The 111977-nt window shown below is 60.9% G+C and carries 114 protein-coding genes and 1 other RNA gene (1 of these 115 running past the window's edge); 60 read left to right on the top strand and 55 right to left on the bottom strand.

All coding sequences use genetic code 11. The features are described 5' to 3' along the window. The coding region (locus tag IE188_RS07875; protein ID WP_456057514.1) for an EF-Tu C-terminal domain-related protein at positions 1-157 on the top strand (157 nt) is incomplete at its 5' end. A 418-nt stretch (positions 158-575) separates the two neighbouring features. Then, a complete protein-coding gene (locus IE188_RS07880; protein ID WP_191285948.1) occupies positions 576-1403 on the top strand; it encodes a universal stress protein in 828 nt (275 codons plus the stop codon). A gap of 100 nt (positions 1404-1503) precedes the next feature. Here the strand turns inward: IE188_RS07880 and IE188_RS07885 are convergent, their stop codons facing one another. Beyond that, positions 1504-2001 carry a hypothetical protein gene (locus IE188_RS07885; protein ID WP_191285949.1) on the bottom strand — a complete coding sequence of 166 codons (498 nt, stop codon included), beginning with the start codon at positions 1999-2001 and terminating at the stop codon, positions 1504-1506. 204 nt (positions 2002-2205) lie between these two features. Here IE188_RS07885 and IE188_RS07890 point away from each other — a divergent pair, with 204 nt between their 5' ends. The 5 genes from IE188_RS07890 (at position 2206) to IE188_RS07910 (ending at position 5075) form a co-directional block, all read left to right on the top strand. Next, entirely contained in the window at positions 2206-2898 is a 693-nt protein-coding gene (locus IE188_RS07890) for an NYN domain-containing protein (RefSeq protein ID WP_191285950.1), read from the top strand. A gap of 212 nt (positions 2899-3110) precedes the next feature. Next, the gene (gene rpsJ / locus IE188_RS07895; protein ID WP_091428130.1) at positions 3111-3419 is read left to right on the top strand and encodes a 30S ribosomal protein S10; all 309 of its coding nucleotides are present in this window, start codon (positions 3111-3113) and stop codon (positions 3417-3419) included. Between the two features lie 14 nt (positions 3420-3433). Beyond that, positions 3434-4168 (top strand): 50S ribosomal protein L3, encoded by a 735-nt coding sequence (gene rplC, locus IE188_RS07900; RefSeq protein ID WP_191285951.1) that lies wholly within the window; start codon positions 3434-3436, stop codon positions 4166-4168. Further along, positions 4165-4782, top strand: a complete 618-nt coding sequence (rplD, locus tag IE188_RS07905; RefSeq protein WP_191285952.1) for a 50S ribosomal protein L4 — start codon at positions 4165-4167, stop codon at positions 4780-4782. The genes rplC and rplD overlap by 4 nt, the downstream gene beginning before the upstream one ends. After that, positions 4779-5075, top strand: a complete 297-nt coding sequence (locus IE188_RS07910) for a 50S ribosomal protein L23 (protein ID WP_191285953.1) — start codon at positions 4779-4781, stop codon at positions 5073-5075. The genes rplD and IE188_RS07910 overlap by 4 nt, the downstream gene beginning before the upstream one ends. 127 nt (positions 5076-5202) lie before the next feature. Here the strand turns inward: IE188_RS07910 and IE188_RS07915 are convergent, their stop codons facing one another. Continuing rightward, positions 5203-6414, bottom strand: a complete 1212-nt coding sequence (locus IE188_RS07915) for an ROK family transcriptional regulator (RefSeq protein ID WP_229836643.1) — start codon at positions 6412-6414, stop codon at positions 5203-5205. A gap of 182 nt (positions 6415-6596) precedes the next feature. On the opposite strand from IE188_RS07915, the gene IE188_RS07920 reads away from it, so the two are divergent. From IE188_RS07920 to IE188_RS07945, 6 genes are all read left to right on the top strand, one after another. Continuing rightward, a complete protein-coding gene (locus IE188_RS07920; RefSeq protein ID WP_191285954.1) occupies positions 6597-7607 on the top strand; it encodes a sugar ABC transporter substrate-binding protein in 1011 nt (336 codons plus the stop codon). Between the two features lie 107 nt (positions 7608-7714). Beyond that, positions 7715-8797 (top strand): ABC transporter permease, encoded by a 1083-nt coding sequence (locus IE188_RS07925; protein ID WP_191285955.1) that lies wholly within the window; start codon positions 7715-7717, stop codon positions 8795-8797. After that, on the top strand, positions 8773-9573 hold the full coding sequence (locus IE188_RS07930) for an ATP-binding cassette domain-containing protein (protein ID WP_191285956.1): 801 nt from the start codon (positions 8773-8775) through the stop codon (positions 9571-9573). Before IE188_RS07925 ends, IE188_RS07930 begins: the two co-directional genes overlap by 25 nt. 117 nt (positions 9574-9690) lie before the next feature. After that, a complete protein-coding gene (gene aroE, locus IE188_RS07935; RefSeq protein WP_191285957.1) occupies positions 9691-10542 on the top strand; it encodes a shikimate dehydrogenase in 852 nt (283 codons plus the stop codon). Further along, positions 10539-11258 carry an AAA family ATPase gene (locus IE188_RS07940; protein ID WP_229836644.1) on the top strand — a complete coding sequence of 240 codons (720 nt, stop codon included), beginning with the start codon at positions 10539-10541 and terminating at the stop codon, positions 11256-11258. Before aroE ends, IE188_RS07940 begins: the two co-directional genes overlap by 4 nt. Before the next feature lie 16 nt (positions 11259-11274). Continuing rightward, positions 11275-12201, top strand: a complete 927-nt coding sequence (locus IE188_RS07945; RefSeq protein ID WP_191285958.1) for a carbohydrate kinase family protein — start codon at positions 11275-11277, stop codon at positions 12199-12201. A gap of 315 nt (positions 12202-12516) precedes the next feature. Here IE188_RS07945 and IE188_RS07950 read toward each other — a convergent pair whose 3' ends face one another. The 8 genes from IE188_RS07950 to IE188_RS07985 all read right to left on the bottom strand — a co-directional run bounded on the left by IE188_RS07950 (position 12517) and on the right by IE188_RS07985 (position 20574). Further along, on the bottom strand, positions 12517-13701 hold the full coding sequence (locus IE188_RS07950) for an amino acid aminotransferase (protein ID WP_191285959.1): 1185 nt from the start codon (positions 13699-13701) through the stop codon (positions 12517-12519). A gap of 2 nt (positions 13702-13703) precedes the next feature. Further along, positions 13704-14558 carry a 3-mercaptopyruvate sulfurtransferase gene (gene sseA / locus IE188_RS07955; protein ID WP_191285960.1) on the bottom strand — a complete coding sequence of 285 codons (855 nt, stop codon included), beginning with the start codon at positions 14556-14558 and terminating at the stop codon, positions 13704-13706. A 246-nt stretch (positions 14559-14804) separates the two neighbouring features. Beyond that, complete coding sequence (locus tag IE188_RS07960) at positions 14805-15257, bottom strand: YaiI/YqxD family protein (protein WP_191285961.1); 453 nt, start codon at positions 15255-15257, stop codon at positions 14805-14807. Between the two features lie 6 nt (positions 15258-15263). Next, positions 15264-16097, bottom strand: coding sequence for an S-formylglutathione hydrolase (fghA, locus tag IE188_RS07965; protein ID WP_191285962.1), 834 nt, complete (start codon positions 16095-16097; stop codon positions 15264-15266). Positions 16098-16131: 34 nt separating this feature from the next. Then, positions 16132-17244, bottom strand: coding sequence for an NnrS family protein (locus tag IE188_RS07970; RefSeq protein ID WP_191285963.1), 1113 nt, complete (start codon positions 17242-17244; stop codon positions 16132-16134). Beyond that, the gene (locus IE188_RS07975; protein WP_191285964.1) at positions 17241-18167 is read right to left on the bottom strand and encodes an AEC family transporter; all 927 of its coding nucleotides are present in this window, start codon (positions 18165-18167) and stop codon (positions 17241-17243) included. The genes IE188_RS07970 and IE188_RS07975 overlap by 4 nt, the downstream gene beginning before the upstream one ends. Before the next feature lie 190 nt (positions 18168-18357). Beyond that, positions 18358-19335, bottom strand: a complete 978-nt coding sequence (mbfA, locus tag IE188_RS07980; protein ID WP_191285965.1) for an iron exporter MbfA — start codon at positions 19333-19335, stop codon at positions 18358-18360. A gap of 126 nt (positions 19336-19461) precedes the next feature. Then, entirely contained in the window at positions 19462-20574 is a 1113-nt protein-coding gene (locus IE188_RS07985; RefSeq protein ID WP_191285966.1) for an S-(hydroxymethyl)glutathione dehydrogenase/class III alcohol dehydrogenase, read from the bottom strand. Between the two features lie 112 nt (positions 20575-20686). Between IE188_RS07985 and IE188_RS07990 the strand changes: the two genes are divergently transcribed. Then, positions 20687-20965, top strand: coding sequence for an I78 family peptidase inhibitor (locus IE188_RS07990; RefSeq protein WP_191285967.1), 279 nt, complete (start codon positions 20687-20689; stop codon positions 20963-20965). Between the two features lie 36 nt (positions 20966-21001). Here the strand turns inward: IE188_RS07990 and IE188_RS07995 are convergent, their stop codons facing one another. The 4 genes from IE188_RS07995 to paaI form a co-directional block, all read right to left on the bottom strand. Next, positions 21002-21445 carry a c-type cytochrome gene (locus IE188_RS07995; protein WP_191285968.1) on the bottom strand — a complete coding sequence of 148 codons (444 nt, stop codon included), beginning with the start codon at positions 21443-21445 and terminating at the stop codon, positions 21002-21004. Between the two features lie 96 nt (positions 21446-21541). After that, positions 21542-22120, bottom strand: a complete 579-nt coding sequence (locus IE188_RS08000; RefSeq protein WP_191285969.1) for a TetR/AcrR family transcriptional regulator — start codon at positions 22118-22120, stop codon at positions 21542-21544. Between the two features lie 3 nt (positions 22121-22123). Continuing rightward, positions 22124-23431 carry a phenylacetate--CoA ligase PaaK gene (paaK, locus tag IE188_RS08005; RefSeq protein WP_191285970.1) on the bottom strand — a complete coding sequence of 436 codons (1308 nt, stop codon included), beginning with the start codon at positions 23429-23431 and terminating at the stop codon, positions 22124-22126. A gap of 45 nt (positions 23432-23476) precedes the next feature. After that, positions 23477-23908 carry a hydroxyphenylacetyl-CoA thioesterase PaaI gene (gene paaI / locus IE188_RS08010; protein WP_191285971.1) on the bottom strand — a complete coding sequence of 144 codons (432 nt, stop codon included), beginning with the start codon at positions 23906-23908 and terminating at the stop codon, positions 23477-23479. A 338-nt stretch (positions 23909-24246) separates the two neighbouring features. On the opposite strand from paaI, the gene IE188_RS08015 reads away from it, so the two are divergent. Beyond that, a complete protein-coding gene (locus IE188_RS08015) occupies positions 24247-24588 on the top strand; it encodes a DUF2794 domain-containing protein (RefSeq protein ID WP_191285972.1) in 342 nt (113 codons plus the stop codon). A gap of 3 nt (positions 24589-24591) precedes the next feature. Here the strand turns inward: IE188_RS08015 and IE188_RS08020 are convergent, their stop codons facing one another. From IE188_RS08020 to IE188_RS08030, 3 genes are all read right to left on the bottom strand, one after another. Further along, positions 24592-25413 (bottom strand): C40 family peptidase, encoded by an 822-nt coding sequence (locus tag IE188_RS08020; RefSeq protein WP_191285973.1) that lies wholly within the window; start codon positions 25411-25413, stop codon positions 24592-24594. Then, positions 25413-26795 (bottom strand): leucyl aminopeptidase family protein, encoded by a 1383-nt coding sequence (locus IE188_RS08025; RefSeq protein ID WP_191285974.1) that lies wholly within the window; start codon positions 26793-26795, stop codon positions 25413-25415. Before IE188_RS08025 ends, IE188_RS08020 begins: the two co-directional genes overlap by 1 nt. Positions 26796-26902: 107 nt before the next feature. Next, positions 26903-27283: a hypothetical protein gene (locus IE188_RS08030; protein WP_191285975.1), complete on the bottom strand. Its 381-nt coding sequence runs from the start codon at positions 27281-27283 to the stop codon at positions 26903-26905. A gap of 140 nt (positions 27284-27423) precedes the next feature. On the opposite strand from IE188_RS08030, the gene IE188_RS08035 reads away from it, so the two are divergent. From IE188_RS08035 to IE188_RS08045, 3 genes are all read left to right on the top strand, one after another. Next, positions 27424-28071 (top strand): carbonic anhydrase, encoded by a 648-nt coding sequence (locus IE188_RS08035; protein WP_191285976.1) that lies wholly within the window; start codon positions 27424-27426, stop codon positions 28069-28071. 94 nt (positions 28072-28165) lie between these two features. Next, complete coding sequence (locus IE188_RS08040) at positions 28166-28699, top strand: SRPBCC family protein (RefSeq protein ID WP_191285977.1); 534 nt, start codon at positions 28166-28168, stop codon at positions 28697-28699. A 157-nt stretch (positions 28700-28856) separates the two neighbouring features. Then, positions 28857-29393, top strand: a complete 537-nt coding sequence (locus IE188_RS08045; RefSeq protein WP_191285978.1) for a flavodoxin domain-containing protein — start codon at positions 28857-28859, stop codon at positions 29391-29393. A 62-nt stretch (positions 29394-29455) separates the two neighbouring features. Here the strand turns inward: IE188_RS08045 and IE188_RS08050 are convergent, their stop codons facing one another. Continuing rightward, complete coding sequence (locus IE188_RS08050) at positions 29456-30478, bottom strand: aspartate-semialdehyde dehydrogenase (RefSeq protein WP_191285979.1); 1023 nt, start codon at positions 30476-30478, stop codon at positions 29456-29458. A gap of 384 nt (positions 30479-30862) precedes the next feature. Here IE188_RS08050 and IE188_RS08055 point away from each other — a divergent pair, with 384 nt between their 5' ends. Further along, positions 30863-32149: a DEAD/DEAH box helicase gene (locus tag IE188_RS08055; RefSeq protein WP_191285980.1), complete on the top strand. Its 1287-nt coding sequence runs from the start codon at positions 30863-30865 to the stop codon at positions 32147-32149. Here the strand turns inward: IE188_RS08055 and IE188_RS08060 are convergent. Continuing rightward, positions 32146-33333 (bottom strand): MFS transporter, encoded by a 1188-nt coding sequence (locus IE188_RS08060; protein ID WP_191285981.1) that lies wholly within the window; start codon positions 33331-33333, stop codon positions 32146-32148. The two genes, IE188_RS08055 and IE188_RS08060, sit on opposite strands and share 4 nt — an antisense overlap. A 141-nt stretch (positions 33334-33474) precedes the next feature. Next, positions 33475-34509, bottom strand: a complete 1035-nt coding sequence (gene hemE, locus IE188_RS08065) for a uroporphyrinogen decarboxylase (protein ID WP_191285982.1) — start codon at positions 34507-34509, stop codon at positions 33475-33477. A gap of 117 nt (positions 34510-34626) precedes the next feature. On the opposite strand from hemE, the gene hemC reads away from it, so the two are divergent. Further along, positions 34627-35583, top strand: a complete 957-nt coding sequence (hemC, locus tag IE188_RS08070) for a hydroxymethylbilane synthase (protein WP_191285983.1) — start codon at positions 34627-34629, stop codon at positions 35581-35583. A gap of 47 nt (positions 35584-35630) precedes the next feature. Here hemC and IE188_RS08075 read toward each other — a convergent pair whose 3' ends face one another. The 3 genes from IE188_RS08075 to hemF form a co-directional block, all read right to left on the bottom strand. Next, positions 35631-36806 carry an acetyl-CoA C-acyltransferase family protein gene (locus IE188_RS08075; protein WP_191285984.1) on the bottom strand — a complete coding sequence of 392 codons (1176 nt, stop codon included), beginning with the start codon at positions 36804-36806 and terminating at the stop codon, positions 35631-35633. Between the two features lie 89 nt (positions 36807-36895). Beyond that, complete coding sequence (locus tag IE188_RS08080) at positions 36896-37345, bottom strand: MarR family winged helix-turn-helix transcriptional regulator (protein WP_191285985.1); 450 nt, start codon at positions 37343-37345, stop codon at positions 36896-36898. A 77-nt stretch (positions 37346-37422) separates the two neighbouring features. Continuing rightward, positions 37423-38313, bottom strand: a complete 891-nt coding sequence (gene hemF, locus IE188_RS08085) for an oxygen-dependent coproporphyrinogen oxidase (protein WP_191285986.1) — start codon at positions 38311-38313, stop codon at positions 37423-37425. Positions 38314-38440: 127 nt separating this feature from the next. Between hemF and IE188_RS08090 the strand changes: the two genes are divergently transcribed. Beyond that, positions 38441-38827: a hypothetical protein gene (locus tag IE188_RS08090; protein WP_191285987.1), complete on the top strand. Its 387-nt coding sequence runs from the start codon at positions 38441-38443 to the stop codon at positions 38825-38827. Between the two features lie 15 nt (positions 38828-38842). On the opposite strand, the gene IE188_RS08095 is transcribed toward IE188_RS08090, so the two are convergent. The 3 genes from IE188_RS08095 to clpS are packed head-to-tail and all read right to left on the bottom strand — an operon-like array spanning position 38843 to position 41057. Further along, the gene (locus tag IE188_RS08095; RefSeq protein ID WP_191285988.1) at positions 38843-39670 is read right to left on the bottom strand and encodes an SDR family NAD(P)-dependent oxidoreductase; all 828 of its coding nucleotides are present in this window, start codon (positions 39668-39670) and stop codon (positions 38843-38845) included. A gap of 35 nt (positions 39671-39705) precedes the next feature. Continuing rightward, positions 39706-40695: a class I SAM-dependent methyltransferase gene (locus IE188_RS08100; RefSeq protein WP_191285989.1), complete on the bottom strand. Its 990-nt coding sequence runs from the start codon at positions 40693-40695 to the stop codon at positions 39706-39708. A 20-nt stretch (positions 40696-40715) separates the two neighbouring features. Then, complete coding sequence (clpS, locus tag IE188_RS08105) at positions 40716-41057, bottom strand: ATP-dependent Clp protease adapter ClpS (RefSeq protein ID WP_407648198.1); 342 nt, start codon at positions 41055-41057, stop codon at positions 40716-40718. Positions 41058-41457: 400 nt separating this feature from the next. Between clpS and IE188_RS08110 the strand changes: the two genes are divergently transcribed. Next, positions 41458-43059: a D-alanyl-D-alanine carboxypeptidase family protein gene (locus IE188_RS08110; protein ID WP_191285990.1), complete on the top strand. Its 1602-nt coding sequence runs from the start codon at positions 41458-41460 to the stop codon at positions 43057-43059. Positions 43060-43072: 13 nt separating this feature from the next. Here IE188_RS08110 and IE188_RS08115 read toward each other — a convergent pair whose 3' ends face one another. The 5 genes from IE188_RS08115 to IE188_RS08135 form a co-directional block, all read right to left on the bottom strand. After that, positions 43073-44680, bottom strand: coding sequence for an ABC transporter ATP-binding protein (locus IE188_RS08115; protein WP_191285991.1), 1608 nt, complete (start codon positions 44678-44680; stop codon positions 43073-43075). Beyond that, positions 44677-45783, bottom strand: a complete 1107-nt coding sequence (locus IE188_RS08120; RefSeq protein ID WP_191285992.1) for an ABC transporter permease — start codon at positions 45781-45783, stop codon at positions 44677-44679. The genes IE188_RS08115 and IE188_RS08120 overlap by 4 nt, the downstream gene beginning before the upstream one ends. A 2-nt stretch (positions 45784-45785) precedes the next feature. Next, positions 45786-46868, bottom strand: a complete 1083-nt coding sequence (locus IE188_RS08125; protein ID WP_191285993.1) for a microcin C ABC transporter permease YejB — start codon at positions 46866-46868, stop codon at positions 45786-45788. Between the two features lie 41 nt (positions 46869-46909). After that, entirely contained in the window at positions 46910-48802 is a 1893-nt protein-coding gene (locus IE188_RS08130; RefSeq protein ID WP_191285994.1) for an extracellular solute-binding protein, read from the bottom strand. Between the two features lie 166 nt (positions 48803-48968). Continuing rightward, entirely contained in the window at positions 48969-49502 is a 534-nt protein-coding gene (locus IE188_RS08135; protein WP_191285995.1) for a c-type cytochrome, read from the bottom strand. Between the two features lie 119 nt (positions 49503-49621). Here IE188_RS08135 and IE188_RS08140 point away from each other — a divergent pair, with 119 nt between their 5' ends. Beyond that, on the top strand, positions 49622-50455 hold the full coding sequence (locus IE188_RS08140; RefSeq protein WP_191285996.1) for a prephenate dehydratase: 834 nt from the start codon (positions 49622-49624) through the stop codon (positions 50453-50455). 30 nt (positions 50456-50485) lie between these two features. On the opposite strand, the gene IE188_RS08145 is transcribed toward IE188_RS08140, so the two are convergent. Continuing rightward, positions 50486-50965 (bottom strand): SRPBCC family protein, encoded by a 480-nt coding sequence (locus IE188_RS08145; protein WP_191285997.1) that lies wholly within the window; start codon positions 50963-50965, stop codon positions 50486-50488. Between the two features lie 43 nt (positions 50966-51008). Next, complete coding sequence (gene nudC, locus IE188_RS08150) at positions 51009-51974, bottom strand: NAD(+) diphosphatase (RefSeq protein WP_191285998.1); 966 nt, start codon at positions 51972-51974, stop codon at positions 51009-51011. Positions 51975-52198: 224 nt separating this feature from the next. Here nudC and IE188_RS08155 point away from each other — a divergent pair, with 224 nt between their 5' ends. The 3 genes from IE188_RS08155 (at position 52199) to rsgA (ending at position 55509) form a co-directional block, all read left to right on the top strand. Further along, positions 52199-54109, top strand: coding sequence for a bifunctional 2',3'-cyclic-nucleotide 2'-phosphodiesterase/3'-nucleotidase (locus IE188_RS08155; protein ID WP_191285999.1), 1911 nt, complete (start codon positions 52199-52201; stop codon positions 54107-54109). 37 nt (positions 54110-54146) lie between these two features. After that, positions 54147-54244: signal recognition particle sRNA small type (gene ffs / locus IE188_RS08160), an RNA gene on the top strand. 236 nt (positions 54245-54480) lie between these two features. Beyond that, entirely contained in the window at positions 54481-55509 is a 1029-nt protein-coding gene (rsgA, locus tag IE188_RS08165) for a ribosome small subunit-dependent GTPase A (protein WP_191286000.1), read from the top strand. Positions 55510-55600: 91 nt separating this feature from the next. On the opposite strand, the gene IE188_RS08170 is transcribed toward rsgA, so the two are convergent. Beyond that, positions 55601-56092, bottom strand: coding sequence for a phosphatase domain-containing putative toxin (locus IE188_RS08170; protein ID WP_191286001.1), 492 nt, complete (start codon positions 56090-56092; stop codon positions 55601-55603). 108 nt (positions 56093-56200) lie between these two features. Between IE188_RS08170 and IE188_RS08175 the strand changes: the two genes are divergently transcribed. The 4 genes from IE188_RS08175 to recR are packed head-to-tail and all read left to right on the top strand — an operon-like array spanning position 56201 to position 59475. Next, positions 56201-57994 carry a DNA polymerase III subunit gamma/tau gene (locus IE188_RS08175; protein ID WP_191286002.1) on the top strand — a complete coding sequence of 598 codons (1794 nt, stop codon included), beginning with the start codon at positions 56201-56203 and terminating at the stop codon, positions 57992-57994. Continuing rightward, complete coding sequence (locus tag IE188_RS08180) at positions 57994-58464, top strand: DUF6998 domain-containing protein (RefSeq protein WP_191286003.1); 471 nt, start codon at positions 57994-57996, stop codon at positions 58462-58464. Before IE188_RS08175 ends, IE188_RS08180 begins: the two co-directional genes overlap by 1 nt. Positions 58465-58520: 56 nt before the next feature. After that, positions 58521-58865, top strand: a complete 345-nt coding sequence (locus IE188_RS08185) for a YbaB/EbfC family nucleoid-associated protein (protein WP_191286004.1) — start codon at positions 58521-58523, stop codon at positions 58863-58865. 13 nt (positions 58866-58878) lie between these two features. After that, on the top strand, positions 58879-59475 hold the full coding sequence (gene recR, locus IE188_RS08190) for a recombination mediator RecR (protein WP_191286005.1): 597 nt from the start codon (positions 58879-58881) through the stop codon (positions 59473-59475). A gap of 10 nt (positions 59476-59485) precedes the next feature. Here the strand turns inward: recR and IE188_RS08195 are convergent, their stop codons facing one another. The 3 genes from IE188_RS08195 to argH all read right to left on the bottom strand — a co-directional run bounded on the left by IE188_RS08195 (position 59486) and on the right by argH (position 64877). Beyond that, a complete protein-coding gene (locus tag IE188_RS08195; RefSeq protein WP_191286006.1) occupies positions 59486-62059 on the bottom strand; it encodes a TIGR02302 family protein in 2574 nt (857 codons plus the stop codon). 16 nt (positions 62060-62075) lie between these two features. Beyond that, positions 62076-63341: a diaminopimelate decarboxylase gene (lysA, locus tag IE188_RS08200; protein WP_191286007.1), complete on the bottom strand. Its 1266-nt coding sequence runs from the start codon at positions 63339-63341 to the stop codon at positions 62076-62078. Between the two features lie 138 nt (positions 63342-63479). Beyond that, positions 63480-64877 carry an argininosuccinate lyase gene (argH, locus tag IE188_RS08205; protein ID WP_191286008.1) on the bottom strand — a complete coding sequence of 466 codons (1398 nt, stop codon included), beginning with the start codon at positions 64875-64877 and terminating at the stop codon, positions 63480-63482. Positions 64878-65134: 257 nt separating this feature from the next. Between argH and IE188_RS08210 the strand changes: the two genes are divergently transcribed. Beyond that, a complete protein-coding gene (locus IE188_RS08210) occupies positions 65135-66319 on the top strand; it encodes a lytic murein transglycosylase (RefSeq protein ID WP_191286009.1) in 1185 nt (394 codons plus the stop codon). On the opposite strand, the gene IE188_RS08215 is transcribed toward IE188_RS08210, so the two are convergent. After that, complete coding sequence (locus tag IE188_RS08215) at positions 66276-66875, bottom strand: DNA-3-methyladenine glycosylase I (protein WP_191286010.1); 600 nt, start codon at positions 66873-66875, stop codon at positions 66276-66278. The two genes, IE188_RS08210 and IE188_RS08215, sit on opposite strands and share 44 nt — an antisense overlap. Positions 66876-66981: 106 nt before the next feature. On the opposite strand from IE188_RS08215, the gene IE188_RS08220 reads away from it, so the two are divergent. From IE188_RS08220 to phbB, 3 genes are all read left to right on the top strand, one after another. Further along, complete coding sequence (locus IE188_RS08220; RefSeq protein ID WP_229836646.1) at positions 66982-67806, top strand: EAL domain-containing protein; 825 nt, start codon at positions 66982-66984, stop codon at positions 67804-67806. Positions 67807-67970: 164 nt separating this feature from the next. Then, positions 67971-69146, top strand: a complete 1176-nt coding sequence (locus IE188_RS08225) for an acetyl-CoA C-acetyltransferase (RefSeq protein ID WP_191286011.1) — start codon at positions 67971-67973, stop codon at positions 69144-69146. Between the two features lie 171 nt (positions 69147-69317). Beyond that, positions 69318-70040 (top strand): acetoacetyl-CoA reductase, encoded by a 723-nt coding sequence (phbB, locus tag IE188_RS08230; protein WP_191286012.1) that lies wholly within the window; start codon positions 69318-69320, stop codon positions 70038-70040. Here the strand turns inward: phbB and IE188_RS08235 are convergent, their stop codons facing one another. After that, entirely contained in the window at positions 70041-70223 is a 183-nt protein-coding gene (locus IE188_RS08235) for a hypothetical protein (protein WP_191286013.1), read from the bottom strand. A gap of 106 nt (positions 70224-70329) precedes the next feature. Here IE188_RS08235 and IE188_RS08240 point away from each other — a divergent pair, with 106 nt between their 5' ends. Further along, positions 70330-71271: a transcriptional regulator GcvA gene (locus IE188_RS08240; protein ID WP_191286014.1), complete on the top strand. Its 942-nt coding sequence runs from the start codon at positions 70330-70332 to the stop codon at positions 71269-71271. Next, complete coding sequence (gene yddG, locus IE188_RS08245; RefSeq protein ID WP_191286015.1) at positions 71268-72143, top strand: aromatic amino acid exporter YddG; 876 nt, start codon at positions 71268-71270, stop codon at positions 72141-72143. The genes IE188_RS08240 and yddG overlap by 4 nt, the downstream gene beginning before the upstream one ends. 16 nt (positions 72144-72159) lie before the next feature. Here yddG and IE188_RS08250 read toward each other — a convergent pair whose 3' ends face one another. The 3 genes from IE188_RS08250 to IE188_RS08260 all read right to left on the bottom strand — a co-directional run bounded on the left by IE188_RS08250 (position 72160) and on the right by IE188_RS08260 (position 73431). Further along, positions 72160-72327 (bottom strand): DUF465 domain-containing protein, encoded by a 168-nt coding sequence (locus tag IE188_RS08250; RefSeq protein ID WP_191286016.1) that lies wholly within the window; start codon positions 72325-72327, stop codon positions 72160-72162. 117 nt (positions 72328-72444) lie between these two features. Beyond that, on the bottom strand, positions 72445-73212 hold the full coding sequence (locus IE188_RS08255) for a tRNA1(Val) (adenine(37)-N6)-methyltransferase (RefSeq protein WP_191286017.1): 768 nt from the start codon (positions 73210-73212) through the stop codon (positions 72445-72447). Positions 73213-73215: 3 nt separating this feature from the next. Next, complete coding sequence (locus IE188_RS08260; protein ID WP_191286018.1) at positions 73216-73431, bottom strand: putative signal transducing protein; 216 nt, start codon at positions 73429-73431, stop codon at positions 73216-73218. A gap of 71 nt (positions 73432-73502) precedes the next feature. Here IE188_RS08260 and IE188_RS08265 point away from each other — a divergent pair, with 71 nt between their 5' ends. After that, on the top strand, positions 73503-74498 hold the full coding sequence (locus IE188_RS08265) for a polyprenyl synthetase family protein (protein ID WP_191286019.1): 996 nt from the start codon (positions 73503-73505) through the stop codon (positions 74496-74498). Here the strand turns inward: IE188_RS08265 and IE188_RS08270 are convergent. The 3 genes from IE188_RS08270 to IE188_RS08280 form a co-directional block, all read right to left on the bottom strand. Then, positions 74491-75321 carry a 4-(cytidine 5'-diphospho)-2-C-methyl-D-erythritol kinase gene (locus IE188_RS08270; RefSeq protein ID WP_191286020.1) on the bottom strand — a complete coding sequence of 277 codons (831 nt, stop codon included), beginning with the start codon at positions 75319-75321 and terminating at the stop codon, positions 74491-74493. The two genes, IE188_RS08265 and IE188_RS08270, sit on opposite strands and share 8 nt — an antisense overlap. Next, positions 75318-77042, bottom strand: a complete 1725-nt coding sequence (locus IE188_RS08275; protein ID WP_191286021.1) for a tetratricopeptide repeat protein — start codon at positions 77040-77042, stop codon at positions 75318-75320. Before IE188_RS08275 ends, IE188_RS08270 begins: the two co-directional genes overlap by 4 nt. Before the next feature lie 128 nt (positions 77043-77170). Then, positions 77171-78823 carry an electron transfer flavoprotein-ubiquinone oxidoreductase gene (locus IE188_RS08280; RefSeq protein ID WP_191286022.1) on the bottom strand — a complete coding sequence of 551 codons (1653 nt, stop codon included), beginning with the start codon at positions 78821-78823 and terminating at the stop codon, positions 77171-77173. Between the two features lie 315 nt (positions 78824-79138). Between IE188_RS08280 and greA the strand changes: the two genes are divergently transcribed. After that, positions 79139-79609 (top strand): transcription elongation factor GreA, encoded by a 471-nt coding sequence (greA, locus tag IE188_RS08285; RefSeq protein WP_191286023.1) that lies wholly within the window; start codon positions 79139-79141, stop codon positions 79607-79609. Between the two features lie 77 nt (positions 79610-79686). Then, positions 79687-80706: a hypothetical protein gene (locus tag IE188_RS08290; RefSeq protein WP_229836683.1), complete on the top strand. Its 1020-nt coding sequence runs from the start codon at positions 79687-79689 to the stop codon at positions 80704-80706. Here the strand turns inward: IE188_RS08290 and IE188_RS08295 are convergent. The 5 genes from IE188_RS08295 to IE188_RS08315 form a co-directional block, all read right to left on the bottom strand. After that, positions 80703-84029, bottom strand: a complete 3327-nt coding sequence (locus IE188_RS08295; RefSeq protein WP_191286025.1) for an efflux RND transporter permease subunit — start codon at positions 84027-84029, stop codon at positions 80703-80705. The two genes, IE188_RS08290 and IE188_RS08295, sit on opposite strands and share 4 nt — an antisense overlap. A gap of 3 nt (positions 84030-84032) precedes the next feature. Then, the gene (locus IE188_RS08300) at positions 84033-85493 is read right to left on the bottom strand and encodes an efflux RND transporter periplasmic adaptor subunit (RefSeq protein WP_191286026.1); all 1461 of its coding nucleotides are present in this window, start codon (positions 85491-85493) and stop codon (positions 84033-84035) included. 125 nt (positions 85494-85618) lie between these two features. After that, positions 85619-86173 carry a molybdenum cofactor biosynthesis protein B gene (moaB, locus tag IE188_RS08305; RefSeq protein ID WP_191286027.1) on the bottom strand — a complete coding sequence of 185 codons (555 nt, stop codon included), beginning with the start codon at positions 86171-86173 and terminating at the stop codon, positions 85619-85621. A gap of 9 nt (positions 86174-86182) precedes the next feature. Further along, entirely contained in the window at positions 86183-86785 is a 603-nt protein-coding gene (locus IE188_RS08310) for a metallophosphoesterase family protein (protein WP_191286028.1), read from the bottom strand. Next, positions 86782-87585, bottom strand: coding sequence for a uracil-DNA glycosylase (locus IE188_RS08315; RefSeq protein WP_191286029.1), 804 nt, complete (start codon positions 87583-87585; stop codon positions 86782-86784). The genes IE188_RS08310 and IE188_RS08315 overlap by 4 nt, the downstream gene beginning before the upstream one ends. 121 nt (positions 87586-87706) lie before the next feature. On the opposite strand from IE188_RS08315, the gene IE188_RS08320 reads away from it, so the two are divergent. The 5 genes from IE188_RS08320 to IE188_RS08340 are packed head-to-tail and all read left to right on the top strand — an operon-like array spanning position 87707 to position 91494. Further along, a complete protein-coding gene (locus tag IE188_RS08320) occupies positions 87707-88669 on the top strand; it encodes an aspartate carbamoyltransferase catalytic subunit (protein ID WP_191286030.1) in 963 nt (320 codons plus the stop codon). Continuing rightward, positions 88662-89135, top strand: a complete 474-nt coding sequence (locus tag IE188_RS08325; protein WP_191286031.1) for a hypothetical protein — start codon at positions 88662-88664, stop codon at positions 89133-89135. The genes IE188_RS08320 and IE188_RS08325 overlap by 8 nt, the downstream gene beginning before the upstream one ends. After that, positions 89132-90403, top strand: coding sequence for a dihydroorotase (gene pyrC / locus IE188_RS08330; protein WP_191286032.1), 1272 nt, complete (start codon positions 89132-89134; stop codon positions 90401-90403). The genes IE188_RS08325 and pyrC overlap by 4 nt, the downstream gene beginning before the upstream one ends. Continuing rightward, positions 90396-91004 carry a glycerol-3-phosphate 1-O-acyltransferase PlsY gene (gene plsY, locus IE188_RS08335; RefSeq protein WP_191286033.1) on the top strand — a complete coding sequence of 203 codons (609 nt, stop codon included), beginning with the start codon at positions 90396-90398 and terminating at the stop codon, positions 91002-91004. Before pyrC ends, plsY begins: the two co-directional genes overlap by 8 nt. A gap of 19 nt (positions 91005-91023) precedes the next feature. After that, positions 91024-91494: a DUF805 domain-containing protein gene (locus IE188_RS08340; protein WP_191286034.1), complete on the top strand. Its 471-nt coding sequence runs from the start codon at positions 91024-91026 to the stop codon at positions 91492-91494. Here the strand turns inward: IE188_RS08340 and IE188_RS08345 are convergent. Then, the gene (locus IE188_RS08345; RefSeq protein ID WP_191286035.1) at positions 91491-91745 is read right to left on the bottom strand and encodes a DUF167 domain-containing protein; all 255 of its coding nucleotides are present in this window, start codon (positions 91743-91745) and stop codon (positions 91491-91493) included. The two genes, IE188_RS08340 and IE188_RS08345, sit on opposite strands and share 4 nt — an antisense overlap. A gap of 74 nt (positions 91746-91819) precedes the next feature. Here IE188_RS08345 and IE188_RS08350 point away from each other — a divergent pair, with 74 nt between their 5' ends. The 6 genes from IE188_RS08350 (at position 91820) to IE188_RS08375 (ending at position 96357) form a co-directional block, all read left to right on the top strand. Then, the gene (locus IE188_RS08350) at positions 91820-92932 is read left to right on the top strand and encodes a class II histone deacetylase (RefSeq protein ID WP_191286036.1); all 1113 of its coding nucleotides are present in this window, start codon (positions 91820-91822) and stop codon (positions 92930-92932) included. 99 nt (positions 92933-93031) lie between these two features. Continuing rightward, positions 93032-93610, top strand: a complete 579-nt coding sequence (locus IE188_RS08355; RefSeq protein WP_191286037.1) for a nitroreductase family protein — start codon at positions 93032-93034, stop codon at positions 93608-93610. Then, positions 93607-94296 (top strand): EI24 domain-containing protein, encoded by a 690-nt coding sequence (locus IE188_RS08360; protein WP_191286038.1) that lies wholly within the window; start codon positions 93607-93609, stop codon positions 94294-94296. Before IE188_RS08355 ends, IE188_RS08360 begins: the two co-directional genes overlap by 4 nt. 69 nt (positions 94297-94365) lie before the next feature. Beyond that, positions 94366-95001, top strand: coding sequence for a sigma-70 family RNA polymerase sigma factor (locus IE188_RS08365; protein WP_191286039.1), 636 nt, complete (start codon positions 94366-94368; stop codon positions 94999-95001). Next, a complete protein-coding gene (locus IE188_RS08370; RefSeq protein WP_191286040.1) occupies positions 94998-95633 on the top strand; it encodes a ChrR family anti-sigma-E factor in 636 nt (211 codons plus the stop codon). The genes IE188_RS08365 and IE188_RS08370 overlap by 4 nt, the downstream gene beginning before the upstream one ends. 208 nt (positions 95634-95841) lie before the next feature. Further along, positions 95842-96357 (top strand): fasciclin domain-containing protein, encoded by a 516-nt coding sequence (locus IE188_RS08375; RefSeq protein ID WP_191286041.1) that lies wholly within the window; start codon positions 95842-95844, stop codon positions 96355-96357. A gap of 81 nt (positions 96358-96438) precedes the next feature. Here the strand turns inward: IE188_RS08375 and IE188_RS08380 are convergent, their stop codons facing one another. Next, positions 96439-97164: an SDR family NAD(P)-dependent oxidoreductase gene (locus tag IE188_RS08380; protein WP_191286042.1), complete on the bottom strand. Its 726-nt coding sequence runs from the start codon at positions 97162-97164 to the stop codon at positions 96439-96441. After that, on the bottom strand, positions 97161-97934 hold the full coding sequence (locus IE188_RS08385) for a DUF1365 domain-containing protein (RefSeq protein WP_191286043.1): 774 nt from the start codon (positions 97932-97934) through the stop codon (positions 97161-97163). Before IE188_RS08385 ends, IE188_RS08380 begins: the two co-directional genes overlap by 4 nt. A 146-nt stretch (positions 97935-98080) precedes the next feature. On the opposite strand from IE188_RS08385, the gene IE188_RS08390 reads away from it, so the two are divergent. The 6 genes from IE188_RS08390 to IE188_RS08415 are packed head-to-tail and all read left to right on the top strand — an operon-like array spanning position 98081 to position 103571. Further along, a complete protein-coding gene (locus IE188_RS08390) occupies positions 98081-99412 on the top strand; it encodes an NAD(P)/FAD-dependent oxidoreductase (RefSeq protein WP_191286044.1) in 1332 nt (443 codons plus the stop codon). After that, the gene (locus IE188_RS08395) at positions 99363-100526 is read left to right on the top strand and encodes an SAM-dependent methyltransferase (protein ID WP_191286045.1); all 1164 of its coding nucleotides are present in this window, start codon (positions 99363-99365) and stop codon (positions 100524-100526) included. The genes IE188_RS08390 and IE188_RS08395 overlap by 50 nt, the downstream gene beginning before the upstream one ends. Further along, on the top strand, positions 100513-101022 hold the full coding sequence (locus IE188_RS08400; protein WP_229836648.1) for a hypothetical protein: 510 nt from the start codon (positions 100513-100515) through the stop codon (positions 101020-101022). Before IE188_RS08395 ends, IE188_RS08400 begins: the two co-directional genes overlap by 14 nt. Further along, the gene (locus tag IE188_RS08405; protein WP_191286046.1) at positions 101023-102249 is read left to right on the top strand and encodes an MFS transporter; all 1227 of its coding nucleotides are present in this window, start codon (positions 101023-101025) and stop codon (positions 102247-102249) included. After that, on the top strand, positions 102246-102806 hold the full coding sequence (locus IE188_RS08410) for a DUF3833 domain-containing protein (RefSeq protein ID WP_191286047.1): 561 nt from the start codon (positions 102246-102248) through the stop codon (positions 102804-102806). The genes IE188_RS08405 and IE188_RS08410 overlap by 4 nt, the downstream gene beginning before the upstream one ends. Before the next feature lie 48 nt (positions 102807-102854). Beyond that, the gene (locus IE188_RS08415) at positions 102855-103571 is read left to right on the top strand and encodes a TspO/MBR family protein (protein WP_191286048.1); all 717 of its coding nucleotides are present in this window, start codon (positions 102855-102857) and stop codon (positions 103569-103571) included. Positions 103572-103579: 8 nt separating this feature from the next. Here the strand turns inward: IE188_RS08415 and IE188_RS08420 are convergent, their stop codons facing one another. Beyond that, positions 103580-104038 (bottom strand): Lrp/AsnC family transcriptional regulator, encoded by a 459-nt coding sequence (locus tag IE188_RS08420; protein ID WP_191286049.1) that lies wholly within the window; start codon positions 104036-104038, stop codon positions 103580-103582. 128 nt (positions 104039-104166) lie between these two features. Here IE188_RS08420 and IE188_RS08425 point away from each other — a divergent pair, with 128 nt between their 5' ends. From IE188_RS08425 to IE188_RS08440, 4 genes are all read left to right on the top strand, one after another. After that, entirely contained in the window at positions 104167-107595 is a 3429-nt protein-coding gene (locus tag IE188_RS08425; protein ID WP_191286050.1) for an indolepyruvate ferredoxin oxidoreductase family protein, read from the top strand. A 101-nt stretch (positions 107596-107696) separates the two neighbouring features. Further along, on the top strand, positions 107697-108677 hold the full coding sequence (locus IE188_RS08430) for a glutathione S-transferase family protein (RefSeq protein ID WP_191286051.1): 981 nt from the start codon (positions 107697-107699) through the stop codon (positions 108675-108677). A 181-nt stretch (positions 108678-108858) separates the two neighbouring features. Next, positions 108859-109857, top strand: coding sequence for a glycosyltransferase family 2 protein (locus IE188_RS08435; RefSeq protein WP_191286052.1), 999 nt, complete (start codon positions 108859-108861; stop codon positions 109855-109857). Positions 109858-109987: 130 nt separating this feature from the next. Further along, positions 109988-111826, top strand: coding sequence for a GtrA family protein (locus tag IE188_RS08440; RefSeq protein ID WP_191286053.1), 1839 nt, complete (start codon positions 109988-109990; stop codon positions 111824-111826). Positions 111827-111848: 22 nt separating this feature from the next. On the opposite strand, the gene IE188_RS08445 is transcribed toward IE188_RS08440, so the two are convergent. Continuing rightward, on the bottom strand, positions 111849-111977 hold the end of the coding sequence (locus IE188_RS08445) for a hypothetical protein (protein WP_191286054.1). It continues 1254 nt past the right edge of the window; the window shows 129 of its 1383 coding nt (coding positions 1255-1383); the start codon falls outside the window, past its right edge — the gene reads right to left on this strand; its stop codon occupies positions 111849-111851.

Raw genomic sequence — 111977 nt, forward strand, 5'->3', positions numbered from 1 at the left:
ACTGCCGTCGGGCACCGAGATGGTGATGCCGGGCGACAACCTGAAGTTCAACGTCGAACTGATTGCACCGATCGCGATGGAAGAAAAACTGCGCTTCGCCATCCGCGAAGGCGGCCGCACCGTCGGTTCGGGCGTTGTGTCGAAAATCATCGAATAAGAACGCCTCACGTTCTTGACCGGAAAGGGCGTCCCCAGGGACGCCCTTTTTTGTATGCCACGCCGAAAGATGATCTGAGACGCACAAACAAACAGGTGACCAGGATCATCGAGCAGTCAGCGTCCGTGATCCAGCCCTGATCCAACGTTTCGCCGGATTTCCTCATCGTCCGTTCATGGTCGCGAGATATCCCAGGTGCCAGTCAGAGTGTGCCAAAGGGGAAACACGAATGAGTTGTGCATTTTGATTGATTCAGATCAATCATTGCCCGTGTCGAACCTGATTTGATGAGGTCGCCATCTAAAGCGCGCAGGGGGGCGGCAATACGTGTCGCATTGTCCGTGCCGCGTGAATGTTGAGGCAGATACCACCGCCACACAAAGCCAGTCTTGTCGCTCAAGCGAAAGGAAAAGAACACATGCATATCAAGTCGATTCTCATTGCTTCGGATCTGTCAGCACGGTCGGACCGGGCACTTCAACGTGGTTTCCTTCTGGCCAAGGAGCTCGGCGCTCGGGTCAAAGTGGTGTCGGTCATCGATGACAGTATTCCTGAAAATCTGGCCGCAGAACTGGTTGAAAGGTGCCGCGTCCATCTGGAGGCGTCGGCAAAAAGCCTCGCCGGGGATGTGCCATTCGAGGTTCAGGTCGAGATCGGCGATCCGATCCCGCGCCTGATCGAAGCCGTAAATTCTGCAGACGTCGATCTCGTGGTTGCCGGTCGGCACCGCGACCGGGGCATTCTGGACGGGTTTCGGCAGACCACGGTCGAGAGCGTGGTCGCGAAATCCTTTACGCCGGTGCTGCTGGTCACGGATCCGGTTCATGGCAGCTATGGCCGGGTGCTTTCGCCGGTGGCATTCTCTGCCGCCTGTCACCGCGCGGTTCGGACCGCGCACTGCATCGCGCCCGACGCGGCGTTTCGGCTTTTCCATCTCTGGATGGCACCGTTCCAGGGTCTGACCGGCGGGAGATCGTCGGATTTCGCGCGCGAGGTGCAACGCGAAACCGAGGCACAGGCTGAGGCCTGGGCTGAAGGGCTTCCTGCCGCGCTCCCCAAGACCGAACTTGTGCATGACGGGTATGGTTCAGGGTGCCAAAAAGAGATCAGCGCCTACAAGCCTGACCTGATCGCGGTTGGCGCGAACACGCGCAGTCTGTCTTTCACCGGTCTGGGTTCTTTCACAGCCGAGCTTCTGCGGACCCCACCCACCGACCTGCTGATCGCGCGGGGGGCGGAAATCTGAGCCGACCACAGCTTAATCAACTTCATGTATGTGCCAACGGAAAGGGCGTCCCTCGGGACGCCCTTTTTTGTGTTGATTGGTGTGGTGATGGATGATGTCGTTACCCATCCAGACGTTTGACGACGTGATCGGCAAAGGCCGCGATCATTCCGTCATAATATTCCTTGCTGTCCGTGGTCAGTGCTGTCACGTCGAACCCTTCGGGCAGGAACAGGATCGCCTGATCGAACGCCACCGACAGGTCATAGGTCTCGAACTTGGAGTTATCGTTCGGGCTGAGGATCTTCACACGGCCTGACAGGGATGAATCGGCAACGCCGGCTGCGTTTTGCAGGGTGTTCGCCAGTTCAATTTCATCAATATCGATGCTGATGCGCACACCTTCATCATCAGTGCGGCCCACAAGGCGTTCGACAATGGCGTTTTCAAGATCATCCTCGATCATGGTCCAATGCGCGGCGGCATTGGCGTTGGCCAGGTCTTCCAGCTCGACGTCGACATCGACCTCTTTCACCATGGTCATGTCGTCAGCAAAAGCGGGTGCTGTCAGCATCGAGGCAGCCAGCAGGCCGGCGGTAAGGGTCTTGTATGTCATCATCGGATTTCTCCTTTGTTGTAACGCGGCGCTGTGTTGCGCCAGTCGACCACCCAACGCGGACCCCGAGAGATGGTTCCATCTTCCGCTGCACCACATAGGCAAGAATTTGCCTTGTTTGTGCCTGATAGGCGCAGTAACGACCTGAGATGGGCGTGTATTGCACGTTGCAAACTGCCCTGATTGATCGCCATAGGGATGACAGTTTTGGTCTTTCTTGTTTCCATCGCCATTCTTTCAACAGTCTATTCGATTGCAGCGCTGCTGGTGCCTGAATGGGCGGATATCCTGTTGCTGGCGGGGCCAATCGCGGGGGCGAGCATCTTCTTGCTGCTGAAACGGTTTTTGTCACGACCGCGCAGGCCGGTCGTGGATGCGCCTGCCCCGAAAAAGCGGCGTCGCGGGGCATCATTGAAAAAGCGTGGTCAAACACGCAGCCCAGCCGTGACGGAGCGTCGCCTGACACGCGCTTCTGCCACGCGTAAGTGGGTTATCGTTGACGGGTCGAACGTCATGCACTGGCAGGATGGTGATCCCAGCTTTCAACCGTTGCGTGACGTTGCAGCGCGCCTTGTCGCGGGCGGGTATTCTCCGCATTTCTTTTTTGACGCGAACGCAGGGTATATTCTGGCAGATCGCTATCTGCATGACCGGGATTTTGAAAAGATGCTGAACCTGCGTCGGGGCAAGGTCACGGTCGTTTCCAAGGGCACTGTGGCGGACCAGGCTATTCTTGGTGCCGCGCGCAAACTGAATGCCGTTGTCGTGACCAACGACCGATATCGTGATTGGGCCGATCAGTATCCAGAGGTCACACAGCAGGGCTTTCTGTTGAAGGGCAGATACGGCGCGCACGGGCTGCGGCTTGACGAAGCAGCCATGCAACCCGCCTATGCCTGACAGGCTATGCCACGGTCAGGTAAACTTGAGGCACCGGGCCACATTGCCCCTTGTCACACACAGCCAACCCCTGTAAGACGCGCGAGTTCGCTGGGGAAAGCGGCGTTGGCGGGATTCGGTCCCGCTTTTCGTTTTTTCCCGGGGTTCGACGAGGGCAGGGGGAATGAGCCACCTGTCGTCCTATCAACTCTCTGCCTGAAAGGGCGAATGCTATGACAAGTCAAAACATTCGTATCCGTCTGAAGGCGTTTGACTATCGCGTGCTGGATGCCTCCACACAAGAGATCGTCAACACTGCCAAACGGACCGGTGCAAACGTTCGCGGCCCCATCCCGCTGCCGAACAAGATCGAGAAGTTCACGGTTCTGCGTGGACCTCACGTTGACAAGAAATCCCGCGACCAGTTCGAGATCCGCACGCATAAGCGGCTGCTCGACATCGTTGACCCGACCCCGCAGACCGTGGACGCGCTGATGAAGCTCGACCTGGCTGCCGGTGTCGACGTTCAGATCTCGGTCTGAGGAGGGTATCGAAGATGCGCTCTGGAATTATCGCGAAGAAAGTCGGCATGACCCGGCTTTTCATGGAAGACGGCAAGCAGATCCCTGTGACCGTTCTTCAACTGGACAATCTGCAAGTTGTGGCCAACCGCACCGCGGAACAGGACGGTTACACCGCTGTTCAGCTGGGTGCAGGTGACGCCAAGGCAAAACGCACCTCGAAACCGATGCGCGGCTATTTCGCCAAGGCGGGCGTGGCTCCGAAGCGCAAGCTGGTGGAGTTCCGCGTCGACGCCGACAACCTGATCGCCGTGGGCGAAGAGATCTCGGCCGAGCACTATGTGGAAGGTCAGAAGGTCGATGTCGCAGGCACGTCGATTGGTAAAGGCTTTGCCGGTGCCATGAAGCGTCACAACTTCGGCGGTCTGCGTGCCTCGCACGGTGTGTCGATCAGCCACCGTTCGCACGGCTCGACCGGTCAGTGTCAAGACCCCGGCCGCGTGTTCAAAGGCAAGAAAATGGCCGGCCACATGGGCTCGGTCCGCGTGACCACGCAGAACCTGGAAGTCGTGAAGACCGATGCCGAACGCGGCCTGGTGTTCATCAAGGGCGCTGTTCCCGGCTCGAAAGGTGGCTGGGTCACCGTGAAGGACGCCGTGAAGAAGAAGCTGCCCGAGAACGTTCCGTTCCCGGCGGCGCTGAAATCGGCTGCAACCGCTGCAACAGAAGTTCCTGCGGAAGAAGCACCCGCGGAAGGTGGTGAAGCATGAAACTTGATGTAATCAAACTGGACGGCAAGAAAGCCGGTTCGGTCGAGCTGGACGAGGCCCTGTTCGGTCTTGAGCCGCGCGCCGACATTCTGCACCGTGTGGTCCGCTGGCAGCGCAACAACGCGCAAGCCGGTACCCACAAGGTCAAGACGCGTTCGGAAACCAGCTATTCGACCAAGAAGATCTATCGCCAGAAGGGCACCGGCGGCGCACGCCACGGTGACCGTAACGCACCGATCTTCCGTAAAGGTGGTATCTATAAGGGTCCGACCCCGCGTTCGCACGGCCACGACCTGACCAAGAAATTCCGCAAGCTGGGTCTGAAACATGCCCTGTCCGCCAAGGCGAAAGCCGGCGAACTGGTCGTGATCGAGGACGCCGCTTCGGAAGGTAAAACCGCCGCTCTGGCCAAGCAGGTCAAGGACCTGGGCTGGAAACGTGCTCTGGTCATCGACGGTGCCGAGGTGAACGAGAACTTTGCACGTGCTGCAAAGAACATCGAAGGCCTGGACATCCTGCCGACCATGGGCGCCAACGTCTATGACATCCTGAAACGTGACACGCTTGTGCTCACCAAAGCAGGTGTCGAAGCTCTGGAGGCTCGCCTGAAATGACCGATAAAGCTGCACTCTACGACGTGATCCGCAAGCCGCTCATCACCGAGAAAGCAACCATGGCATCCGAAAACGGTGCGGTTGTGTTCGAAGTGTCGATGGACGCCAACAAGCCGCAGATCAAGGAAGCTGTCGAAACCCTGTTCGGTGTGAAGGTGAAAGCCGTCAACACGTCGATCACCAAGGGTAAAGTCAAACGCTTCCGCGGCCAGTTGGGCAAGCGCAAGGACGTCAAGAAAGCCTATGTGACCCTGGAAGAGGGCAACACGATCGACGTGACCACTGGTCTCTGATTGCTAGGCAGACGTGAGACATTGAAAGCCCCTGCCGAAAGGTGGGGGCTTTTTCTTTTGAGGGGCAATGTTTGCTTTGAGCCCATTTCGACCGCTCCCGAAATTCAATCAATAGCCGTCCGCTACATCAAATTCTGGAAAGGCCAGCGTTTGTGTTCAGCAGGAACTGCGAGAATATTGGGCTGCTGGCTGCCCCGATTTCTCGAGCATTATGTCCAACATTTCCAGCTTCGATCTGGGGTTCAATCAGACCGCGCTTGTCCTGATTGACCAAATAGCGTCGGGTTCGTTCAACCAATTCCTTCCGCACTTCGGAAGGGAAAGCCCCATCAATAAGGATGGTTTCAAAATCAACAACCGAGCAAATCGACAACGAGGCTTTTGCTAGTTCTTGCGCCGTCTGGCCAATCCATGGTTCGACATGCCGCGACAAGCCGCTCCAGTCCTGTGGCTGTTGCCAAAGTGCAGTTGGATCAACACCGGCTTCTATTAGGCGCGCTTCCAAAAGATGTATTGAGGCGACATCGATCAGTTGCTGCGCCTCGCCAAGGGGGCCTGTACTCCGCATAGATCCTAACGCACCGGCGTTGCCTCGGTTGCCTTCAAAGACAGTTCCGTTCAGGACAACACCTCCTCCGATGAAAGATCCGATGAAGAAATAGGCATAGTCACGAAACTCCCGCCCACCTCCATACAGGTGCTCTGCGTGGCAGGCAGCCGTGGCGTCGTTGACAACAAATACGGGAAGACTGCTGAACGCCCCAACCTTGGCCACGAAATCAATGTCTTTCCACGAGCGGAACTTCTCGGCTGCCAGACCGGCAAGATCGTGCCACTTCCACAGTTCGAAAGGTGTGCCAATACCAATGCCGCAGACGCGGTGCCGTAATGCCGAAGGAAGGGTGCCCAGAAGCGTTTCCAGCCCCTCATTTAGAAAGCCGAATACCGCATCCGGCATGGGATAGTCATACGAGGTATGAAGCTGTCCACGCACATTCCCTGAGAAATCCAGCAAAAGAAGATCTGCACTTCTGCGTCCGATTTTGAGGCCAATGGACAATACACCGTCGGGATCCAGTTCAATCGGGATGGACGGCTTACCAACCTTCCCTCTGACAGGATCACCCCGCCGCACCAGACCATCTTCTTCAAGGTTGCGCAGGATGGTCGACACGGTTGGTTTGGACAGCCCAGTGCGCCGCGCCAGATCGGCGGCGGGTACGGCGCGATGACGCTGAAGAACCGTAAGGATCAGACGCTCGTTGTGATCGCGGATGCCGCGTTGGTTCACACCGGCGCTTTGCCCTTTAATGCTGTTTCCATCCATGCTGCGGACCATAGTCGCCTACCTTCTGAATTTAAAGGTAAACCAAATTTATTAGTTAGTAAAGTTTACAAACTAATTGACACGGCCAACAGAATCGGGCTTCCTAGGGTCAGACCTGCAGTTCTGAACAAGCAGGCCTGGATTGCGGGAGGAGCCCTGTCCAGAACCCAAGTAGATTCTCGTGGGAGGAAAACATGAAAACCCTGATGACCACTTCAGCGCTGGCCATGACTGTAATGGCGGGTGCTGCACATGCTGAAACCAACGCTTGTTTGATCACCAAGACCGACACCAACCCGTTCTTTGTGAAAATGAAAGAAGGCGCGTCTGAAGCTGCCGAGGCGAACGGTATCAACCTGTCGACCTTTGCCGGTAAATATGATGGCGACGTTGAAACCCAAGTTGCTGCGGTTGAGACCTGTATCGCTTCTGGTGCAAAGGGCATCCTGATCACCCCGACCGACAGCCGTGCGCTGGTTCCGGTCATCACTCAGGCGCGTGAAGCTGGTGCTCTTGTCATCGCGCTGGACACCCAGTTTGAACCCGCCGATGCGGCCGATGCGACCTTTGCCACCGACAACTTCAAGGCTGGTGTTTTGATTGGCGAGTGGGCCAAGGCGAAAATGGGCGACGCAGCTGCGGACGCCAAGATTGCTTTGCTGGACCTGAATGCCTCGGAAATTTCGGTTGATTACCAGCGCGACAATGGCTTCCTGCATGGCTTTGGCATCGACATCAAAGACCCGACCGACATTGGTGACGAAGACGATCCCCGCATCGTTGGCAATGACGTGACGGATGGATCGCCTGATGGTGGCCGCACCGCAATGGAGAACCTTCTGCAGGTCGATCCTGACATCAACCTTGTCTACACCATCAACGAGCCCGCCGCCGCAGGCGCATACGAAGCGTTGAAATCCTTCGGTAAGGAAGAAGGCGTTCTGATCGTTTCGGTTGACGGTGGTTGCCCCGGCGTTCGGGACATCGCGGGCGGCGTGATTGGCGCCACTTCGATGCAGTTCCCGCTGCTGATGGCGTCCAAAGGTATCGAGGCAATCAAGAACTTCGCTGAAACCGGTGAGAAGCCGCAAAACAGCGAAGGTCTGGACTTCTACAACACGGGCGTCGAGCTGATCACCGACACACCTGTCGAAGGTGTACCTTCGATCACATCGGCCGAAGGCCTGGAAAAGTGCTGGGGCTGATCCTCACCTAGCTTCTGTGGCGGGGCGCGTGTGCGCCCTGCCGTTATTCCCCGTTTCTTTGACGAAATCTGCAGCCACCGCTACGCTCGCTGGCAAGGGAGAGAGTCATGTCCAATACATCGACATCAGCCCAAAAAGGGCAAGACTTCGAAAAGACCTTGGATCAAAGCGATACCAAGGTTGCGTCATTTGAAGTCAAACACCACACCCTGCTGGAGCGCATTCAGCATCTACTTCATAACAACCCAACGTTGGTTCCTGTGATCGTTCTGATCATCAGCCTGATTGCCTTTGGACTGATCGCAGGCGGTAAGTTCTTTTCGGCCTTCAACCTCAGCCTGATCCTGCAACAGGTGTCGATCATTGGCATCCTGGCAGCCGCGCAATCGCTGATCATCCTAACCGCAGGCATCGACCTTTCGGTTGCTGCAATCATGGTTTTGATGTCGGTTGTGATGGGTAATCTGGCCGTATTCTCTGGCGTGCCGTCCGGCATTGCCATCATCATCGGCCTTGCTGGCGGCGTTGGCGCGGGTGTGATGAACGGTTGGTTCATCACCAAAGTCAAATTGCCCCCATTCATCACCACGCTGGGGACGTGGTCCATCTTCTATGCGCTGCTTCTGTGGCTTTCAGGTGCGCAGTCCATCCGTGGACAGGATATCGACGCCGAGGCACCGTTCCTGAAGTTCTTCGGCGCGACCTTCAACCTTGGCGGGGCGCGGATCACGCTGAGTGCGCTTTTGATGATCGTTGTTTTCGTGGTGCTTTGGTACATGCTGAACAAGACCGCTTGGGGGCGTCATGTCTATGCGATTGGCGACGACAAAGAGGCCGCGGATATGTCCGGTATCCGTACGGATCGCACGCTGCTGTCCGTTTATGGTTTGGCCGGGTTCGTCTGTGCGCTTGCAGGTTGGGCTTCGATTGGCCGTGTTGGTTCGATCTCGCCGCAGTCCTTTTACGAAGGCAACCTGGACTCGATCACTGCTGTGGTTATCGGAGGCATCTCGCTTTTCGGTGGACGCGGGTCGATCATGGGTGCCTTGTTTGGCGCTTTGATCGTGGGCGTCTTCCGCTCGGGCCTTCGCCTATCGGGTGTTGACGTGCTGTGGCAGGTCTTCGCCATCGGTTGGCTCATCATCATCGCGGTCGCTATCGACCAATGGATCAGAAGGGTATCGGCATAATGACTACTCCTGTTGTTCAAGCCCGCGGAATCGTGAAGCGCTATGGCCACGTGACCGCGATCGACCACTCAGATTTCGAACTGCGCCCGGGTGAAGTCCTGGCGGTGATCGGAGACAACGGGGCCGGTAAATCCTCGATCGTCAAGGCGATCTGCGGTGCCACCATCCCCGACGAAGGTGAAATCCTGATCGAGGGGAAACCGGTCAAGTTTAACTCGCCCATCGAAGCGCGGGAAATGGGGATCGAGATCGTTTATCAGAACCTCGCCCTGTCGCCGGCGCTGTCAATTGCCGACAACATGTTCACCGGTCGCGAAATCCGCAAGGAAGGCTGGATGGGCAAGTATCTGCGAATGCTTGACAAACCCGCGATGGAGCAGTTCGCGCGTGACAAGCTGACCGAGCTGGGCCTGATGACGGTCCAGTCCATCAAGCAGCCGGTCGAGACGCTGTCGGGTGGTCAACGCCAAGGTGTCGCTGTGGCCCGCGCCGCAGCCTTCGCCACCAAGTTCATCATCATGGATGAACCGACGGCGGCCTTGGGGGTCAAGGAAAGCCGCAAGGTGTTGGAACTGATCCAAGACGTGCGTGCGCGTGGCATCCCGATCATCCTGATCAGTCACAACATGCCCCATGTGTTCGAGGTTGCGGACCGTATCCACATCCATCGTCTGGGCAAGCGACTGTGCACGATTGATCCCAAGGACTATACCATGTCCGACGCGGTTGCCTTCATGACCGGTGCCAAGGAGCCGCCCGCTCAGGACGTGGCATGAGCACCTGAAATAATGACCAAGGCGTTGCTGGACCGTGTGCTGGCAGCGCCTTGTGCATTTCGTTCCTTTGTAAGGACTTCGTCCGCAGAACAGTCCTTGTGACTTTGGAGACCAGCCATGGCTCAAAACTTTCTACAACCACTTACGGGCTCTTTTGCGAAGCCCGCGGGTGAAAACCCAACGGTGGCCATGATCGAAGCAGCATTTCATCATCATGGATTGGACTGGCGATATATGAATTGCGAGGTCGCCCCAGAGGATCTTGGCAATGCGGTCAAAGGCGCGCGGGCAATGGGCTGGCGCGGCTTCAATTGCTCTATCCCGCACAAAGTGGCTGTGATTGAGCACCTTGACGGGTTGGGCCAGTCGGCCGAAATCATCGGTGCAGTCAATACCGTGGTTCGGCAGCCTGATGGTCGGTTGATCGGTGAGAATACGGATGGGAAGGGGTTCGTCCGTGCATTGTCTGCCGTTATAGAACCACGCGGAAAGCGCGTTGTTTTGCTTGGGGCAGGAGGAGCCGCGCGTGCGGTCGCGGTCGAAATGGCGTTGGCTGGTGTTTCTCATATCACCGTGGTCAACCGAAGCCGCAATCGAGGCGAGGAAGTGACCCGTTTGATTGACACCCAAACCCCTGCCAACGCCGATCTTCAGCCTTGGGACAGTACCTTTTCAATACCGGCGGACACCGACATCGTGGTCAATGCAACATCGATTGGACTTTACCCGGATGTCGATGCTGAACCGGATATTGAATACGGAAGCCTGACCTCGGACATGGTTGTTGCGGACGGTATCCACAATCCACCTATGACAAAGCTGCTCAAGGCTGCGAGCGCGCGGGGTTGCCAGACCGTGGACGGTCTTAGCATGTTGGTCGGGCAGGGGGTGATCGGCCTGAAATACTGGACCGGTATTGATGCTGACGCCGACGTAATGCGCAATGCGCTTCTGGAGCTTGAATTATGACCAAAGTGCCGCAGCCTAATCAGTTGGCCCAGACGCGCGCGCGCGGGCGCCAGCAAGAAAGGGGTGCTGATTTCCCCAGTTCAAGTCACCCTATGAACGACCCGAACGAAATCGCCGAGACGCTGCTGGACAAGATCCTAGCAGCGCCTTCTTCGGGTCGGCGTAAAGTCGTCGCCATCGTGGGTCCGCCTGCGTCGGGAAAATCAACCCTATCCAAGGTGCTGGCCAAACGATTAACGGCCAAAGGATGCGCTTCGGCGGTTGTCCCGATGGACGGCTTTCACCTTGATAATCAAGTGCTGTCGTCCTTGGGATTGCTGGCACGAAAAGGGTCACCTGATACTTTCGACGCCGGAGGAATGCTTCGGATGGTGAACGCGCTGCCTGATGCAAAACAGCTGTTCTATCCCACCTTTGACCGCGACGAAGATTTTGCAAGGGCAGGGGCCGGTATGATCGACAGCACGTGCGAATGCGTCATTGTCGAAGGGAACTATCTGCTGTTTGACGCACCCATTTGGAAAGAGCTGCCTAAATACTGGGACGTCTCGGTTCGATTGCAGGTTCCCTTTGAGATCTTGCAGCGCCGACTGGTCCAACGGTGGCTTGATTTCGGCCTATCGCCTGATCAGGCAGAAAGACGGGCCATGGAAAATGATATCCCGAACGCAAGGCTGCTTGAAGAGCACATGCTGCCTGCATCAATCACGATATAACAAGAAAGGCTCCACCATGATCCTTTGCTGCGGCGAAGCCCTGATCGATATGATCCCGACCCCGACAGCGGCGGGCCCGGACGGGTTTGTACCTCATTCCGGCGGGGCAGTCTTCAACACGGCGATTGCGTTGGGACGGTTGGGGGCACAGACCGGGATGCTGACGGGGTTGTCGACGGATATGTTTGGGCAACAACTGAAGGATTCACTTGCGGCCAGCCATGTGGACACCTCGCTGGCTATCCGATCTGACAGACCTTCAACCTTGGCCTTTGTGCGCCTTGTGGACGGCCACGCCACCTATAGCTTCTTTGACGAAAGCTCGGCTGGCCGTATGTTGCAGCCCGATGATATGCCAAATCTGCCGCACGAGATCTCGGCTCTGTTTTTCGGCGGGATCAGCCTTGCTTGCGAGCCCGCAGCCGACACCTATGCCGCGTTGCTAGAGCGCGAAGCGCAAGGGCGCGCGGTCATGATCGACCCTAATATTCGCCCCGGTTTCATCAAGGATATCGACCGCTACCGCACCCGGCTGGGCCGCATGGTCGCGCGGGCGGATATTGTAAAGGTCTCTGACGAAGACCTGAATTGGCTGCTACCCACCCCGCTGCCCCTGTCAGCAAAGGTATCTACGCTTCTCGGCAATGGACCATCGGTTGTGATCCTGACCCGTGGTGGCGACGGCGCGACCGGGTTCCTTTCAAGTGGCGACGAGGTTCACGTCGACGCAGTGCGTGCGGATGTCACCGATACCGTTGGCGCCGGTGATACCTTCAATGCTGGCTTTCTAGCTAAGCTGTCGGAACTCGGAAGGCTCACAAAGCCCAGATTAGCGGACTTAAAGCGCGAAGACCTGAAGCAAGCCATGGAGCACGGCGCCAAAGTCGCAGCCGTGACCGTAACTCGCTCTGGCGCCAATCCTCCTTGGGCGGGAGAGCTTTAGTCAGCTAGCGGTACTATTTGAATGGCATCAGCGACGATACACCAATGTCGGTTCGCCGCGAGCCTAGGTAGTTCGCTTAGAAGTCTTGAGTATCCGCGATATTTGAAAACCTGATTGGGTTGCTGCAAATGTGCGGTCATTCTGTCGAAAGAAATCGCTACTTCTGAATGACAGTTCGGATGACATCAGCTGCTATACGGCTAGCAATGCTCAGCAGCTGCGATCGAATGCTGCGCCAGAAATAGCTGCAAGTGCAGAAGTCCGGTTTGTCCCGCATAGCAGACTAACAGGCACACAGAGGGATAAGGCTGGGGCCTAAACCCCAACCTTCACAATCGCTTCTGCCAAGATCGGCACGGTTTCCTCATTCAGCCCCGCGATATTCATCCGAGAGTCGCCCACCATATAGATGCCGTGATCGACGCGCAGCGCCTCGACCTGTTCGGGTGTGGCGCCGAGGCGCGAGAACATGCCGCGGTGGTCGGCGATGAAGCCGAAGCGGTCTGACCCGGTCCGGGCGCGCAGTTCGCCTGCCAGTTGCTCGCGCAGTTTCAGCATACCTGTGCGGACTTCTTCCAACTCTGCCATCCAGTCCGCCTTCAACCCTTCATCTTCAAGGATCATGGTCACCAGACGGGCGCCGTGATCGGGGGGGAAGCTGAAGTTCTGGCGGTTCAGGTGGGTCAGGTTCTGCTGGGTGATCCCGGCCTGCTGGGCGTTGTCCGAGATGCCCACCAGAAGCCCGGTGCGTTCGCGGTAGATGCCGAAGTTTTTCGAACAGCTTGCTGCGATCAACGCTTCCGGCACCGTCTGCGCGATCAGGCGCACGCCAGCGGCGTCTTCTTCCAGACCGTCACCGAAGCCCTGATAGGCGATGTCGATCAGGGGCGTTGCACCCTTCTCGACGATCAGCGCGGCGACCTCTTTCCACTGGGGCAGGGTCAGGTTGGCGCCGGTCGGGTTGTGGCAGCAGCCGTGCAACAGCACCGCGTCACCGGCCTTCACGCCCTTCAGGTCTTCCATCATCCCATCGAAATCAACCGCGCGGCTTTCATTGTCGAAATAGCGGTACTCGGTCATGTTCACGCCAAGATGCTTGATGATCGAGGGGTGGTTGGGCCATGTCGGTGCCGACAGCCAGATCGTGGCGTCGGGCGAGGCCATCTTGATCAGCTCGACCGCCTGGTGGATGGCCCCCGTGCCACCCGGTTGGGCCGCCATCGACAGGCGGTCAGCCGGAACGCTGTCAGCCAGAACAAGGTCGGACAGGGCGTGCCCGAAGGCCGGATCGCCCGCCAGCCCGGTATAGGACTTTGTGCTTTCAAGTTCCCACAGCACCTTTTCCGCCGCTTTCACGGCGCGCATCACGGGGGTTACGCCTTGCGGGTTCTTGTAAACACCAACACCCAGGTCGATCTTCCCCTCGCGCGGGTCTTCGCGATACTGGCTCATCAGCGCCATGATCTTGTCTTTGGGCTGTTCTTTGAGGTTCGTGAACATCGTCATTCTCCGGTTTCGACTTTCAGGTCGTTATACATGCCCCACTCGGCCCAGCTTCCGTCATAGACGGCGTGGCGATCATGGCCAAGCCGCTCAAGCGCCAGGGCAAGGATCGCAGCGGTGACGCCCGATCCGCAGGTCAGGATTGCGGGTTTGCGAAGGTCCACCCTGCTGCTTTCAAAGATGGTGCGCAACTCGTCCGTCGATTTCATCGTACCGTCATCGTTCAGCAAGGTGGCAAAGGGCACGTTCTTAGAGTTCGGAATGTGACCCGTGCGCAGACCTTCGCGCGGTTCGGGGGCTTCACCGCGAAACCGCTCGGCGGAGCGGGCGTCAATGATCTGGTGATCGCCCAGCTTCGATGCCGCCGCGACCTGCGTGACATCCTTGACCATATGCGCTTGCCTTGCGACGGTCATATGCCGGTCACGCACAACCGGGGGCAGGTCTTCGACCGGGTGCCCTTCGGCCTGCCATTTCGGAAAACCGCCATCCAGCACCGCGATGTCCTTGTGACCCATCAGCCGGAACATCCACCACACGCGCGCCGCGGAAAACAGGCCCATCCCGTCATAGACAACGATCTGATGCCCATCGCCGATACCCATCGTCCGCACACGCGACATGAACTTTTCAACCGGGGGCATCATGTGGGGAAGGTCCGACCGCAGGTCTGCAATCTCGTCAATGTCAAAATACCGCGCACCGGGAATATGGGCTGCGTCGTATTCAGCCCGCGCATCGCGATCCATGTCCGGCATATACCAACTGGCGTCGATGATGCGCAGGTCCGGGTCTTTCAGATGCTTGGCAAGCCAGTCGGTTGAAACCAGCGTTCTCGGGTCGCTATGCGGCATGACTTTCCCTCCGGTCAGTTTGCATAACTGCCTAGTGTGCAGGGCGCAATTACGCAAGACTGCGCGCGCAAACATCGGATGGGCGCTGGAAAAAAGGGAAGGCCGAAGCCTTCCCTTCCACTGGTTATCAAATCACTTGCTGCCAATCTGGTTTCAGACTGCCAGACAGGACAGGGTGTCGTAAGGGGAATGGTTGAAGGGGGCTCGCCGACCTGTCAGGTGATGCGCCTGCGGCCCCATTCTTGCTCAGGTGGAGGAGGGCGCGCGGCGCAACGCCAGATCCAGTGCTTCGCGAAACCGTGCGCGGTCCGATTTTGAGAACGCCTTGCCGCCACCCTGCCGAAACGGATCGGCGGCGCGCAGGTCGGTCATCAGATCGCGCATCGCAAGTTGTTCACGCACATTGGCCTGAGTGAAGCGCTCGCCGGTATGGCGCAGAACCTGTGCCCCGGCCTCGACGCATTTGGCCGCCAACGGGATGTCTCCCGTGATCACCACGTCTGACGGCCCGGCGCGATCGGCGATCCACATATCGGCCACGTCGGGGCCGTCCGGGACATAGATCATCTCGACCAGCGGGTTTTGCGACGGGCGCAGCCCGCCATTGGACACAAACAGGATGCGCGTCTTGTGCCTTGTTGCGACCGCTTCGGCTTCGGCCTTGACCGGGCAGGCATCGGCATCGACATAGACGACCATGACCGTTCAGGCCCACAGGGCCTCGGCGTGGAAGCCGATATGCTCTTCCATGAACGAGGACACGAAAAAATAGCTGTGATCATAGCCCGGTTGCATGCGGAATGTCGCCTGTTGGCGACGCGCGGCGATGGCCTGGGCCAGGGTTTCAGGGCGCAGAAGGTCGATGAACTGATCCCTGGTGCCAGTGTCGATCAGCATCGGCCCGTCGAAGCCGCGCGTTGTCATCAGGTGGCTGGCGTCATGGGCCTGCCAATCGGCGTCCTCTTCATCGCCCAGATAGGCCTCAAGCTGTTTGCGGCCCCAATCGGAGGCGGTCGGGTTGCAGATCGGCGAAAAGGCGGACACGGACCGGAACTGTTCGGGCAGGGTCATCGCGATGGTCAAAGCCCCATGCCCCCCCATCGAATGCCCGGTAATGCCTTGCCGTTCCGGGTCCAGCGCAAAGTGATCGAACACCAGACCCGGCAGGTCTTCGGTGATGTAATCCCACATCTGGAAATTCGCAGCCCACGGATCCTGTGTGGCGTTCACATAGAAACCCGCCCCTTGCCCCAGGTCATAGGCGTCATCATCCGCCACACCGTCGCCACGCGGGCTGGTGTCGGGAAAGATCAGCGCGATCCCGTGTTCCGCCGCCCAGCATTGCGCGCCTGCCTTGGTCATCGCGTTTTCATGGGTGCAGGTCAGACCCGACAGATACCACAGCACGGGAACGGGGCCATCCTGCGCCTCGACCGGGGTGAACAGCCCGAAGGTCATGTCGGTGCCGGTTGCGCGCGAGGCGTGTTTATAGACACCTTGCGTGCCCCCGAAACAAGCGTTTTCCGATAGCGTTTCCATCTGCGGCTCCTTCATGTTGACTGGACCGAGCTAACTAGACCCGAGGTGACAGTGCAATGGGGAAGACGCGAATGAAAAAGCAGATCATCGCGACCGACCAGAAAGCCCCGCCCAGATGATAGAAATGTGTGGGATCGCCCGTCCAGTCGGCGGTGACGCGCAGACCGGCGCCGATATGCACGAAATTCATATAGACGCGGTCGAACCGTGTGCCTTCGATCGGGCGGCCCGAATGGCCCAGAAGGGCGCGCAGCATGGTGATCATGGTGATCGAGCCGATCGCCCCCGCGCCGATGGCATGATGGACCTGCCCGATATTGGCAACATCCGTCAGCGATGCCAGCGCCAGAAGCGCCATGGACAGGGGCAGCCAGGCATAACCGGCGTGTTGCGCAAACAGCAGCGGCTCTTGCGTGACGGCAAAGCCGCGCCAGCGCGACAGGCGCAGGATCAGGGCGATGGCGGCGGATGCGGCCAAGAGGCCGGTGACCGCACTGGTGTCGAACACGATCCAGCTTGCCACGCTGGCCACGCTGAGCCCGATGGCGGCTTGATCGACCAGACCAAACGCGGCGGGCAGGTGTGTTTCACCACGCTTTTTCAGCCAGTTCCGGCTGAAGGCAGGGGTGATGCGTCCGCCGATATGCATCATCAGCACAAACACCAGCGAAAAACCCAAGGTCAGCCCCAACAGGGCGTCTGACAACAAAAACACGGCCTGTGCCAGCCCAAGGGCCAGCACTACGCCAGCAACCACATAGTTGCGCCGATTGCCTGCGGCGACCAACTCGCGCAGCGCTAGAAGGGCAACGATGGGCAGAAAGGCCAAGGTCACGGTGTGCGACAACGCCCCTTCGGGCGCCGCAAACATGGCAATCCGGGCGGTCAGCCACAGACCAAACAACGCGGCCACCATCTTCGGCCCCAGGGCCGGGCGGCCTGTCCAGTTCGGGATGGCGGTGAACAGAAATCCGGCGATGGCAGCGGGAACATAGCCCCACAGCATCTCGTGCTGGTGCCACAGCAGGGGGTCGTTCATACGCTCGACCAGCCCGGCGTGATAGATCAGCCAGATCGGAATGGCGGTTCCCGCAAACAGGGCTGCGAAGGAAAAGAACAGGCGATAGGCGCCGGACAGAACAATCATGGAGTGACCCAGGCAAGAATGGCGGACACGGTCAGAATCGATGCGCTTGTCGATACCAGAATTGCCGCCGATGCACGCTGCGGCGCAACGCCGTAATGCTGGGCCAGAATATAGACGTTTCCAGCGACAGGCAGGGCGGCGGTTGCTATCATCACGCTGGCCGCGAAGGGCTCCACGTCAAAGATCAGAAGGGCGGTGATCGCAACGGCCAGCGGATGCAGGACGAGTTTGGCGAAGGAAAGCCAGACGGCGACGCTCAGCCGTTCTGCGGATTTGGCAGCCAGCGAAGCGCCGATGGCAAACAAGGCCCCCGGGGTTGATGCGCCGCCCAGCAAATCCATGAAACGGTCAACTGTTTCGGGCAATGGCCAGCCGGTCGCGGCCCATGCAAAACCAAGCGCCATCGAGACAATCATCGGATTGTTCAGCAAGCCCTTGCCGACCGTGCGCAGGACCACCGGGCTGACCCGTCCGTCGCGTGACCCGGTGATCAGGATCACGATGAGACTGCTGAACAGAAAAAGGTCAACCGCCAGCACCATCATGACCGGCCCGACCGCCGCCTCTCCCATCAAAAGCGCCAGCATGGGCACGCCGAGGAAACCCACATTGCCGACCACGGCGCATTGCGCCTCGACCGCCGCCTCTTCGACCCCGCGTTTGCGGATCAATGCGACCACGGTTGCCAGAATATAAACCGCGCCCGCCCCCAGCGCATAAGCCCAGATGAACGGCCAGCTGATCACCTCGTCCAGACCCAGATTGGCGGAAAACCGAAAAAGCATCGCTGACAGGGCGAAGTAGAACACGAACCTTGTCAGATAGGCCGTGGCCTCGGGTGGGAAAAACCCGCGCGCTGCGGCGCCGTATCCCAATCCGATGACGGCAAAGAAGGGAAGTGTTTGCAACAGGATGTCGATCATTTCCCAGCCCTAAAGCGTTTCGACAAAAACCTGAGACATCACCTTTTGTCGAAACGCCCACGACGTATGAACGTGGCACGCGTTTCGAGTTAAGCTCGTGCCTCAAGTTTAACTCGAAACGCTTTAGCATGGGGAATGGGGATTGACGAGATGCGAGTTCAGCGCGCGACAGGCGCGGGTTGCGCAGGCATCAACCGCCCCCGATCAACGCGCCTGCGGCAAAGACCAGCGCGCCCCCCACCACCACCTGCAACGTGGCGCGCATGAAGGGCGTTTGCATGAAGCGGTTCTGGATCCAGACGATGGCCCACAACTCGACGAAGACGACCAGAATGGCAATGGTCGTGGCGGTCCAGAAATCGGTGATCAGATAGGGCAGGGCGTGCCCCAGCCCGCCCAGCATCGTCATGATGCCCGAGGCAAAACCGCGTTTCACCGGGCTGCCACGCCCCGACAATTCGCCATCGTCAGACGCCGCTTCGGTGAACCCCATCGAAATCCCCGCCCCGACACTGGCCGCCAGCCCGACAAGGAAAGTCGTGTGTGTATCGTGGGTGGCAAAAGCCGTGGCGAAGATCGGCGCAAGGGTCGAGACCGAGCCATCCATTAGCCCGGCAAGCCCCGGCTGCACCCAGGTCAGGATGAATTGACGATGCGCGTCGGCGTCTTCTTCAGACCGGGCATCGCCGCTCAGATGATCGGCTTCCAGTTGCCCGGCGACATTGCCGTGATCCGCCTCGGCGGCGGCCAGATCACCCAGGAGCTTGCGGATATTGGCGTCCGATGTGCGGTCTGCGGCCTTGCGATAGAACTGTTCCGCCTGACGCTCCATTTCGCGGGCCTCGCCACGGATCGTCTCCAGCCCCAGATTCTCGACCAGCCAGACCGGGCGGCGGGCATAGAACCCGGCCACGTGTTCGCGGCGGATCAGCGGGATCATGTCACCGAACCGCGCCTTGTGCGCGTCGATCAGCAGGCGGCGGTGTTCGTCCTCTTCTTCGGCCATGCCATCGAACACTTTGGCCGAGGCCGGAAAATCGGCGCGCAGAAGTTCGGCATATTGGCGATAGATGCGGGCGTCGTCTTCTTCGTTGGAAATCGCAAGGGCCAGGATTTCCTGCTCTGACAGATCCGAGAAACGACGACGATTGAGAGTGCCGGACAGCATGGAAGGCTCCTAACTTAGAATGGTTCTAATTTATGGATTTTCCGACGCAGCACAAGTCTGCAATTTGACGCGGGGCAGGGGAGTTTTCGCCCGCCCCGTGTCCGGTTCATTCGTGCACTCTGCGGGTCAGTAGATCACCACGCTGCGGATGCTTTTGCCTTCATGCATCAGATCGAACCCCTTGTTGATGTCGTCCAGCCCCATCGTGTGGGTGATCATCGGGTCGATCTCGATCTTGCCATCCATGTACCAGTCGACGATCTGCGGCACATCTGTGCGCCCGCGCGCGCCGCCGAACGCGGTGCCGCGCCAGACGCGGCCTGTGACAAGTTGGAACGGGCGGGTCGAAATCTCGGCGCCAGCCGGCGCCACGCCGATGATGACGCTTTCGCCCCAGCCCTTATGCGCGCTTTCCAGCGCGGTGCGCATCACGCCGACATTGCCGGTGGCATCAAATGTGTAATCCGCGCCGCCGCCGGTCAGGTCGACCAGATGGGCAACCAGGTCGCTGTCAACCTTTGACGGGTTCACGAAATGGGTCATGCCGAACCGTTTGGCCATCTCGACCTTGGAATCATTCAGATCGACACCGACAATCTGATCCGCACCCGCAAGGCGCAGCCCTTGCAGAACATTCAGGCCAATGCCGCCCAGACCAAACACGATCGCTGTTGATCCGATTTCGACCTTGGCGGTGTTGATCACGGCGCCGACGCCGGTGGTCACGCCGCAGCCGATATAGCAGATCTTCTCAAACGGTGCGTCCTTGCGGACCTTTGCCAGCGCGATTTCCGGCAGAACCGTGTGATTGGCGAATGTCGAACACCCCATGTAATGCAGGATCGGCGTACCATCGAGCATCGAAAAGCGGCTGGTGCCATCCGGCATCAGACCCTGACCCTGCGTGGCACGGATTGACTGACACAGGTTGGTTTTGGGGTTCAGGCAGTATTCGCATTCCCGGCATTCCGGCGTGTAAAGCGGGATCACGTGATCGCCAACCTCAAGCGAGGTCACACCCGGCCCGACTTCGACCACCACCCCCGCGCCTTCATGGCCCAGAATCGCCGGGAACAAGCCTTCGGGATCGGCACCCGACAGGGTGAACTCGTCCGTATGGCAAATGCCGGTGGCTTTGATTTCGACCAGAACCTCGCCCGCTTTCGGGCCTTCCAGGTTCACCTCCATGATCTCGAGCGGTTTGCCGGCTTCAAGGGCAACGGCGGCACGGGTGCGCATCGGCTTTCTCCTGTTCTGTGATAGTGTCAGGTTGCGGGATCGACGCGCCTTTTTCAACCTTGCTGCACCCCCCCTCTTGCCACGACACGAGATTGCAGCGCAAATTGACTGCATGAGAGCTATCACGACCCTGATCATCACCGTCGCCCTGACCGGATGCCTGGCCGCCAGCCCCCCTGTGCCCGCGCCTGATACATTCGTGCCCAATTGCGGGCAGGACAGGTTTCGCGGGCTGGTGGGGCAGGACGCGGCAATCCTGCGTGAACTTGACCTGCCCGGGACGACGCGCGTGGTGAAACCCGGTATGGCGCTGACGCAGGATTATCGCCCGGACCGGCTGAACATCTCGATTGACGAGGATGGCCTGATCAACCGGGTCTGGTGTTCCTGACGATCACCGAAAGGATGAAATCCTGCCGCGCCGGGCTTATTCGCGATAGTCGCGGTGGCAGGCCTTGCACGTCCCGCCAATCTTTCCCAGCGCCGCGCCAAGGGCCGACTCATCGCCAATCGTTCCGACACTGGCGGCGGCAGCGACCATTGCTTCGGATTTCTGCACGAAATCGTCGAAATTATCCCAAATGGCGGGCAATGCCTCGGATTTCGGGTCTGTTTCGTTGGCTCTGAACTTTTCAGGAACCTTCTTGCCGTCATGAGCCATGGCCGCAGCGGCAGCAGTTGCTTTTTCTGCGTCAAACGGGATTTTTCCCTTTGCCATGTCCCCAAGCGTTTTCATGCTGCCCTGGATCGCCTTCATGGTCATCATGCGGTCCATCACGACGGGGTTCTTCACATCGGAATGGGCAAGGGCCGGAGCGGCAATCAATACGCTCAGCGGCAGGGCAAACAGGGCGGGTTTGAATACTGACATGGGTCATCCTTTTGAACAATGGTGGCGTGATTTTAGCCACAGACGCGCAAAAGGAAAATGACAGGATGGTGAGGGCGCCGGGCCACAGATCGCGAGTCAAAGGGCGCGAAGCCCGCCCAGAACCAGATCGGTGACAAGATCTGCGTATTCATCGCGATCCAGCCCCTTACCGGGGCGGTTCCACATGTAATACCAGTTCAGGATGCCGAAGACCGACATGGTCACGGCGCGCAGGTTGCGGTTGCCGTCGAAGGCTTCGGGTGCCTCGTTCTGCAAGGCCTTTCCCATCATGTCGATCAAGCGGCGCTGAAGGTCGATCAACGGCGCTTGCTGTTCAGCCTCCAGCACGCCCAGGCTGTCCAGTTGCAGTTTGTGTTCGGCATCGGCCCCGCGATAGGCCTGAAGAATGGCACGCACCAAGCCGCGCAATCCGTCGGTGCGGGGGGCGGCTTCGACTTCGGCCACCAGACCGGACAGATGGGTGTCCAGAATGTCGAACAACAGCGCCTCTTTGCTATCGTAATAGTGATAGATCAGCGCCTTGGACACGCCGCAATGCTTTGCCGCTGCCGTCATCGAGGCACGATCGAAGCCGTGTTCAGCGAAATAGCTGGCCGCCCCCTTGCGGATGGCGGCACGTTTTTCTTCGTGGTCGCGGGCGATCCCTCGCGGCATGGGTCACTCCTTCGGGCGTTTGTCCACGACCCTTACCGCTTTCCCCTCGCTGCGCGCAACCTTGCCGGTCGGAGCCACATGCACCTTGGCACTGATGCCGACATTTGACTTGATCTTGGCGGACAGGGCGCGGGCGGCGGCTTCGGCACCGTCCTGTGGCAAGCCTTCGGCCATTTCCACATGCACATGCATCTCGTCCATTCGGGCGGGGCGGGTCAATTCGATCTGGAAATGCGGGGACAGCGCGGGGACATCCATCAACTGTTCCTCGATCTGGGTGGGGAACACATTCACGCCGCGCAGGATGATCATGTCATCCGACCGCCCGGTGATCTTTTCCATTCGCCGCATGGACCGGGCGGTGCCGGGCAAAAGGCGGGTCAGGTCGCGGGTGCGATAGCGGATGATCGGGAACCCTTCTTTGGTCAGCGAGGTAAAGACCAACTCGCCCAGTTCTCCATCTTCGACCACCTCGCCGGTGTCGGGGTTGATGATCTCGGGATAGAAGTGATCCTCCCAGATATGCAGCCCGTCCTTGGTTTCAACGCATTCATTGGCAACCCCCGGCCCGATCACTTCGGACAGGCCATAGATGTCGACCGCATGCATGTCGAACGCCTCTTCGATTTCGCGGCGCATGTTGTTGGTCCATGGCTCGGCCCCGAAAATCCCGACCTTCAGGGGGCTTTTGCGCGGGTCGCGGCCCTGTTTGGCGTATTCATCCAGAATGGACAGCGCATATGAGGGCGTCACGGTGATGCCGTCGGCGCGGAAATCCTCGATCAACCGCACCTGGCGCTGGGTCATACCACCCGAAACGGGCACCACGGTCAGGCCCAGTTCCTCGGCCCCGCCATGCACACCGAGCCCGCCGGTGAACAGCCCGTAGCCATAGGCGTTGTGCAGCACGTCCCCGCGCCGCAAGCCGGATGCGCGCATGCACCGCGCCACCACGGTCGACCACATTTTCAGATCGTTCTTCGTGTATCCGACCACGGTCGGCTGTCCGGTCGTGCCCGAGCTTGCATGGACGCGGGCGATCTGGTCGCGCGGGACGGCAAACAGGCCGAACGGATAATTGTCGCGCAAGTCCTGCTTTACGGTAAACGGAAACTTTGCCAGATCGGACAGGCTGTGCAGATCATCCGGGTGAACGCCCGCGTCATCGAAGCTTTTGCGATAGAACGGCACGTTGTCATAGGCGTGTTTCAGCGACCATTTCATGCGCTCAAACTGGGTCGCGGCAATTTCGTCGCGGGATGCAATTTCGATCGGGTCCAGATCTTCCTTGCGGGGCGTCAGGTCTTTCATGTCTCTCCTCCGGCGGGGATAAGCCCCGCCCCATGTCAGTCGGGTTCAGTCGGTTTCGTCGAAATGCGTGCCGGAAATCTGGCGTGAATGCCCACGAAACAGGGCGACCCTGCGCCCGTCTTCGCCGGTGACGGTCACGTCGTAAATGCCGGATCGTCCGGTGCGGCTGGCCTCGGACGCTGTGGCCACCAGCCGTTCCCCCAGCTTGCCGGGTGCCAGATAGGTGATCGAATTATGCTGGGCCACCACGCGGTGGTTGTAGCTGTTGCAGGCAAAGGCAAAGGCGCTGTCGGCAAGGGTGAAGATGAAACCGCCGTGACAGATGCCATGCCCGTTGGACATATCGGGGCGCACCGTCATCGACATGACGGCCTGTCCCGGCCCGATCATGTCCAGCGACATGCCCAGCCCTTGCGAGGCCGGATCGTCGTCCCACATCATTTGCGCTGCGCGCTCGGCACGGTCCTGTGGCGTCATGGTCCCCCCAACGTATTTGTTTGAGGATGCACAAAGCTGACCGTGCGGTCAATAGTGTTTTGCGCTGACAGAGCAGGACCCCACGGCGCAGGCGCACGAACCCCACGGCAGAGGCAAATGATCAGAAGATACCGAAGACGTAGGCCCGATGCCGCAAACTGGGTGGGGGCTGTTTCCGCGGCACCGGGATGAGCTTTCGCTCTCTCTACGCCCCTATCCATGCGGGGTTAACGGGGCGTCAACAAGGAAGCGTTGTGGTAACTTCTGCACGATATCGCGACCAATTCTGGGCAGGGATTGATTTGTTTGCCATTGAACGGCAAGCTGAGGTCATGAACATGCCAAACCTGACGCCCTTTCCGGGGCAAGGCCAGCCCGTCGATCAAGTTGTCTTTGATCGCAGAGAGTTAGGCACCATCATGGGTCTTTACGGTCGCATGGTTGCCGCCGGTGAATGGCGCGACTACGGCATGAGTTTCCTGCGCGAGGTTGCGGTTTTTTCGGTCTTTCGGCGCACCGCGGAAACGCCGCTGTACCGGATCGAAAAGCGCCCCAAGCTGCGCAATCGGCAGGGGCAATACGCAGTGATCGGCATGGACGGACGCATTTTGAAGCGCGGCAGTGACCTGCGCGCGGTGCTGCGTGTGCTGGAACGCAAGCTGATCCGCGCGGTCGAATAGGCCTTAAAGCCGACGGCGCGCGACAACAGGCCCATCGCCCTGGGCCTCGATTCGGGTGATCGCTTCATTGATCCCTTCATAGGCGACCGCCATGTGAAAGGCGTTGGCGTGGATCATCTGCGTCGGGTCCACCACCAGCGCCACATGCCCCTTCCAGAACAGAAGGTCGCCACGCTCCAGCGGTGCTGTGTCATCAAGCGCGTGTCCCAGGGTTTCCTGCATGTCGCTGTCGCCGGGGCAGTCGTGGCCAGCAGCCAGAAGCGCCGCCTGCACCAGCCCTGAACAGTCGATGCCCGCGCGCGAGTTGCCGCCCCAAAGATACGGCGTGCCCAGAAACAGCGCGGCATTGGCAACCACATCGTCATTTGTCGCCCCGACGGGGGCAAGATGAACGGTCGGCACGAAGCCTCCGGTATCGGTTTCCGAATACTGGTTGACCGTGCCCACAACCGTCACGCGCGCGCCGAAGGACAATGCGGCAAGTTCACGTTGTTTCATGTCGGGGGCGGGGTAAAGATGGGTGCCCGGTGTGCAAACCCAATGAGTCGCCTGCGCATCGTCCGTCAGCTGCGCCGAAGCGATATAACCCACATAGCCATCCTTTCCCGCCTGCACAAAGGCAAAACCCTCGTGATCCTCAAGTTGCAGCACACGTTCGCCCATCAGGGCTTGTCGGTTGCGGGGACCATCGGGGAATTTGAGGATGTCGACAACGCCGTCGGCGACGCGACGCCATGTACCGCGCGTGAAGGCGGGCGCATCGACCTTGCCGCGCAGGCTGTCATGCGCGATGCGGGTGTTGGCGGGAGTCAGGCGCGGGTCCATCACAGGTTCAGCATCTCGGGCAGGGCGGCCAGCAGCGCCCGTGCACCCATGCCGACGCCGCCTTTCGGACGGGCCGGAGCGGCGTTGGGGTTCCAGCCATAGATGTCGAAATGCATATATCGCGGCGTGTCGGTGACAAACCGCTTGAGGAACAGCGCGGCCGTGATCGAGCCGGCAAAGCCCCCCTTGGGCGCGTTGTCCAGATCGGCAATGCCCGGTTCGATCATGGTTTCATAGGGCGCCCATAGCGGCAGTTCCCAAACCGGATCAGCGGCGGAGTTCGCCCCTTTGCGCAGGGCGTCGGCATCGCTGGGCATGGTCGCATAGAACGGCGACAGGTCCGGGCCGACCGCCACCCGCGCAGCCCCGGTCAACGTGGCCATCGAAACGATCAGGTCAGGCGTATCCTCGTCCGCCAAAGCCAGCGCATCGGCCAGCACAAGGCGTCCTTCGGCGTCGGTGTTGTTCACCTCGACCGTCAGCCCCTTGCGCGAGGTCAGGATGTCGCCGGGGCGAAAGGCATTGCCAGACACGGCATTTTCCACCGCCGGGATCAGAACCCGCAGTTGCACCTTCACCCCAAGCGCCATGATCATCTGCGCAAGCCCGAGCACGGTGGCCGCCCCGCCCATGTCCTTTTTCATCAGGCCCATCGAAGCGCCCGGTTTCAGGTTCAGCCCGCCGGTGTCAAAGCACACGCCCTTGCCAACCAGCGTCAGTTTTGGACCGGCATCGCCCCAACGCAGGTCGATCAGTCGGGGCGCACGGTCCGCCGCGCGACCGACGGCGTGGATCATCGGAAAACTGTCCGTGAGCAGCGCATCGCCCTTGGTGACCGAGATTTTGGCACCGTGATCTTCGGCCAGCTTGGCAATCGCCTGTTCCAGTTGGTCCGGCCCCATATCCTCGGTCGGGGTGTTGATCAGGTCGCGGGTCAGGGCTTCGCCCGCCGCAATGACCTCAAGACGCCCCGCATCAATGCCGTCAGGCGCGACGATCATCGCTTCAGGCCGCTTCTGATCAGCGTAGCGGTCGAACCGATAGCCTTCCAGCAACCAGCCAAGCGCCGCTTCTTCCAATGCGGTCGGCTCCAGCGCGTGTTGCAGGCGATAGGTGCCCTTGGGCAGCTTCATGCGCGCCGCCGCCATGCCAAAGCGGTTGCGGGCGCGGGCGGTATCGTCGCCATTGCCGACCAACGCCAACGCAGGCATCCCGCCTTCGTCCGGGACTACCAGAACCTCGCCAAGCGTGCCTTGAAAACCATTGGCGCGCGCCCAGGCACGTGCTGGCTCCGGCAGGGCTTCCATCACCGTTTCATCACCTTTTTCGATGACGATCAGCGGGATGGCGTCTGGGGTTTCGGTGGCGAATGTCAGGGTCATCTTGGCCTCGGCTATAGTGAGTCGATCACAACTTAACGCCACAGCGCCGCGCCGCAAGGCAAAGGCGCGGGCCGGCCTGGTTTCGCCGAAGCCCGCCTTCCCCCTGATCAGATCGACATATCCTGAATATCCCACACCGCGATCAGGCTGCGTTCACCAATCCGCCCCAGCCGCGCAACGGTCGCGTGGAAGGCCGGTTCGTCCGTGCCGTCAGACAAATCCAGCACATCGCGGGCTACCCGCCCCAGGCTGGTCATGCCGATCTTGTTGGCAATCGCGATCAGGTTTCGCACCTGCTCGCGCAGATCGTCGCTTCGCCGCTGACGGTGAGATTTCTGAACCTCGGCCATTCCGATCGCCAGATCCTCCAGCGCCTGATTGACCTCTTTATCGGCGCGCACCGGCCCCCATTGGACATACATGCGTTCCAGCTGTGCGCGATCTAGCCGCACGGTTTCCCTGTGGCTCAACTTAACAACGACAGTCACCTGTTCACCCCTAGATATTTTCCCTCTCGTGGTGATCGTGACGTAACGACCTCAAGAAATCGTATACCGATACGGCAAAATTTCCTCGAATTTCATGCGATTGCGACCTACATACGAAGGAAGCTGAACGGGAGGATTCCATGGAACGAGCGCAACCGCTGCCATCTTATCTTGTGCATCGCTATCAGGGCTGGAAAGCCACCGGATACGCGGACAATCAATCGTGGTATCGGCGCCTGGCCGAATTGGGTCAGCATCCGCGTGCCATGGTGATTTCCTGTTGCGATTCGCGAGTGCATGTCACTTCAATTTTCGGTGCGGATCAGGGCGAATTCTTTATCCACCGCAACATTGCAAACCTTGTTCCCCCCTTCGCACCGGATGGCGATTATCACGGCACCTCGGCAGCGATCGAGTATGCGGTGACCGCCCTGAAGGTTGCGCATCTGATCGTGCTGGGCCATTCCAGTTGCGGCGGCGTGAAAGGGTTTCACGAACGCTGCCTCGGTCGCGCGCCAGAGCTGGCTGAAAAAACCTCGTTTGTCGGGCGCTGGATCGACCTCTTGAAACCGGGATATGAGCGCCTTGGCGGCAACGACGCCGATATCGACAGCGCCACGCTTGAGAAAGAGGCGGTGAAGGTCTCGCTTGAAAATCTGTTGACCTTTCCCTTCGTTCAGGAAGCGGTAGATCAGGACAAGCTGACCCTGCACGGTGTCTGGAACGACATCGGCGAAGGTGGATTGGAATACTACGACGCAAAGAGCAAAGCATTCCGGCCTGTCTGATCGGTTCCGTTGGGCTTTTGCGCCATCGCGCGGCTGAAATCGCGTTTGGTTCTGATTTGTGCTATCCTGCGTTCATTGAACGAAGGGTTTTTGCATGAAATTGATTTTTGGCTTGCTGAAAGGGTTTGCGATCGTGGTGGTTGCCATGATCGCCATTGCTTTCCTTTTGCCATCCGATGTGTCTGTCAGCCGATCCACGCTGATTGCCGCTCCGACCGAAGAGATCTTTCCATATGTGAATTCGATGCAGGCGACCGAAGCATGGTCGCCCTGGCTGTCGCGCGATCCTGATGTGGTCTTGACCTACGAAGGGCCCGAGGAAGGTGTCGGCAACACATTGCGCTGGACGTCGGACGACCCAAGTGTGGGCACCGGCATTCAGGTGATCATCGCCAGCACGCCAAACGAACGGGTGGACACCGCGCTGGATTTCGGGCCGCAGGGGCTTGCCAATGCCTATTTCGATCTTGCCCCGGCGGACGGTGGTACATTGGTGGCCTGGGGGTTTGAAACCGATCTGGGCATGAATCCGATTGCGCGCTGGATGGGTCTGATGTTCGATGGCTGGATCGGTGCGGATTACGAAAAGGGTTTGGCGAATTTGAAGGCACTGGTCGAAGGCGGTTAGCGTCAGGTCTGTTGCGAAACGGTCCGGGAGTTGATGCGCGTCATGGCGCGACCGGACTTGGCATGGCTTGCTTGTGCAAATCGGGCAGGTGGGTGCCAATGCCTCATGTTGACAGATGCCACCTGCCTTGTGCTGATGCTGGAAAACGGAGGTCGCCATGAAAATCCTGATCGCTTACGCAACCACGGAAGGCCAAACCAGAAAGATCGCCCGATGGGTCGCGGATCGCATCTTTGATCAGGGCCATACCGTAGAGCTTGCACCGCTGTCAGAGCTGGAGGGCATCAAGCTGGCGCGATTTGACGGAGTCATTCTGGCCGCCTCGATCCATCTGGGCAATTACCAGTCGGAACTTACCGAATTCGCGCACCGGTCGGCAATGCGGTTGTCGAAACAGCCCACGTTGTTTCTGTCCGTGTCGCTGGCCGCGGCGGGTCATGACGCCGAAGACTGGGGCGGACTGGAACGGACCACCGAAGTGTTTCAGGCGGCGACCGGCTGGTCCCCCGACCGGCTGGTGCATGTGGCCGGGGCATATAAGCCATCGAAATACGATATGTTTCAACGCTTTGTCATGCGGCGTGTCATTGCGCAGAAGGATCCCGACAAGGATCTGAGCTTCGACCACGAATATACGGACTGGGCCGCCCTGGGTGCCGAGGTGGACAGCTGGCTGGCCGCGCTTTCAGGCTGACTGCCCCGGCAGACGACAAAGCCCCCGGCAATGCGGGGGCTTTGCATTAGGGTGACACGGGATCAGCCCTTTTTCAGAACCTCACGACCCAGAAGCTCGGCGATCTGCACCGCGTTCAGGGCCGCCCCCTTGCGCAGGTTGTCGGACACGCACCAGAAGTTCAGGCCGTTGTCGACGGTCACGTCCTGACGGATCCGACTGATAAAGGTGGCGAAATCGCCCACGCATTCCACCGGAGTGACGTATCCGCCATCCTCGCGCTTGTCGACGACCAGAATACCGGGGGCTTGGCGCAGAATGTCGCGGGCTTCGTCCTCGTCCAGAAACTCTTCGGTCTCGATGTTCACCGATTCCGAGTGGCCCACGAACACCGGCACGCGCACGCAGGTTGCCGTGACCTTGATCGACGGATCGACGATCTTTTTCGTCTCGGCGATCATCTTCCACTCTTCCTTGGTGTCGCCTGAATCCATGAACACGTCGATATGCGGAATGACGTTGAAGGCGATCTGCTTGGTATAGACCTTCGGGTCGACTTCCTGACCCGGCACATACATGCCCTTGGTCTGATTCCACAGCTCATCAATCGCGTCTTTGCCCGAGCCCGACACCGACTGATAGGTCGACACCACGACGCGCTTGATTTTCGCGCGGTCATGCAAAGGCTTCAGCGCCACAACCATTTGCGCGGTTGAACAGTTGGGGTTGGCGATGATGTTCTTCTTTGCGTAATCGTGGATCGCCTGCGGGTTCACCTCGGGCACGATCAGCGGAATATCCGCGTCGTATCGATAAAGCGACGAGTTGTCGATCACGACACAGCCAGCCGCGGCCGCTTTGGGCGCGTATTGCTTGGTAGCCTCGGACCCGACGGCGAACAGCGCCATGTCCCAACCGGTAAAGTCAAACGCATCCAGATCCTTGGTGGTCAGGGTGGTATCGCCAAAGCTGACCTCGGTGCCGAGGGAACGGCGCGACGCAAGCGCGACAATCTCGTCCACGGGAAACTGGCGTTCTGCCAGAATGTTCAGCATCTCGCGGCCCACGTTCCCCGTGGCGCCAACGACAGCGATTTTATAGCCCATCACGGCCTCCTATATGTCTCTCAGTCGCGCCAGACCCCTTGTGAATCTGGTCAGACCGAGGGCGTCCATAGCGCAATTGCCGCGCCTGCGAAAGCGTCATACGCGCGATCTGCCATGTTTTGTCGTTGACTTGTGTGCTTTTCGCTGTGATACGGGCGCAATCTGTCCGGTCGACGCGTGAGCGACCCGCCCAAATACACGAGGCAGACAGAGGTCGGGCAATGCGCCCTTTTCAACAAGTTCCCAAATCACGCGGGGTTCTGACGGCCATTCGGCGCTCAGGGCACTCGGCCCGGCGCGAGTATTGGCCGCAACCGATGCGATGGGCATAAAGCCCCACCCGTGTGACAGCGGCGTGCCGATGTGCATGCCAGAAAGACGACTATGACACAATTTGCAGAGCTCGGGCTTGACCCGAAGCTGGTCACGACCGTGACCGAAGCCGGATATGAAACGCCGACCCCGATCCAAATCAAAGCCATTCCGCTGGTACTGGACGGTCGCGATGTGATGGGTCTGGCCCAGACCGGCACGGGCAAGACGGCGGCCTTTGGCCTGCCCCTGATCCACCAACTTTTGCGCAACCATGACAAACGTCAGCCGAAATCGGTGAAGGCGCTGATCCTCGCGCCGACCCGTGAGCTGGTGAACCAGATCGCCGAGAACCTGCGCGCCTATGTGCAGGGCACGCATCTGAAAGTGCGCACCGTGGTCGGCGGCATGTCGATCAACAAGCAGATCAGCATGCTGGCCCCGGGCATCGACATTCTTGTTGCCACGCCGGGCCGTCTGATTGACCTGTTGGACCGCAAAGCCATCCGCCTTGATACCGCGACCTTCCTTGTGCTGGACGAGGCGGATCAGATGCTCGACATGGGGTTCATCCATGCCCTGCGTCGGATCGCGCCAGAACTGGGCACCCCGCGCCAGACCATGCTGTTCTCGGCCACCATGCCGAAACAGATGGAGGAATTGTCCCGCGCCTATCTGACCGACCCGGCTAAGGTGCAGGTGACACCTCCGGGCAAGGCCGCCGACAAGGTGACGCAGGGGCTTTACTATGTTCCCGGCCGGAACGAGAAAATTATGCTGCTGATTGATCTCCTTGGACATGACAAAGACGCACTGTCGCTGGTGTTTTCACGCACCAAACACGGGGCCGAAAAGCTGATGAAGCAACTGGTGGCCGAAGGGTTCAAGGCGGTGTCCATCCACGGAAACAAGAGCCAGGGCCAACGTGACCGCGCGTTGGCGGCGTTCCGGTCGGGTGAAGCCCGCGTGCTGGTCGCGACCGATGTTGCCGCGCGTGGTATCGACATTCCGGGCGTCAGCCACGTCTATAATTTCGACCTGCCGGAAGTGGCCGACAACTACGTGCACCGTATCGGCCGCACGGCACGGGCAGGCGCTGATGGCGATGCGATTTCCTTCGTCTCGGGGGTCGAGCTTGGCCTTCTGCGCGACATTGAAAAAGTCATGAAGATCGAGATCCCGATCCTTGGCGGCACCCGTCCCGCAGAAGAAAAGCGTCCCACCCGCAATCAGGGTGGCGGCGGTGGTCGTCGTGGTGGTGCAGGGCGCAAGCCGCGCGCAGGCGGGGCGGCTGCGCCGAAACCGCGTGCAGACGCAGCCCCGGCCAGACGCCGCCGCCGTCGCCGCAAAAGCGCCTAATCCGTGCGGTCGGTGCTTAGCAGATACAGCAGGCAGCCGATCAATCCCGGTATCGCGAAAAACAGGAACACGGCCTGATACGGGGCCGTGACCGCCACACTAGGCCCTTGCGCGGCGCGAAACACGCTGGCTGAAGCATATTGAAACAACCCGACCCCGCCGATCCCGAACATATTCATCAACGTGACGCCTCGCCCGATCAAATGCGGCGGGAAGAAACTGCGCGCGTGCGCCATGATCAGGGGATAGCTTGCCCCCAGCAACCCGATTGCGGCCATCGTCAGCGACACCGGCCAGACGCCCGCATCAGGGGCTGCCCAAAGCAGAAATACCAGCCCGGTCGCCAGAAGGTTGCCGGAAAACACCACCCATTTGCGGGTGCCAAAGATCCGGTCCATCGGGCCGTAGGCGAAACTGCCAATCACCATCGCCAGCGCAATCGCCATGGTGGCCCAGCCAATGCCGGTGGTGTCCAACCCATAGACATCGCGCAGATAAGGGCCAGCCCAACTGCCGCGCAACCCTGCCGCTGCGGCGTAGTTCACAAACATGATGGGAAAGATCGCCCATAATGCGGGGATCTTCAAAAGGTCCAGAACCGACCCTTTGGGCGCATCGGCCTGGCGTTCCAGCCGGGGGGGATTGTCCACCGCCAACATGATCAGGGCCGCCACCACCAGCGTCACCACCGACAGCACCCAAAGACACGCCCGCCAGCCGAACTGCTCAACCGCCAGCGCAAGCGGCAACGCCCCCGCCAAGTTGCCAAGCGAGCCGATGCCAATCACCATGCCCGCCAGCGTGCCAAACACCGCAGGCGAATACATGCGCGCAAAGATGAAATAGCTGGCCATCAAGACCGGCGAACAGCCGATACCAATCAGCACCATCGCATAAAGAACGTGATCCGGGGTCGAGGCCATGGCAAACACCGCCGCCCCGCCCGCCCCGCCAAGCGCCAAAAGCGCCGCGGCCACCTTGCGTGGCCCGATATTGTCCAACCCCCAACCCACCGGGATCTGCATCAGCGCAAACACCAGAAACCACGCCCCGGATGCTTGCGCCAAATCCTCCGGCGTTGCGCCCAAGTCAGCCTTCAACGCAGGCGTCATCACCGCCAGGAAAGCGCGATAAAACTGGCTCAGCACATAGGCGATGATCAGCGTGGCAATCCCCAGCCGCATTCCCGGCTCCTTTCAACAACCCGCGCAGAAGACACGAGCCTGCCCAACTTGACAAGCCCGCCCGCTTCTTCTGGCCCAAAATATCCTGGGGGAGGGGGGAAGCCGCAAGGCTTTCACACGGGGGCAACGCCCCCAGCGGCGTCAGCCGCCCCGCACCGTGTCGATCATCAACTGCACATTGTCGGGGTCCGCATCCGGCGTGATCCCGTGACCCAGATTGAAGATATGCGGGCCGTTTTTGAACGCCTCGACAACCTTGCGTGTCTCGTCCACCAGCGCCTGACCACCCGTCACCATATGGCTTGAGGCAAGGTTGCCCTGCACACAGCCATCAACCTGCACATGCTTGGCCGCCCAGTCCGGGCTGACCGAATTGTCCAGTGCCACGCAATCAACCCCGGTGGCCTTGGCAAAACCGATGTAACCGTCGCCGGCCTCACGTGGGAAGCCGATCACCGGGATGCCGGGATGCCGCTCTTTCAGGGCCTGCGTGATGACGCGGGCTGGCTCAACCGCATATTTCTGGAAATCCTCGCCGTTCAGCGACCCGGCCCAACTGTCGAACAGCTTCACCACCTCGGCCCCGGCCTCGATCTGCTTGGAGAGGTATTCGATGGTCGCCTCGGTCAGGCGATCCATCACAGCCTCGAACAACGGCCGGTTCTCGGCCTTCAGCGCGTGGGCTGGTCCCTGATCCTTGGTGCCCTGTCCCGCGATCATATAGGTCGCGACGGTCCACGGCATCCCTGCAAATCCGATCAGCGTGGTCTCGTCCGGCAGTTCGCGGCGCAGGATACGGACCGTTTCATAGATCGGGTTCAGCGTTTCGTGAATGTCATCCTTGCCGACCAGCTTGTCGAAATCCGATTGCTCGGTGATCGTGGACAGGCGCGGGCCCTCGCCGGTGACGAACCACAGATCAGACCCCAACGCCTGCGGCACAAGCAGAATGTCAGCAAACAGGATCGCCGCATCAAACCCATAACGGCGGATCGGCTGCAATGTCACCTCGGCGGCCAATTCAGGGTTGTAGCACAGCTTCAGGAAATCCCCGGCCTCGGCCCGCGTGGCGCGATATTCAGGCAGATAGCGCCCGGCTTGACGCATCATCCAGATCGGAGGGGTGGGCAGCGTTTCGCCCGCAAGTGCGCGTAGGATTGTCTTTTGCTGGGTCATGATGGCGGGCCTTTCCTGTCGGCGTTTCAAGCGTCGTCCCTCACACGCGACAGGATGTCAAGCGCACGGGGTGCCGCAGGCATGGACAGCCCCGATCTTCCGGCGTAAACGAGTGGCATGACACATGCATATCCGACCCCCGACGCCCCCTTGAAAATCGGCACCCGTGGCAGCCCGCTGGCTCTGGCGCAGGCGCATGAAACGCGCCGCCGCCTGATGGCTGCCTTCGATCTGCCTGAAGCGGCGTTCGAGGTGGTGGTCATCCACACCACGGGCGACGACCGCGCGATGATCGCCGCCGACCGCGCGTTGAAGGAAATCGGCAACAAGGGCCTGTTCACCAAAGAAATTGAAGAGGCGATGCTGGACGGTCGCATCGACATCGCGGTGCATTCGATGAAGGACATGCCGACCGCACAGCCTGACGGGCTTGTGCTGGATTGCAACCTGCCGCGTGAAGATACGCGCGACGCGTTCGTGTCGGTCAAATACTCTTCGATTGCCGAACTGCCCAAGGGCGCGGTGGTCGGCACCTCGTCGCTGCGCCGCAAATCGCAGCTTCTGAACCGCCGCCCTGATCTTCAGGTGGTCGAGTTTCGCGGCAACGTTCAGACCCGTTTGAAGAAGCTGCATGATGGCGTGGCCGAAGCCACATTCCTTGCCATGGCCGGCCTGAACCGGCTGGGCATGGACGACGTGCCCAAGACCCCCATCCCGACCGAGGATATGTTGAACGCCGTTGCCCAAGGCGCCATCGGGATCGAACGGCGCGCCGACGACATGCGCGCAAAAGAGATGCTGGATGCGATCCACGACACCCCGACCGGGCAGCGTCTGGCGGCCGAACGCGCCTTTCTTGCGGCACTTGACGGGTCGTGTGAAACGCCCATCGCGGCCCTTGCGACACTGGACGGCGGCACGCTGACCCTGCGCGGTGAAATCTTGCGCACCGATGGGTCACAATCGGAAGCCGGGCAGGTCTCTGGCCCCATTGCCGATGGGCCCGAGATGGGTCGGGCGTTGGCGCGCGAGCTTCTGTCCCGCGTCGATGACGATTTTTTTGACTGGAAGTAAGAACAGGCCCGGCACAACGACCGGGCCTTTCTGCTTCGCGGGACGTCTTACAGGCGTTCGATCGCCAGTGCGATTCCCTGACCGCCGCCGATGCACATGGTGATCAGGGCTTTTGAACCGCCGATTCGCTCCAATTCATACAGCGCCTTGATTGTGATGATCGCGCCGGTCGCGCCCACCGGGTGCCCAAGAGCAATCGCGCCGCCATTGGGGTTCACGCGGGCCGGGTCCAGCCCCAAGCCCTTGTTCACCGCAATGGCCTGGGCGGCGAAGGCTTCGTTTGATTCAATCACGTCGAAATCGGCGACACTCAGTCCGGTTTTCGCCAGCAGGTTTTCAACCGCAGGCACGGGGCCGATGCCCATCACCTCGGGCCGCACGCCGGCATGGCCATAGCCGATGATGCGCGCCATGGGTTTCAACCCCGCGCTTTCTGCCGTGTCGGCGCGCGCCAGCACCAACGCCGCCGCGCCGTCATTGATGCCCGATGCGTTGCCCGCCGTAACGGTGCCATCTTTCTGGAACACGGTGCGCAGACCTGCCAGCGCCTCGGCGGTGGTGGGTTTGGGATGTTCGTCGCGGGCAAACTCGACCGTCTCGCGGCGCTGCTTGACCTCGACGGGCACGATCTGGCTGTCGAAATGCCCGGCTTCGATGGCGGCGGCGGCGCGTTTCTGGCTTTCCAGCGCAAAGGCATCCTGATCTTCACGGCTGACCCCATTCTCGGCGGCGACATTTTCAGCTGTCACGCCCATATGCCCGGTGCCGAAGGGGCAGTTCAGCGCGCCCAGCATCATGTCCTGCGCGCCGGTGTCGCCCATTTTCTGGCCCCATCGGGCCTGCGGCAGGATATAGGGCGCGCGGCTCATGCTTTCAGCACCACCGGCCACACCATAATCGGCGTCCCCCAGCATCAACGATTGCGCAACAGACACCACAGCCTGGAGCCCGGACCCGCACAGGCGGTTCACGTTCATCGCGGGGGTTGTATCGGGAATACCGGCTTCGATCATCGCGACCCGTGACAGATACATATCCCGCGGTTCTGTGTTGATGACATGACCAAAGACCACATGGCCGATCTGGCCGGGTTCAATGCCTGCCCGCACCATCGCTTCGCGCGTGACATGCGCGCCCAGGGTGCTGGGCGGGACGGCGGCCAGACTGCCGCCAAACGTGCCGATGGCGGTGCGCGCGCCGCCAAGAATTACGATATCGGACATGAGAATCCCCCGTTTGTTTGGTTCGGGAAAAAGAATTGCACGTTCCGGGGGGCTTGTCGCCCTGAACGCTCCGTCAGAATGGTGACGGGTCAGTCCTCGTTCCGGATTTCAGGGCCGAGCGCGGCGATAAGCTGTGACACCCGGGTGCGAAACTGCGCGTCTTCGGCACCCAGAAGTTGGGACAGGTGTTCTTCGTAGCGGTGGGCGATGGGCGTCAGAGCCTCGATCATCTCGCGCCCCTTGGGTGTCAGGCTCAGTTCGACAAGGCGCCGGTCCTGCGGATTCACCGTTTTGGTGACATAACCTGCCGCTTCAAGTCGCGAGGCGGCGCGGCTGACCTTGGGCTTGTCCATGTCGACGCGCTGATGAATCTCGCGCACGCTGACGCTGTCGGCCTGGCTCAGATGCGCCACGACACGCCATTCCGACACCGAAATGCCATAGGCATTCCGGTAATGCCGCGAAAAGCCGTCGCTGACACGACTGGACAGCACCGCCAACTGATAGGGCAGGAAATCATCAAGCTTGAATGAGGTCACGCGCGCACCTTTCGTTTCGTTCCCAACAGGTTGCCCTTAACTCCACGACAAGGCAAGAGATGCGCGGCGGTCGCGGATCAGACCCATTTGGCCATCGGCGGAAGGCTCATCAGGACCGCATTGGCGTCATGGCCGGTGGCCAGGCCAAACTTGGTGCCGCGATCATAGACAAGGTTGTATTCCGCATAGAGCCCGCGGTGGATCAACTGCTTGTCCTTGTCCGCATCCGTCCAGGGCGTGTCGCAGCGTTTTTCGGTGACCGGCACGAAGGCGGGCAGGAAGGCGCGGCCCACATCCTGGGTGAAGGCGAAATCGGCTTCCCAGTCGCCAGTGTTCAGGTCGTCATAGAAAATGCCACCCACCCCGCGTGCCCGTCCCCGGTGTGGCACGAAAAAGTATTCGTCAGCCCAAGCCTTGAATTTGTCGTAATAGCTCAGGTCATGGCGCTGGCAGGCGGCGTCAAGCTGGCTGTGGAAATGCGCCGTGTCTTCGGCATACTCGATGCAAGGGTTTAGGTCGGCACCGCCGCCGAACCACCAGGCGTTCGGGGTCCAGAACATGCGGGTGTTCATGTGCACCGCCGGCGTGTGCGGGTTTTGCATATGCGCCACAAGGCTGATGCCCGAGGCCCAGAAACGCGGATCATCCTCGATCCCCGGTACGCCGCGGGCGGCCATGGCGTTTTGTGCGGATTTACCCAGGGTGCCGTGCACCGTCGAGATGTTGACGCCAACCTTTTCAAAGACACGCCCGCCGCGCATCACGCTCATCAGCCCGCCACCGGCATCCGTGCCGTCATCAGAACGGCGGGTCGTTTCGCTGACTTCGAACCGTCCGGCGGGTTGGGTGGCGAAGGGGCCGGTGGTTTGCGTATCCTCAAGCCCTTCAAAGGCGGCAACGATCTGGTCGCGCAGATCGCGAAACCATGTGCTCGCGCGGGATTTCTGATCTGCCATTGTGTCGGTCATGTCACGGGCCTTTCGCTGTGGTGGTCGTCCTTTTGGGCAGGGGCTATCAGTATTTCCCCCTGCCGCAAAGGCGCGTTTTTTGTATGATTGGCACCATCCCGCCCCCTGCCGCAAGCCCGGAGGATCCATGCGCCCGTTGCCCATTGCTGCCGCCACCCTGCTGATCGTCGCAGCGTGCCAGTCAACAACACCGCGCGCGACCGAAGCACCGCCGCCAGTGAAGGCGGCACAGAAAGGGTGTTCCGCCAATGCTGCAAGGGAATACCAGCGGATCGACCAGAAGATTGCCATTTTGGAAAAACAGGCAGCGCGCGGGTATCGCACCAGCAACACGGTCGTCCGGGTCGCCAACCCGCTGAAGCTGTGCACGGGGGTCGTGCCGCTGGTCGCGGTCTGCCTGCCGACGCCCAGGCCAAAATCAACCCTTCCGAGCTATCAGGAGCATCAGGCCATGCAAAAAGAGCTGGACAGGTTGACGGCGCGCAAGGCGGCTCTGGCCGCCTGTGCCACGTAAGCACGTAAGCCAGGGTCAGTGGGCCGGGTTGCCCACCGCGTCCAGCAAGCTGCGCCCGCCATCGACGGTCAGGATGTGCCCGGTCATGAACCCGGCCCCTTCCGATGACAGGAACTGCACGGCTTCGGCCACTTCTTTGGCGGATGCAATCCGGCCCAGAGGTGTGCCTTCCAGAATGTCCTCGCGGGTTTCACCGGCCTCGCGGATCGTGTCGCGCAGGCTGGCGCTCATCACGGAACCGAAGGCGACCGCGTTCACGCGAATGCGGTGCGCGGCCAGTGCAACCGCCAAAGAGCGGGTCATCTGATCCAGCGCCGCGCTGGCGATCGAATAGGCCATCAGCCCCGGCTGGGTGCGGCTGGCCGCGATCGAGGACAGGTTCACAATGGCACCCAACGGTGTGCTTTGATCGTCATCGTCAAGGTCCTCGCCCTGCTGGATCATCCGTTTGGCGACCAGCTGGCTGAGCCGCAGGCTGGTCATCAGGTTCTGATCCAGCAGGATTTGCACCGCCTTGTTGTCGGCATCCAATGGATCGGTCAGCATCACCTGCCGCGAGGCGTTGACCAATATGTCGACCCGTTCGAACGCATCGATCGTGGCCGACAGCAGGTTCGCGATGGTCAGCTTTTCGCGCAGGTCGCCTGCGAAGATGCGCGTGTTGGACGGTTCGTCGGCGTCACTGTCGGGATTCGGACCCCATTCATCCAGAAGCCGCGCTTCGTCCATATCGGCGCAAATGACATTGGCACCGTTGTCGACGAAATGGCGGGCGATGGACAGGCCGACACCATTGGCGGCACCTGTGATGATGGCGGTCTTGCCAGCGATGGAAAAGGACATGCGTGCCTCCTGATTCCCGGTGAGCCTAGCTGATCCTAGCGTCGTGTGCGACGGGGCTTAATGCCGCTGAGCAGCTTGAACCCGGGCGTGCCGCCCAGGTCTTCGACGGTGCCGAACTGTTCCGTCAACGTATCCTCGTATGGCAAATGGCGGTTGGCGACCATCACGAACCGCCCTGACGGGGTCAACATCGCAGCGGCGGCGCGAATAAAAGCGCGCCCAAGCTCGGGATCGCCCGTGCGCCCGGTGTGAAACGGCGGGTTCGAGATCACAACGTCATAGGGCTGTGCCGGGCGATACTGTGTCGCATCCACCCAGATGAATTGGGCGCGGGGGTCGTCCAGGTTCAGCCGGGCGCAGTCCAGAGCGACAAGGTCCGCTTCGATCAGGTCCAGCGCAGTGACACCGGGCCGCAACAGAATGTGGTGTGACAGATATCCCCAGCCCGCGCCCAGATCGGCCACCCGACCGGTGATGTCATCAGGCATGGCGGCGGCCAGAACAGCCGATCCCTTGTCGATGCCGTCGGCAGAAAAGACGCCAGGGCGGGTGATGAACCCGTCTTCAAGCCGCGTGTCGGCCGCACTCCAGTCGGATACATCGGCGGTGTCAAACCAGATCAGCTTGCCATGCGCCTTTGACAGCGTGCCAAGCAGGTTTGCTTTTTTCCTGATCGCTTTCAGCAGGCTGTCAATGCCGTCGGTCTTTTGTCCGTCCAGCAACACCAGCCCGCCTCCGGTCGCCGTTGTGGCTGCAGCCACCCACGCCTGTGCCTGCGATTTGGACCGTGGGGCGCAAACCAGTGCGGCGGCATATCCGTGATCGGGCAGGGCGGACACGGTGTCAAACCCGCGTGCCGTCCAGCGGGCATGATCGGGGAAGAGCCGGCAATAGATGGTCACGCGATCCTTGGGCAGCGCGGACAGATCATGCTGTGCACTGGGACCGATCACCAACAGACGCCCGTGCTGCGGAAATGATAAGGCGCCATCGCGCAGGGCAAGGGACAGTCGAGTGTGAAGCATGGCGGGGGCCGCTGGCGCGGCTACTCCTTTTCCATGGTGCATTGCAGCGGGTGCTGGTGTTCACGCGCCAGATGCATCACCTGCGTGACCTTGGTTTCGGCCACTTCGTGCGAGAAGACACCGACCACTGCCAGCCCCTTCTTGTGCACGGTCAGCATAAGCTCGAATGCCTGCGCGTGGTTCATTCCGAAAAAGCGTTCAAGCACCATGACAACGAATTCCATCGGGGTGAAGTCGTCGTTCAAAATCAGAACCTTGTACATCGGTGGCCGCCTGGTCTTCGGCTTCGTGACCACCGCAAGGCCTGCATCTCCGTCATCGGCACCGTCGCCTTGTGACATGATGAAGGGCTGTTTGGCCATGTTGGCATTGCTCCGATAGATGTGATTGGGCCGCTATGCACTCAGAATATATTGTCGCTGCCGCCAAAGAAAAGGGGCAAGGCGCGGGGTCTTGGGTAAGCCACATACAAAATGGATCGCAAAGTCTCAACACTTGGTTTCAAACGGCAAAACGGGCCGGGGGTTGAGACTGGTGTTCCCAAAATTTTCCCAGGTCTCGACCCGAAAAGGGCGGGTAGGAACCAAGATATAGGCCTAGGATCGCGCGCCGCCACAACATATTCCGCCCGTGTCCCGCAGGTCACGAATTAGCGCATTGAAAATAAGGTGTTTTCTCGCGCGCAATCTTCGTGTTACGCTGAAAAAAACAAATCAGCCGGACGCAAAGATCCAGGCGATTGAGGCAGAAAAGGTGGACGACGTGCATTTACGTCCGTGGCAGTGGGCCCGTTTTGGGCTGGTTCTTGCAGTAATTCTCTGTACCGTTCAGGTTGTGCCGAAACAGGCGCATGCCGCGCCCTATGCGGCGATGGTGATTGATGCCCGCACCGGTGAGGTGCTTCATTCGCGCAACGCCGACACGCAGCTTCACCCGGCATCCCTGACCAAGATGATGACGCTTTACATCGCGTTCGAGGCCATCAAACGCGGCGAGATTTCACCTGATACAGTGGTGACGATCACCGGCAAGGCCGCCGCCGAGCCGCCGTCAAAACTGGGTCTGCGCAAGGGCCAGAAGATCAAGTTCCGATACCTGATCCGGGCCGCGGCCGTGAAATCCGCAAATGACGCCGCCACCGCCATCGGCATCGCGATTTCCGGCTCGGAAGCGGCCTTTGCCCGGCGCATGAACCGGACCGCAAAGGCGCTGGGCATGACGCGGACGCATTTCAAGAACGCCCATGGCCTGACTGAAAACGGGCACCTTTCCACCGCGCGTGACATGACCACGCTGGGCCGGCATCTGTTTTATGACCACCCGCAATACTACAACCTGTTTTCACGCATCACCACGGATGCTGGAATGAAGGCGGTGTCGAACACCAATCGCCGTTTCCTGAGCAGCTATAAGGGGGCGGACGGGATCAAGACGGGATATACCCGCGCAGCCGGGTTCAACCTTGTCGCCTCGGCCGAACGCGGGTCCGAGCGGATCATCACAACCGTGTTCGGGGGTCGATCGACCGCGACGCGCAATGCGAAGGTGGCCGAGCTGATGGACCTTGGCTTCCGCCGCGCGCCCAGCCGGGCCCCGGTGCGCAAGCCCGCGCTTCCGGTCTATGCCGCCATGGACACGGATCTGGACGCGCCCGGCGGCGCCGGCAAGACCATCCGCCTGATCACGGCGGTCAAGGTCAGCCCGCGCCCGACCCCGCGCCCTGTCACGCAGGATCCGGCCGCGCAGGCCCAGCTTGCGGCGCTGACCGAAAGCATCAAGGATGCGGTCGTGACGGCCATTGCCGAGCCCGAACCGGTCGTTGTGGCCGAAGCCGCACCGGCACCTGCACCCGCTGCGCCTCCGGTGACCGAAACTGCGATCGATGCTGAAGAGCCTTTGGCCGAGATCGTCGCTTCGGCCGCACCAGCGCGCCCCGCCATGCCCAAGGCGCAGCCACTTTTCACCGGGACCGCCGCACCGGCCAGTGCAGCGCCGGTTGCCGTGGCAGCCCCCGTGACCGTATCCGCCCCGCCAGCGCGCCCCGAAGCCATCGTGCTGACTTCGCTTCAGCCGCAGGCCGAATCACCCGCCGAACCCGAAGTGGTGACGCGCATGTCGACCTCGGGCGGGCGTCACTGGGCGATCAATGTCGGGGTGCTTGGGTCACGCTATCAGGCGGAACGGACGCTGTTGAAAACCGCGTTGAAAGAGATCGACACGCTGGACGAGGCGCTGCGCAAGGTTGTGCGCCGCTCGAACGGCTGGCACGCGAATTTCGTCGGAATGACCGAAGCACAGGCCGATCTGGCTTGCCGTCGCTTGAACGCCCGCAACACGCGCTGCAAAGTGCTTGGGCCGTCCTGAACCGGCGCCTTGGTTACTCTGAAACGCCTTCTACGGCCTTGATGTCGAAGGCCGCCGCCATCAGGGCGCGAGTGTAATCGGTTTGTGGATTGTCAAAGATCTGGTCCGCCGGTCCGCTTTCCACGACGTCGCCCGCACGCATCACCAGAACCTTGTGCGACAGCGCACGCACCACGCGCAGGTCGTGCGAGATGAACAGATAGGCCAGCCCGTGCTTCTTCTGCAGCTCGCGCAGCAAGTCCACGATCTGCACCTGCACGGTCATGTCCAGCGCCGAAGTCGGTTCGTCCAGTACCACCAGTTTCGGGCGCAGGATCATCGCCCGTGCAATCGCGATACGTTGACGTTGCCCGCCGGAAAACTCGTGCGGGTAACGGTCCATGGTGGCGGGGTCCAACCCGACTTCGCGCATGATCTCGGACACCATCTCGCGCCGGTCGCGACCCGGTTCAAGCCCATGGACGGACAGGCCCTCGGCGATGATTTCTTCCGCTGTCATGCGTGGGGAGAGCGAGCCATAGGGGTCTTGAAACACGATCTGCATGTCACGGCGCAGGGGCTGCAACTGGCGTGACTTGCGGCCCTGTATATCCTCGCCCAGAAACACCACTGGCCCGTCCGAGCTGATCAGCCGCATGACCGCCAGCGCCAGCGTGGTCTTGCCAGATCCGCTTTCGCCCACAATCCCCACGGTTTCCCCCGCGCGGACCGAGAAGCTGGCGGCGTTGACCGCCTTCACATGCCCCACCGTGCGCCGCAGAAGGCCGCGTTGGATCGGGAACCAAATGCGCAAATCCTTGGTGTGGGCAATCTCGAGCGCGTCCGCTGGGACGGGGTCGGGGCGGCCCTGTGCCTCGGCGTTGATCAGGGTACGGGTGTAGTCATGGCGCGGATTGGCAAACAACTCGGCGGTTGGACCTTCCTCGACAATCACGCCGTCCTTCATCACGCAGACCCGATCCGCGATCTTGCGCACGATACCAAGGTCGTGAGTGATGAACAAAAGGCTCATCCCCTCGCTTTCCTTGAGGTCCGCCAGAAGGTCGAGGATCTGCGCCTGAATGGTCACGTCCAGCGCCGTGGTCGGTTCGTCCGCAATCAAAAGCTCCGGCCCGTTTGCCAACGCCATGGCGATCATCACGCGTTGGCGTTGCCCGCCGGATAACTGGTGTGGATAATGCGCCAGCCGCGTTTCGGCATCACGAATACCGACCTTGTTCAGCAGCTCCAGAATCCGCGCGCGCACCGCGTCGCCTCTCAAGCCCTGATGCAGTTCAATCGACTCGGTCAGTTGTTTTTCGATCGTGTGCAGCGGGTTCAGCGATGTCATCGGCTCCTGAAAGATGAAGCTGATATCGTTGCCGCGCACGTCGCGCAGGGTCGCGGGCGAGGCGCCGATCATCTCGCGCCCGTCATAGGTGATCGACCCGCTGATCTGCGCGCTGTCGGGCAGAAGCGACACGGTCGACAGGGCGGTGACGGATTTGCCGGAGCCGCTTTCGCCCACGATGGCGACGGTTTCGCCTTTGTTGACCTGGAAGCTGACACCACGCACGGCGGGGTGAAGCTCTCCGTCCTGACGGAAGCCTACATGCAGGTCTTTGACGTTCAGAACGCTCATTGAAAGGTCTTTCGCGGGTCAAACGCGTCGCGCACGCCTTCGAAGATGAAGACAAGCAGCGACAGCAGGATTGAGAAGGTCAGGAAGGCGGTGAAGCCCAGCCACGGCGCTTGCAGATTGGCCTTGGCCTGCCGGGTCAACTCGCCCAGAGACGGGGCCGACGAGGGCAGGCCGAACCCCAGAAAATCCAGTGTGGCCAGGGTCGAGATCGTGCCGGTGATGATGAAGGGCAGCATGGTCAGCGTGGCGACCATGGCGTTGGGCAGCACGTGGCGGAACATGATGACGCGGTTGGCGACACCCAAAGCGCGGGCGGCGCGGACATATTCGAAGTTGCGCGCGCGCAGGAACTCGGCGCGGACGACGCCCACCAAAGCGGGCCATCCGAACAGCACGGTCACAAAGACCAGCAGCCAGAAACTTCGCCCCAGGATCGCGAACAGGATGATGATCACGTAAAGCGATGGGGTCGAGCTCCAGATCTCAAGGATGCGCTGAAAAACAAGGTCCACCCAGCCGCCGAAATAGCCTTGGATTGCGCCCGCCGCTATGCCGATGATCGAGGTCAGGACGGTGACGATGATGGTGAAGAAAACCGACAGCCGGAAACCATAGATCACCCGTGCCGCCACATCGCGCGACGTGTCATCTGTGCCCAGGATGTTCTGGCTTGTGGGCGGCGATGGCACCGCGCCGCCCGTGTCCACGATGGTGGTATAGCTGTAGGGGATCGGGGGCCAGAGCAGCCAGCCCTTGTCGATCTCGACCCCGTTCACGATGCCCGTTTCGGCCTGCGCGATCACGTCCTCGGGGTCGTCCCAGCAATCTTCCAGCCCGCCAGATTTGATCAGGCATTGCACCTCGATGTCATCATAATTGGCTTCCGTCCTGAAATCGCCACCGAACGTGGTTTCGGGGTAGAATTTGAAAATCGGGGCATAAAGCTCGCCCTGATAGCTGACGAGGATGGGCTTGTCGTTGGCAAGGAACTCGGCCAGAAGCGACAGGCCAAACAGGATGCAGAACAGGATCAGCGACCAGAACGCGCGGCCATTTCGGCGGAAATTGCGCCAGCGTCGTTGGTTGAGGGGGGACAGCGCCATGATCAGACCTCGCGCCCTTCAAAGTCGATGCGCGGATCGACGAAGACATACATGAGGTCCGACAGGATGCCGACCAGAAGGCCGATCAGGCCAAAGACGAACAGCGTGCCGAAAATGACGGGGTAGTCGCGCTGCAACGCGGCCTCGAATCCCAACCGGCCCAGCCCGTCCAGCGAGAACAGCGTTTCGATAATGACCGAGCCGCCGAAAAAGACGCCAAGGAACACCGCCGGGAAGCCCGCGATTACGATCAACATCGCGTTGCGGAAGACGTGACCATACAGAACACGGTGTTCGGTCAGGCCCTTGGCGCGGGCGGTGACCACGTATTGCTTCTTGATCTCGTCCAGAAAGCTGTTCTTGGTCAGCAGCGTCAGGGTTGCGAAACTTGCGATGGTCGATGCGAGCACCGGCAGCGTGATGTGCCAGAAATAATCGACGATCTTGCCCCAAAGGCTCAGCTCGTGCCAGTTGTCCGAGGTCAGGCCACGCAGCGGGAACCATTGCAGGTATGACCCGCCCGCAAAGACCACCAGCAGAAGGATGGCGAACAGGAAACCGGGGATGGCATAGGCCACGATGATCACACCCGAGGTCCACGTATCAAACTTCGACCCATCCCGCACCGCTTTGCGCACGCCAAGCGGGATCGAGATGATATAGGCGATGACTGTCGACCACAGACCCAGCGTGATCGAAACGGGCAGCTTTTCCGCGACCAGTTCAAAGACGCCGATGGACCGGAAATAACTTTCCCCGAAATCGAACCGCACATAGTTCCACAGCATTGAAAAGAAGCGTTCGACCGGGGGTTTGTCGAAGCCGAATTCCTTTTCCAGTTCGGCAATGAATTCCGGCGGCAAACCCCGCGCGCCCAGATAGCGTTCATCCCCGCCGCCACCTGCGCCTGCATCCGCACCGCCGCCTGCGATGGTGGCAAACACGTCGCCTTCGCCCTCCATCTGGGCGATGATCTGTTCGATGGGGCCACCGGGGACAAATTGGGTCAGCGTGAAGTTGATCACCATGATCCCGAAAAGGGTCGGGATGATCAGAAGAAGCCTGCGCAGAATATATGCGCCCATTTGGGTCTCGCTCTCTTATTCGTGCCGTGGTCGTGCGCGGCCTAGCGCAGCACGCCGTCTGCCTTCAGTTTTTCTGCTTTTTCTGCGTTAAACCACCAAAAGTCCAGATAGCCCAGATCGTAGGGTGGCATAGGGTCTGGATGTTCGAACTGGTCATAATAGGCGACCGTGTGCTTGTTCTTGTACCACTGCGGCACAACGATCCGCATCGCGCGCATCACCCGGTCCAGCGCTTTGGTCGCGGTGACCAGTTCTTCCTTGGTGTCGGCGTTGCGAATGACCTCGATCAACGCATCCACTGCCGGATCCGCCACCCCGGGGGAGTTGAAGACGGAAACAGCCGCATCCTCGGAGCCGAAAGCCTGCGCCAGATTGCTGCCGGGTTCATTGCCGAAGGCCAGTTGGTCGGTGATGATGTCGTAATCGAACGCATAGCGACGATCGACGAACTGCGAGGTATCCACCCGGTTCAACACTGCATCAACCCCGATCTTGCGCAGGTTTTCCACGTAAGGCGTAATCACCCGGTCGAAAGTGGGCGAGAAGGTCAGAAACTCGACTTTCAGCGTATTGCCTGCCGCGTTTCGGCGCATGCCGTCATTGCCGACAGTCCAGCCTGCGTCCTCCAGCAGGCGCGAGGCTTCGCGGGCGTTGCGCCGGTCAAACTGCTTGTTGCCGGATGTGGGGGCCATGATGGCTTCGCCCAACGCACCGTCTGGCAATTTGTCGGCCAAGGGGTCCAGCAAGGCCAGTTCTTCTGGCGATGGCAGTCCCGTCGCTTCGAGATAGGAGTTTTCGGCAAAGCTGTTTACCCGCTCGTATAGGCCATAGAACAGCGCCTCGTTCGACCAGGTGAAGTTGAACATCAACCCGATGGCCTGGCGCACGCGAATGTCCTGAAATTTCTCGCGGCGCAGGTTGAAGACGAAGCCCTGACCCGAGGCCTGGTTGCCGTCGTCCAGCTCGGCCTTTATCACATGGCCGTTCTTGACCGCCGGGAAATCATAAGACGTGGCCCATTCCTTCGAGCTGTTTTCGACGCGGAATGTATAGCTGCCGGATGAAAACCCCTCCATCGCCGCGTTGCTGTCGGCGAAATATTCGACCCGGATCGTATCAAAGTTCCAGCGCCCCTTGTTGATCGGCAGGTCCGCCCCCCAGTAATCGGGGTTGCGCTTGTAGACGATGCGCTGATTGATCTGATAGCTGTCCAGCGCATAGGGGCCGGTGGCCATCGCCTGTTCCAGGCGGCTTTCATCCAACCGCGCGCCGGATTCCTCGAACCATGCTTTCGACATTACCGGGGTTGACCCGGCCTGCCCGATACGGTCACGAACGGACGAGTCCGGATTGAAGGTGAACTTGACACGCTGCGCATCCAGCGCCTCAACGCCCGAGATGATCCGGCTGACCCCTTCGCGGAAGCTGATCAGCCCCTGTTCCATGAACAGGTTGTGGGTAAAGACCACATCCTCCGCCGTCACGGGGCTGCCATCGGCAAAGCGCGCTTCGGGGCGCAGGGTAAAGATCACCCAGCTTTGATCTTCCGGGTATTCCAGGCTTTCGGCGAGCAGGCCATAGACGGTTCCAATCTCGTCCGCGGTGCCGGTCATCAGCCGTTCGACGTTGCTGGACGCGAGCGCCCCCGGAACCCCCTTGCGGGCATAGGGGTTGAAGCTGTCAAAGGTGCCGCTTTCCGAGGCAATGATGATCTCGCCGCCCTTCGGCGCATCGGGGTTCACATAGTCAAGATGCGTGAAATCCGGGCCGTATTTCGGCGTTCCGAAATAGGAATAGGCATGTGATTTGATGGTCGTTTCGGCCCCGGCACCTAACGGCAGAAACAGAAGCACCAGCCCGGAAAGGGCGCCTTGCAAAGCCTGCCTGCGGGTTGGGAAAACAGTGGCGATGGTGCGGGGCCGGGCTGGCTTCATCGGGATCTCCTTCAGCGGATCGACGAAAATCGTTTTGAATAAGCTAAAGGGGGTGCCCGATAAACTGCAAGGCGCGATTTGGTGATCGGGCGAAATCTGTGACGCCGTACAAAGAAAAAGGGCCGCCCCGGTTCCGGGCGGCCCAGAAACACATGTACTTCAGCGGTTAGCCGCCAATAGTTTGCAGATATGCGATCAGATTTGCGCGATCTTCTTCTTTCTTCAAACCGGCATAGGTCATCTTGTTGCCCGGTGCATAGGCTTTCGGGTTGGCCAGCCATTCGTTCAACTCGTCAGCCGTCCAGCTTCCGTCAAGACCGGCCAAAGCGTCGGAATAGTTGAAGTCGGCGACATTCGCGATCTGACGATCAACGATGCCGTACAGGTGCGGTCCGGTGCCGTTGGCGCCATCTTCCAGCTTGTGACAGGCGCGGCATTTGCCCCAGACCTTTTCACCCTTGGCAGGATCCGCAGCGGCCAGCAGGTCGGCAAAGGGCACGGCCTCTTCTTCTTCCTCGGCTGCATCGCCATCCGTTTCGGTTGCGATCATATAACCGGTCTCGGTGTGACCGTCTTCGCCACCGTGGCCACCGGCCTCGGTCGAATACAGACTGTCTGCCGCCCAGGAGCCCAGCAAAAAGAACAGGAGGGCACCGATTACAGCGGCCCCGGCTTTCGTCATTGTCATTGTGTCGAACATGTCGCGTTCCGTCTCATCCAAAGTCAAAAGCCTTCTAGCCGCTTCCATTGCCATGTTTCAAGCGATATGAGGCGCGATGTGTTGCACTTTAACGCTAACCGGCAGAAGGGGGCCGCGAAATGACCAGCCGTATCGCCTTTCAGGGGGAACCCGGCGCTTATTCGCACGAGGCCTGCCTGGCCGCCCGCCCCGACATGGACCCGATGCCCTGCGAATCCTTTGAAGAGGTGATCGCAGCGGTGCGCGGCGGGACAGCCGATCAGGCGATGCTGCCGATTGAAAACACCACCTATGGCCGGGTTGCCGACATTCACCGCCTGCTGCCCGAAAGCGGGTTGCACATCCTGGACGAGGCTTTCGTGCGCGTGCGGATCAGCTTGCTTGGTTTGCCCGGGGCGAAGGTGGACGACATCAAGACCGTGCGCGCCCATTTGGTGCTGATCCCACAATCGGCGGCGTTCCTGAAAAGCCACGGCATACGCGGTGTTTCTGCGGCTGACAGCGCGGGGGCGGCGGCGAAGCTCGCCCGGACAAAGGCTGAAGGCGAGGGCGTTCTTGCCTCGGCCCTGGCTGCCGAAATCTACGGGCTGGATGTGCTGGCCGAAGATGTGGAAGACCATGGCCACAACACGACACGCTTCGTCATCATGGGGCGTGAAGCTGATCACAGGCGGCGTGGCGACCATGGCATGATGACAACCTTTGTGTTCGAAGTGCGCAACATCCCCGCGGCGCTTTACAAGGCGATGGGCGGGTTTGCGACGAATGGCGTGAACATGACCAAGCTGGAAAGCTATATGGTGGACGGATCCTTCACCGCCACACGCTTTTATGCTGATATCGAGGGCCACCCGGACGACCACCCGGTGCAGCTTGCGCTGGAGGAACTGGCCTATTTCACCTCGTCGCTGGACATTCTGGGCGTCTATCCCCGCGATCCGGCCCGGGACTGACCTCGCGCCTGACTGACCCCGGGTGGCGGGTCAGCGAATAGGGTGGGCAGTGGTCCGGTACCGGTTTTCGATCGACATGGCGTATTTCGCCACCCGTTTGCGATAGCGTTTTACCAGCGTGGCACGTGCCAGTTTCATGGATTGCAACAGCAGTCGCGCCGGAATGGTTCTGGGGCGCATGTCGATGCTCATGATCATACGGGTGCGGTTGCGTGACAGCGACAAGAGTTCGACCTCGACCGTGGCCTCGATCCCCGAGATTTTCGAGAACAGCTCGATCTGGTGCGGTGCCTCATAGGTTTTCAGCAGCATATCCGCCGTTCGGGTCCGGTTGCGATACGGAAACGAGGCGTGCCAGGTCATGCCCTGCCCCGGCGCCGTCAGGGTGTCGGTGCGCGTCACCTCGGCCCCGCGGCGCAGGGCGGCACGTTCCATACTGTCGAAATCCGACACGGCTTCGAACACCTGCTCCAACGTGGCCTCGATGTCTTCGCGGGTCTTGAACTTCATGCGGGTCTCATTGGTTTCGGGCGATCCTGCATCGGTTTTGGTCCTAATCCAACCGGTCTGCAAGCCAGTTTGTCAGCAGAAAATGGGCTATGGAGCCTTTTCTGGCCGGCAACATATCAGGGTTTTGGCCGGCGAACACCTCAAGCATATCCTCGCGCGTGACCCAGCGTGCCTGTTCCAACTCGTCAGGGTCGATCGAAATCTGCGTGGTGGTGGCCAGCCCCCGCGTGCCGATCATCAGCGATGACGGATAGGGCCAGGGCTGCGAGGCCAGATAGTCGACCGCACCGACACGCACGCCGGTTTCTTCAAAGACCTCGCGGCGGGTGGCGGCTTCGATTGTCTCGCCCGGCTCCATGAACCCGGCCAGAAGCGAGAACATTCCCCGGGGCCACAAGGCGTTGCGCCCGATCAGGACGGCGTTGCCATGGGTAATCAGCATGATGACAACCGGATCGGTGCGCGGAAAATGGGGACGCGCGCAGTCCGGGCAATCGCGTTGCCAGCCTGCTTGCACGGGTGTGCTTTTCGCCCCGCAATTGGCGCAGAATCCATGAATGCGGTGCCATTCCAGGATGCTGCGGGCGGTGGCGGCGATCTCGGCCTCAAGCGGGGTCAGGTGTGCCATGACGCCGCGCAATTCGCCAAATCCGCTTGTGTCGGCGGTGTCTGGAAACCGCTGCCAGGTCTGATCGAAAAAAACGGTGGGATCGAGGGCGTCGCCCTCGGCCTCCCAGTCCGAGACATCCAGCGCGAACAGCGGGCCCTGCGGATCGCGACCCAGAAAGACCAGCCCCTTCTGGCGTGCCGCCAGTATCGGGTGATCCAAGGTCAGGAAGGCCAGCGCAAACCTGTGATCCGGTCCCTGGTCGATCAGCGGCTTGCCGCGCCAGAGCGGCAGGATACGCGCGTTGCGGGCCATCCGCGCAAGCTCTGCGGCGTCATTGCGCAGCTCGGTGGCGCGGTCCAGACGCCCGGTGCCGAAGGTCACTTGTTCGGCGATTTTCATGCTCACCTCTGATGCGGTCCCGTTGCGTTTCGGACAAGCTAGCAGGAGGTAGTCGCATATGACATGGGCAAAACAGGGCGATCCGACCAAGCGGTTTCGCCTGCAGGAAGAAAAACACGTTAAAGTTGCGTAAAGCATCTTTCAAAACACCCAAGAATGTTTTTCAATGCTTGAAGCGAGAATCCAGAAGGGCCGAACTTGAGCAGGCAAAAGGAACATTGGCATTGACGCGTGTCGAACAGTGCGTCGAACGGGTCGTTCCGGTGCGCGCCCGGTTGCGTATTCTCGCAACCACGGACCTGCACATGCACATTCTGCCCTATGACTATCTGGCAGACCGACCCGTGGAGGGCTGGGGTCTGACCAACACCGCAGATCTGATTGCACAGGCGCGGGCGGAAGAACCGAACACCATTCTGTTGGACAACGGGGATTTTCTGCACGGCACGGCAATGGGCGATCTGGTGGTCGAGCAATATCGCGCCGCGAGCGGGGCAGATGCCCCCGTGGTGCATCCGATGATCGCGGCGATGGATCATCTTGGATATGATGCGGCGACCTTGGGCAACCATGATTTTGACCGGGGTGTGGCGGTGCTGTTCGATGCCATCGAACAGGCCGGGTTTCCCATTGTCTCGGCCAATACCATCCTGCGCCGGGCCGCAACGCCCTTGCAGGATGCCACGCTGGTCCCGCCCTTCGCCCTGCTGAATCGCAGGATTTCCGACGCAGATGGCGTCATGCGTGATATCCGCATCGGTGTGATTGGGTTCCTGCCACCCGGTTCGTTGAAACTTGGCCATAACTCGGGAACCGCGCCGCAAACCCGTGACATCATCCAGACCGCGCGCTGTTTCGTGCCTTATCTGAAAGCGCGGGGGGCGGATATCATCGTGGCGCTGGCGCATTCCGGGCTGGGAGATGACGTTCATCGCGACGGGATGGAGAACGCCTTGCGCCCCCTGTCGCGTGTTGCCGGGATCGACGCCATCGTCGGGGGGCATTCCCATCAGGTGTTTCCGGACCCCGATGCGCCAGATTTGCGGCCAGATGGGCTGTGCGACCGGTTGAACCATGTGCCGACCATCGTGCCGGGATTCTGGGGGTCGCATCTTGGAGTGATCGACCTTGATCTGACGCGGGATGTCCGTGGTTGGACAGTGGCCGCGGGACACGCCGCGTTGCGCAAGGTTGCGGGGGCAGAGGGCGCTGACACCGTGTCTGGCACAGTGCGGCCGTTTCCAAACTGGGTTCAGCACCTGCATGAAAGCACGTTGAACCATATGCGCACCCCGATTGCCCGCTGCACCACGGATCTGGACAATTATTTCGCGCTTGTCGGCGGCGATTGCGCCACACGGCTTGTGCAAGAGGCGATGCTGGCCTGCGCGCGACAGGTGCAAGCCGACAGGCTGGGCAGCGATCTGCCCGTTCTGGCGTCCAGTGCGCCCTTCAAATCCGGCGGGCTGGCGGGGCCGCAATATTACTCGCGCGTGCGCGCGGGGCAGATGACCCTACGAAGCTTGTCCGACCTTTATGTGTTTCCGAACGAACTGATGCTGGTCCGGGCGACCGGCGCGTATCTGCGGCATTGGCTGGAGCGGTCGGCCAGCCTGTTCAACCAGGTGTTGCCGGGGGAACGGGCCGTGTGGCTGAAAGATGACGGAACACCCGGCTATCTGCTGGAAAGCGTCCTAGGGCTGACCTATCGGATCGACCTGCGCCAACCGGCGCGCTTCACGCCGGAGGGGGCACCCTTGGGGCTGAGCGGCGGTCGGATCGTCGATCTGCGCCACCAGGGACGCAGGGTGCGCGACAACGATGAGTTTTTGCTGGCCACCAGTGATTTCCGTGCCTGCGGTGGTGGCGGATTTCCCGAAGCACCGGAAGATCGCCGCGTGGCCATGCCACCCTTGCCGATCCGGGATGTCCTGAAGGCACATGTTCAGCGGGTCGGGCTGGTCCGGACTGCGCAGGATCCGATCTGGCGGTTCTCCGAGGTTGCGGGCGCCAGCATCCGGTTCAAGACGTCGCCCGATGCCCGCCATGTAACCGGGCGATTCCCGTGGTTGCCGATCCGTAATGTGCAAACCCACGATGAACGTGGCTTTGCACATTACGAGATGGAACTCTGAGGCTTGCATCGGTCAAGGTGGCCTCATATATGGGAGGCGAGAGGTTGGCGCGGGCAGGCGCCTCGCCAATCTGGTCAGGTCCGGAAGGAAGCAGCCACAACGAGCCCCGCTTGGGTCGTGTTCAGCCTCTCACCCAGTTTCAATTGCTAAGCAATTGAAACACCGACAGGCGAAACGAAGTTTTGCCGAGCCGGTGCAGCCAAAAGGCCCGCGGAAGATGCTGGTCAACGAACGGAGGGATATCATGATTGCCGCCACCCCCCTTCGGGCAGGAATTTGCTAAGCGGGTATATCCCCTTTCTGCCTGAGCACGCACATCCCAAGCCGCTTTTGCGCGCGGGGTGAAACGCCATGCTGAAACAGGCAAACCAATGACATATCAATTGACGGACCTTGGATGGTCGTCCTTCTTTCAGACCCAGCGCGAGGCCGCGCCGGAGCTGACCCCTTACCGGATCACCGAAATTCACCGCAGCCGCATGACCGCACTGGGTGAGACGGGCGAGGCGACGCTGACCTCGCCCAGACTGGCGGCAGGAGAGCTGGCGGTGGGAGACTGGGTGATGGTTGACCCAGAAATGCGGATCCAGCAGGTGCTGGAGCGGAAATCTCTGCTGCAACGGCGCGCGGCAGGGACCGATGCACAGACGCAGTTGATCGCGTCGAATGTCGACACGTTATTCATCGTGACCTCGTGCAACGAGGATTTCAACATTGCCCGGATCGAACGGTTTCTGGCACTGGCACATGAGGCCGGGTGCTATCCGGTATTGGTCCTGACCAAGGCCGATCTGTGCGACGATGCCCGCGCGTTCGAGGCCGAGGCACAGGCGCTGGACCCGATGCTGACCATCCTGACGGTGAATGCCCGTGAGGCGTCAGCCGCCGAGGCCGTCGCGGCCTGGTGCAAACCGCCGCAGACTGCGGCCTTCATCGGGTCATCCGGTGTAGGGAAAACCACGCTGACCAACGCGTTGACCGGCGGGGATGCTGCCACCGGTGGCATCCGCGAAGACGACGCCAAGGGCCGGCACGTGACCACCGCGCGCAGTATGCATCCCATGCGGAACGGCGGCTGGATCATCGACATGCCGGGGATGCGCGCCTTGCGCCTGCTGGATACGCGTGAAGGGATCGACAGTGTGTTCGATGACCTGGCCGAATTGGAAGCCCGGTGCAGATTCTCGGATTGTGCCCATGACACCGAGCCGGGATGCGCCGTGCGCGCGGCCATCGAGGATGGAGAGTTGGATCCGGAGCGATTGCAACGCTGGCGAAAGCTGCGGGCAGGCGAGGCCAAGAACACCGAGACCATCGCGGAAAGCCGGGCGCGGGAACGGAAATTCTCGAAAATGGTGAAAGGCGTTGTGAAAGGGTCTGGCAAACGCAAGGGGCGGTAGCGGGTCTTGGGCAGAGGGGCCTTGCCCCTCTGCGCGTGCGCGCATTCACCCCAGGATATTTTTGGCCAGAAGAAGCCGGATATTGGTAGGATCAGCGCCCTGGCCGGGTGGCCCAGATCATTTGCGCGTCCGTTTCGACGGCGCAGGGGCGCGTGCGGCGCAGGCGTGACAGGGCGGTGTCCGGTGGTTCGCCATGTTCGACCATCAGGCGCAGAAGGATCATGCCTGATCGTCCGCATCCGCCCTTGCAATGGGCCAGCACTTTGCCGCCCGAGGCCAGGCTGGCATGAGCGAGGCGTGAGGCATTGGTCCATGACTCGCGGGTTTTCGCCTTCGGGGTGCCGAAATCGGGGATCGGCAGGTGGTGCCACGTGATGCTGGCCTTGGTCAGATCAGCCGGCAGGCTGGATGCGCCATATGCAGCCATTTCTGCAGCAGTGGTCAGGGACAGGACGAGCGATGGGTGCCAGTCCCGGATCACCCCAAGGTCTTCTGAATAGCTGCCCCAGCGCCCTGGAAGTGGACAAATGCCCAGATGCCCGTGTCCCAGGGCGAGGTCTGAGATGGTGAAATTGTTCGGCATAGTTTGCGTTTATCATGTGGGCAGGGTCGATCAAATCAGAGTTCGGTGGACGCCGTGTGATGCCCGGCCTAATCTGGCCCGGAACCGAATCCGGCACCGAAGGGTCACATGTCAGACGCAGCTTCCTCAGATACGCCAAAGGCAAAGCCCTATCAGGTTCTGGCCCGCAAATACCGCCCTGAAACCTTCGCCGATCTTGTTGGGCAAGAGGCAATGGTGCGCACGCTGAAAAACGCGTTCGAGGCGGACCGGATCGCCCAGGCTTTCGTGATGACGGGCATTCGTGGCGTGGGCAAGACGACCACGGCCCGGATCATCGCCAAGGGGATGAACTGTGTTGGGCCGGACGGGCAGGGTGGCCCGACGGTCGAGCCTTGCGGCCAGTGCGAACATTGCGTGGCGATTGCCGAAGGGCGCCATGTCGACGTGATGGAGATGGATGCCGCCTCGCGCACGGGGGTCGATGATATCCGCGAAATCATCGACAGCGTGCATTACCGGGCTGCGTCGGCGCGGTACAAGATCTATATCATCGACGAGGTTCACATGCTGTCGAAGAACGCGTTCAACGCGCTTCTGAAGACGCTGGAAGAACCCCCCGCGCATGTGAAATTCATCTTTGCCACGACCGAAATCCGCAAGGTACCGGTGACGGTGCTGAGCCGGTGTCAGCGGTTTGACCTGCGCCGGATCGAGCCCGAGGACATGCTGGCCATGTTGCGCCGGATTGCCGATGCCGAGGGGGCGGCCATTGCCGATGATGCGCTGGCCCTGATCACGCGGGCGGCTGAAGGGTCGGCGCGCGATGCGCAGTCTCTGCTGGATCAGGCGATCAGCCATGGCGCCGGAGAAACCACCGCCGATCAGGTGCGCGCCATGCTGGGTCTGGCGGATCGGGGCCGGGTTCTGGACCTGATGCATTTCATCGTGAAGGGGGATGCAGCGGGTGCGCTGGTCGAACTTGGCGGGCAATATGCCGACGGGGCCGACCCGATGGCCGTCCTGCGTGATCTGGCCGAGGTGTCGCATTGGGTCAGCGTGATCAAGATTACCCCTGAGGCGGTGGAAGATCCCACCATATCCCTGGACGAACGACGTCGGGGCCAGACCATGGCCGACGCCTTGCCGATGCGGGTTCTGTCGCGGATGTGGCAGATGCTTCTGAAAGCGATCGAAGAGGTCTCTGCCGCGCCCAACGCGATGATGGCGGCCGAAATGGCGATCATTCGGCTGACTCATGTGGCCGATCTGCCGACGCCGGAAGAACTGGTGCGCAAGCTGAAGGATCAGCCTGTACCGCCGGCGGGGCCGTCGGGTGGTGCGCCTGCGCCGTCAGGCGACGGGGCGCCGATGGGGCAGGGCTCTGCTGCCCCCCGGTTGTCGGGCAGTCCGGGAGGGACGGGTGCGGGGTCGTCCGGATCAGGCGCGACCGCTTTGGCCGTGTCGCAGCAGCCCGAAAACGCCTTGGCGCGGTATGCAAGGTTTGAGGATGTGATCGAGTTGATCCGGGCCAACCGCGACGTGCAGTTGTTGGTCGAGGTGGAAGGCGGTGTGCGTCTGGCGGCCTATGCGCCGGGGCGGATTGAGTTCACGCCAAGCGAAGACGCGCGATCCGATCTGGCCGCCCGCCTGGCCCAGCGGTTGCAGGTTTGGACCGGGGTGCGCTGGGGCGTGACGCTGGTCAACGGGTGCGAGGCTGCGACCATCACAGAAACCCGGGATGGTGAAAAGCGCGCGCTGGAAGAGGAAGCCGCAGCGCACCCGCTGGTACAGGCGGTGATCGCGCAGTTTCCGAAGGCACGGATCACCGAGATTCGCACCGCCGACGACATCGCGGATGTGGCCGCAGCCGAGGCGTTGCCCGAGGTCGAGGATGAATGGGATCCGTTCGAAGACGAATAATGCAGACACCGACACGTTCCGAGATTGCGATACTGGAAGAGGTCAAATCCCTTGCCGTTGAGTATTATCACCTGACCGGCAAGCCGCTGGGTGTCACGGGCGAGATCGCCGAAATGGAAGCAGCAAGTTTGCTTGGTCTGGATCTTGCCGCGGCGCGCACCGCCGGTTTCGACGCGTATCGCACAAGAAAAGACAGAAAAGAGAAAATCCAGATCAAGGGACGCTGGAAGAAGGACGGGACGTCCTGGGGCAGGGTGTCGAAAATAATCGCGGATCAGGAGTTTGACGCCGTCCAGCTTGTGCTAATGCATGGAAACTATGATGTCTTTGAGATCTGGGAAGCCTCTCGCGAAGATGTCGTCGAGCGGCTTGATGCGCCTGGGTCCAAGGCGCGCAACCAACGCCGGTCTATGGGGGTTTCGCAGTTCAAGTCGATCGCGGAGCTTGTCTGGTCCAGCCGCGCCTTGTAAGCCCCACCTGCGGACCGTATCTAAGACGGAACCACGAGATTTTTAAGGAGCATGAGATGCTGAAGGGACTGGGTGGTCTTGGCGACATGGCCAAGATGATGAAAGCCGCGCAAGAGATGCAGACCAAGATGGCGGATCTGCAGGAAAGCCTGGCCACAATGACCGTGGTGGGCGAAAGCGGTGCGGGTCTGGTCAAGGCGACGGCGACCGCCAAGGGTGTGCTGACGGGGCTGGATATCGACCCTTCGATTTTCAATCCGGACGAAAAGGAAGTGGTCGAGGATCTGATCCTGGCCGCGATCAAGGATGCGCAATCCAAGGCGCAGGAGCGCAGCGAAAGCGAAATGTCGCGACTGACCGAAGAGCTTGGTCTGCCCAAGGACATGAACCTGCCCTTCTAGGGCAGGCAGGCGCATGTCGGAAGCCCCGCGTGATATCGAGGCCCTGATTGACCTGATGGCGAAACTGCCGGGGTTGGGGCCGCGGTCGGCCCGGCGGGCGGTGCTGTATCTGATCCGCAAGCGGGCGCTTGTGCTGATGCCTTTGGCGGATGCGATGCAGGCGGTGGCGGAAACGGCGCGGGAATGCGTGGTTTGCGGCAATGTCTCGACCGCGGATCGCTGCGACATCTGCATGTCCGAGAAACGCGCGATTGGCGAGATTTGCGTGGTTGAGGATGTGGCCGACCTGTGGGCGATGGAACGCGCGGGCCGGTTCAAGGGGCGATACCACGTATTGGGCGGCACCTTGTCGGCGCTGGACGCTGTTGGCCCGGATGACCTTGGCATTCCCCGCCTGGTGCAGCGCGTGCGGGACGAAGGCATCACTGAGGTGATCCTTGCCCTGAACGCGACTGTCGATGGTCAGACCACGGCGCATTATATCGCTGAAGAGCTGGAGGGCCGCTGCGACGTGTCATCGCTGGCGCAAGGTGTGCCCATCGGGGGCGAGTTGGACTATCTGGATGAAGGTACGATTTCGGCCGCTCTTGCGGCGCGCAAGCGGTTGTAGGCTGCGCGGATCAGAACTGATCCAAAAGACGTTTCAGATAGTCGCGTTCCAGATCCGGGCGGTCGCCTTCGCCTGACCGGCGGCGCAATTCCTCCATCAACTCCTGTGCGCGGCGATAGACGTCTTCCCCGTCCTCAAGCGGGCTGTCGGTGGCTGTGGCGCCGTTGTTGCCATCCGGGCTGCGGCCCAGCGGATCGCGCTGGCTGGACTGGCGGCCTTCGCCGGGGTTGCTGCCTTGTTCGCCCTGACGCTGGGCCTGCTGATTCGCCATCGCTTCGTCGAACTGGCGCATTCCTTCACGCAAGGCCTCCATGGCGTCGGCCTGACGATCCAGCGCCTCGGGCAGATCACCCTGTTCCAATGCCTCGGCGGCGTCGCCCATCGCGCGTCCAGCGTCATCCAGCGCGTCCCGGGCGGCTTGTCCGGCCTCGTCACCGGCACCGGGCAGGTTGCGGCGCTGGGCCTCCAACTGCCGTTGCAAGTCGCTTTGCCGTTGCGCCAGATCGCTGCCTTCGCGACTGCCGCCCTGTTCGGGGCCGGCGCCCTGGCCGTCCTGCCCCTGTTGCCCATCTGCGCCATTGTGACTTTGACCGCGCCCTTGCCCGCCATCGCGGCCTTCGTTCCCTTCCGACTCGCCCGCCTGCGATCCCTGACCTTGTTCCTGAAGATCGCGGAAGGCCTGATCCGACAGGCCCTGTTGCTCGCGCAATGTTTCCTGCAACCCTTCGCGGGCACTTTGGCCGGGCTGGTTCGACGGGCCGGTCTGGGCCATCTGCATGTTTTCCATCATCTGGCGCAACTGGTCGAGCATCTGCATCGCTTCATCCTCGCGCCCCTGGCGCATCAACTCCTCGATGCGTTCCATCATGTCTTCAAGATCGGCCATGCTCATTTCGACCCCGTTTTCGGGCGGGGGTTGATCGGATTGCGGGCCGTTTTGCTGGTTCTCGGCCAGTTGTTCCAGATAATCGCGCATGGCCTCGCGCATTTCGTCCATCAGTTCGGCCAGTTCCTCTTCGCTGGCGCCGTCGCGCATGGCCTGTTCCAACCGGTCCTGTGCCTGCTGCATCCGAGCCAGGGCATCGGCCAGACGGCCATCGTCCAGCTCAACGGCGGCGTCCCAGAACACGGCGGCCACTTCGTTGCGCAGGTCTTCCGGCAGGCCCGCTTGCGTGTCCGAAAAGGCCAGCCCTGCCTCAAGCCGCCGGATCGCGCTGCGCAGCCGCAGATATATTCCTTCGGGCAGGTCCAACTCGTCAGGCCGGTTCAAGACGGCGCGGGTGATCTGCGCCACCCGTCGGCCATTGTCACGGGACCAGAGAAGGTCGCGGCGCTGTTCGATCAGCGCCTTGGCGACCGGATGCAGGAAGCGGCGGGCGGGCAGGACGATGTTCATGGGCGGCGTGGTGCCGGTTTGCTCGGCCCCGTCTTCGACCTTCAGGGTCAGGTCGACGGGCAGCCCGGCCCATGGATGTTCGATCAGGTTTTCCTCCAGCACCCCGTCGATCTGGGTCCGCGAACCGCGATAGGGAAGGGGCAGGTCGACGACCAGCGGCGGGCGGTCCTCGGGCGCGGTGGCAAGGCCATGGCGACGGTCGATGCGATCCAACCCCAGCGTAGCGGCGGCGTGGCCGCGGGTGACGGCATAATCATCCGTTGCTGTGAAGGGCAGCGAGAAATCGCCGGCAAGGCGGCGGGTCAACTCGCCCTCGGTGGTCACGGTCGGCGGCGTGTCGCCAATCGCGGTGATTTGCCAGCGCGCGGCACCCGGACCTTCGATGTCCAGCGGCCCGCTTTTGGTAATTACGAGCAGGTAGCTTTGCTGTGCCGGTCCCGTGATCGGCGTGTCGGACAGGTCCGCTGTCACCCCCAGCGTATCCAGATCACCATAAAGCCGCAGCGTCAGGCGACTGCCTTGCGGCACGGCCAGTGGGCCGGGCGGCTGGTCGGCCAGATAGAGGCTGGGGCGTCCGGTATAGCCGGGCGGTTCAATCCAGCCTTCCCAACTGGCGCTGGCAACGGGGGGGGTGCCAGCGTCCCCGCCGGTTGCACCGGGGCTGCCGAGGCGGTCCAGCCACGGGGTGAAGCCGATGGCCAGCGCCGCGCCGGTCGCGGCGATCAGGCGCAGCGCATAGGGGTCGCTGCGGGCCACACGCAGGTCAGGGGATACGGGTCGAACGCCCTTCAGGCGTTGGGCCATTCGCGCCAAATGCGCCTGCCAAAGGTTGCGCGATGCCATGTCATCGCGCCCGGTGGCCTGATCATCCATCAGGGCGGCAATCGGGTGGCCGGGCAGGCTGTCGTCCAGTTGCGCCAGTTGTTCGGCACGGCTGGGCCAGGCGAAATTGCGGGCACCCCAGATCAGCGCAGACAAAGCGGCAAAGACGCCCAGTGCCAACAGGCCCGTCGCGATGGGTGACGGACCGATGGTCCAGAAGCTCCAGACCGCGAAGGCCGTCAGGCCGATGGCCACCAGTGGCCAGAACGCGCGCCAGAGGCGTTCCAAAACCATCCCAGCCCCAGTCAAACGCAAGGGCCATTTCAGGTGCGTCTGCACCTCGTCGGGAAGGATCGGGCGGGTCATCGGACCCGCGTGAGGTTCACAACCATGCAGGGATGGTATCGCGTCCCAGCATCTCTTCATAGGTGGGACGGGCCCGGATGACGGCATATTGATCGCCCATCACCAGAACTTCGGGGATCAGGGGGCGGGAATTGTATTCCGACGCCATCACAGCACCATAAGCCCCGGCCGAGCGGAAGGCGATCAGGTCATCGGCTTGCAGGCGATCCAGATCGCGGCGCTTGGCAAATGTGTCGCCCGTTTCGCAGATCGGGCCGACAATATCGTATTGTGCCTTCTCCTGCCCCGGCGAGGGTTCGACCACCGGCACGATGTCGTGATGAGCTTCATACATGGCCGGGCGCACGAGGTCGTTCATCGCGGCGTCAACGATCAGGAAGTCCTGTCCTTCACCCTCTTTCACATAGATGACCGAGGTGACCATCAAACCGGCATTGCCCGAAACCAGCCGCCCTGGCTCGATCTCGATCTCGCAGCCCAGGTGGCCGACAGTTTCGCGTATCATCTGCCCGTATTCGAGGGGCAGGGGCGGGGCGGAGTTTGACCGTTCATAGGGAATGCCCAGCCCGCCGCCCAGATCAAGGCGGGTGATGTCATGTCCGTCGGCGCGCAGGGCTTCGGTCAGTTCTGCAACCTTTTGATAGGCTTGGCGGAACGGTTCCAACTCGGTCAGTTGGCTGCCGATATGCACGTCGATGCCGACCGCTTTCAGGCCGGGCAGGTTCGCAATTTCGGCGTAAACGTCGCGGGAGCGTGCAATGGGGATGCCGAACTTGTTTTCGGACTTCCCGGTCGAGATCTTGGCGTGTGTTTTCGCATCCACATCCGGGTTCACGCGCACGGTGACGGGGGCAACCACGCCCATCTCGGTCGCCACCTGCGACAGGACCCGCATTTCCGGTTCGCTTTCCAGATTGAACTGTCGGATGCCTTCCGACAGAGCCAGCCGCATTTCATCGCGTGTCTTGCCGACGCCGGAAAAGACGATTCGGTCGCCCGGCACCCCGGCGGCACGCGCACGGCGGTATTCCCCGCCCGACACCACGTCCATGCCCGCGCCCAGATCGCCCAGCAGTTTCAGAACGGCAAGGTTCGAGTTGGATTTCACCGCGAAGCAGACAAGGTGATCGGCCCAGTCCAGTGCTTCCGTGAACAGTCCGATATGTCGTTTCAGAGTGGCGGCGGAATAGACATAGAAGGGCGTGCCGACCTGCGCGGCGATCTCGGGGATGGCCACATCTTCGGCGTGCAGAATGCCGTCGCGGTAAAGGAAATGGTCCATGGGCGGGCCTTTCGGGCAGGTGCGCCTATTGGCGGGCTTGTTGTTCTGCGATGTCTTCCGGGCTGCCGGGGCGGATGGGTTCGCCATCGGCGCCGCAGGCGGCAAGGCCCAGAAGGGCAAGGATCAGGGTGAGACGGATCATGCCAGTTGCTCCTTCCAGCGGGCCACTTGCTGTCGCACTTCGGACGGGGCGGTGCCGCCGTAAGATGTGCGGCTGGCGACCGAGTTGTGCACACCAAGTACGCCGAACACCTCGTCCGTGATCGCGTTGTGGACCGACTGCATGTCGGCCAGTGTCAGGTCGGGCAGGTCGCAACCGCGATCCTCGGCCATCGCCACAAGCGAACCGGTCACGTGGTGGGCATCGCGGAACGGCATGTTCAGCGCCCGCACCAGCCAGTCGGCCAAATCGGTCGCGGTCGAGAAGCCGGACGAGGCCGCGGATTCCAGCGCCTCGGTGTTGGCGGACATGTCCGACACCATCCCGGTCATTGCGGCCAGCGCCAGCATCAGGTTGTCGGCGGCGTCGAAAACCTGTTCCTTGTCTTCCTGCATGTCCTTGGAATAGGCCAGAGGCAGACCCTTCATCACGGTCATCAGGCCGATATTCGCCCCCATGATCCGCCCGATCTTGGCGCGGATCAGCTCGGCGGCGTCCGGGTTGCGTTTCTGCGGCATGATGGACGATCCCGTCGACCACTTGTCCGACATACGGACAAACCGGAACTGGGCCGAGGACCAGATCACCAGCTCTTCGGCGAAACGCGACAAGTGCATGGCGCAGATCGTGGCCGATGACAGAAACTCCAGCGCGAAATCGCGGTCGGCCACGGCGTCCAGCGAATTGGCGGTGGGGCGGTCAAAGCCCAGAGCCTCGGCCGTCATGTGGCGGTCGATGGGGAAAGATGTGCCCGCCAGTGCGGCCGACCCCAACGGGCATTCGTTCATGCGGGCCCGCGCATCGCGAAAGCGCGACTTGTCGCGGCCAAACATCTCGACATAGGCCATCATGTGATGACCCCATGTGACGGGCTGGGCGGTTTGCAGGTGGGTGAAGCCGGGCATGACCCAATCCGCGCCCGCCTCGGCCTGTTCCAGAAGGGCGCGGATCAACGCTTCAAGCCCGTCGATCGCCGCGTCCATCTGATCCCGCACCCAAAGCTTGAAATCGGTAGCCACCTGATCGTTACGCGACCGGGCCGTGTGCAGACGCCCCGCCGGTTCACCCACGATCTCTTTCAACCGGGCCTCGACATTCATGTGGATGTCTTCCAGCGCGGTCGAAAAGGCGAACGTCCCGCCTTCGATCTCGGCCAGAACCCGCGACAGACCTTCGTGGATTGCTTCGGCATCCTGATCGGTGATGACCCCGACCGCCGCCAACATGGCGGCATGGGCGCGCGAGCCGTCAATATCCTGCCGTGCCATGCGCTGGTCATACCCGATCGAGGCATTGATCGCTTCCATGATCGCGTCGGGGCCTGCGGAAAAACGGCCACCCCACATGGCGTTTGCGGATTTGCTGTCGTCAGTCATGGTCGGCCTTTCAGGACTTGGGTCTTGTTTTGCTTGCTATACGCGGCGCGGACCAAAGGCGCAATTGGGCAGCGCAGATTGACGGGCGGCCCGGCTCTGGGCGAGTGAGGCTTCCGCGGGGTCAGCACAGGATTGCCGATCCGGATCGGCACGCTTTGTTTGGCACTGAAACAGGCGTATTGTGCGCCTCCGACGCGGTGCGAGGCCGCGCGGATGAGGCTGCGATGACAGGGGTGTCGAAAGACATGCATACAGGAATGTTTACTCGGCGACAGGCAGCGGGGCTGCTTCTGGCTGCCAGCATTATGCCCAGGGCCGCAATGGCAAATGCGGGGTTCGATGCGTGGCGCGCGGATTTTCGGGCACGCGCGGCGGCGACCGGACTTCCCGCCGACGTGCTGCGGGCGCTGGACGATGCGCGTTTCCTGCCCAAAGTCGTCGCTTCGGATCAGGCTCCGGCTGAAACATCGCGATCATTGGGCGATTACATCGCCTCGGCGGCGTCCCCGCAGCGGATCAAGGCCGGCCAGGTCGTGATGGCGCGCTATCCGACGCTACTGGGCCGCATTGAACAGGAATACGGCGTGGCGCGCGAGGTGATCGTCGCGATCTGGGGGATGGAAAGCAGCTTTGGCGCAGTGCGCGGGTCGGCGCCCGTGTTGTCGACGCTGGCGTCCCTCGCGTTCGAAGGTCGACGCCGTGCGCTGTTTGAAAACGAGCTTCTGGCCGCGTTGCAGATCCTGGCCGCGGGCGACACAACGCCTGGCCGGATGACCGGCTCTTATGCCGGAGCGATGGGTCATACGCAGTTCATGCCGACCTCGTATCTGCGATATGCGGTCGATTTCAACCGCGATGGGCGGCGCGACATCTGGGCTGACGATCCAACGGATGCGCTGGCCTCGACCGCTGCCTTTCTGCGCGCCAAGGGGTGGCAATACGGCCAGCCATGGGCATATGAGGTGCAACTTCCAAAAGGGTTTGACCTGGCCCGCACAGGGCGGGTCTATACCCAGCGGCTGCGCGATTGGGCGCAGCTTGGCGTGACCCATGCCTCGGGCGAAAAGCTGAGCGGGGCAGAGACGGGCGCGCTGATTCTGCCGGCCGGTCCCACCGGTCCCGTCTTCATGATCTTCGACAACTTCCACGTGCTGAAAAGCTATAACTATGCCGACAGTTACGCGATCGGCGTCGGCCATCTGTCAGACCGGCTGGCAGGCGGCGCCCCGATTCGCGCCAGGTTTCCCGGAGAGCCATGGGGCATGACCACCGCCGAACGGCAGGAGCTGCAAAAGCGGCTGAACGCGCTGGGCTTCAAGGCCGGGCGCCCTGATGGTGTGATCGGCGAAATGGGGCGCGCCGCGATCCGGTCGTATGAATCCGCACGCGGCGTCCCGGTTACGGGCGTTCCCAGCCGGGACTTGCTGGTGGCACTGCGCTAGCGACCTGATCAAATCGAAAACACCCGGTGACGTGGTCGTTGACCAACCCACAGGCCTGCATCCACGCATAAACGATGGTGGGGCCACAGAACTTGAACCCGGCCTTTTTCAAGTCTTTCGAGATCTGGGTGGACAATTGTGTTGCGGCGGGAGTGTCCGACAGACTGGCCCGCCGGCTGACCAGCGGCTTGCCATCCACATATCCCCAAATCCAGTCCGCGAAGGGTCGTGCGCCGCCAAGATCAAGATAGGCGCGGGCATTGCCAATGGTCGCCTCGATCTTGCCGCGATGGCGAATGATGCCGGAATTGCCCAGCAAACGGGCAACATCGTCTTCACCCCATTCGGCGATCACCGCAGGGTCAAACCCCTGAAACGCCTCGCGAAAAGCGTCGCGCTTGCGCAGGATGGTGATCCAGCTCAACCCGGCCTGGAACCCGTCAAGGATCAGCTTTTCCCACAGCGCGCGACCATCATATTCCGGCACGCCCCATTCCGTGTCGTGATAAGCGACATACAGCGGATCGTCTCCGCACCACGTGCAGCGTTGGGTCATGGCGGTTCCTGTCCGATCTTTCCTTAAAATTTTCTGCAAGTTCGAGATTTTACAGCTTGTTAGCATATGTGCCGCATCACTGTCCCATCGCTGCGACGGAGATTCAATGATGCACAACCTGAAACGGGACGATACGCCGATGCCAGCGGTGACGAGCGACCCGCTCTCTGTCGCCGTCGAATTGCGTGATAGCGAAGCGTTGGAGCTTGTGCATCACGCGCTGCGCCACAAGCAGGTCAAGCTGGCCTATCAACCGGTGGTGCAGACCGCCAATCCCGACCGGATGGCATTCTACGAAGGTTTGCTGCGGGTGCATGACAGCGCGGGGCGGGTGATTCCCGCCAAAAGCTTCATCGACGCGGTGGAAGACACCGAACACGGGCGCATTCTGGACGCGCTTGCGCTGGAAAAAGGGCTTGAGGTTCTGGCGGCAGAACCCGGTTTGCGGCTGGCGATCAACATGTCAGCCCGTTCCATCGCCTATCCGGGCTGGAAACAGGTTCTGGATCGCGGATTACAGGACAATCCGACAGTGGGCGAACGCCTGATCCTTGAGATCACGGAACGCACCGCGATCACCATGCCCGATCTGGTGCAGGTATTCATGGCGGAACTGCAACAAAAAGGGATCAGCTTCGCGCTGGATGATTTTGGCGCGGGCTTCACTTCTTTCCGGTATCTCAAGGACTTCTACTTCGACATCCTGAAGATTGACGGTGAATTCATTCGCGGCATTCATCAGGATGCGGATAACCAGATCCTGACGGAAGCCATGCTGTCGCTGGCCCGGCATTTCGATATGTTCACGGTTGCGGAAAGCGTCGAAAACCATCTGGACGCCGCCTATCTTGCCACGATCGGTGTCGATTGCATGCAGGGGTATTATTTCGGCGCGCCGACCATCAACCCCTATTGGCAAAAGCTGGCCTGACAGGGTCGTGCCCCCCCGCCGTCACCGTCGCAACCGGTGCGTGCGACTTGATTTCCTCTGCAATGCAGCACAGGATATGCCCAACATCGGCTTTTGGTTTGAAAACCGTCGTTATTCCGCGGCGAACAGGCCAGACCCGTCAGTTCGGAGGAAAAGGACTCATCATGACCAACGTAGTAATCGTATCCGCCGCGCGGACTGCCGTCGGCAGCTTCTCGGGCTCATTCGCCAACACGCCCGCTCATGATCTTGGCGCGGCGGTGCTTGAGGCCATCGTTGCCCGCGCCGGAATCGACAAATCCGAGGTCAGCGAAACAATCCTGGGGCAGGTGTTGCAGGCAGGCCAGGGGCAGAACCCTGCACGCCAGGCGCATATCAACGCTGGCTTCCCCAAAGAGGCGTCGGCCTGGGGGATCAACCAGGTCTGTGGATCGGGCTTGCGCACCGTTGCATTGGGCGCGCAGCACGTGATGCTGGGCGATGCCGCAATCGTTGCTGCGGGTGGTCAGGAAAATATGTCGCTCAGCCCGCACGTGGCGCATCTGCGCGCCGGGCACAAAATGGGGGACATGAAATTCATCGATTCGATGATCAAGGACGGCCTGTGGGATGCCTTCAACGGGTATCACATGGGGCAGACCGCCGAGAACGTCGCCCAGCAATGGCAGATCACCCGCGACATGCAGGATGAGTTTGCCGTTGCATCGCAGAACAAGGCGGAAGCAGCCCAGAAAGCGGGCAAGTTCGCCGATGAAATCATCCCCTTCACGGTCAAGACCCGCAAAGGTGAAAATGTCGTTGATCAGGATGAATACATCCGCCACGGCGCGACGATGGAAGCGATGCAGAAACTGCGTCCCGCCTTCACCAAGGACGGGTCGGTCACGGCGGCAAACGCGTCGGGCATCAACGATGGAGCGGCTGCCGTTCTGTTGATGACGGCGGATGAAGCCGAAAAGCGCGGGCTGGAGCCGCTGGCACGCATCGCATCTTATGCCACTGCCGGGCTGGACCCGTCGATCATGGGGGTAGGGCCGATCCATGCCTCGAACAAGGCATTGGAGAAGGCCGGCTGGAAAGCGCAGGATCTTGATCTTGTCGAAGCCAACGAGGCCTTTGCCGCGCAGGCCTGCGCCGTGAACAAGGATATGGATTGGGATACATCCATCGTGAACGTGAACGGTGGCGCGATCGCCATCGGCCACCCGATTGGCGCCTCTGGCTGCCGTATCCTGAACACGCTGTTGTTCGAGATGAAGCGCCGCGATGCCAAGAAAGGTCTGGCGACCCTGTGCATCGGCGGCGGCATGGGTGTGGCCATGTGCCTTGAGCGTCCGTAAAACCCTGCCAGACGATGGAAAAGGCGCCCGCGTGGCGCCTTTTTTGTGCCATGGTGGACGTGCAGAAAAATATATCTGCAATGCGGCAAAATGTTTGCGCAATAATATTGCGCAGCTCTTGCGTAAAAGGTAACAGTGTTTCCATACCTAGATTCTATAACGGAGGACGACATGGCTCGAGTTGCATTGGTCACCGGTGGGTCGCGCGGCATTGGCGCGGCAATTTCCAAGGCCCTGAAAGCAGAAGGCTACGACGTGGCTGCCACTTATGCGGGCAATGATGAAAAGGCTGCGGCCTTTACGGAAGAAACCGGCATCAAGACATACAAGTGGAATGTCGGCGACTACGAGGCTTCGAAGGAAGGGCTGGCGAAGGTCGAGGCCGAGGTCGGGCCGATCGACGTTGTGGTGGCCAATGCGGGCATCACCCGCGATGCGCCGTTCCACAAGATGACGCCCGAACAGTGGCAAGAAGTGATCGACACCAACCTGACCGGCGTGTTCAACACCGTTCACCCCATCTGGCCCGGCATGCGCGAACGCAAGTTCGGCCGGATCATCGTGATCAGCTCGATCAACGGCCAGAAGGGCCAGTTCGGCCAGGTGAATTATGCCGCGACCAAGGCGGGCGATCTTGGGATCGTCAAGTCGCTGGCGCAGGAAGGCGCGCGCGCCGGGATCACGGCCAACGCCATCTGCCCCGGCTATATCGCGACCGAGATGGTGATGGCGGTGCCGGAAAAGGTGCGTGAATCGATCATCGCAGGCATCCCGGCCGGTCGGCTTGGCGAACCCGAAGAAATCGCGCGCTGCGTGACCTTCCTGGCATCTGATGACGCGCAATTCATCAATGGTTCCACCATTTCGGCCAACGGCGCACAGTTCTTCGTCTGATCACGCCGGGCAATCACATACGCGGGGCTGGCCTGACAGGCTGGCCCCGTTCTTTTTTGACGTGGACGCCCGCAGGAAGCCGGTCATCCGTCGCAGCACGGTTTGCACGAACTGGGTCCGCAGTGCATGGGCGCGGGCAGAGGCACACCGCAGGTTTGCATCAGGGGTTTCGGTTTCTGGCATGGTGCGACACCTCGTTAGTAATTCTGGTGCGTCCACGTATCCAGCATTTGAAGAAACAGGATAAACGAGGCTTTTGGCGCTTTCACACAAGTGATATTTAACTGGCATGACAGACCGCTTACCTCCGCTGACAGCCTTGCGCGCCTTTGACGCTGCTGCACGCCATGTGTCGTTTCAACGCGCTGCGGCCGAGTTGAACGTGACCCCCGCCGCCTTGTCTTTCCAGATCAAGTCGTTGGAGGAGCATTTCGGCGCGCCCTTGTTCAACCGCCTGAATCGTGCGGTTGAACTGACCGAAGCCGGTCGCATACTGGCCCCCGGCGCGGCCGAAGGGTTCGAGGCGCTGACCGCGGCCTGGCGCGCGGCACGGCGCAGTGTCGACACCAATGTTCTGACGGTGACGGCTGGTCCCGCCTTTACGGCCAAATGGCTGGCGCCGCGCATGTTTGCCTTTTCGCAGGCCCATCCCGACATCGAACTGCGCGTCACCGCCGGTCTGCGGATGATGGATTTGAACAGGGACGAGGTCGATGTCGCCATCCGCTTTGGATATGGCGATGACGAGGGGTTGTATTCCCAGCCGCTTGAACCGGAATGGCTGACCCCGGTGATGCTGCCTGAGATGGCCCGCCGCTTTCCCACACCGCAGGATCTGGCGACTGCACCGCTGATCCACAACAGTTCCGACGATTTTCTGGACCCGCCTTGCGACTGGACAGCTTGGTTCCGGGCAGCGGGAGTCGATGGCGCACCGCGTGTGTCCGCCAGTTTCTCGCAGTCCGATCATGCGCTTGATGCCGCGCTGTCCGGGGCGGGTGTGGCGTTGGGGCGGCGCACATTTGTGGTGAAATACCTTTCTGATGGTCGTCTGATCGCACCGTTCAAGATTGCCTTGGGGACAGCCGCCAAGTTTCGGTTTCTGTGCCGCTTGGGGCAGGAAGACCGACCCGACATCGCCGCGTTTCGCGATTGGATTTCCGCCGAAATGGTCAAAACCGCGTCCTGTCCCACGGATATGAAAGTTGTTCCGGCCGAGGGTTTGGCGTGACCCGGGGCAAAGCTACGGCGGTGGGGTTCGGGGCCGTTCTGCTCTGGTCGCTTCTGGCGCTGTTCACGGTTGGCACGGCCCCGGTGCCACCCTTTCAGCTGGCGGCGATGGCTTTCACGGTGGGCGGAGCGGTCGGGCTGGTCTGGATCGGCTTTGCCCGAAGTTTTGGCGTGCTGATGCAGGTTGGGTGGCGCGTCTATCTGTTCGGGACGCTGGGCTTGTTCGGGTATCACGCGCTTTATTTCTCGGCATTGCGCATGGCCCCCGCGGCCGAGGCGGGGCTGATCGCCTATCTTTGGCCTTTGTTGATCGTGCTGTTCTCGGGTCTGTTGCCGGGCGAACGGCTCAGACCGCTGCATATCATCGGCGCATTGGTGTCGTTTACCGGGGCGGCGATCATCGTGATGGGGGGTGCAACCGGCTTTGGTGCCGAGGCGCTTCCGGGCTTCGGACTGGCCTTTCTGTGTGCGCTGACCTGGTCGGGCTATTCCGTCCTGTCACGCCGCCTTGGCAGCACGCCGACTGCATCGGTTGTGGTGTTCTGCCTGCTGACGGCAATCCTGTCGGCAGGGGTGCATTTGCTGTGGGAAACGACCGTCTGGCCGACGGATGCGCTGGGCTGGGCGGCGGTGCTGGGGCTTGGCCTGGGGCCGGTAGGGTTGGCTTTTTACGTCTGGGACATTGGGGTCAAGCAGGGCGATATACAGCTTTTGGGGGTCGCCAGCTATGGCGCCCCCTTGTTGTCGACGATCATCCTGATCCTGGCCGGTGTGGCCACACCGCGCCCGTCGCTGATCCTTGCGGGATTGCTGATCACCTTGGGCGCCGCGATGGCTGCGCGGGCCAGTGCAGCACGGCAGGCTGCGACCTGACCCGCCCTGACGGGTCTCAGGCGCTTGCGAGGCGTTCGATCTCTTCCTTGAGCAGGAGTTTCTGCTTCTTCAGTTCCGAAATTTCGTGGTCGCTGCTGCTGGGCGCCCGTTGGATCGCCTCGACTTTTTCAGAGAGAACCTCGTGTTTTCTCCGCAGCTCTTCAAGATGCGAACTCATGCTCATGGCGTTCCTCCTCTGATGTTATGGACTGGTTCAGTGCATCATATATTTGGGGGCTTGTCACTAAGTGTGAAGGGGCGGTGCGAAAAAAGCTTCACTTCCGTACAAAGACAGACTGGCTTATGCGATCGCTAAGGCCGCAGCGTCGCGCAAGATCGCGGTGATTTCGGGCCGGTAATGGTCGCAATCGGTCCGGTGCGTATCCCCTTGGTGCAGCACCAGCGGGGCAGCCAGCCGGAACGCCCCGCGCCCCCCTTTGCGTGCCTGAACGATCACCAGAGAAGCGGCCCGCCCAACCCGAGGGCAAAGGGGTTTGACCACAACCGATCCCAGCCGCGCATCCATCGCACGCAGCACTTCGGGCAGGCGTTCGGCGTTCTGGATCAGGGTCATGTGGCCACCGGGCAGCAGCCGCCTGGTGGCCTGGTCCAGCCACGCGGTCAGGGGCGTATCCTCGCCCAGGGCACCCTCGCGGATGGTGTCGGGCGACGGGGTGCCGCGATCACGCCGAAAGTAAGGGGGGTTCATGATGACGTGATCGAACCGATCCTGTCTGAGCGCGGCAGGCATCTGCTCCAAATCGCCATGGTGAACCGTCATGGCCAGGGCATTCATGCGGGCATTGTGGCGGGCCAGATCGGCATAGACGCTCTGACGCTCCAGCCCCACCAGGCGCAAGCCGCGAACGCGCCGACCAAGGCACAGGATGGCGGCGCCCGCCCCGCACCCCAGATCCAGCACCGCCTGCCCTGATTGTGCGGGAACGGCGGCGGCCAGAAACACCGGGTCGACCCCGGCGCGATAGCCGGATGCAGGCTGCGTCAAGGTCAGTTGACCGCCCAGAAACGCGTCATTTGTCAAGTCAGTCGCGGGGTCCGTGGTGCGCATCTGTCAGCCTTCGTATTCGACGCCGTTGTCGCGCAGGATGGCGCGCGCACGAAACAGATCGCGTTCAAGAACCATCAGGCGGCGCGGCAGGATTCCGATCGAACCTTCCAGCGCACTCATATGGACGTCCATCGCAAAGCAGTCTATATCCTCGCCATCAAGCAGGGCTGTGACAAACGGGATCAGGGTTGGGTCTGTTGTCCGAAGAAGCTCTCTCATAGATATGGACTTAAGGGCAGGGCCGCGGCTTTGTCGAGCCGGATGTCGGGCAAGTTGACGGGAAGGTGATCATGCTGATCGAAGCTGCACATAAACCGCACGAACGTTTGGGCGCACACCTGAAGGACGAGATGGCGGCAGTGAACGCGCTGATCGCCGAGCGGATGGCATCGAAGAACGCCCCGCGCATCCCCGAGGTGACAGCGCATCTGGTCGAGGCCGGTGGCAAGCGCCTGCGCCCGATGCTGACACTGGCGGCGGCGCGGCTGTGTGGCTATTCGGGTCCGTATCACATTCATCTGGCCGCAACGGTCGAGTTCATTCACACCGCCACGCTGTTGCATGATGATGTGGTGGACGAAAGCGGCCAGCGGCGCGGGCGGCCCACCGCCAACCTGTTGTGGGACAACAAATCCAGCGTTCTGGTCGGCGATTACCTGTTTTCGCGCAGTTTCCAGCTGATGGTCGAAACCGGCAACCTGCGGGTGCTGGACATTCTGGCCAACGCTTCGGCCACGATTGCCGAAGGCGAAGTGTTGCAACTGACCGCCGCGCAGGATCTGGCGACGGACGAGGCCGTGTATCTGCAAGTCGTGCGCGGCAAGACCGCCGCGCTGTTTTCAGCGGCCACCGAAGTGGGTGGCGTGATTGCCGGCGCTTCCGAGGCGCAGGTCAAGGCGCTGTTCGACTATGGCGATGCGCTGGGTGTGTCGTTCCAGATCGTCGATGATCTGTTGGATTTCACCGGCGGGGACGCAATTGGCAAGAACATCGGGGATGATTTCCGCGAGCGCAAGCTGACGCTGCCCTTGATCAAGGCCGTTGCCAAGGCAGATGCCGAAGAGCGCGCATTCTGGACCCGCACCATCGAAAAAGGCCGCCAGCAGGATGGTGATCTGGATCACGCGCTGGCGCTGATGCACCGCCACGGCGCGTTGGAAGACACGCGCGCGGACGCCATGGTCTGGGCCGGGAAGGCAAAGGCGGCGCTGGCGGTGCTGCCGGATGATCCCATTCGCGACATGCTGCACGACATCGCGGATTATGTGGTGGCGCGGATCAGCTGAGGCGGACGGGTTCAACCCACCAATCCGGCTGTCGGGCTGAAAGCCCCCGCGCCGCATCCTGTGCCGCCTTTTCCGTGTCAAACAGGGCAAAACACGTGGCGCCGGACCCCGACATACGTGCCAACCGGGCACCCGGCAGGGATGACAATGCCTGCAGCACCGATGCGATCACCGGCGCGGCGTCGATGGCCGGGGCTTCCAGATCGTTGCGCTGAGTCGCCAGCCAGTCGATAAAGCCCCGTGTTTTCAACCCCTTCGGCAGCTTCTTGGGCATGGGCGGATTGGTTTTCGTTGCAAGCGCCGCAAAGACAGCGGGGGTCGAGACGGCAATGCCAGGGTTGGCCAGAACCGCAAACAGCGGCGGCAGGTCATGATAGGGGATCACATCCTCGCCAATGCCGCGCATCCGGGCGGCCTGTCGCATCAGGCAGACCCGTACGTCAGCCCCCAACTCGGTTGCGCCTTCGGGCAGTTTTGTATCGCCCGTCAGATCCGATAGCGCCAAAAGCGTGGCGGCGGCATCCGAACTGCCCCCGCCAATCCCGGCCGAGGCGGGCAGGTGTTTGGACAGCAGGATGTGAACCGGAATGCCGAACAGTGCGGCGGCGCGCGCAACAAGGTTCGTGTTATCGGTCGGCACGCCGTCGGCGCGAGGCCCCGTGACCTCGAACCGGGGGGCAGGTGCGGGCATGACTGTCACCCGATCACCGACATCGGCAAAGGCCACAAGGCTGTCCAGCAGGTGATACCCGTCCTTGCGCTGGCCGGTGACATGCAGCGTCAGGTTCACCTTTGCAGGGGCGAAGACCTTGATGATGCTCATTCGGCCGGGTGCAGGGGCGGGGCCCCTTCTTCTTCCAGCACCACATCCAGCCCGACTTCCATCTTGCGCCGAATGCGGTCGGGGTCGATTTCGGTCAGGTCGGTCTCGTCCGAAATGAAGCTCAGGGCGCGGCTCCACTGGAACCAGGCTTCACGCTTGCGACCCACGGCCCAATAGGTGTCACCCAGATGATCGTTCAGGATCGGGTCCACCGGAACAAGTTCGACGGCACGTTCCATGGTTTCGACGGCTTCGTCATAGCGCCCCAGGCGGAAAAACACCCAACCAAGGCTGTCAACGATATAGCCGCTGTCAGGGCGAACGGCGACCGCGCGTTCGATCATGTCCAACGCCTCGTCCAGATTTTCCTGCCGCTCGACATAGGTATAGCCCAGATAGTTCAGGACATTTGGTTCATCCGGGCTCAGTTCCAGTGCCTTGCGGAAATCGGCCTCGGCAGCAGGCCATTCGTCCAGCTTGGTCAGCGCAATTGCACGCTGGAAATAGGTGGCCCACTGGCCCGGCAGGTCTTCGGTAAAACCTGCGATGGCCTGATCATAGGCCGCGCGCGCTTCCTTGAAGCGGTCGACCTGCATCAGCGTATCCCCCAGCGCGACCCGGAACCGCAACGTGTCGGGATAGGCGTCGGCCAGCGTGGTCAGCTCCGCGATGGCGTCATCGAACCTGTCGGACCGGCGCAGCACATCGGTGCGACCCAGTGCGGCGTCCTGATACAACAGGCTGTTATCTGGCACACGGCCATAGGCCTCGACCGCCAGATCGTGTTGCTTCAACCGCTCCAGCAGCCGGGCGGACAGCAGGATTGCGGTGGCGCTTTTCGGGTTCAGATATTCGGCGAGACGGCTGAAGATCAACGCAATTGTCGGGTCGGTGTCGACGCTGCGGCTTTCGGCCACGGCATAGAACAGCTCGGCCACGCCATCATTCGGAGAGGTGATGCCAGTAAAGGGCAACACCTCACCCGCTTCCAGCCGCGCGATGATGTCATCGACCTCGGGGTCGACACGGGGCGAGGCATTTGCGTTCATCAATTCCAGCGCATCGGCGTGGCGGTCAAGTTGGCTGAGCACCTGCGCATAGGCCAGAATGCCGCCGCGGTTCAGCTGCATCTCGCCCTCGTCACCGCTCAGAATGCTGGCCGCGCCTTCGAAATCGCCCACATGCGCCAGCGCCAGTGCCTTTTGGAACTGGGCAAAGGCGCGGGTGTTTTCATCGGCCGACAGGGCATCGAAAATCTCAAGCGCCTGCGACATGCGGCCCTGACCAAGGCTGGCCCATGCGGTGATCATCTGATCAACCATCCCGGCCACCGAAACACCCCCTTCAAGCAGCGCAATGGCCCCATCCCAGTCATTGCTGACCAGCGCATCGCCCAGCAGGACAAGGCCCGCCAGTTGGTTGTCGGGGTTGATGGAGGTCAGGCGCTGCGCAAATGGCAGGGCTTTGCCGACCTCGCCCAAAGCAGTGTGTGCGACAACCAGCCCTTCCAGGATGTCTGCACGGTCCGGGTTGTCGACCAAGGCCCGCGTGCCGTATTCGACCACCCTTGCGAAATCGCCGGACAGATCAGCCTGTCGCGCGGCCAGATAGGGGCCTGCCGCATTGGCCTGCGCCTGGAGGGGGGTGACACCGGCAAGACTGGCTGCTGTCGCAAGGGCCAGGGCAAGTTGGCGAGGGGTTGAGAATCTAAGGGGCACCACGGACGGCTTTCTTGTTGGATGGCTTCGATTATCGAAGCGTTGAACAGGAACCTAATCGGCTCGTCCGGTGAAAACAATGAGGGGCGGCACGTGGCCACCCCTCACATTTGCGTTTTTTCGAACCGGCGTCACATATTGGGATAATTTGGCCCGTCACCGCCCTGCGGCACGGTCCAGGTGATGTTCTGGCTGGGATCCTTGATGTCGCAGGTTTTGCAGTGCACGCAGTTCTGGAAGTTGATGACAAATCGCGGGTCTTTGCCGTCTTCCTCGACCACTTCGTAGACGCCAGCCGGGCAATATCGCTGCGCGGGTTCGGCATATTCCGGCAGGTTCACATTGATCGGCACGGTCGGGTCGATCAGCTTCAGGTGGCAGGGCTGGCTTTCTTCGTGGTTGGTGGCCGAAAAGGACACGTTGGTCAGACGGTCAAAGGACAGTTTCCCATCGGGCTTCGGGTAGTCGATGACCGGGAAGTCCGCCGCCTTGCCGGTCGCCTGCGCATCGGTCTTGCCGTGTTTGACCGTGCCAAAGGGCGAAAAGCGCAGAAGCGATTGCACCCACATGTCGAAGCCACCCAGCATCAGCGATGCGGTCAGGCCGAACTTCGACCAGAGCGGTTTCACATTGCGCACTTTTTTCAGATCTTTGGCAACGTCGCCGGTGCGCAGTTCTTCCTCGTAATCGGCTAGCTCATCGCCCGAGCGGTCGGCTGCGATGGCTTTGACCGCCGCATCTGCGGCGGCAATGCCCGACAGCATGGCGTTGTGGTTGCCCTTGATGCGCGGCACGTTCACCAATCCGACCGAGCAGCCCAACAGTGCCCCACCGGGGAACGAGGCTTTCGGCATCGACTGATAACCGCCCTCTGAAATCGCCCGCGCGCCATAGGCCACGCGTTTGCCGCCTTCCAGCAGCGATGCGATCTCGGGGTGATGTTTGAACCGCTGGAATTCCATGTAGGGATACAGATGCGGGTTCTTGTAGTTCAAGTGAACCACGAAGCCGACAAACACCTGATTGTTTTCAAGGTGATAGATGAACGACCCGCCGCCCGCGTTCTTGCCCAGGGGCCAGCCCATCGTGTGGGTCACGGTGCCTTCGCTGTGCTTTTCCGGGTCGATTTCCCAGATCTCTTTCATGCCAAGGCCGAATTTGGGTGCATCCCGCCCCGCTTGCAGGTCGTATTTGGCAATGATTTCCTTGGCCAGCGATCCGCGCACGCCTTCCGAGATGAAGACGTATTTGCCGTGCAGCTCCATCCCCGGTTCGGTGTTGGGGCCGTAAGATCCGTCCGGTTCCAGTCCGAAGACGCCAGCCACGACGCCTTTGACTTCACCTTTGTCGCCATAGACCAGTTCCGAACAGGCCATACCGGGGAAGATTTCGACGCCCAGTGCTTCTGCCTGTTCGGCCATCCAGCGGCACACATTCGCCATCGAGACGATGTATTTTCCGTGGTTGTTCATCAAGGGCGGCATCGGCCAGTTCGGCACGCGCAGATGGCCCGCCGGGCCAAGCACAAGGAAGTTGTCTTTCTTCACCGGGACGTTGATCGGTGCGCCCTTGTCTTTCCAGTCAGGGATCAGCTTGTCCAGACCGCAGGTGTCCAACACGGCGCCGGACAGGATATGCGCGCCCACCTCGGACCCTTTTTCCAGCACAACGACGTTCAGATCGGCGTTCTGTTGCTTCAGTCGGATGGCGGCCGACAGGCCAGCCGGGCCAGCGCCCACGATGACCACATCGTATTCCATGCTTTCGCGTTCAATGTCGCTCATTTTCTTTTCCCCGGATGGTCCGTTTCGCAAGATCGTTAGCTTGACCCACCCGGCGGGTCAATCGGGACACTGCGTTACAACGACGATCCACCGGGGATTTGGCCGGTTTTTTCGGGTGTTTGCGCTGACATGGCCATTCGGCGATGTCGTGCCGTACATGTCCCCCCGACCCAACATTGCCGTTGCAAATCGTGTGGGATTGTTAGACGTTCTTGGTAACCGGGGTGTTTGCCCCATGACATGATCACAATAAAACGGTAACAACTTCGCCGATGCGCCGGTTGCGCATGGGCCACGGAAGAACGAATAGGTCTCATGGATAAGATACCTCTGACACGCGCAGGACACACTGCGTTGAACGACGAACTGAAACTGCTGAAGACCGAAGAACGTCCGGCCATTATCCGCGCGATTGCCGAAGCGCGCGAGCATGGCGATTTGTCCGAGAATGCGGAATACCACTCGGCCCGCGAAAAGCAGAGCTTCATCGAAGGCCGGATCAAGGAGCTGGAAGGCGTGTTGTCGCTGGCCGAGGTGATCGACCCCGCAACCTTGTCGGGTGCGGTGAAGTTTTCCGCAACAGTGACGATTGTCGATGAAGATACGGACGAGGAAAAGACCTATCAGATCGTGGGCGAGCCCGAGGCCGATATTGAAAACGGCAAGCTGAACATCAAATCCCCGCTGGCGCGCGGGCTGATTGGCAAGGAAGAAGGCGACAGCGTCGAAGTGCGCACACCGGGCGGTGAAAAGGCCTATGAGATCCTGAAGATCGAATGGATCTAAGGCCGCGCGCAGCGGACACGAGGAACAGGATGAACGACAAGACGAAAAGCGGATCTGCAAGTCTGGGCACAGGGCGCATGAGCGGTCTGAACGCACAGGTGCCGTCACTGAGCGGGGGCGAGGTCATCGGGCTTCTTCTCTCCGGTCTCTGGCTGGCGGGCTGCATCCTCTTTTTTCTGGTCCTGGGCTTTGGCAGCAGCGATGGCGAAGGCCTGTCCCAACCGTTGCAATTCCTGATGACACTTGTGGCGGTGATCATGCCGGTGGCCGTGATCTGGGTGGCGGTGGCCGCGCTGCGATCAGCGCGCATCATGCGCGAGGAAAGCGTGCGGCTCAGCGCCGCGATTGATGCGATGCGGTCGGCTTATATTCAGCAGCAGCAGGGGTTCACCGGCACGCCCGCTCAGGCGTCGAAGGTGGAACAGAAGCTGGAAGAGATCGCGCAGGTCAGCCGCAAGACCGAAAGCGCGCTGGCGACCTTCACCTCGATCCGGCCGGGCATGCCCACGCTGGCCAACCCAACGCCTACCAACCCCAGCCCTGCGATCGTGTCCGATAGCGCGGATCAGACCACTGCCGATCAGACCAGCCTTGCGCTGGGCACCCCGGTCGAAGACCTGAACCCGCCCCTGTCGGTCGAGGATTTCATCCGCGCTCTGCATTTTCCTGAAACCGCCGATGATGCCGACGGGTTCCGCGCGCTGCGCCGGGCGTTGGATGACCGTCAGGTCGCGGGTCTGGTGCAAGCCTCGCAAGATGTTCTGACCTTGTTGTCGCAGGATGGCATTTACATGGACGATCTGCGCCCCGACCGGGCGCGACCGGAAATCTGGCGCAAGTTTGCCGCAGGTGAACGTGGGCGCGGTGTGGCCGCCTTGGGGGGCGTGCGGGATCGTTCGTCGCTGGCCCTGACGGCAGGGCGCATGAAGCAGGACCCGATCTTTCGCGATGCTGCCCACCATTTCCTGCGCCGCTTCGATCAGACCTTTGCGGGGTTTGAAAAGAACGCCTCGGACGCCGATATTGCGGCGCTGGCCGACACCCGGACGGCGCGGGCTTTCATGTTGCTGGGTCGTGTAACCGGAACGTTTGACTAAGTCTTGTCCCGTTGCAAGGCGATGGCCCCGGCCAGATAGACGAGTAAGGATATTGCGGCGCTGATCAGCACGAAACGTGCCACCGCCTGCGGGGTCAGGCCCCAAAGACCAAGCGAAAGGCCGAAGGCGGCCAACATCGCCGTGGCCGCGCCGGCGACCAGCAACGTCGCGGGTTTCAGCCCCGCGCGCCCACGCCCGCGCCAGACCCGTTTCAGGGCATGCACCATGCGACCCATATCCGCCTGAATGGCCACCAAAGCGGGCACGACCAGCAGCACCAGCACCATGCCGAAGCCCAGCCCGTATGTCAGGGTGATCACCGTGGGTTTCAGGAATTGTGCCTGACGCGATGTTTCATACAAGAGCGGCCCAAGCCCCAGCACCGTGGTCATCGTGGTCAGCATCACCGGGCGCAGACGGTCCGCCGACCCGTCGATGATCGCAGGCACCAACCCGCGTTCGCGGGCGTATTCGTCGATGGTTGTGACCAGAACGATTGAATCGTTGATGATGATCCCGGTCATGCCGATCAGCCCGACAACCGAAAACATCGACAAGGGCACTCCCCATTGCACATGGCCGAAGATGGCGCCGACCAGTCCGAAGGGGATGATCGCCATCACCACCAGCGGGCGCGTCCAGCTTGAGAAAATCCAGGCCAAAGTCAGGAAGATTCCGAGCAGCACAAGGATCAGACCGGTTCGGGCGTCTTCCAGAAACTCGCTTTGCTGTTCAGCCAATCCGCCAAGCCTGAAGGCGATACCAAACTCCTCGGCCAGGTCGGGCAGGATGTCGGTTGCGATGGTGCGCTGGATTTCCTCGGCGCGGGTGGCGTTGTTTTCGTCGATATCACCGGTGACATTGACCAGACGTATGCCGTTCTCGCGCTGCACGCTGGCAAACCCGGTGCGTGACCGGACCGACACCAGATCGGCAAGATTGACATAGGTGCCGGATTCGGTGCGCAACTGCGTGCGTTCCAGAAAATCCGAGGTCTGCTCGGTCGCGGGCAGTTGCACCCGGATTTCGGCCGAGCGTGTGCCATCGGGATAGCTGGCGGCTTCGATCCCGTTCAGGCGGTTGCGCAGCACGCGCCCCAGCCCGTCGATGGTGAAACCAAGGGCCTTGCCCTGGGCGGTCAGATCAAGGATCAGCTCCTCTTTGTCATAGGACAGGCTGTCCTCAAGCGCCGAGACTTCGGGATACGCCGACAGGCGGCTTTTGAAGGCTTCCGACGCCGCCTTCAACTGTTCCGAGGTGGCCCCGTACAGGTCCACATCCAGACTGTCACCGCCGGGGCCATACCTGTTGCCACGGAACGACAGCACCTCTAGCAGCGGGTGGCTGTCGACAGCGTCCTGAAGCGCGCCGACAAAGGCAAAGGCGCTGTAGGGGCGCAGGTCCGCGTCGATCAGTTCGACCGACACCGACCCAAGCAGGTCGTTGTCCTTACCGTCGACACCCGACAGCCCGCGACCCGCGTTGCCCCCGATCTGCGACAAGGCGTGCACGACCGGGTTGCGGCCGTGCTTCTGCTCGAACTCGGCGGCGGTGTTCTCTACCGCTTGCTGCACAAGGCGCATCATTTCAAGCGTATCGTCGCGGGTGGCGCCCGAGACCATGGCGAAATTTCCTGTGACCGAGGATCGTTCCGGCGCGTTGAAAAACCGGAAGGCCAGATCGCCGCGAATGAAAATGGACGCCTGGCTGGCCAGGATCAGCACGGTCAGGGCGATCACCGGATACCGGGCCTTGATCACCCAGCCCATCGCCGGGCGAAACGCGTGGTCGCGCACCCAACGAAACCCTCGGTTGACCTGCCGTGACGGCCAGTCATACCAGTGTTCTTTGGCCGTATGGGTCAACGCATGCGCCATGTGGTGCGGCAAGATCAGGAAGCATTCGACCAGCGAAGCCGCCAAAACGACAATCACGGTAAAGGGAATATCCGCGATCATATCGCCAAACCGTCCGCCGATGGCAGTCAGGCCAAAGAAGGCGATCACCGTGGTCAGAGTGGCGGAAAACACCGGGGGGAACATGCGTTTGGCGGCGTTCTCGGCGGCTTCAACTGGGGATTCCCCCAGCCTGCGGGCGCGAAAATCGGCGTGTTCGCCCACCACGATGGCGTCATCGACCACGATCCCGAGCGTGATGATCAGCGCAAAGAGCGAGATCATGTTCAAGGTCAGCCCCGACATATACATCAGGAAGATGGCGGTGGTCATCGCCACCGGAATACCCGCCGCGACCCACAGGGCTGTGCGGGCGTTCAGAAACAGAAACAGCAGCAGCAGCACCAGCGTCAGGCCCTGTAATCCGTTTTCCATCAACATGTTGATCCGCGCGGTGATCAGGTCGGACCGGGTGCGCACGAGCGAGATCTTGACCCCGTCTGGCAGGGTCGGCAGCAATTCGGCGCGCACCTCTTCGACGATTTCCTGCATCCGGATCGCATCCCCTTGCGCCGAACGTGACACATTCAGCGCAATCGCTGCATCGTCGCCGACGAAATAGGACCGGTTGCGATCGACCCCTTCGACGCTCACCTGTGCCACATCGCCCACGGTCAGCTTCGACCCGTCCGGGTTTGATCGCAGGACAATCGCCTCGATCTGGTCGGCGCTGCGTTTGGCCACCCCTGTGCGCACGCGGGCGGCACCCGATGCGACCTCGCCCGCCGGGTCCGCGGCCACTTCGCCGGCGATCGCTTCGGCGATCTGGGCCATGGTGACGTCATGTTCGATCAGCGACAGCGATGTGACCTCGACCACCGTGCGTGGTGCCTCAAAGCCCCGGATGCCGGTGCGTGTTACGCCGCGTTCAAACAGGCGAATGATCATTTCATCCGCGAAGCGGCCAAGCTGTTCGATCCCGACCGGGCCCGAGATCACGACGTCGGTCACGCTGTCGCGCCAGGCCCCGCGCCTGACCTGTGGGGTGTCGGCGTCCTCAGGCAGGTCCGACATCTCGTCCACGGCGGTCTGCACATCGTCGGCGGCGCGGGCGACATCCCAGCCCGGTTCAAATTCCAGCGTGATGCTGGCGCGGCCTTCAAACGACCGGGAACTGACGCTTTCCACCCCTTCGACGGCCAACAGGGCGGGTTCCATGACCTGCACGATGGCCTCGTCCACGTCCTCGGCCCCGGCGCCTTGCCAAGTGGTCTGGACCGAGACGCTTTCGATCACCACATCGGGAAAGAACTGCGCCCGCATTCGGGGATAGGCGAACAGGCCCAGGGCGATCAGCACCACCAGCAGAAGGTTCGCCACCGTGGCATGGCGGGTGAAATAGGACAGAAGGTTCAGGCCACGTCCCATGCGCTAGTTCCCCATCCGCTGTTCCAGCCGTGCCAGAGTATCGGCGGGCAGCGCGCCGGTATCCAACTGGGCCAGAATGCGTTCGCGCGCGGCCTCCGGCATACGGTCATTGCCTTCCACGAAACTGCGCAGACGGGCCAGGCGTTCGGGTTCCAACGTGACCATTTCTGCCTGTGACTCGGGTGCGGGGGGCTGTCCGGGGCGGACCGGACGGATGCGGATGCCCGCGCCCAGGGCCGGGGTGCGTTCGGTCACGATCTCCTGCCCCTCAAGCGCGGTGGCGCGCACGATCACGTCATTGCCCTGACGGCGCAAGAGCTCGACCCGCGCGCTGCTCAGGCGGTCTTCGGGGCCAAGCACCAGAACCTCGTTCTGTGCGTTCAGCGCCGAGGCGGGCAACAGGACGCTGCCGTCCAGTTGCGGTTCATCGACTGTAACGGTCACAAAATCACCAGGACGCATTCCCGGCGACGGGTCGAGTGTTGCAAAGATCTGCCGCCCGGTCTGCCCTTCGCCGACATCCGCGCTTTCGCGGTCGATCCGGCCGGTTGCGATCAGGTCAAGGCCCGCAGCGTCCAGCCGGACTGTGATATCCGTGTTCGACAGACGGCCCTGATCGTCCAAGAGACGCGCATATTGCGCGGCGGACACCCGAAACCGCACCTCAAGCGTTGATGGGTCGATGATCCGGCCAATCTTTTCATTCGCCGCCACCACGCCACCGCGCAACACGGACACATCGGTCAGAATGCCCCCGATTCCGGCATGGATCAGCGTTTCGTCCAGCCTGCGCTGCGCTTCGTCCAGTTGAATCTGGCTGCGACGCAAGGCCGCTTCGGCGGTCGAGACGCGCGCCTGCGCGGTGATCACGGACTGCCGTTTGCCCAGCACCGCCTGTTGCGCCGCCGAGGCTGCAAGGGCGGCTGTTTCCACCGCCGCTTCGGTGCCGACACCTCGGGTGACCAGATCGCGTTGTCGGGTCAGGGCCGCTTCGCGCAGGTCTGCCTGCCTTGTGGCATTGTTCAGATCATCCCGTGCCAGTTCCAGCGCGGCGCGTGCGTCCCGCAGTTCGGCCTTGGCTTGCGACAGATCGGTCTTGGCCAGTTCCAGCGAGAATTCGAAATCCGTCGGGTCGATGCGCAGAAGTTTGTCGCCCTGCTGCACCACACCGCCGGTTTGGAAATTTTCGGCCATTTCGGTCACCGTGCCGCCGGTCAGCGCCCGCACGTCCAGCGCGCGCCGCGATGACAGCTCGCCATAGGCGGTCATGACCGGGGTCAGGGTCCCGGCCGTGACCGTCATCACGTTGGCTGAAAAGATGCGCTCGCTTGCGCCGGGGTCCGCGCTGTCGCGTTCGGCCCGCGCCTTGATGGCCGAATTGATCATGCTGCCTGCCATCGCCAGCAAGCCAAGCGTTGCCGCCAGAAGGAAAAGCCCGGTCAGGCTGCGGCCCAGAAAGCGCATGTCACAACTCCACTTTATGCCGTAACATCCTGTATTGCTTAGCCGGTGCAGGCAAGCGGCGCATGGTCACAGCTTCGGCATGTCGACGGTTGGCATACCTGTTACGTAACACACGCGCGGGCAGATCATTTCCGTCGCTTGTGTTCATCCAGACGCGGAAAGATCTCGACGAAGTTGCAGGGCATGTGGCGATAATCAAGCTGATGCACCAGAATGTCGTCCCACGCATCCTTGCACGCACCGGGGCTGCCGGGCAGGGCGAACAGATAGGTGCCATTTGCCACGCCGCCCGTGGCGCGGCTTTGCACCGCTGATGTACCGATCTTGTTCATCGAGATGATGGTGAAGACGGTGCCGAAGGCTTCGATCTCTTTCTCATAGACATCGCGATGTGCCTCGACCGTCACGTCACGCCCCGTCAGACCTGTGCCGCCGGTCGATATGACCACATCAATGCCAGGATCCAGCGACCATGCCCGCAACTGATCGGCGATCTGGTCGCGCTCGTCGGGGCAGATGGTGCGGTCGGCCAGGATGTGCCCGGCCTGTTCCAGTCGGTTCACCAAGGCGTCGCCGGACCGGTCTTCGTCCATCCTGCGCGTGTCCGAGACTGTCAGGATGGCGATACGCACCGGAATGAACTCTCGTTTGGCGGCGTCTTGTGCGGTGATGTGGGACATGTTCCGTTCCTAGGTAAGCGTGATCCAGTTGGGGGTCGGGCCGAGGTTCAGAACCTGCGTGTCTCCGATGAGCCCGGTTTCGCCCCACGCATCGTGGATATGACCGCATAACAGCCATTGGGGCGACAAACGTCGCGCCGCATCCAGCACGGCCTGCGATCCAAGCGACCCCAGCTCGCCATGTTGATCTGCGATCCCCTTGGGCGGCGAATGCGAAATCAGGATGTCAGCCCGGTCGATGTCTGCCAGCATCGCCTGTGCTTCACCCTCGGTCAGGTCGAAAGAGGTCCACGGAATGGCGGGTGGTGGCGGGATGGCGGCGCCGATCCCGGCGATGGTCAGGCCGTCGATCACGATGGTTTCGCCATGTAAAACGGTGACATCTGTTCCCGCGACGGCCGCGCGCAACTCGCCTTCGGTCTCGTTGTTGCCGGGCACCATCACGGTCGGCACGCCCAGCGTCGTGAACGGGGCCAGAAAGTCTGCCAGCCCTTCACGGCGATGCGCGTAGTCGCCCACGCCCAGAATCAGGTCCGCCTGTCGCGCCGCATCAAGCAGCTTTCGCGCTGCGACCTTACTGAGATGCAGGTCGGAAAAGGCCAGAATTTTCATGTCAGATCCCGCAGTTTTGCCTGTATCGATAAAAGGTCTGCCCAAGCCTCGCGTTTGGCGGCAGGCGTGCGCAGAAGATAGGCAGGGTGGGTCATGGGCATGACGGGTTTGCCCCATGCCTCGTCCCACGTGCCGCGCATCCGCATGATGCCTTTGCGCCCCAAGACCGCCTGACACGGGCTGTTGCCCATCAGGACGATCAGATCAGGGGCAACAAGTTGCACGTGCCGTTCCAGAAACGGCACCATCATCGCGATCTCATCGGCGCTGGGATCTCGGTTGTTGGGCGGGCGCCATGGCATAACATTGGTGATATAGATCGCGTCCTTCGACAGCGGCGCGTCGCGTCCCATGCCGATGGCGGCGAACATCTTGTCCAGCAGCTGTCCGGCGCGCCCGACGAAAGGCTTGCCGGCAATGTCCTCGTCCCGGCCCGGTGCTTCGCCAATGATCATCACACGGGCGGCGGGGTTGCCATCGGCGATCACCGTGTTGCGCGCGCCGCGCTTCATTTCGCAGCCTTCGAAGGCCTCAATGGCTGCCCGCAACGCGTCAAGGTCCTTGGCGGCGGCTGCGGCCTGTTTGGCCAGTGCGACAAAATCCTGCTGCGGCGCTGCTGTGGCAGGCGCTTTCGCAGCAGGCGCGAGCGTTGACGCCGGTGGCGATTTCGTGGGTTTTGGCGGGGTCGGTTCCAGCGCATATCGGTCAATGGGCGCGTCCCCGATCGCGTCCACCGCGCCGAGTTCGATATACCATTCCAGAAGCGCCTTCGCGCCATGCCAGTCTTGTGCCGATTCCATGCCGCACAGCCTAGTTGCGCGGGCAGGGAAGGTAAACGATCTGTTGGGTTTTCAGGCGCGGTGGGGATGGACGAACCCCACGCCCGATCCTATAAGCGGATCAAACAGGACGGAGGCCCGCATGACATTCCGCCAGCGCCATCTTCTGGGGATCGAACAGCTTCATCCGGAAGAGATCAAAACCGTTCTGGACCTTGCCGACAGCTATGTTGATCTGAACCGTTCCGCGCAGAAACGGTCGGATGCCCTGGCGGGGCTGACCCAGGTCAACATGTTCTTCGAAAACTCGACCCGCACGCAGGCGTCGTTCGAGATCGCGGGCAAGCGTCTGGGTGCGGATGTGATGAACATGGCGATGCAGGCGTCGTCGATCAAAAAGGGTGAAACGCTGATCGATACGGCGCTGACGCTGAATGCGATGCATCCGGATTTGCTGGTGGTGCGTCATCCGCATTCGGGCGCGGTAAACCTGCTGGCCGAGAAGGTGAATTGCGCGGTTCTGAACGCGGGCGATGGCAAGCACGAACACCCCACGCAGGCGCTTCTGGATGCGTTGACCATCCGGCGCGAGAAGGGCCGGTTGCACCGTTTGACCGTAGCGATCTGCGGCGATATCGCGCATAGTCGCGTGGCGCGGTCGAACCTGATCCTGTTGGGCAAGATGGAAAATCGCGTGCGCCTCGTCGGTCCGCCGACCCTGATGCCCAGCCAGATCGATCAGTTCGGGGTCGAGGTCTACGACGATATGGAGGAAGGTCTGAAAGACGCCGATGTGGTCATGATGCTGCGCCTTCAACGCGAGCGGATGGATGGCGGTTTCATCCCCTCGGAACGCGAATATTACCACCGATATGGCTTGGATGCGGACAAGCTTGCCCACGCCAAGCCTGACGCCATCGTCATGCACCCCGGTCCGATGAACCGGGGGGTCGAGATCGACGGAACGATTGCAGATGACATCAACCGGTCCGTCATTCAGGAACAGGTGGAAATGGGCGTCGCCGTGCGTATGGCGGCGATGGACTTGCTGGCCCGCAACCTGCGCGCCACCCGTGTCGCTGAGCCCGAGGGTGTCTATGTCTGAGCAAGAGTTCGAACTGGAACCCCGTTTGGAAAGCCAGACCGGCCCCGATCTTGAGCCGGGCGAGCGGCTGATCGACAGCTTCTCGGGCAACCTGACCACCTATGTGAAAGAACACGTTCTGCTGGCAGCCCTTGGGTCCGTGCTGATGTCCGGCATCCTGATCTATATGGGCAATCCCCATGCCTGGGCGGGTGTCGTGGGGTCAGTGGCAGCCATTGCCGTGCGGGGCGTCTATGTTGCGCGCGAGCAGTTGGGCTTCACCTGGTATCTGACCAATCGCCGTATGATCGGGCCGGGGGGACGGACCATCCTTCTGGAAAACATCGAGAAGGTGAATGTGATCTTTTCCGCCGCGCAGGTGGTGACGCGGACGGGTGACAAATACATGATGAAATATCAGGCCGATACCAAGGCCACACAGGCCGCGATCAATCTCGCGCGTGGGGTGACGGGGGACACTGCATGACAACGACTTTCACCAATGCGCGCCTGATCGACCCCGAAGCCGGGACCGAGGAAATCGGCAGCCTGACCATCGAAGACGGGGTGATCATCGGCGTCAATGCGGACGAGCAGGGCGTTATCATCGACTGCGGCGGCAAATGTCTGGCGCCCGGCATCGTCGATATAGGTGTGAAAATCGGTGAACCCGGTGAACGTCACAAGGAAAGCTTCCGCAGCGCAGGACTGGCCGCGGCGGCGGGTGGCGTCACCACGATGATCATTCGCCCCGACACGACGCCTTCGGTCGATACGCCGGAAACGCTGGCTTTTGTCGCACGCCGGGCAAGCCAGGCCGCCCCCGTCAATGTGCATTCCATGGCCGCGCTGACCAAAGGTCGCGAGGGGCGCGAGATGGTCGAGATGGGTTTCCTGCTGGACGCAGGTGCGGTGGCGTTCACCGATTGCGACCATGTCGTCACCGACAACAAGGTGTTCGCCCGTGCCATGACCTATGCGCGCAGCCTTGGCGCGTTGATCATCGGCCACCCACAAGACCCGAATATGTCTAAGAGCGCGGCTGTGACCTCGGGCAAGTTTGCCAGCCTGCGCGGATTGCCTGCCGTCAGCCCCATGGCGGAACGCATGGGGCTGGAACGCGATCTGGCCTTGGTCGAGATGACGGGCGTGGCCTATCACGCCGACAATCTGTCCACCGCCCACGCCCTGCCTGCGTTGGAGCGCGCCAAGGCTGCCGGTCTGGACGTGACCGCCGGCGTAAATATCCACCACTTGACCCTGAACGAGCTGGACGTGGGCGACTATCGCACTTTCTTCAAGCTGAAACCGCCGCTTCGGTCCGAGGATGACCGGCTGGCGATGGCGGATGCGGTGGCGCGTGGGGTGATTGATATCATCTCCTCGATGCACACGCCGCAGGACGAAGAAAGCAAGCGCCTGCCGTTTGAGGAGGCCGCGTCCGGCGCGGTTGCGTTGGAAACGCTGCTGCCTGCGGCGATGCGGCTGGTCCATGCCGGGTTGATCGACCTGCCGACGCTATGGCGCGCGCTGTCGCTGAACCCCGCCCGCCGGTTTGGCTTGCCGGGCGGCGAGTTGGTGCAAGGTGCCCCCGCCGACCTTGTGCTGTTCGACCCCGACACCCCCTTTGTGCTGGACAGATTCAAGCTGAACTCGAAATCCAAGAACACGCCCTTTGACGGCGCACGGATGGAGGGGCGCGTGCTGGGCACCTGGGTTGGTGGCGAACGGGTGTTCGGGGGTGACGATGCCTGAGCTGACCACCGCGCTGCCCCTGCTGGCTCTGGTCGCCGTGGCGGGCTATCTGCTTGGGTCCGTGCCATTCGGCATCGTCATGGCACGCCTGTTCGGGCTGGGCGATCTGCGCCAGATCGGGTCGGGAAATATTGGGGCCACCAATGTCTTGCGCACAGGGAACAAACCCGCAGCACTTCTGACCCTGCTGGGCGACGCGGGCAAGGGGGGCGCGGCGGTCCTGCTGGCGCGGGCGCTGGTTGGCGAAGACGCTGCGCAAGTCGCGGGGTTCGCGGCGTTTCTGGGTCATTGCTTCCCGGTGTTTCTGGGATTCAAGGGTGGCAAAGGGGTTGCCACATGGCTGGGCACCATGCTCGCCTTGGCCTGGCCGATCGGACTGGCCGCCTGTGTCACATGGCTTGTGGTGGCGGTGATCTTCCGCTTTTCCTCGCTGGCGGCATTGGCAGCAGCGGCACTGTCGCCGCTATGGGCTCTGTTACTGGGGTTGCCTGCCTATGTGATTCTGTCCATCGCGCTTGCATTGTTGATTTTCCTGCGTCACCGCGCGAACATTGAACGGCTGATCGCCGGGGAAGAACCCCGCATCGGCCGCAAAAAATAACCTGAACAGGGGACAGAATATGAGTTTCATGGAATCGATCAGAACGTGTTTCTCGAAATACGTGACCTTTCAGGGCCGCGCGCAGCGGTCGGAATTCTGGTGGTTTGTGCTGTTCATTCTTGTCGGGCAGTTTGTTCTTGGCATGATCGACAGCGCCCTGTTCGGCACCGTCACGACGATGGAGGGCGGGTTTCAGGCGGAAACAAGCACTCCTGTCCTGTCCGGCCTGTTCAGCCTTGCGACCTTGCTTCCGGGAATATCGGTCACGGTGCGCCGCCTGCACGACACGGATCGCAGCGGCTGGTGGTATTGGCTGGCGCTGATCCCGCTGATCGGGATCATCATCCTGATCGTCTGGTATGCCAGCAAAGGCACGGATGGACCCAACCAGTATGGGCCTGACCCGCTTGGCGGTGGTGGCGATTATTTTGATCCGAACGACGGAACCTATGCCGCCTCTTCGATTCCGCGTACGGGCGATCAGGTCTAATCCACCCGAAACACCTTGTCCCGTGACGTCGCGCCCTGTGTCAGCACAAGGCGCGATTTCGCGATCCCCAGCGCCTGTGCCAACAGCTTGATCACGGCCTTCGTCGCCTTGCCATCTTCCGGCACCGTTGTCACTGAGACGCGCAACTGGCCATCCCGTTCTTCAACCTGATTGCGCGCCGCCTTGGGCGTGACACGCACCGATAGAAGCGCGCCCGGTTTGGCCAAATGGGAAAGTTCGCCTTTCTTCATGGCGCCATCCTGTCGGGCAGGGGTGGACGGTGCAAGCCCTGTGGGCCACTCTGCACGGGAGAACGGAGGCGGACATGACGAAAACGGGTTTCTTCTGGGACGAGAAGTGCTTTTGGCATTCCGGCGGCAATTATGCGGGCAACCTGCCGGTGGGTGGGCTGGTGCAGCCCTTGGCGGCGGGTGGACTGCCCGAAAATCCCGAAACCAAGCGGCGGTTGAAAAACCTCATGGATGTGACCGGACTGACCGGCGCGCTTCACGCCCAATCCGCCCCTGAAGCGACGCGCGAGATGCTGGCACGGGTGCATCCGGCCAACTTTCTGGACGAGTTCAAGCGCGTATCCGACGCGGGTGGGGGTGAGCTGGGTTTGCGCACGCCGTTTGGTCAGGGGGGTTATGAGATTGCGGCCCTGTCGGCGGGTCTGTCCGTTGCCGCGCTGGAGGCCGTTTTGCGTGGCACGGTCGACAACGCCTATGCCCTTTCGCGCCCGCCCGGCCATCATTGCCTGCCTGACTTTCCCAATGGGTTCTGCCTGCTGGCCAATCTCGCCATCGCGATCCGTCATGCGCAGGCCAACCGGTTGGCCAAGCGGTTTGTCGTGCTGGATTGGGACGTGCATCACGGCAACGGGACCGAGGCGATTTTTATCGAAGACCCCGATGTCCTGACGATTTCTTTGCATCAGGAACGCAACTATCCGACCGATACGGGCGATACGGATGTGCGCGGCGAAGGTGCAGGGCAGGGGGCAAACATGAACGTCCCGCTGCCACCGGGGGCAGGTCATGCCACATATCTTGAAGCGATGGAGCGTCTGGTGATCCCTGCCATCCGCGCCCATGAACCCGAGGTGATCGTGATCGCCTGCGGCTATGACGCGGCGCTGATTGATCCGCTCTCCTGTATGCTCGCCACGGCAGACACGTTCCGCCAGATGACCCGCATGGTGATGGAACTGGCTGCCGATCTGTGCGACGGACGCCTGATGATGGCACATGAAGGCGGCTATTCCGAAGTCTATGTGCCCTTTTGCGGCCATGCGGTGCTTGAGGAAATGTCGGGCGTGGAGATCCATGCCCCTGACCCTCTGGCCGAAACCTTCGCCGCGCGCCAGCCGAACGCGCGGATGGTTGGTGCTTTTTCCGATTTGATCACGGAATTGCAGGGTTTTTTCGATGTTAAGTGATGTAACATCTTGACGCGGACCCTCTGACACACGACATGTGCACCAAGCCAGCCGCATTGAGCGGCCAAGCCTGAATTTTGCCAGACCAGGGACAAAACCATGCCTGACCGCAACCAAGCTGCGCTTGATTTTCTACTGACACGCCGTTCGCGCCCAGCCAAGACCCTGACCGGACCCGCCCCGGATCGTGCGGCGCTTGAACCGATCCTGACCGCCGCCGCCCGCAGCCCCGACCACGGCAAACTGGAGCCGTGGCGGTTCATTGTGCTGGAGCGCGGCGCGCTGGACCGGTTGGCGGATTTGGTCGATGTGCGTGGGGCGGATCTGGGCGAAGCACCCGAGCAGATCGCCAAGATGCGTTCCGCCTTCGCCGATAGCCCGCTCGCGGTTGTCGTGGTCTCGGCCCCCGTGGATTCGCCCAAGGTGCCGCAGGTCGAACAACTCTATTCCGCGGGTGCAGTGTGCCTAGCGCTTCTGAACGCTGCACTTGCCTCGGGCTGGGGGGCGAACTGGTTGTCCGGGTGGGCCACCTATGACCGCGATTTCCTGCGCGACGGGCTGGGGCTGGCGGACGGCGAGACCGTGGCCGGGATCATCCATATCGGTACCGAAACAAACGCCCCGCCCGAACGCCCCCGCCCCGACCTGGCGGCCCTGACCACGTGGATGGACACATGATCCTTGATGATTTCTTCCGATCAGTCGCGCAGATGGCAGATCCGCGCTTTCGCAGCGTGTTGATGAAAGGTCTGGCCCTGACGGTCGGGCTTCTGATCGCCATAACAATGGGCATGACATGGCTGGTCGGGTTCTTCGTGCCCGACACGGTGACACTTCCGTTTGTCGGAGATGTATCGTGGATGGATGGTGTCGCTTGGTGGATGACCTCGATCCTGATGGTTGTCCTGTCCGTCGTTTTGATGGTGCCTGTGGCAGGGGCGTTCACCGGCATTTTCCTGGACGACGTGGCAGATGCGGTCGAGGCACGGCACTATCCTAGTCTGCCGCCTGCGCCAGATGTGCCGATGTCCGAAACGATCCGCGACAGCCTTGGATTCTTCGGCGTGATCGTGGGTGTAAACTTGGTCGCCCTGATCCTGTTCTTCTTCGTCGGCCCGCTGGCACCGATCCTGTTCTGGGCCGTGAACGGCTATCTTCTGGGACGCGAGTATTTTCAACTGGCCGCCATGCGCCGCGTGGGGCGGGTGGAAGCGGGTCGCCTTCGGTCGCGCAACAACCTGCAAATCTGGCTGGCGGGCACGCTGATGGCGATCCCGCTGTCCGTGCCGTTGGTCAATTTGCTGATCCCCATTCTGGGCGCGGCGACATTCACTCACCTGTTCCATCGGGTGTCCGCGCGATAGGGGCGGCGGCGCGGCGACATTTTTTCCTGCGGAAGTGATCCGGTTTACAAAGTGCCTCGTATTGAGGTTATGTTGACCCTGACCCTTGATCACCCGAGCACCCGGCCTGCTGCGCCAGCTGTGCGTTGTCTTGAAGGAAAACCGGTGTCGCATAACAAGTCCGAGATTTCTGAACAGACGGTCTTGATGATCGCCGTTCGGGACAATCAGGATCGGGAGGCATTCGGTGCGCTGTTCGATCACTTCGCGCCACGGCTGAAAGGGTTCATCATGCGAACGGGTTGTTCGGCCCCGCAAGCCGAAGAAATCGTGCAGGACGTGATGCTGACCGTGTGGCGCAAAGCGTCGATGTTCGATCCGCACCGTGCGCAGGTGTCGGCCTGGATTTATCAGATCGCCCGCAACCGGCACATCGACATTGTGCGCAAGGAAAGCCGCCCGGTGCCCGAGGAACTGGCCGAGGATCCGGGGGCCGAGCCAGATGCCAGCCAAATTCTGGCTGTCGAGCAGGAAGCCGGAAAACTGAAAGCCGCGCTCTCGTCCTTGCGGCCTGAGCAACGAGACATGATTGAAAAGGCCTATCTGGGCGAATTGACCCATCAGGAGATCAGCGACCAGACTGGCTTGCCACTTGGAACCATCAAATCCCGCATCCGACTTGGGTTGGAGCGGTTGAGACACGAGTTGAAGGGACTGCGCGAATGACCGCAATCACCCATCATATCCCGGACGACATTCTGGCGGCCTATGCTGCGGGCAGTCTTCCACATCACTATGCCGTCGCGGTGGCCAGCCACGTGTCGCTGTGCACACAGTGCCGCGCGTCGCTGGAAGCCCACCAGACCATGGGCGGTGCACTGCTGGAGACAACCGAAGCCGTGGCCGTCTCGGGCAACATGAAAGCCGACCTGCTGGCCCAGCTTGATGCGCCGGCGAAACCCGAGCCTGTCTATTCCCGCCGGGGCATCTATCCCGGTCCGGTGGTCGCGGCGCTGAAAGGGCAGGGCCCGGCGTGGAAATCGTTGGGCATGGGCGTGCGCCAGTCGATACTGTCGCAGGACAAGCACGGCTCGGTGCGGTTGTTGTATATTCCGGGCGGTCAGGCCGTGCCCGATCATGGGCATAACGGGCTTGAGATGACGCTGGTCCTTCAGGGCAGTTTCAGCGATGAAACCGGGCGCTTCGGTGTCGGTGACATCGAGATCGCGAATGAGGATCTTGAACATACACCCATTGCCGACCCGGGTGATCCCTGTATCTGCCTGGCCGCCACCGATGCACCGTTGCGGTTCAATGCGCTCGTGCCGCGTCTGTTGCAGCCGCTGTTCCGGATCTAGGTACCCCTGAAAATCCCCGTACAGAGATAGTGAAAACCGGCGCTGCGGCGTCGTTTTTCCCATTTTTATCAAATGCTTGATTGTATCAAGACTCACGTTCGCGTGACCTTTTGAAACACGGTGAACCGCAGGCAAATTGCGCCCGTATCCCTTTCATAAGTACGAGTTGACCAAGAGGCATTTAGCCCGCCAACAAGGAGAAGACCTTATGAAATCGTTGTTCAAGACCACCGCCGCCGCGCTTGCCATGACCGTTGCCGCGAATGCCGCGCATGCCGACAATATCGTCGAGATCGCGGCTGCCGATGATCGTTTCTCGACCCTGGTTGCGGCTGTGTCGGCTGCTGGGTTGGCCGACACATTGTCCGGCCCCGGTCCGTTCACTGTCTATGCGCCGGTGAACGATGCGTTTGACGCTTTGCCTGACGGCACGGTCGAGACACTTCTGAAACCCGAGAATAAGGGCAAACTGACCGATGTGCTTCTGTACCACGTGGATGATCGCAAGCTGACCGCCGGGATGATCCCGCGTGGGTCAAACTATTTCAAACCGGCGCTGACCAGTGCGCGCCTGTGCATCACGGCAGGAACGGATGGGGTGAAGATCGCCGACAGCACCGGGGACATGGCCAATGTCATCATCGCCGACATCATGGCGGACAACGGTGTAATCCATGTGATCGACAAGGTGCTTTTGCCCGGCGCGCGTCCTGCCTGCCACTGACACCTTTCGGGGTCTCCAAATCAGCGAAAATGCCGCCCCTGCCGGGCGGCATTTTTGTTGCAACGGCAGCAGGAAAGATCTCTATTTTCCGCGATAGACCAGCAGGTCGGGCAAATAGTCCAACAGGCGAATGCCCCAGGAAAACGGGGCGGGGAAGTCGGTGCGGAACCGCGTTTTACGCATCGCCTTCACGACGTGTTTCGCCGCGTCTTCCGGCGACATCAGCATCGGCATCTTGAACGAGTTTTTCTGGGTCAGCCTTGTCTTGATGAAACCCGGATTGACGATCCTGACCACCACGCCCGTGCCTTTCAGGTCGAACCGCAAGGTCTCGGCCAGGCTGACGATGGCGGCTTTGCTGGCGCTGTATCCGATGGATTTGGGCAAGCCGCGATAGCCTGCAAGAGATCCGATCAGGGTGATGTCCCCCCGGCCTTTGGCGACCATGGCTGGCACGACATGACCCATCACATGCATCGCGCCGATAAAGTTGACGTTGCACATCAGCATGGCCGCATCGCGGTCCCAGTCTGCCGCCTGCATCGGGTCATAGGCCCCTGCGATATAGACGACGCCATCAACATCGCCGGCTTGCGAGGCCGCGTCCTGTACAATGTCAGGGTCGGTCACGTCGACCGGAACGACACGGGCGTCGGAAAGCTCATCGGCGAGCTCTTGCAGGCGATCCTGGCTGCGGGCTGACAGGATCAACCTGGCCCCGGCCTTGTCCAGATCATGCGCCATGGCGCGGCCCAGACCTTCGCTTGCGCCAATCAGCCAATAGGTTTTGCCATTGAAGTCAATCATCCATCCGTGCCCCGAAACGTTTCGCTGTCCGATATCAGTGGCTCGGGCGGGGGCGGCTTGCGCAGGAAGGGTGCGCGTTTCAGATACAGGATCAGAGCCTGCCAATAGATCAGCGCCACGACACGCAGCGCCCCGAACGGACGGCGCAGCGCGGCCCATGCCAGCGAGCGGTTGGTGGCGGGGAGCCGGTCGCCGACCAGCGTGGCCAACACCCCCTGATCCCCGTTTTCATAGAGGATGCGGATGTCGAATTTTTCATCGGTCATGCCGAAGTTGAACCGATACTGCCCCTGGACCTTCTGGAACGGCGAGACATGCATCAGCTTTTCGGCCACGATCACATCGCGCTTTTCAATCGGGCGCAGGTCGTCGTGGGCGCAGAAATAGCAGTGCCGGTGTCCAAATGTGTTGTTCACCTCGGCGATGAAGGCGCGCGGTGTGCCGTCTTTGGTGGCGATCCAGAAGCTGACGGGATTGAAGTGGAACCCCAGAAAGCTGGGTTGGGTCAGCAGCCAAAGCTGCAGATTGTCTCTCGGCAGGCCGCGTGCTGCGAGTTCTTCACGAAACCACGCCACGCCGCGCCCGTCACCGCGCGGGCCGCCATGATGCTTGTCCCAGAGGGACCACAGATTGAATCGATTGCGCGACAGCAGCGCAGGAAAGTGGACCTCCTCAAGATCGCTCAGCACAAAATCGACGCCATAGGTGAAGGCGTTTTTCAGCTTGCCGCGCCGTGCGTGCAGCGTGTGGGCTTGGACATGGTCAACCATTTGGACTGATTACGCACCATTTTGGGTTCTGGATCACGAATTTTGCCGGACCTTTGGGAAAAAACACGATTTTCTGGCGGTCTGACTGATCCAAGTCGTTCTGCACGCCGTAATCCCTTCATGTGAATTGCAAAAAAGAGGCGTCAATGCTCGATCAACAGCTCGGCCCGCGTAGGAAGATTGCAATTGTCGGAGGGGGGATATCCGGCCTGTCGGCGGCCTACTATCTTTCGCAACGCCATGATGTCACGATCTACGAAGCTGCGACCCGGCTGGGAGGTCATGCCCGAACCGTGATGGCGGGCAAGAACGGCGATCAGCCGGTAGATACCGGGTTCATCGTGTTCAATTACGTGACCTACCCCTATCTGACGCGTCTGTTTCGCGAACTGGACGTTCCGGTTACGAAAAGTGAGATGAGCTTCGGGGCCAGTATCGACGACGGCTGGCTGGAATACGGGTTGAGCAACCTGAAATGTATCGCGGCGCAGAAGCGCAACCTGCTCAGGCCGCAGTTTTACAAGATGATCGCCGACATCCTGCGTTTCGGAAAGCATGCCGAAGCCGCAGCGGTCGATGACGACAAGACCATCGCCGATCTGGTGGACGAGCTGCGCCTGGGGCAGTGGTTTCGCAACAATTACCTGATGCCGATGTGCGGCGCGATCTGGTCGACCCCTGTGGCCGAGATCGACCAGTTCCCGGCCCGGTCGCTGGTGCGCTTCTTTCGCAATCACGCCCTGCTGGCGGGTCTGGGCGAACACCAGTGGTGGACCGTCAAAGGTGGCAGCATTGAGTATGTAACCCGGCTTGAGGCCGCGTTGCGCGCGCGCGGGGTGTCGATCCGGCTGGGCGCACTGGTCACACGTGTGGCCCGGATGCCCTATGGCGTCACCGTGCAGACCGTGCAGGGCGAGGACAAGGGATATGACGACATCATCCTGGCCTGCCATTCCGATCAGGCGCTGGCCATGCTGGGCGATGGGGCGACCGAACCCGAGGCCGCGGCGCTGGCGCGCATTCGCTATCAACCCAACAAGGCGGTCCTTCATTGCGACCCCGGTCAGATGCCCCGGCGCCGCGCGGCATGGTCCAGCTGGGCTTATCGTTCGCAGGATGGGGCCATTGGCGTCACCTATTGGATGAACAAGCTGCAAGATATCCCCGAAGATGATCCGCTGTTTGTGACCCTGAACCCCTCGCGCCCGATTGCGGCGGACAAGATTTATGACGAGGTGGAATTTTCCCATCCGGTCTTCGACAGGGGCGCCTTGCGCGCGCAGGAGGAATTGCGCGCGATGCAGGGGATGAACCGGACATGGTACGCCGGTGCCTATCACCGCCACGGTTTCCACGAGGACGGCATCGCCAGCGCACTGCGTGTCGTGCAGATGATCAACGACCAACATTCACCGAAAGGAACGGACATTGCGTTTGACGAACAAAGCCCTGAAGTCGGAGTTCCTGTCCACCTGTGAACGGTTGCGGGACGGACAACTGACCCTGCGCACACCCGAGGGCGAGACCTATCATTTTGGGTCTGGCGGGCGGGTCGCAGAGATGCAGATCAACGACTGGGCCGCCGTCTCGGCGATGGCCGCGCATGGGCAGGTCGGGCTGGGCGAGACATATGTGCAGGGCATGTGGGATACCCCGTCGATCGAGGGCCTGATGACCGTCGCCATGCAAAACCGTGACCACCTTGGCAGCTATGATCAGGCAAGCGTTTTCAACCGGGCCAAGTTTCGGTTGGTCGACACCATGTTGCGCGCCAATTCCCGTCGCGGGTCGCGCAAGAACATCCGGTCGCATTACGATGTCGGCAACGAGTTCTATCAGCTGTGGCTGGACGAGGGGATGACCTATTCCTCGGGACTGTTTGCTGACGGAAGCGATGATCTGAGCGCGGCACAGACCCGCAAGAACGCCCGCGCCCTGTCGCGTCTTGGGGCGGGTGATCAGGTGCTGGAAATCGGCTGCGGGTGGGGCGGGTTTGCCGAACAGGCCACACGTCAGGGGCGTGATGTGACCGGCGTCACCATTTCGCGCAACCAGTACAGCTATGCCGATTGCCGTCTGGATGGGCGGGCGGACATTCAACTGCGCGATTATCGCGACATTGATGGCAAATATGACAATATCGTCTCGATCGAGATGATCGAGGCGGTGGGCGCGCGCTATTGGCCCAGTTATTTTTCGGTGCTCAAGAACACGCTGGCCGAAGGCGGGCGGGTGCTGTTGCAGGCGATCACCGTCAAGGATAGTTTCTTTGACACCTACAAGACCTCTTCGGATTACATCCGGCAGTATGTCTTTCCCGGCGGGATGCTGCTGTCGGACAGTGTGATTTCCGATCAGGCCCAGAAGGCTGGGTTGCAGGTTCAGGACAATTTCCACTTTGGTCAGGATTACGCCAAGACCTGTCGTATCTGGGCCGAACGCTTCGCTGCTCAGAAGCGCAGGATCGCCGAGATGGGCTATGGCGAGGCTTTCCAACGCAACTGGCAATATTATCTTGAGATCTGCGCCGCATCCTTCGCGATTGGGCACACCAATGTGGTGCAAGTGGAACTGGCCCATGCGCGCGCGTGACATCATCACAGCTCTGGCCCTGTGGGTCGCTGCGGCGACGCCCATCGCGGCGCAAAGCAAGGTGGTAACGTCCGTCTTGCCGGGGGCCGAGCTGCGCGGCACGGCGACGTTGCGTTTCCTTGGCCTGCCGCTGTATCAGGCGCGGTTGTTCACGCCGGGGGCTGCCCCGCTGGACTGGGGTCAGGATTTCGGGATCGAGCTGACCTATCTGCGCACCCTCACGCAATACGATCTGGTCGAGGCAACCTTGCGCGAGTTCAAGCGCACCGGCGGTGCCCTGCCGCTTGAGGCGCAGTTGAACGCCTGTTTCAAGGCGGTGGCCAAGGGCGACCGGTATCTTGCGATCACGGATGGCGATGACAGGATCGGCTTCTGGCGAAATGGAGCGCGCAGCTGCACCCTGAGCCATCCACAGATCAAACGCCGCTTCATGGGCATATTCGTGGGTGAGAACACAAGGTCGAAATCCTTCACCCGACAGCTTACGGGGTCATGAATGGTTTATCCGCGCGTCAGCCTCTATGCCTTGATGCTGGCTGCGGCGGGCATCCCCTTGTATATCCACCTGCCGCGGTTTGCCTCGGTCAATCTTGGGATCGGGCTGGGGATGATCGGGGTGATCCTCTTGATCATCCGGCTGGTCGATCTGGTGCAGGATCCGCTGTTGGGTTGGGCAATCGACCGCTGGCCAAGCGCGCAACTGCCTTTTGCGATGACCGCCGCCGCCGGGTTGGCCATCGGGTTTCCCATCCTGTTTTCGCTGGAGCCGGGCGGGGCTGTGACGCTCAGGCTGGTGGCGGTGCTGGTTCTTTTGTTTTCGTCTTACAGTCTGGGGATGATCCTGCTGTACGGGCGCAGTGCGACGCTGGCGCGGTCAACAGATGCGCACGACCTGATGACACTTGCCGCCTTTCGCGAGGCCGGGATGTTGGCCGGGGTCATTCTGGCCGCCATCGCCCCTGCGCTGTTCATGGGGCTTGGCGCCAGCGGGCAGGGCTATCCGGCATTCGGGTGGTTTCTGGGCGCCGTGGCCGTCACTGTCGCGCTGGCCAGTCGTCCGATCTGGAAACGCACACCGATTTGCGGCGACGGCCTGAGCCTGCAGGGGTTGGCAAGCGCCGGGGCCTTGCGCTTGCTGATGCTGGCGCTGGTCAACAGCCTGCCTGTCGCGGTCACATCGACCCTGTTTCTGTTCTTTGTCGAAGACCGCCTGCAATTGCCCGGCAAGGCGGGGCCTCTTCTGATCCTGTTCTTCCTCAGCGCGGGGTTGAGCGTGCCGCTCTGGACCCGGCTCAGCCGCCATATCGGCACGAAAATGACGCTTGTCATCTCGATGCCGCTGGCGATCCTTGGCTTTATCGGGGCAGCCATGCTTGCCCCCGGCAATCTTGTCGGCTTTGCGATCATCTGCATTGCGTCCGGGGCGGCGCTGGGGGCGGATATGGTGGTTTTGCCCGCGATGTTCTCGGTCGTGCTGACGCAGGCCGGCCTGAACGCGTCCGCCGCGTTTGGCATCTGGTCGTTCGCGGGCAAGCTGGGCTTGGCACTGGCCGCTTTCGCCGTCCTGCCGCTTCTGGAACATCAGGGCTTCCAGCCCGGTCAAGTGAACAGCAAGGGCGCGCTGACCACCCTGAACATCGCCTATGCCATCGTGCCCTGCATCCTGAAACTTGGCGCCTTCGCCCTTGTGCTGGCGCTTCCATCCGAGAAGGCTTCCCCATGAAACTTCTGACTGCATTCCTTCTTCTGGTTCTGGCGGCAACCTTTGCCAAGACCGTCCTGTTCAGTTTCCGCTCGCAAAGCCCGGATGACTATGCCGATACCGGACCCGCGTTTTCGCTGAAAGATCACCTTTCCGGCAAGTTCGCCTCGGAAGGCCTGATCTTTGGCCCTAACGGCAAGATGACGAACAGTTTCGTCGCCGAGATGGAGGGCAAATGGGATGGTGACACCGGCACCCTGACCGAGCGTTTCACCTATACCAACGGTCGCACCCAGAACCGTAAATGGTTCCTGAAACTGGGCGAGGGCAATGCCTTTACCGCCACCGCTGATGATATCGTGGGCGAGGCGCGGGGCATTGTGGCCGGGTCGACCGTTTCAATCCGCTATCAGATCGTTTTGCCGCCCGAGGCGGGTGGCCACACGCTTTCCGCGACGGACTGGCTTTATCTGACCGAAGACGGCGTCATCATGAACAAATCCGAGATGCGCAAATACGGTCTGAAAGTGGCCGAACTGATCGCCACGATGCGTCCCGTCGATGGAACGAAACCCTGACAGAGGCGTTGAAGAACGTACAAGAACAGTCTTAGCAGAAAGTGTCCCATGTCCCGTCCCGTCCCCTATCTGGCCGTCGCCGTTTTACTTCTGTCGATCTTCTTCGCGGTGTCTCCGTGGTTCAGCAGCAATTTCGCCGGATACTCACCTGACCAGTTCCCCAGCACAGAGACTTTCTGGCCCGTACAGCCGGCAGGATGGACCTTCGGGATCTGGGGGCTGATCTATATTTGGCTGATCGCCGGGGCCGCGTGGGGGGTGTGGAAGGCACCTGAGGAAAAGAACTGGCAGAGGATGCGCCGCCCACTGGCGATCAGCCTGCTGCTGGGTTGCTTTTGGATTGCAGCGGCCAATGCCTCGCCGGTTTGGGCCACGGTGATGATCCTTGTCATGGCGGTGACAGCCATCATGGCGATGCTGCGTGCGGGGGAAAGCGACCCGTGGTGGCAACTCCGTCCCGTTGCGCTTTATGCCGGGTGGCTCACGGCGGCGACCGGCGTTGGCACTGGCGTAGTGCTGGGCGGGTATGAGATTCTGTCCTATCAAACAGCAGCCTTGGTGATGCTTGTCGTCGTGCTGGTCGCCGCGCTTATCGTGCAGTCGCTGCGACCCAGCGCATGGGCGTATCCCGCCGCGATCATCTGGGCCTTGGTGGGTGTAATTGCCGCCAACTGGCCATCGCAGAACTGGCCGGTGATCGGCATCGCGGTGCTTGGTATCGTGCTTCTGGGCTGGCGTGCGGTGTCTGGCGTCAGGGCAGCCTGACACGTGGGTCACACCGGAATGGGCGAGTGTTTCTTGATGTCACGCAGCACCACGTTGGTCTGAGCGCTTTCAACGGCGGTTTGCTGGAACAGGAACCCTTCCAGAAACGCGTTATAGGCGGCAAGGTCGCGGCACAGCACACGCAGGTGGTAATCCGCCTGTCCCGTCGTGGCGAAACACTCCACCACGTCCGGGCGGCGGTTCACGGCCTGAATGAACTCCTCGACCTTGTCGGGGTCGTGACGTGTCAGTTGCACATGCACAATCGCCTGAAAACTCAGCCCGGCGCGGGCGGGGTTCAGATAGGCCCCGTATCGCTCGATGATCTTCGCATCCTCCAGCGCACGCACCTTGCGCCAGCAGGCCGAGGTCGACATCCCCACCGCGTGCGCCAGTTCAGCGTTCGAGATCGTGCTGTCGCGTTGCAGAAGCTCCAGAATACGGCGATCCTTGGCGTCAAGGTTCATGGTAGAATTATCCTGATACAATTCAGAAAGTGGTAAGATTTCTCATAATCGGCATCCTATACGGCCCCGAAAGGTATGATCAACCAAGTCACTTGAAATATCCTTGCAGGGAATCTGTGGAGCCAGCCATGACACGCCAAGACCCTGAATTTTCGACCTATCAGCTTTCTGACCGATACGCGCGCCAATCGGGCCGCGTCTTTCTGACCGGCACGCAGGCGTTGGTGCGTATCATGCTGGATCAGGCGCGACGCGACCGGGCGGCGGGGCTGAACACGGCGGGCTTCATTTCCGGCTATCGCGGGTCGCCCTTGGGCGGGCTGGACCTTGAATTGTGGCGCGAGAAGAAGCGCGTGGCCGAGCACAACATCACTTTCCTGCCAGCCGTGAACGAAGATCTTGGCGCCACCGCCGTTCTGGGCGCCCAACAGGCCAGCCTTGATCCCGATTGCGAGGTCGAGGGCGTGTTTTCCATGTGGTATGGCAAAGGGCCGGGGGTGGACCGGTCGGGCGACGCGCTGAAGCATGGCAACGCCTATGGCTCGGCCCCGAAAGGCGGGGTGCTGGTGGTGGCGGGCGATGACCACGGCTGTGTGTCGTCCTCCATGCCGCACCAGTCCGACGTGGCCTTCATGTCGTGGTTTATGCCAACGCTGAACCCGGCATCAGTGGCAGAGTATCTGGCCTTTGGCGAATATGGCATCGCGCTGTCGCGGTTCAGCGGCACCTGGGTCGGGTTCAAGGCGATCTCGGAAACGGTCGAGTCCGGTCAATCCGTTGAATTGCGGCCAGATCGCCAGTTCATCTATCCCGAGATCGAGGTGCCCCCCGGTGGGTTGCATGTGCGCTTGGCCGACCTGCCCAGCCCTGAAATCGAGACACGGATCGGTCACAAGCTGGCCGCCGTACGCGCCTTTGTCGAAGCCAACCCGATCGACAAGGCGATCTATGACATCAAGGACGCGACCTTCGGGTTCGTCACCACCGGCAAAGGTCATCTGGATCTGATGGAGGCCTTGCGCCTGTTGGGCGTGGACGAGGCCAAATGCCACGCGCTGGGCATCGACATCTACAAGATCGGTATGGTCTGGCCGCTGGATCGCCGCGATGCGCTGGACTTTGTACGCGGCAAGACCGAGGTGCTGGTGGTCGAGGAAAAACGCGGCATCATCGAAAGTCAGTTCAAGGAATATTTCTATGACTGGCCCGGCACAAAACCCGAACGGATGGTCGGGAAATACGACAGCCAGGGCGAGCCGCTAATCCCCTGGACGGGCGAGTTGAGCCCGCTGTTGCTGGTGCCCATCGTGGCGGCCCGTCTGGACAAGGTCTTTCCCGGCGAAACCTTCACGACAAGGGCCAAGGCGTTGACGGCTGAACCGCCCTGCATCCTGAAAACCGATGGGGCCACGCGCACTCCTTACTTCTGTTCGGGTTGCCCGCACAACACGTCGACCAAGGTGCCCGAGGGCAGTGTTGCAGCGTCGGGCATCGGGTGCCACGTGATGGCAAGTTGGATGGACCGCAACACCACCGGCTATGCGCAGATGGGTGGCGAGGGTGTGCCTTGGGTTGCGCGATCGCGCTTCAACGGCGGCAAACACATCTTTCAGAATCTGGGCGAGGGCACGTGGTATCATTCGGGGTCCCTGGCGATCCGGCAAGCGATCGCTGCTGGCACCAACATCACCTACAAGATCCTCTATAATGACGCGGTGGCGATGACTGGTGGACAGCCGGTGGATGGACCGGTCAGCGTGGTGGGGATCATACAGACCTGCCGCGCCGAAGGGGTACAGCGGATCGCGCTTGTGTCCGACAATATTGGCAAGTTCACCCGGTCCGAGTTTCCCAGTGGAGTCACCTTCCATGACCGGTCCGAAATGGATCAGGTGCAGCGTGAACTGCGTGAGATCTCTGGCGTCACGGTGCTGGTTTATGAACAGACCTGCGCCACGGAAAAACGCCGCCGCCGCAAGCGCGGCACAATGGACGACCCGAAAACGGTGCCCTACATCAACCCGCTGGTCTGCGAAGGCTGTGGCGATTGTTCGGTCGAAAGCAACTGTCTGAGCGTCGAGCCGCTGGAAACCGAGTTTGGCCGCAAACGCAAGATCAACCAGTCCAGTTGCAACAAGGACATGTCCTGCCTGAACGGGTTTTGCCCCAGTTTCGTGACGATCGAAGGGGCGACGCGGCGCAAGCGGGATACATCCGGACTGGATGTGGCGGCGATGCTGAAGGGTGTGGGGCAACCTGATTTGCCCGACATTACCGAACCTTACGATCTGTTGGTCACAGGCGTTGGCGGCACGGGCGTCGTCACGGTGGGCGCCCTGATTACCATGGCGGCTCATCTGGAAGGCAAAGGGTCCAGCGTGCTGGACTTCACCGGGTTTGCGCAGAAATTCGGCACGGTGCTCAGCTATATCCGGCTGGGTGCGGCCCCAGACAAGGTGCATCAGGTAAGGATTGATACGGGGTCGGCGGATGCGGTGATCGGCTGCGATATGGTCGTGTCGTCCTCGCCCAAAGCATCGGTGCACTATCGCCCCGGCAGCAAGGTGGTGCTGAACCGGGCCGAGATGCCGACCGGCGACCTTGTCCTGTCGCGTGACGCGAGCCTGCGGATTGACACGCGCGAACCCTCGATCCGCGCGGCGGTGGGGACGGACAACGTGTCGGGACTTGATGCGAACCTTGCTGCCGAGACTTTGTTAGGCGATGCCGTCTATGCCAACGTGATCATGCTGGGCTACGCGTGGCAAACGGGGCTGGTCCCGGTGTCCGAAACCGCGCTGAAACAGGCCATTGAGCTGAACGGCGTGAAGATTGCCGAGAATGCCCGCGCCTTCGATCTTGGCCGTGTGCTGGCCGCCGCGCCGGACCGCGTGCCGCTGACCGACCCGAAACCGGATACACCCAAGGCACCTGCCGATCTGATCGAGAAACGCGCCGCCTTCCTGACAGATTATCAGGACGCCGCCTATGCCGACCGTTACCGTGACACATTGAACCGGTTCGGGGCGGGTTTGCCCGAAGAGATGCGGGACGAGGTGTTGACCGTCGCGGCGAAGGGTCTGTTCAAGCTCATGTCCTATAAGGATGAATACGAAGTCGCGCGGCTGCATACGCGCACAGGGTTCGACGCGCGGTTGGAGCAAGAATTTGAACCCGGTTTTACCGTCAAATACCACTTTGCCCCGCCGCTTCTGCCCTTGGGCAAGGACGCGCGGGGACGACCGCGCAAACGCGCCTTCGGTGCATGGATGACGCCGGTTCTGACCCAGCTTGCACGTCTCAAAACCCTGCGTGGCACGGTGTTCGACCCGTTTGGCTACACCGCCGAACGCCGTGAAGAAGTGGCGTTGATCGGTTGGTACGAGGATGGCCTTGCGCAGCTCACCGGAAAGATCACCAAGGACAATCTTGACGACGCGATGACCTTTCTGTCCGCCCCGCTGGAGATGCGCGGTTACGGCCCGGTCAAGCGCGATGCGGTGGCAACGCAGAAACCGATCGCGGATGCCGCGATAGAGCGGGTGTCGGCAGGCTGATCCACACGGTCTTGTGTTGTGAGGCGCGTCGGTTTTTGATCCAACCCGCGCGCCTTTCCCGTATTAAGGTCCAAACGTCCCGCAAGACGAAGGAGCACATCATGGGATTGCTGCAAGACGGCAAATGGGTCGACAGATGGTATGATACGAAGTCCACTGGCGGACGGTTCAAACGCAAGGACGCACAGTTTCGCAACTGGGTCACCGCGGATGGATCGGCGGGCCCCAGCGGGGAAGCCGGGTTCAAGGCGGAACCGGATCGTTACCATCTTTATGTCTCGCTGGCCTGCCCGTGGGCGCATCGCACACTGATCTTTCGCGCACTGAAAGGGCTGGAGCAGATGATCCCGATCTCGGTCGTGCACTGGCATATGGCCGAGAATGGCTGGACCTTCCACCCGGTCGAAGGCGGTGTGCCTGACACGGTGAACGGGGCCGAGTTCATGCATCAGATCTATACCACCGCAGACCCCCACTACTCGGGCCGGGTGACGGTGCCGGTTCTGTGGGACAAGAAGAACAAGACCATCGTGTCCAATGAAAGCTCGGAAATCATCCGCATGTTCAACACGGCTTTCGACGGCATCGGGGCGAAGGAGGGAGATTTCTATCCCGCGCCGCTGCGTGACGACATCGACGCGCTGAATGACCGGATATATGACACCGTGAACAACGGGGTCTACAAGGCGGGCTTTGCCACGTCGCAAGACGCCTATGAAGAAGCGGTCGTGCCATTGTTCGATACGCTGGATTTTCTGGAACAACGATTGGCCACGCAGCGATACCTGACCGGATCAACAATCACCGAGGCTGACTGGCGCCTGTTCACCACGCTTGTGCGCTTTGATCCCGTCTATGTCGGGCATTTCAAATGCAACCTGCGCCGGATCGTCGATTATCCGAACCTGTGGGGGTATCTTCGCGACCTGTATCAACAGCCGGGCGTGGCAGCGACCGTCAACATGACGCATATCAAGCACCACTATTACGGCAGTCATGACACCATCAACCCCAGCGGGGTGGTGCCGATGGGGCCGGATCTTGACCTTGACGAACCGCATGGGCGCGCGGCGTTGGGCTAACGGCCGTTCATCGCGTATGCGCACTTTCCGGCAAGCGTAGCGTCCGCGCCGCGCTTGACCAGTTATTTCCTGAACTTCCGGGTCGCCGCTTGCCTCCTGTCTTTGCCGCATCATAATCTGCCCGAAACAGAACAGATCTGCCCCCTCGCGGCGGCGGAACAGGATTTGGGGCACAGAGCAAATGGCAGGATCAAGCCGCGACACGCTGCTGGATGACAGCAGCCCGGTGCACCGGGACCGGCCCTTGATCACGTTGATCATTCCCGTGTTCAACGAAGAGCAAAGCATTCCTGTCTTTCTGGACCGCACCACCGCGGCATTGGAACCGTTGCGCGGGCGATTTGACGTCGAATACCTGTTCGTGAATGACGGTAGCCGTGATGCGACCGAGCGGACCATTCTGGCCTCCCGCAAGGATCGGCCCGAAATCTCGCTGGTGAACCTGTCGCGTAATTTCGGGAAAGAGGCCGCCCTGTCCGCCGGATTGACCCATGCGCGTGGCGACGCCGCCATTCCCATCGACGTGGATCTGCAAGACCCGCCCGAGGTGATCCTGCAAATGGTCCGGAAATGGCAGGACGGCGCCAAGGTGGTCAACGCCCGCCGCGCCCGCCGCGACGCCGACACATGGGCCAAGCGGACCAGTGCCGGGTTGTTTTATCGATTGTTCAACGTGCTGGCCGATCACCCCATTCCCACCGGTGTCGGCGATTTTCGCCTGCTGGATCGCGAGGTCGTGGACGCCATATGTGCAATGGGCGAACGATCGCGTTTCAACAAGGCGATCTTCAGTTGGGTGGGGTTCGAAACCACCGAGGTCGAATATGACCGCCCCGCCCGCGCCGAGGGCGACAGCCAATGGTCATACTGGAAGCTGTGGAAACTGGCGCTGGACGGTATCTTCGCCTCGTCCACCACGCCCCTCAGGATCTGGACCTATGTGGGCCTGTCCATGGCGGTCGCGTCCCTGTTTTACTCTGCCTTCCTGTTTTTTCGAACCCTCCTCTTGGGGGTCGACACGCCCGGCTATGCCTCGACCGCGATCCTGATCCTGACCTTTGGCGGCATGAACATGTTCGCGCTGGGCATCATCGGGGAATATGTTGGCCGGATCTATACCGAAGTGCGCCAACGCCCGCTGTATATCGTGCGGTCGTACATTCAGCAGAAAGAAAACTGAAGTTTCAGAAGCGGTGGGCGATGTGCAAACTTTGATCGGAAACGAAATAGCCATTCTGCTTTCATAAATTCTCCTTATTTGAAGCTCTATATCTGCGCCGAACGGCAATGGAACCGAAAGGCTTGTTTACGTGACAGCACAATTAATCCGATTCATCGGGGTTGGTGGATTAGCCACATTTATCCATGTCGCCACGGCCTCTATCGTGTTTCAATCCTTTTCCTTTCAAGACATATGGGCGAACTTTGTCGGATTCTGTGTGGCGGTTGTTGTGTCCTACGCGGGCCATTCACGATTTACCTTTGCATCTGCCGATGGTCAGAACGGACAGTTCAGTCGGTTTTTGTTCGTCGCCTTGTCCGGCTTGATGGCAAGCAGCACAATTGTATGGCTCGTGGATGCCTCTGGTAGCGGGTTTTATTTCGCCATGGTTCTCGTCGTGTTTTTTGTGCCCATCACGACATTTCTGGCGATGAAATTCTGGGTCTTCTCGCATCGGGAAACCGTCGTGCTTCCGTCTGGACCAATGGTACTGACAGCACTTTCTGCGACCTTTATGTTTCTGATCATCTATTGGAACTGGCCAGTTAACCACGATACAGCGTGGTATCTTGTGGCCACCCGAAAAATGCTGAATGGTGCACAGCTTTATGTCGATATCATTGAAGTAAACCCGCCGCTGAATTTCTATTATACAGTTTTGGCGCTGTATATCGCGGATCTTCTGGGTATCAGCGACTCGAACGGACAGTATCTTGCCGTCGCGGCGCTTTACTTTGTCAGCTTGTTGTGGACAGGGGCAATCCTTCGGAAAGTATCGCACTTGTCTAATGGTAGACTAAACGTGTTTTTTTGTTTCATCGCACTGGTCTACGTTCTGGCCGCAGCAAGCGAAATTGCGCAACGCGACCATCTCTTGGTGCTTTTCCTTTCCCCGTGGGTCGTCAGCTATCTTTCCAGCAACGAAACACCACCTTCGCTGGCAAGTAGTGCGTTTGCCGCGGCAGGTGTATGTTTGAAACCCTTTTTTCTGGTATTCCCGCTTGTCCTGTTTGTGCGTGATATTTGGCGCGCCCGTTCTCTGCGGCCGTTTTTGTATCCACATTATCTGATGATGCTGGCAATTGGTGCCGCATATGTGGTGTTCGTCAAAACGGTTCACGCGGAGTATCTGGAAGACATCGCTCCAATGGCCGTTCATGTTTATGGGGCGTTCAAGAAAAGCACCATCGGCGTACTTGCCAGTCAGTCACTGCCGCTCATCCTGTGCGGGGTTGCGTTATTGTCGTTACTGGCATTTTACCCGTCACGTGTGAACGTTTTTCTTATTCTCGCTATTGCGGGCTTTGTTTGTTACTTGGTGCAAAGTACGGGATTCCACTATCATCTGGTTCCGCTCTTCTGTTTCACATTGCTGGGTACTGCATGGCTGTTGCTGACAACGGAAAGGTTTACTTTTCACCTAATCCCCGCCTTGATGGCGTGCGGGCTTTTGCTGATCGGGTTGTGGCAGACTGGCAGGTATGAAAGTCAGTATACGGACGAAGTTGTGGATCAAATTCAGGAATTCGGTCCCATCGCAAGCCTGATGGCCGCGTCAACCTTGATAGACCCCGGTGCACCCGTTGCCTTGAGGTTGGGGATAGATTGGGTCAGCAGATACCCGCATAATTGGCTTTATCCCGGAGCAATTAATACACTTGCAGAAACAGATTGCGTTGCCGAAGCAGAGTATTGTGCGTTGCTCGAAGGCTTCGCTGAAAGGAATAGACGTGGCAATCTGGATGACATCATCCGGTACAAGCCAGACGTGATCGTTGTTGATCGTATCATTGAAAGGCTCGCTCGTGGCTCGTTCACATGGAAAACCTTCATGGAGGCTGACCCCCGGTTTGGTGATGTGATGAAAGACTACGAACTGGTGCATTCAACCCGTGAGATCGATTACTTCTTGCGAAAAGTAAACTGATCACAAGTAAAGAAAAATGCCCTCAATCCAGCACGACAACCTGTCCGGTTGCAATGCCCTTCTCGGTGCCGCCGTCGCGTAGCCAGACCCGGTCGCCGCCGATGCGGGCCACGCGCAGGCCGTTGAAGCTTGTGCCTTTGGTGGCCTTGAT

Origin of the sequence: Aliiroseovarius zhejiangensis (assembly GCF_014656375.1) — a bacterium.
Lineage (GTDB): Bacteria > Pseudomonadota > Alphaproteobacteria > Rhodobacterales > Rhodobacteraceae > Aliiroseovarius > Aliiroseovarius zhejiangensis.

Excerpts from the sequence above, each read along its gene's own strand:
- argH (WP_191286008.1), bottom strand. The coding sequence starts at position 64,877 with ATGACTGACGACAGCAAATCCGCAAACGCCATGTGGGGTGGCCGTTTT.
- paaI (WP_191285971.1), bottom strand. The coding sequence starts at position 23,908 with ATGACGCCACAGGACCGTGCCGAGCGCGCAGCGCAAATGATGTGGGAC.
- IE188_RS07925 (WP_191285955.1), top strand. The coding sequence starts at position 7,715 with ATGTCCAATACATCGACATCAGCCCAAAAAGGGCAAGACTTCGAAAAG.
- IE188_RS08400 (WP_229836648.1), top strand. The coding sequence starts at position 100,513 with ATGCGCGCGCGTGACATCATCACAGCTCTGGCCCTGTGGGTCGCTGCG.
- IE188_RS08050 (WP_191285979.1), bottom strand. The coding sequence starts at position 30,478 with ATGGGCTATAAAATCGCTGTCGTTGGCGCCACGGGGAACGTGGGCCGC.
- IE188_RS08140 (WP_191285996.1), top strand. The coding sequence starts at position 49,622 with ATGACCAGCCGTATCGCCTTTCAGGGGGAACCCGGCGCTTATTCGCAC.
- IE188_RS08115 (WP_191285991.1), bottom strand. The coding sequence starts at position 44,680 with ATGAGCGTTCTGAACGTCAAAGACCTGCATGTAGGCTTCCGTCAGGAC.
- IE188_RS08410 (WP_191286047.1), top strand. The coding sequence starts at position 102,246 with ATGAAACTTCTGACTGCATTCCTTCTTCTGGTTCTGGCGGCAACCTTT.
- IE188_RS08420 (WP_191286049.1), bottom strand. The coding sequence starts at position 104,038 with ATGAACCTTGACGCCAAGGATCGCCGTATTCTGGAGCTTCTGCAACGC.
- rpsJ (WP_091428130.1), top strand. The coding sequence starts at position 3,111 with ATGACAAGTCAAAACATTCGTATCCGTCTGAAGGCGTTTGACTATCGC.
- IE188_RS07930 (WP_191285956.1), top strand. The coding sequence starts at position 8,773 with ATGGATCAGAAGGGTATCGGCATAATGACTACTCCTGTTGTTCAAGCC.
- IE188_RS08360 (WP_191286038.1), top strand. The coding sequence starts at position 93,607 with ATGATCCTTGATGATTTCTTCCGATCAGTCGCGCAGATGGCAGATCCG.
- clpS (WP_407648198.1), bottom strand. The coding sequence starts at position 41,057 with ATGGCCAAACAGCCCTTCATCATGTCACAAGGCGACGGTGCCGATGAC.
- IE188_RS08145 (WP_191285997.1), bottom strand. The coding sequence starts at position 50,965 with ATGAAGTTCAAGACCCGCGAAGACATCGAGGCCACGTTGGAGCAGGTG.
- IE188_RS08195 (WP_191286006.1), bottom strand. The coding sequence starts at position 62,059 with ATGACCCGCCCGATCCTTCCCGACGAGGTGCAGACGCACCTGAAATGG.
- IE188_RS07960 (WP_191285961.1), bottom strand. The coding sequence starts at position 15,257 with ATGGTCGTCTATGTCGATGCCGATGCCTGCCCGGTCAAGGCCGAAGCC.
- IE188_RS08130 (WP_191285994.1), bottom strand. The coding sequence starts at position 48,802 with ATGAAGCCAGCCCGGCCCCGCACCATCGCCACTGTTTTCCCAACCCGC.
- moaB (WP_191286027.1), bottom strand. The coding sequence starts at position 86,173 with ATGTCCCACATCACCGCACAAGACGCCGCCAAACGAGAGTTCATTCCG.
- IE188_RS08385 (WP_191286043.1), bottom strand. The coding sequence starts at position 97,934 with ATGGTTGACCATGTCCAAGCCCACACGCTGCACGCACGGCGCGGCAAG.
- IE188_RS08025 (WP_191285974.1), bottom strand. The coding sequence starts at position 26,795 with ATGACCCTGACATTCGCCACCGAAACCCCAGACGCCATCCCGCTGATC.
- IE188_RS08170 (WP_191286001.1), bottom strand. The coding sequence starts at position 56,092 with ATGCCGAACAATTTCACCATCTCAGACCTCGCCCTGGGACACGGGCAT.
- mbfA (WP_191285965.1), bottom strand. The coding sequence starts at position 19,335 with ATGCTGTCCGGCACTCTCAATCGTCGTCGTTTCTCGGATCTGTCAGAG.
- IE188_RS07915 (WP_229836643.1), bottom strand. The coding sequence starts at position 6,414 with ATGGTCCGCAGCATGGATGGAAACAGCATTAAAGGGCAAAGCGCCGGT.
- IE188_RS08405 (WP_191286046.1), top strand. The coding sequence starts at position 101,023 with ATGGTTTATCCGCGCGTCAGCCTCTATGCCTTGATGCTGGCTGCGGCG.
- IE188_RS08255 (WP_191286017.1), bottom strand. The coding sequence starts at position 73,212 with ATGCGCACCACGGACCCCGCGACTGACTTGACAAATGACGCGTTTCTG.
- IE188_RS07945 (WP_191285958.1), top strand. The coding sequence starts at position 11,275 with ATGATCCTTTGCTGCGGCGAAGCCCTGATCGATATGATCCCGACCCCG.
- hemC (WP_191285983.1), top strand. The coding sequence starts at position 34,627 with ATGACACATGCATATCCGACCCCCGACGCCCCCTTGAAAATCGGCACC.
- recR (WP_191286005.1), top strand. The coding sequence starts at position 58,879 with ATGTCGGAAGCCCCGCGTGATATCGAGGCCCTGATTGACCTGATGGCG.
- IE188_RS08220 (WP_229836646.1), top strand. The coding sequence starts at position 66,982 with ATGATGCACAACCTGAAACGGGACGATACGCCGATGCCAGCGGTGACG.
- IE188_RS08210 (WP_191286009.1), top strand. The coding sequence starts at position 65,135 with ATGTTTACTCGGCGACAGGCAGCGGGGCTGCTTCTGGCTGCCAGCATT.
- rplD (WP_191285952.1), top strand. The coding sequence starts at position 4,165 with ATGAAACTTGATGTAATCAAACTGGACGGCAAGAAAGCCGGTTCGGTC.
- IE188_RS08215 (WP_191286010.1), bottom strand. The coding sequence starts at position 66,875 with ATGACCCAACGCTGCACGTGGTGCGGAGACGATCCGCTGTATGTCGCT.
- IE188_RS08090 (WP_191285987.1), top strand. The coding sequence starts at position 38,441 with ATGCGCCCGTTGCCCATTGCTGCCGCCACCCTGCTGATCGTCGCAGCG.
- IE188_RS08435 (WP_191286052.1), top strand. The coding sequence starts at position 108,859 with ATGGCAGGATCAAGCCGCGACACGCTGCTGGATGACAGCAGCCCGGTG.
- IE188_RS08270 (WP_191286020.1), bottom strand. The coding sequence starts at position 75,321 with ATGAGCATCATCAAGGTCTTCGCCCCTGCAAAGGTGAACCTGACGCTG.
- IE188_RS08350 (WP_191286036.1), top strand. The coding sequence starts at position 91,820 with ATGACGAAAACGGGTTTCTTCTGGGACGAGAAGTGCTTTTGGCATTCC.
- IE188_RS07885 (WP_191285949.1), bottom strand. The coding sequence starts at position 2,001 with ATGATGACATACAAGACCCTTACCGCCGGCCTGCTGGCTGCCTCGATG.
- IE188_RS08035 (WP_191285976.1), top strand. The coding sequence starts at position 27,424 with ATGGAACGAGCGCAACCGCTGCCATCTTATCTTGTGCATCGCTATCAG.
- IE188_RS08225 (WP_191286011.1), top strand. The coding sequence starts at position 67,971 with ATGACCAACGTAGTAATCGTATCCGCCGCGCGGACTGCCGTCGGCAGC.
- IE188_RS07950 (WP_191285959.1), bottom strand. The coding sequence starts at position 13,701 with ATGTTCACGAACCTCAAAGAACAGCCCAAAGACAAGATCATGGCGCTG.
- IE188_RS07975 (WP_191285964.1), bottom strand. The coding sequence starts at position 18,167 with ATGATCGACATCCTGTTGCAAACACTTCCCTTCTTTGCCGTCATCGGA.
- IE188_RS07920 (WP_191285954.1), top strand. The coding sequence starts at position 6,597 with ATGAAAACCCTGATGACCACTTCAGCGCTGGCCATGACTGTAATGGCG.
- IE188_RS08280 (WP_191286022.1), bottom strand. The coding sequence starts at position 78,823 with ATGAGCGACATTGAACGCGAAAGCATGGAATACGATGTGGTCATCGTG.
- IE188_RS08135 (WP_191285995.1), bottom strand. The coding sequence starts at position 49,502 with ATGTTCGACACAATGACAATGACGAAAGCCGGGGCCGCTGTAATCGGT.
- IE188_RS08125 (WP_191285993.1), bottom strand. The coding sequence starts at position 46,868 with ATGGGCGCATATATTCTGCGCAGGCTTCTTCTGATCATCCCGACCCTT.
- IE188_RS08295 (WP_191286025.1), bottom strand. The coding sequence starts at position 84,029 with ATGGGACGTGGCCTGAACCTTCTGTCCTATTTCACCCGCCATGCCACG.
- IE188_RS08180 (WP_191286003.1), top strand. The coding sequence starts at position 57,994 with ATGCAGACACCGACACGTTCCGAGATTGCGATACTGGAAGAGGTCAAA.
- nudC (WP_191285998.1), bottom strand. The coding sequence starts at position 51,974 with ATGAAAATCGCCGAACAAGTGACCTTCGGCACCGGGCGTCTGGACCGC.
- IE188_RS07880 (WP_191285948.1), top strand. The coding sequence starts at position 576 with ATGCATATCAAGTCGATTCTCATTGCTTCGGATCTGTCAGCACGGTCG.
- IE188_RS08020 (WP_191285973.1), bottom strand. The coding sequence starts at position 25,413 with ATGGACCCGCGCCTGACTCCCGCCAACACCCGCATCGCGCATGACAGC.
- IE188_RS08235 (WP_191286013.1), bottom strand. The coding sequence starts at position 70,223 with ATGCCAGAAACCGAAACCCCTGATGCAAACCTGCGGTGTGCCTCTGCC.
- IE188_RS08325 (WP_191286031.1), top strand. The coding sequence starts at position 88,662 with ATGTCTGAGCAAGAGTTCGAACTGGAACCCCGTTTGGAAAGCCAGACC.
- rplC (WP_191285951.1), top strand. The coding sequence starts at position 3,434 with ATGCGCTCTGGAATTATCGCGAAGAAAGTCGGCATGACCCGGCTTTTC.
- sseA (WP_191285960.1), bottom strand. The coding sequence starts at position 14,558 with ATGCCGCATAGCGACCCGAGAACGCTGGTTTCAACCGACTGGCTTGCC.
- IE188_RS08355 (WP_191286037.1), top strand. The coding sequence starts at position 93,032 with ATGCCTGACCGCAACCAAGCTGCGCTTGATTTTCTACTGACACGCCGT.
- IE188_RS08040 (WP_191285977.1), top strand. The coding sequence starts at position 28,166 with ATGAAATTGATTTTTGGCTTGCTGAAAGGGTTTGCGATCGTGGTGGTT.
- IE188_RS08425 (WP_191286050.1), top strand. The coding sequence starts at position 104,167 with ATGACACGCCAAGACCCTGAATTTTCGACCTATCAGCTTTCTGACCGA.
- IE188_RS08240 (WP_191286014.1), top strand. The coding sequence starts at position 70,330 with ATGACAGACCGCTTACCTCCGCTGACAGCCTTGCGCGCCTTTGACGCT.
- lysA (WP_191286007.1), bottom strand. The coding sequence starts at position 63,341 with ATGGACCATTTCCTTTACCGCGACGGCATTCTGCACGCCGAAGATGTG.
- IE188_RS08390 (WP_191286044.1), top strand. The coding sequence starts at position 98,081 with ATGCTCGATCAACAGCTCGGCCCGCGTAGGAAGATTGCAATTGTCGGA.
- IE188_RS08000 (WP_191285969.1), bottom strand. The coding sequence starts at position 22,120 with ATGCCGCGAGGGATCGCCCGCGACCACGAAGAAAAACGTGCCGCCATC.
- greA (WP_191286023.1), top strand. The coding sequence starts at position 79,139 with ATGGATAAGATACCTCTGACACGCGCAGGACACACTGCGTTGAACGAC.
- IE188_RS08120 (WP_191285992.1), bottom strand. The coding sequence starts at position 45,783 with ATGGCGCTGTCCCCCCTCAACCAACGACGCTGGCGCAATTTCCGCCGA.
- IE188_RS08365 (WP_191286039.1), top strand. The coding sequence starts at position 94,366 with ATGTTGACCCTGACCCTTGATCACCCGAGCACCCGGCCTGCTGCGCCA.
- hemE (WP_191285982.1), bottom strand. The coding sequence starts at position 34,509 with ATGACCCAGCAAAAGACAATCCTACGCGCACTTGCGGGCGAAACGCTG.
- IE188_RS08250 (WP_191286016.1), bottom strand. The coding sequence starts at position 72,327 with ATGAGCATGAGTTCGCATCTTGAAGAGCTGCGGAGAAAACACGAGGTT.
- IE188_RS08300 (WP_191286026.1), bottom strand. The coding sequence starts at position 85,493 with ATGCGCTTTCTGGGCCGCAGCCTGACCGGGCTTTTCCTTCTGGCGGCA.
- IE188_RS08345 (WP_191286035.1), bottom strand. The coding sequence starts at position 91,745 with ATGAAGAAAGGCGAACTTTCCCATTTGGCCAAACCGGGCGCGCTTCTA.
- hemF (WP_191285986.1), bottom strand. The coding sequence starts at position 38,313 with ATGACCGACACAATGGCAGATCAGAAATCCCGCGCGAGCACATGGTTT.
- fghA (WP_191285962.1), bottom strand. The coding sequence starts at position 16,097 with ATGGAAACGCTATCGGAAAACGCTTGTTTCGGGGGCACGCAAGGTGTC.
- IE188_RS08060 (WP_191285981.1), bottom strand. The coding sequence starts at position 33,333 with ATGCGGCTGGGGATTGCCACGCTGATCATCGCCTATGTGCTGAGCCAG.
- phbB (WP_191286012.1), top strand. The coding sequence starts at position 69,318 with ATGGCTCGAGTTGCATTGGTCACCGGTGGGTCGCGCGGCATTGGCGCG.
- IE188_RS08260 (WP_191286018.1), bottom strand. The coding sequence starts at position 73,431 with ATGAGAGAGCTTCTTCGGACAACAGACCCAACCCTGATCCCGTTTGTC.
- rsgA (WP_191286000.1), top strand. The coding sequence starts at position 54,481 with ATGACATATCAATTGACGGACCTTGGATGGTCGTCCTTCTTTCAGACC.
- IE188_RS08055 (WP_191285980.1), top strand. The coding sequence starts at position 30,863 with ATGACACAATTTGCAGAGCTCGGGCTTGACCCGAAGCTGGTCACGACC.
- IE188_RS08310 (WP_191286028.1), bottom strand. The coding sequence starts at position 86,785 with ATGAAAATTCTGGCCTTTTCCGACCTGCATCTCAGTAAGGTCGCAGCG.
- IE188_RS08175 (WP_191286002.1), top strand. The coding sequence starts at position 56,201 with ATGTCAGACGCAGCTTCCTCAGATACGCCAAAGGCAAAGCCCTATCAG.
- IE188_RS08290 (WP_229836683.1), top strand. The coding sequence starts at position 79,687 with ATGAGCGGTCTGAACGCACAGGTGCCGTCACTGAGCGGGGGCGAGGTC.
- paaK (WP_191285970.1), bottom strand. The coding sequence starts at position 23,431 with ATGAAAGACCTGACGCCCCGCAAGGAAGATCTGGACCCGATCGAAATT.
- IE188_RS08100 (WP_191285989.1), bottom strand. The coding sequence starts at position 40,695 with ATGCTTCACACTCGACTGTCCCTTGCCCTGCGCGATGGCGCCTTATCA.
- IE188_RS08375 (WP_191286041.1), top strand. The coding sequence starts at position 95,842 with ATGAAATCGTTGTTCAAGACCACCGCCGCCGCGCTTGCCATGACCGTT.
- IE188_RS08095 (WP_191285988.1), bottom strand. The coding sequence starts at position 39,670 with ATGTCCTTTTCCATCGCTGGCAAGACCGCCATCATCACAGGTGCCGCC.
- IE188_RS08340 (WP_191286034.1), top strand. The coding sequence starts at position 91,024 with ATGAGTTTCATGGAATCGATCAGAACGTGTTTCTCGAAATACGTGACC.
- IE188_RS08370 (WP_191286040.1), top strand. The coding sequence starts at position 94,998 with ATGACCGCAATCACCCATCATATCCCGGACGACATTCTGGCGGCCTAT.
- IE188_RS07995 (WP_191285968.1), bottom strand. The coding sequence starts at position 21,445 with ATGTCAGTATTCAAACCCGCCCTGTTTGCCCTGCCGCTGAGCGTATTG.
- IE188_RS08430 (WP_191286051.1), top strand. The coding sequence starts at position 107,697 with ATGGGATTGCTGCAAGACGGCAAATGGGTCGACAGATGGTATGATACG.
- IE188_RS08075 (WP_191285984.1), bottom strand. The coding sequence starts at position 36,806 with ATGTCCGATATCGTAATTCTTGGCGGCGCGCGCACCGCCATCGGCACG.
- IE188_RS08265 (WP_191286019.1), top strand. The coding sequence starts at position 73,503 with ATGCTGATCGAAGCTGCACATAAACCGCACGAACGTTTGGGCGCACAC.
- IE188_RS07910 (WP_191285953.1), top strand. The coding sequence starts at position 4,779 with ATGACCGATAAAGCTGCACTCTACGACGTGATCCGCAAGCCGCTCATC.
- IE188_RS08015 (WP_191285972.1), top strand. The coding sequence starts at position 24,247 with ATGCCAAACCTGACGCCCTTTCCGGGGCAAGGCCAGCCCGTCGATCAA.
- IE188_RS08320 (WP_191286030.1), top strand. The coding sequence starts at position 87,707 with ATGACATTCCGCCAGCGCCATCTTCTGGGGATCGAACAGCTTCATCCG.
- IE188_RS08185 (WP_191286004.1), top strand. The coding sequence starts at position 58,521 with ATGCTGAAGGGACTGGGTGGTCTTGGCGACATGGCCAAGATGATGAAA.
- plsY (WP_191286033.1), top strand. The coding sequence starts at position 90,396 with ATGCCTGAGCTGACCACCGCGCTGCCCCTGCTGGCTCTGGTCGCCGTG.
- IE188_RS07985 (WP_191285966.1), bottom strand. The coding sequence starts at position 20,574 with ATGCGCACCCGTGCCGCCGTTGCCCTTGAAGCCGGCAAACCGCTCGAG.
- IE188_RS08315 (WP_191286029.1), bottom strand. The coding sequence starts at position 87,585 with ATGGAATCGGCACAAGACTGGCATGGCGCGAAGGCGCTTCTGGAATGG.
- IE188_RS08380 (WP_191286042.1), bottom strand. The coding sequence starts at position 97,164 with ATGATTGACTTCAATGGCAAAACCTATTGGCTGATTGGCGCAAGCGAA.
- IE188_RS07940 (WP_229836644.1), top strand. The coding sequence starts at position 10,539 with ATGACCAAAGTGCCGCAGCCTAATCAGTTGGCCCAGACGCGCGCGCGC.
- pyrC (WP_191286032.1), top strand. The coding sequence starts at position 89,132 with ATGACAACGACTTTCACCAATGCGCGCCTGATCGACCCCGAAGCCGGG.
- IE188_RS08045 (WP_191285978.1), top strand. The coding sequence starts at position 28,857 with ATGAAAATCCTGATCGCTTACGCAACCACGGAAGGCCAAACCAGAAAG.
- IE188_RS07990 (WP_191285967.1), top strand. The coding sequence starts at position 20,687 with ATGAGAGCTATCACGACCCTGATCATCACCGTCGCCCTGACCGGATGC.
- IE188_RS08415 (WP_191286048.1), top strand. The coding sequence starts at position 102,855 with ATGTCCCGTCCCGTCCCCTATCTGGCCGTCGCCGTTTTACTTCTGTCG.
- IE188_RS07970 (WP_191285963.1), bottom strand. The coding sequence starts at position 17,244 with ATGATTGTTCTGTCCGGCGCCTATCGCCTGTTCTTTTCCTTCGCAGCC.
- aroE (WP_191285957.1), top strand. The coding sequence starts at position 9,691 with ATGGCTCAAAACTTTCTACAACCACTTACGGGCTCTTTTGCGAAGCCC.